General features: G+C 58.4%; 93 protein-coding genes, 9 tRNA genes and 1 riboswitch (2 of these 103 cut by a window edge). Of the genes, 50 read left to right on the top strand and 52 right to left on the bottom strand.

Annotation, left to right across the window (positions count from 1 at the left end; genetic code table 11):
- From ftsH to QZ298_RS03805, 3 genes are all read right to left on the bottom strand, one after another.
- A protein-coding gene (ftsH, locus tag QZ298_RS03815; protein ID WP_296005471.1) for an ATP-dependent zinc metalloprotease FtsH crosses the window boundary here: on the bottom strand, positions 1-40 show its 5' portion. It extends 2,141 nt beyond the left edge of the window; only the first 40 of its 2,181 coding nucleotides appear in the window; its start codon is at positions 38-40; its stop codon lies off the left edge, out of view.
- Positions 41-50: 10 nt separating this feature from the next.
- Positions 51-401, bottom strand: coding sequence for a ribosome silencing factor (gene rsfS, locus QZ298_RS03810; protein ID WP_296005469.1), 351 nt, complete (start codon positions 399-401; stop codon positions 51-53).
- Between the two features lie 66 nt (positions 402-467).
- Positions 468-1,379, bottom strand: a complete 912-nt coding sequence (locus QZ298_RS03805) for a hydrogen peroxide-inducible genes activator (protein ID WP_296005467.1) — start codon at positions 1,377-1,379, stop codon at positions 468-470.
- A 231-nt stretch (positions 1,380-1,610) separates the two neighbouring features.
- On the opposite strand from QZ298_RS03805, the gene trpS reads away from it, so the two are divergent.
- The 3 genes from trpS to QZ298_RS03790 all read left to right on the top strand — a co-directional run bounded on the left by trpS (position 1,611) and on the right by QZ298_RS03790 (position 5,028).
- Positions 1,611-2,738, top strand: coding sequence for a tryptophan--tRNA ligase (gene trpS, locus QZ298_RS03800; RefSeq protein WP_296005465.1), 1,128 nt, complete (start codon positions 1,611-1,613; stop codon positions 2,736-2,738).
- 88 nt (positions 2,739-2,826) lie between these two features.
- On the top strand, positions 2,827-4,608 hold the full coding sequence (locus tag QZ298_RS03795; RefSeq protein ID WP_296005463.1) for a chloride channel protein: 1,782 nt from the start codon (positions 2,827-2,829) through the stop codon (positions 4,606-4,608).
- A 69-nt stretch (positions 4,609-4,677) separates the two neighbouring features.
- Positions 4,678-5,028: a PAS sensor protein gene (locus QZ298_RS03790; RefSeq protein ID WP_296005460.1), complete on the top strand. Its 351-nt coding sequence runs from the start codon at positions 4,678-4,680 to the stop codon at positions 5,026-5,028.
- Between the two features lie 1,110 nt (positions 5,029-6,138).
- On the opposite strand, the gene QZ298_RS03785 is transcribed toward QZ298_RS03790, so the two are convergent.
- Positions 6,139-6,213 (bottom strand) — tRNA-Pro (locus QZ298_RS03785).
- A gap of 92 nt (positions 6,214-6,305) precedes the next feature.
- On the opposite strand from QZ298_RS03785, the gene QZ298_RS03780 reads away from it, so the two are divergent.
- The 6 genes from QZ298_RS03780 to QZ298_RS03755 all read left to right on the top strand — a co-directional run bounded on the left by QZ298_RS03780 (position 6,306) and on the right by QZ298_RS03755 (position 11,571).
- The gene (locus tag QZ298_RS03780) at positions 6,306-7,475 is read left to right on the top strand and encodes an ABC transporter substrate-binding protein (RefSeq protein WP_296005458.1); all 1,170 of its coding nucleotides are present in this window, start codon (positions 6,306-6,308) and stop codon (positions 7,473-7,475) included.
- Position 7,476: 1 nt separating this feature from the next.
- Complete coding sequence (locus QZ298_RS03775) at positions 7,477-8,478, top strand: iron ABC transporter permease (RefSeq protein ID WP_296005456.1); 1,002 nt, start codon at positions 7,477-7,479, stop codon at positions 8,476-8,478.
- A complete protein-coding gene (locus QZ298_RS03770) occupies positions 8,478-9,266 on the top strand; it encodes an ABC transporter ATP-binding protein (protein ID WP_296005454.1) in 789 nt (262 codons plus the stop codon). Before QZ298_RS03775 ends, QZ298_RS03770 begins: the two co-directional genes overlap by 1 nt.
- A gap of 147 nt (positions 9,267-9,413) precedes the next feature.
- Positions 9,414-9,485 (top strand) — tRNA-Glu (locus QZ298_RS03765).
- Between the two features lie 195 nt (positions 9,486-9,680).
- Complete coding sequence (rpsT, locus tag QZ298_RS03760; protein ID WP_296005452.1) at positions 9,681-9,932, top strand: 30S ribosomal protein S20; 252 nt, start codon at positions 9,681-9,683, stop codon at positions 9,930-9,932.
- A gap of 328 nt (positions 9,933-10,260) precedes the next feature.
- Complete coding sequence (locus QZ298_RS03755) at positions 10,261-11,571, top strand: acetylxylan esterase (RefSeq protein ID WP_296005450.1); 1,311 nt, start codon at positions 10,261-10,263, stop codon at positions 11,569-11,571.
- 151 nt (positions 11,572-11,722) lie between these two features.
- Here the strand turns inward: QZ298_RS03755 and QZ298_RS03750 are convergent, their stop codons facing one another.
- Complete coding sequence (locus QZ298_RS03750) at positions 11,723-12,301, bottom strand: adenylate kinase (RefSeq protein ID WP_296005448.1); 579 nt, start codon at positions 12,299-12,301, stop codon at positions 11,723-11,725.
- 90 nt (positions 12,302-12,391) lie between these two features.
- Between QZ298_RS03750 and thiL the strand changes: the two genes are divergently transcribed.
- From thiL to rplI, 4 genes are all read left to right on the top strand, one after another.
- Entirely contained in the window at positions 12,392-13,435 is a 1,044-nt protein-coding gene (thiL, locus tag QZ298_RS03745; RefSeq protein ID WP_296005447.1) for a thiamine-phosphate kinase, read from the top strand.
- A 160-nt stretch (positions 13,436-13,595) separates the two neighbouring features.
- Complete coding sequence (gene rpsF / locus QZ298_RS03740; RefSeq protein WP_296005444.1) at positions 13,596-13,940, top strand: 30S ribosomal protein S6; 345 nt, start codon at positions 13,596-13,598, stop codon at positions 13,938-13,940.
- Positions 13,941-13,943: 3 nt separating this feature from the next.
- Positions 13,944-14,222: a 30S ribosomal protein S18 gene (gene rpsR / locus QZ298_RS03735; protein ID WP_010265192.1), complete on the top strand. Its 279-nt coding sequence runs from the start codon at positions 13,944-13,946 to the stop codon at positions 14,220-14,222.
- A gap of 18 nt (positions 14,223-14,240) precedes the next feature.
- The gene (rplI, locus tag QZ298_RS03730; RefSeq protein ID WP_296005442.1) at positions 14,241-14,681 is read left to right on the top strand and encodes a 50S ribosomal protein L9; all 441 of its coding nucleotides are present in this window, start codon (positions 14,241-14,243) and stop codon (positions 14,679-14,681) included.
- 207 nt (positions 14,682-14,888) lie between these two features.
- On the opposite strand, the gene QZ298_RS03725 is transcribed toward rplI, so the two are convergent.
- The 4 genes from QZ298_RS03725 to QZ298_RS03710 form a co-directional block, all read right to left on the bottom strand.
- Positions 14,889-15,809: a DMT family transporter gene (locus tag QZ298_RS03725; RefSeq protein WP_296005440.1), complete on the bottom strand. Its 921-nt coding sequence runs from the start codon at positions 15,807-15,809 to the stop codon at positions 14,889-14,891.
- A 159-nt stretch (positions 15,810-15,968) separates the two neighbouring features.
- The gene (locus QZ298_RS03720; protein WP_296005438.1) at positions 15,969-16,580 is read right to left on the bottom strand and encodes a DKNYY domain-containing protein; all 612 of its coding nucleotides are present in this window, start codon (positions 16,578-16,580) and stop codon (positions 15,969-15,971) included.
- 199 nt (positions 16,581-16,779) lie between these two features.
- Positions 16,780-18,588, bottom strand: coding sequence for a 30S ribosomal protein S1 (rpsA, locus tag QZ298_RS03715; RefSeq protein WP_296005436.1), 1,809 nt, complete (start codon positions 18,586-18,588; stop codon positions 16,780-16,782).
- A gap of 133 nt (positions 18,589-18,721) precedes the next feature.
- A complete protein-coding gene (locus QZ298_RS03710) occupies positions 18,722-20,146 on the bottom strand; it encodes a bifunctional UDP-sugar hydrolase/5'-nucleotidase (RefSeq protein ID WP_296005433.1) in 1,425 nt (474 codons plus the stop codon).
- Between the two features lie 96 nt (positions 20,147-20,242).
- On the opposite strand from QZ298_RS03710, the gene QZ298_RS03705 reads away from it, so the two are divergent.
- From QZ298_RS03705 to QZ298_RS03630, 16 genes are all read left to right on the top strand, one after another.
- A complete protein-coding gene (locus QZ298_RS03705; protein WP_296005431.1) occupies positions 20,243-21,913 on the top strand; it encodes a nucleoside kinase in 1,671 nt (556 codons plus the stop codon).
- Positions 21,914-22,002: 89 nt separating this feature from the next.
- The gene (gene gcvP, locus QZ298_RS03700; protein ID WP_296005429.1) at positions 22,003-24,825 is read left to right on the top strand and encodes an aminomethyl-transferring glycine dehydrogenase; all 2,823 of its coding nucleotides are present in this window, start codon (positions 22,003-22,005) and stop codon (positions 24,823-24,825) included.
- A 65-nt stretch (positions 24,826-24,890) separates the two neighbouring features.
- Positions 24,891-25,460, top strand: a complete 570-nt coding sequence (locus QZ298_RS03695) for a peptidylprolyl isomerase (RefSeq protein ID WP_296005427.1) — start codon at positions 24,891-24,893, stop codon at positions 25,458-25,460.
- 184 nt (positions 25,461-25,644) lie between these two features.
- The gene (locus QZ298_RS03690) at positions 25,645-26,784 is read left to right on the top strand and encodes a WG repeat-containing protein (protein ID WP_296005425.1); all 1,140 of its coding nucleotides are present in this window, start codon (positions 25,645-25,647) and stop codon (positions 26,782-26,784) included.
- Positions 26,785-26,878: 94 nt separating this feature from the next.
- Positions 26,879-28,618 (top strand): DUF4954 family protein, encoded by a 1,740-nt coding sequence (locus QZ298_RS03685; protein WP_296005423.1) that lies wholly within the window; start codon positions 26,879-26,881, stop codon positions 28,616-28,618.
- A 6-nt stretch (positions 28,619-28,624) separates the two neighbouring features.
- Positions 28,625-29,482, top strand: a complete 858-nt coding sequence (locus QZ298_RS03680; protein ID WP_296005421.1) for a vWA domain-containing protein — start codon at positions 28,625-28,627, stop codon at positions 29,480-29,482.
- Between the two features lie 3 nt (positions 29,483-29,485).
- Positions 29,486-30,466: a WG repeat-containing protein gene (locus tag QZ298_RS03675; RefSeq protein WP_296005419.1), complete on the top strand. Its 981-nt coding sequence runs from the start codon at positions 29,486-29,488 to the stop codon at positions 30,464-30,466.
- Between the two features lie 23 nt (positions 30,467-30,489).
- On the top strand, positions 30,490-31,410 hold the full coding sequence (gene trxB, locus QZ298_RS03670; protein WP_296005767.1) for a thioredoxin-disulfide reductase: 921 nt from the start codon (positions 30,490-30,492) through the stop codon (positions 31,408-31,410).
- Positions 31,411-31,463: 53 nt separating this feature from the next.
- Positions 31,464-32,387, top strand: coding sequence for a ribonuclease Z (locus tag QZ298_RS03665; protein WP_296005418.1), 924 nt, complete (start codon positions 31,464-31,466; stop codon positions 32,385-32,387).
- On the top strand, positions 32,384-33,121 hold the full coding sequence (locus tag QZ298_RS03660; RefSeq protein WP_296005416.1) for an RNA methyltransferase: 738 nt from the start codon (positions 32,384-32,386) through the stop codon (positions 33,119-33,121). Before QZ298_RS03665 ends, QZ298_RS03660 begins: the two co-directional genes overlap by 4 nt.
- 186 nt (positions 33,122-33,307) lie before the next feature.
- Entirely contained in the window at positions 33,308-34,405 is a 1,098-nt protein-coding gene (gene pdxA, locus QZ298_RS03655) for a 4-hydroxythreonine-4-phosphate dehydrogenase PdxA (RefSeq protein WP_296005414.1), read from the top strand.
- A gap of 156 nt (positions 34,406-34,561) precedes the next feature.
- The gene (gene thrS, locus QZ298_RS03650) at positions 34,562-36,514 is read left to right on the top strand and encodes a threonine--tRNA ligase (protein ID WP_296005412.1); all 1,953 of its coding nucleotides are present in this window, start codon (positions 34,562-34,564) and stop codon (positions 36,512-36,514) included.
- Between the two features lie 145 nt (positions 36,515-36,659).
- Complete coding sequence (infC, locus tag QZ298_RS03645) at positions 36,660-37,199, top strand: translation initiation factor IF-3 (protein ID WP_296005764.1); 540 nt, start codon at positions 36,660-36,662, stop codon at positions 37,197-37,199.
- A 100-nt stretch (positions 37,200-37,299) separates the two neighbouring features.
- Positions 37,300-38,301, top strand: a complete 1,002-nt coding sequence (locus tag QZ298_RS03640; RefSeq protein ID WP_296005410.1) for an acyltransferase — start codon at positions 37,300-37,302, stop codon at positions 38,299-38,301.
- A 4-nt stretch (positions 38,302-38,305) separates the two neighbouring features.
- Positions 38,306-38,959, top strand: coding sequence for an NTP transferase domain-containing protein (locus tag QZ298_RS03635; RefSeq protein WP_296005408.1), 654 nt, complete (start codon positions 38,306-38,308; stop codon positions 38,957-38,959).
- Positions 38,960-38,981: 22 nt separating this feature from the next.
- Positions 38,982-40,334, top strand: coding sequence for a sodium-dependent transporter (locus QZ298_RS03630; protein ID WP_296005406.1), 1,353 nt, complete (start codon positions 38,982-38,984; stop codon positions 40,332-40,334).
- A 165-nt stretch (positions 40,335-40,499) separates the two neighbouring features.
- On the opposite strand, the gene ribH is transcribed toward QZ298_RS03630, so the two are convergent.
- The gene (ribH, locus tag QZ298_RS03625; RefSeq protein ID WP_296005404.1) at positions 40,500-41,030 is read right to left on the bottom strand and encodes a 6,7-dimethyl-8-ribityllumazine synthase; all 531 of its coding nucleotides are present in this window, start codon (positions 41,028-41,030) and stop codon (positions 40,500-40,502) included.
- 10 nt (positions 41,031-41,040) lie between these two features.
- The gene (locus tag QZ298_RS03620; RefSeq protein WP_296005402.1) at positions 41,041-41,724 is read right to left on the bottom strand and encodes a tetratricopeptide repeat protein; all 684 of its coding nucleotides are present in this window, start codon (positions 41,722-41,724) and stop codon (positions 41,041-41,043) included.
- Positions 41,725-41,942: 218 nt separating this feature from the next.
- Between QZ298_RS03620 and QZ298_RS03615 the strand changes: the two genes are divergently transcribed.
- Complete coding sequence (locus QZ298_RS03615) at positions 41,943-43,196, top strand: DNA replication/repair protein RecF (protein ID WP_296005400.1); 1,254 nt, start codon at positions 41,943-41,945, stop codon at positions 43,194-43,196.
- A gap of 138 nt (positions 43,197-43,334) precedes the next feature.
- Positions 43,335-43,607 (top strand): DUF721 domain-containing protein, encoded by a 273-nt coding sequence (locus QZ298_RS03610; protein ID WP_363323889.1) that lies wholly within the window; start codon positions 43,335-43,337, stop codon positions 43,605-43,607.
- Positions 43,608-43,781: 174 nt separating this feature from the next.
- Here the strand turns inward: QZ298_RS03610 and QZ298_RS03605 are convergent, their stop codons facing one another.
- On the bottom strand, positions 43,782-46,334 hold the full coding sequence (locus tag QZ298_RS03605; RefSeq protein WP_296005395.1) for an adenosylcobalamin-dependent ribonucleoside-diphosphate reductase: 2,553 nt from the start codon (positions 46,332-46,334) through the stop codon (positions 43,782-43,784).
- 382 nt (positions 46,335-46,716) lie between these two features.
- Positions 46,717-47,091: a RidA family protein gene (locus QZ298_RS03600; protein ID WP_296005393.1), complete on the bottom strand. Its 375-nt coding sequence runs from the start codon at positions 47,089-47,091 to the stop codon at positions 46,717-46,719.
- Positions 47,092-47,233: 142 nt separating this feature from the next.
- On the opposite strand from QZ298_RS03600, the gene QZ298_RS03595 reads away from it, so the two are divergent.
- A complete protein-coding gene (locus tag QZ298_RS03595) occupies positions 47,234-47,674 on the top strand; it encodes an META domain-containing protein (protein ID WP_296005391.1) in 441 nt (146 codons plus the stop codon).
- A gap of 173 nt (positions 47,675-47,847) precedes the next feature.
- On the opposite strand, the gene QZ298_RS03590 is transcribed toward QZ298_RS03595, so the two are convergent.
- The 6 genes from QZ298_RS03590 to QZ298_RS03565 all read right to left on the bottom strand — a co-directional run bounded on the left by QZ298_RS03590 (position 47,848) and on the right by QZ298_RS03565 (position 54,872).
- The gene (locus tag QZ298_RS03590; protein ID WP_296005389.1) at positions 47,848-48,564 is read right to left on the bottom strand and encodes a DUF5039 family protein; all 717 of its coding nucleotides are present in this window, start codon (positions 48,562-48,564) and stop codon (positions 47,848-47,850) included.
- 224 nt (positions 48,565-48,788) lie between these two features.
- Positions 48,789-49,787 (bottom strand): malate dehydrogenase, encoded by a 999-nt coding sequence (locus tag QZ298_RS03585; protein ID WP_296005387.1) that lies wholly within the window; start codon positions 49,785-49,787, stop codon positions 48,789-48,791.
- A gap of 102 nt (positions 49,788-49,889) precedes the next feature.
- The gene (gene recR, locus QZ298_RS03580) at positions 49,890-50,486 is read right to left on the bottom strand and encodes a recombination mediator RecR (RefSeq protein WP_296005385.1); all 597 of its coding nucleotides are present in this window, start codon (positions 50,484-50,486) and stop codon (positions 49,890-49,892) included.
- Entirely contained in the window at positions 50,486-51,343 is an 858-nt protein-coding gene (locus QZ298_RS03575; protein ID WP_296005382.1) for a tetratricopeptide repeat protein, read from the bottom strand. Before QZ298_RS03575 ends, recR begins: the two co-directional genes overlap by 1 nt.
- An 8-nt stretch (positions 51,344-51,351) precedes the next feature.
- Positions 51,352-53,208, bottom strand: coding sequence for a BatD family protein (locus tag QZ298_RS03570; RefSeq protein ID WP_296005380.1), 1,857 nt, complete (start codon positions 53,206-53,208; stop codon positions 51,352-51,354).
- 50 nt (positions 53,209-53,258) lie between these two features.
- A complete protein-coding gene (locus QZ298_RS03565; protein ID WP_296005378.1) occupies positions 53,259-54,872 on the bottom strand; it encodes a fumarate hydratase in 1,614 nt (537 codons plus the stop codon).
- A 499-nt stretch (positions 54,873-55,371) separates the two neighbouring features.
- On the opposite strand from QZ298_RS03565, the gene QZ298_RS03560 reads away from it, so the two are divergent.
- Entirely contained in the window at positions 55,372-56,364 is a 993-nt protein-coding gene (locus QZ298_RS03560; RefSeq protein ID WP_296005376.1) for a class II fructose-bisphosphate aldolase, read from the top strand.
- A gap of 132 nt (positions 56,365-56,496) precedes the next feature.
- Here the strand turns inward: QZ298_RS03560 and folB are convergent, their stop codons facing one another.
- The 3 genes from folB to dnaX are packed head-to-tail and all read right to left on the bottom strand — an operon-like array spanning position 56,497 to position 60,127.
- A complete protein-coding gene (folB, locus tag QZ298_RS03555; protein ID WP_296005374.1) occupies positions 56,497-56,850 on the bottom strand; it encodes a dihydroneopterin aldolase in 354 nt (117 codons plus the stop codon).
- The gene (gene tyrS, locus QZ298_RS03550) at positions 56,850-58,145 is read right to left on the bottom strand and encodes a tyrosine--tRNA ligase (protein WP_296005372.1); all 1,296 of its coding nucleotides are present in this window, start codon (positions 58,143-58,145) and stop codon (positions 56,850-56,852) included. The genes folB and tyrS overlap by 1 nt, the downstream gene beginning before the upstream one ends.
- A 14-nt stretch (positions 58,146-58,159) precedes the next feature.
- Entirely contained in the window at positions 58,160-60,127 is a 1,968-nt protein-coding gene (gene dnaX, locus QZ298_RS03545; protein WP_296005371.1) for a DNA polymerase III subunit gamma/tau, read from the bottom strand.
- 246 nt (positions 60,128-60,373) lie between these two features.
- On the opposite strand from dnaX, the gene clpB reads away from it, so the two are divergent.
- The gene (gene clpB / locus QZ298_RS03540; RefSeq protein WP_296005369.1) at positions 60,374-62,971 is read left to right on the top strand and encodes an ATP-dependent chaperone ClpB; all 2,598 of its coding nucleotides are present in this window, start codon (positions 60,374-60,376) and stop codon (positions 62,969-62,971) included.
- Between the two features lie 37 nt (positions 62,972-63,008).
- Here clpB and QZ298_RS03535 read toward each other — a convergent pair whose 3' ends face one another.
- Positions 63,009-63,938, bottom strand: coding sequence for a glycosyltransferase family A protein (locus QZ298_RS03535; protein WP_296005367.1), 930 nt, complete (start codon positions 63,936-63,938; stop codon positions 63,009-63,011).
- Between the two features lie 61 nt (positions 63,939-63,999).
- Here QZ298_RS03535 and QZ298_RS03530 point away from each other — a divergent pair, with 61 nt between their 5' ends.
- Positions 64,000-64,884 (top strand): hypothetical protein, encoded by an 885-nt coding sequence (locus tag QZ298_RS03530; RefSeq protein ID WP_296005365.1) that lies wholly within the window; start codon positions 64,000-64,002, stop codon positions 64,882-64,884.
- Between the two features lie 171 nt (positions 64,885-65,055).
- On the opposite strand, the gene QZ298_RS03525 is transcribed toward QZ298_RS03530, so the two are convergent.
- Positions 65,056-66,006, bottom strand: coding sequence for an alpha/beta hydrolase (locus QZ298_RS03525; protein WP_296005362.1), 951 nt, complete (start codon positions 66,004-66,006; stop codon positions 65,056-65,058).
- 91 nt (positions 66,007-66,097) lie between these two features.
- Positions 66,098-67,048 (bottom strand): NAD-dependent epimerase/dehydratase family protein, encoded by a 951-nt coding sequence (locus tag QZ298_RS03520; RefSeq protein ID WP_296005360.1) that lies wholly within the window; start codon positions 67,046-67,048, stop codon positions 66,098-66,100.
- A gap of 111 nt (positions 67,049-67,159) precedes the next feature.
- On the opposite strand from QZ298_RS03520, the gene QZ298_RS03515 reads away from it, so the two are divergent.
- Together QZ298_RS03515 and QZ298_RS03510 are read left to right on the top strand one after the other, a co-directional pair.
- A tRNA-Thr gene (locus QZ298_RS03515) sits at positions 67,160-67,231 on the top strand.
- A 57-nt stretch (positions 67,232-67,288) separates the two neighbouring features.
- The gene (locus tag QZ298_RS03510; RefSeq protein WP_296005761.1) at positions 67,289-68,356 is read left to right on the top strand and encodes a bifunctional 3-deoxy-7-phosphoheptulonate synthase/chorismate mutase type II; all 1,068 of its coding nucleotides are present in this window, start codon (positions 67,289-67,291) and stop codon (positions 68,354-68,356) included.
- 52 nt (positions 68,357-68,408) lie between these two features.
- Here QZ298_RS03510 and QZ298_RS03505 read toward each other — a convergent pair whose 3' ends face one another.
- Positions 68,409-68,780, bottom strand: a complete 372-nt coding sequence (locus QZ298_RS03505; RefSeq protein ID WP_296005358.1) for a helix-turn-helix domain-containing protein — start codon at positions 68,778-68,780, stop codon at positions 68,409-68,411.
- A gap of 281 nt (positions 68,781-69,061) precedes the next feature.
- Here QZ298_RS03505 and QZ298_RS03500 point away from each other — a divergent pair, with 281 nt between their 5' ends.
- The 6 genes from QZ298_RS03500 (at position 69,062) to QZ298_RS03475 (ending at position 76,833) form a co-directional block, all read left to right on the top strand.
- A complete protein-coding gene (locus QZ298_RS03500; protein ID WP_296005356.1) occupies positions 69,062-69,901 on the top strand; it encodes a hypothetical protein in 840 nt (279 codons plus the stop codon).
- Between the two features lie 126 nt (positions 69,902-70,027).
- A riboswitch (cobalamin riboswitch) is annotated at positions 70,028-70,243 on the top strand.
- A gap of 170 nt (positions 70,244-70,413) precedes the next feature.
- Entirely contained in the window at positions 70,414-71,244 is an 831-nt protein-coding gene (locus QZ298_RS03495) for a DUF4465 domain-containing protein (RefSeq protein WP_296005354.1), read from the top strand.
- Between the two features lie 11 nt (positions 71,245-71,255).
- The gene (locus QZ298_RS03490; protein ID WP_296005353.1) at positions 71,256-72,140 is read left to right on the top strand and encodes a hypothetical protein; all 885 of its coding nucleotides are present in this window, start codon (positions 71,256-71,258) and stop codon (positions 72,138-72,140) included.
- Between the two features lie 74 nt (positions 72,141-72,214).
- Positions 72,215-73,219 carry a YncE family protein gene (locus tag QZ298_RS03485; protein ID WP_296005758.1) on the top strand — a complete coding sequence of 335 codons (1,005 nt, stop codon included), beginning with the start codon at positions 72,215-72,217 and terminating at the stop codon, positions 73,217-73,219.
- Positions 73,220-73,232: 13 nt separating this feature from the next.
- Positions 73,233-75,314 (top strand): TonB-dependent receptor, encoded by a 2,082-nt coding sequence (locus QZ298_RS03480; RefSeq protein ID WP_296005351.1) that lies wholly within the window; start codon positions 73,233-73,235, stop codon positions 75,312-75,314.
- A gap of 64 nt (positions 75,315-75,378) precedes the next feature.
- On the top strand, positions 75,379-76,833 hold the full coding sequence (locus QZ298_RS03475; RefSeq protein WP_296005349.1) for a nucleoside hydrolase: 1,455 nt from the start codon (positions 75,379-75,381) through the stop codon (positions 76,831-76,833).
- A gap of 107 nt (positions 76,834-76,940) precedes the next feature.
- On the opposite strand, the gene QZ298_RS03470 is transcribed toward QZ298_RS03475, so the two are convergent.
- Positions 76,941-77,028: transfer RNA gene (locus QZ298_RS03470), tRNA-Ser, on the bottom strand.
- A 171-nt stretch (positions 77,029-77,199) separates the two neighbouring features.
- Here QZ298_RS03470 and QZ298_RS03465 point away from each other — a divergent pair.
- Both QZ298_RS03465 and QZ298_RS03460 read left to right on the top strand, forming a co-directional pair.
- Complete coding sequence (locus QZ298_RS03465; RefSeq protein WP_296005347.1) at positions 77,200-77,460, top strand: HU family DNA-binding protein; 261 nt, start codon at positions 77,200-77,202, stop codon at positions 77,458-77,460.
- Between the two features lie 30 nt (positions 77,461-77,490).
- On the top strand, positions 77,491-78,687 hold the full coding sequence (locus QZ298_RS03460) for a pyridoxal phosphate-dependent aminotransferase (protein WP_296005345.1): 1,197 nt from the start codon (positions 77,491-77,493) through the stop codon (positions 78,685-78,687).
- A 115-nt stretch (positions 78,688-78,802) separates the two neighbouring features.
- Here the strand turns inward: QZ298_RS03460 and QZ298_RS03455 are convergent, their stop codons facing one another.
- The 10 genes from QZ298_RS03455 to QZ298_RS03410 form a co-directional block, all read right to left on the bottom strand.
- Positions 78,803-79,999 carry an RNA-directed DNA polymerase gene (locus tag QZ298_RS03455; RefSeq protein ID WP_296005343.1) on the bottom strand — a complete coding sequence of 399 codons (1,197 nt, stop codon included), beginning with the start codon at positions 79,997-79,999 and terminating at the stop codon, positions 78,803-78,805.
- Positions 80,000-82,666: 2,667 nt separating this feature from the next.
- Positions 82,667-83,074 carry a four helix bundle protein gene (locus QZ298_RS03450; protein ID WP_296005341.1) on the bottom strand — a complete coding sequence of 136 codons (408 nt, stop codon included), beginning with the start codon at positions 83,072-83,074 and terminating at the stop codon, positions 82,667-82,669.
- Positions 83,061-83,804, bottom strand: a complete 744-nt coding sequence (locus tag QZ298_RS03445) for a hypothetical protein (protein WP_296005339.1) — start codon at positions 83,802-83,804, stop codon at positions 83,061-83,063. The genes QZ298_RS03450 and QZ298_RS03445 overlap by 14 nt, the downstream gene beginning before the upstream one ends.
- Positions 83,805-83,969: 165 nt before the next feature.
- Positions 83,970-86,150 (bottom strand): DUF4906 domain-containing protein, encoded by a 2,181-nt coding sequence (locus tag QZ298_RS03440; RefSeq protein ID WP_296005755.1) that lies wholly within the window; start codon positions 86,148-86,150, stop codon positions 83,970-83,972.
- Between the two features lie 213 nt (positions 86,151-86,363).
- On the bottom strand, positions 86,364-87,710 hold the full coding sequence (locus QZ298_RS03435) for a hypothetical protein (RefSeq protein ID WP_296005337.1): 1,347 nt from the start codon (positions 87,708-87,710) through the stop codon (positions 86,364-86,366).
- Between the two features lie 154 nt (positions 87,711-87,864).
- Entirely contained in the window at positions 87,865-88,929 is a 1,065-nt protein-coding gene (locus tag QZ298_RS03430) for a fimbrillin family protein (protein WP_296005335.1), read from the bottom strand.
- 115 nt (positions 88,930-89,044) lie between these two features.
- A complete protein-coding gene (locus QZ298_RS03425) occupies positions 89,045-90,121 on the bottom strand; it encodes a fimbrillin family protein (protein ID WP_296005334.1) in 1,077 nt (358 codons plus the stop codon).
- A gap of 78 nt (positions 90,122-90,199) precedes the next feature.
- Entirely contained in the window at positions 90,200-91,114 is a 915-nt protein-coding gene (locus QZ298_RS03420) for a fimbrillin family protein (RefSeq protein ID WP_296005331.1), read from the bottom strand.
- 118 nt (positions 91,115-91,232) lie between these two features.
- Positions 91,233-92,159 carry a DUF5119 domain-containing protein gene (locus QZ298_RS03415; protein WP_296005330.1) on the bottom strand — a complete coding sequence of 309 codons (927 nt, stop codon included), beginning with the start codon at positions 92,157-92,159 and terminating at the stop codon, positions 91,233-91,235.
- A 119-nt stretch (positions 92,160-92,278) separates the two neighbouring features.
- Positions 92,279-93,748 (bottom strand): DUF3575 domain-containing protein, encoded by a 1,470-nt coding sequence (locus QZ298_RS03410; protein ID WP_296005328.1) that lies wholly within the window; start codon positions 93,746-93,748, stop codon positions 92,279-92,281.
- An 833-nt stretch (positions 93,749-94,581) separates the two neighbouring features.
- On the opposite strand from QZ298_RS03410, the gene QZ298_RS03405 reads away from it, so the two are divergent.
- The 4 genes from QZ298_RS03405 (at position 94,582) to QZ298_RS03390 (ending at position 98,076) form a co-directional block, all read left to right on the top strand.
- Entirely contained in the window at positions 94,582-96,099 is a 1,518-nt protein-coding gene (locus tag QZ298_RS03405; RefSeq protein WP_296005326.1) for an OmpP1/FadL family transporter, read from the top strand.
- 255 nt (positions 96,100-96,354) lie between these two features.
- Positions 96,355-96,426: transfer RNA gene (locus tag QZ298_RS03400), tRNA-Arg, on the top strand.
- Positions 96,427-96,431: 5 nt separating this feature from the next.
- On the top strand, positions 96,432-97,634 hold the full coding sequence (locus QZ298_RS03395; RefSeq protein ID WP_296005324.1) for an L-serine ammonia-lyase, iron-sulfur-dependent, subunit alpha: 1,203 nt from the start codon (positions 96,432-96,434) through the stop codon (positions 97,632-97,634).
- 253 nt (positions 97,635-97,887) lie between these two features.
- Positions 97,888-98,076 carry a hypothetical protein gene (locus QZ298_RS03390; RefSeq protein ID WP_296005322.1) on the top strand — a complete coding sequence of 63 codons (189 nt, stop codon included), beginning with the start codon at positions 97,888-97,890 and terminating at the stop codon, positions 98,074-98,076.
- A 157-nt stretch (positions 98,077-98,233) separates the two neighbouring features.
- On the opposite strand, the gene rpoC is transcribed toward QZ298_RS03390, so the two are convergent.
- The 15 genes from rpoC to QZ298_RS03315 form a co-directional block, all read right to left on the bottom strand.
- Complete coding sequence (gene rpoC / locus QZ298_RS03385) at positions 98,234-102,493, bottom strand: DNA-directed RNA polymerase subunit beta' (RefSeq protein WP_296005320.1); 4,260 nt, start codon at positions 102,491-102,493, stop codon at positions 98,234-98,236.
- A gap of 33 nt (positions 102,494-102,526) precedes the next feature.
- Positions 102,527-106,387, bottom strand: a complete 3,861-nt coding sequence (rpoB, locus tag QZ298_RS03380) for a DNA-directed RNA polymerase subunit beta (protein WP_296005319.1) — start codon at positions 106,385-106,387, stop codon at positions 102,527-102,529.
- A gap of 575 nt (positions 106,388-106,962) precedes the next feature.
- A complete protein-coding gene (rplL, locus tag QZ298_RS03375; protein ID WP_296005318.1) occupies positions 106,963-107,340 on the bottom strand; it encodes a 50S ribosomal protein L7/L12 in 378 nt (125 codons plus the stop codon).
- Positions 107,341-107,380: 40 nt separating this feature from the next.
- Positions 107,381-107,905 (bottom strand): 50S ribosomal protein L10, encoded by a 525-nt coding sequence (gene rplJ, locus QZ298_RS03370; protein ID WP_296005317.1) that lies wholly within the window; start codon positions 107,903-107,905, stop codon positions 107,381-107,383.
- 17 nt (positions 107,906-107,922) lie between these two features.
- Positions 107,923-108,621, bottom strand: a complete 699-nt coding sequence (gene rplA / locus QZ298_RS03365; protein WP_296005316.1) for a 50S ribosomal protein L1 — start codon at positions 108,619-108,621, stop codon at positions 107,923-107,925.
- A 6-nt stretch (positions 108,622-108,627) separates the two neighbouring features.
- The gene (rplK, locus tag QZ298_RS03360; RefSeq protein ID WP_296005315.1) at positions 108,628-109,068 is read right to left on the bottom strand and encodes a 50S ribosomal protein L11; all 441 of its coding nucleotides are present in this window, start codon (positions 109,066-109,068) and stop codon (positions 108,628-108,630) included.
- Between the two features lie 16 nt (positions 109,069-109,084).
- Positions 109,085-109,645, bottom strand: a complete 561-nt coding sequence (gene nusG, locus QZ298_RS03355) for a transcription termination/antitermination protein NusG (RefSeq protein WP_296005314.1) — start codon at positions 109,643-109,645, stop codon at positions 109,085-109,087.
- Positions 109,646-109,660: 15 nt separating this feature from the next.
- Positions 109,661-109,858 (bottom strand): preprotein translocase subunit SecE, encoded by a 198-nt coding sequence (secE, locus tag QZ298_RS03350; RefSeq protein ID WP_296005313.1) that lies wholly within the window; start codon positions 109,856-109,858, stop codon positions 109,661-109,663.
- An 18-nt stretch (positions 109,859-109,876) separates the two neighbouring features.
- A tRNA-Trp gene (locus QZ298_RS03345) sits at positions 109,877-109,950 on the bottom strand.
- A gap of 44 nt (positions 109,951-109,994) precedes the next feature.
- On the bottom strand, positions 109,995-111,182 hold the full coding sequence (gene tuf / locus QZ298_RS03340) for an elongation factor Tu (protein ID WP_296005312.1): 1,188 nt from the start codon (positions 111,180-111,182) through the stop codon (positions 109,995-109,997).
- Positions 111,183-111,308: 126 nt separating this feature from the next.
- Positions 111,309-111,381 (bottom strand) — tRNA-Gly (locus QZ298_RS03335).
- A 93-nt stretch (positions 111,382-111,474) separates the two neighbouring features.
- A tRNA-Tyr gene (locus QZ298_RS03330) sits at positions 111,475-111,557 on the bottom strand.
- Positions 111,558-111,706: 149 nt separating this feature from the next.
- Positions 111,707-111,780 (bottom strand) — tRNA-Thr (locus tag QZ298_RS03325).
- 503 nt (positions 111,781-112,283) lie between these two features.
- Positions 112,284-113,774: a potassium/proton antiporter gene (locus QZ298_RS03320; protein ID WP_296005311.1), complete on the bottom strand. Its 1,491-nt coding sequence runs from the start codon at positions 113,772-113,774 to the stop codon at positions 112,284-112,286.
- Between the two features lie 35 nt (positions 113,775-113,809).
- A complete protein-coding gene (locus tag QZ298_RS03315; protein WP_296005753.1) occupies positions 113,810-114,610 on the bottom strand; it encodes an energy transducer TonB in 801 nt (266 codons plus the stop codon).
- 95 nt (positions 114,611-114,705) lie between these two features.
- On the opposite strand from QZ298_RS03315, the gene QZ298_RS03310 reads away from it, so the two are divergent.
- Positions 114,706-115,343, top strand: the beginning of a protein-coding gene (locus QZ298_RS03310; RefSeq protein WP_296005310.1) for a bifunctional UDP-3-O-[3-hydroxymyristoyl] N-acetylglucosamine deacetylase/3-hydroxyacyl-ACP dehydratase. It continues 754 nt past the right edge of the window; only the first 638 of its 1,392 coding nucleotides appear in the window; it begins with the start codon at positions 114,706-114,708; its stop codon lies off the right edge, out of view.

The raw sequence follows: 115,343 nt of genomic DNA, 5'->3' as shown, positions 1-115,343 counted from the left end.
CCAGATTCTTATTATTGTTGTTCTTGCGTTTCTGTACCATAGCGGGAAAATCACTCTTCGTATTCGTAACGGGTCAGCGGCGCATCGGCCCACAACTCCTCCAGGCGGTAAAAGTCGCGCAACTCGGTCTGGAAGATATGCACCACCACATCGACATAATCCATGGCGATCCAGACCGCGCTCTGCTGCCCCTCGACACGCCACACCTTCTCGCCGAGGGTCTCCTGCACCTTCTCCTCGATGCCGTCGGCGATGGCCGCGACCTGCGTCGTGGAATCGGCATTGCAGACTACGAACGCCGAACAGATGGCGCCGTCGAAACCCGAAAGGTCCAACGATACAATATTCTTACCCTTTTTATCTTCAATCGCTCCGACGATCGTTTCGATAAGTTTCTCCATAAAAATCGAATATACCTATAACCTTGCAAAGATAGGAAGAAGATTTAGAATTACCCAATCCGGGATTCACAAATTTTCGGAACCCTGCCCCGCGCCGGCATAAGCCAAGATGGTGTCGGTCAGGGCGCGAATGATCGAATTCTTAACATAGGTGCGCCGTACGGCAATGGCGATCTTGCGCGAAGTAGCCCCCTTGGCCAAGGTTTTGAGCCGGTCGCGCCGATCGGCGGGAATGAATTCGACAGCCATCTCGGGGATGATCGTCAGGCACGATGTGCAGTCGACGATGCGCATCAAGGTGTCGAGCGATCCCGACTCGAAAGAATAATGCGCAGGCATGCTGCGGCGCGCTTGGCACAACTCGATGATCTGGTCGCGCATGCAGTTGCCGGGGCTGAGGATTACCAGATCGCGCAGATCGATATCCTCGATACGGATATTCTGCCGCTCGTAGAGCGGATTTTCGGGCGAGACATAGGCATAGAACCGGTCGTTGAACAATTCCTGTTCAAGAATCCCCTCGCCGCAGGTGCCGCTGGCGACCAGTGCGGCATCGATCCGGTCGCGTTTCAATGCTTCGACGATATCGGCCGTTACCATTTCGGAAATCTCCAGCTCGACTTTGGGAAAGTCGCGCACGAAAGCGGGGATGAACTTGTGCAATAAATAAGGTGCGATGGTCGGAATGACGCCCAGACGCAGTTTGCCAGCGGTTTCGCCTTTCAGCTCGGCGACGGCCTCCTTGATATAATTATAGGCCGAGAGCGTGCGCCGTGCCTGCTCCAGCACGACTTCGCCCGCCTCGGTGGGGATGACGGGCTTCTTCGAACGATCCAGCAGCACGACCCCCAACTCCTCTTCGAGGGCCTTGACCTGCATGCTCAACGACGGCTGCGTAACGAAACAATGCTCGGCGGCAAGCGAAAAACTGCCGCAGTTGGCCACAGCAAGGAGGTATTCGAGTTGGATGATAGTCATAGCAACAATTTATTTCGACAGACGAAAGTATAAAAAAAAACGATATTCTCCAACTTTATTAGGTCGCGCACGCGGATTTTCGTAAGTTTGTACCAATCAACCCTGCGCTGAATCGGGTTTCGACATCTCGCAGAGGCACCCGCACAGGGGCGTTGCAGCCGACGGCTCCGAAATACCACCGGATAACCGGACGGCGGCGGAACTTATTTACGGAAAAAAGATTATCGTATTATGGCAAAAATAATTCTTACGGGCGACCGCCCCACAGGCCGGCTCCATCTGGGTCACTATGTAGGTTCGCTCCGCCGCAGGGTGGAGTTGCAGAACTCGGGCGAATTCGACAAGATTTTCATCATGATCGCCGACGCCCAGGCCCTGACGGACAACGCCGACAATCCGGAAAAGGTTCGTCAGAACGTCATCGAAGTGGCGCTCGACTACCTCTCGGCAGGTCTCGATCCGACGAAGTCGACGCTTTTCATCCAGTCGCAGATTCCCGAATTGTGCGAACTGGCGTTCTACTACATGAATCTGGTAACGGTGCAGCGCCTGCAACGCAACCCGACCGTGAAAGCCGAAATCCAGCTGCGCGGATTCTCCGAGAACGCCGCCGAGGGCGATACGACACAGCGCCAGGGCATCCCGGTGGGCTTCTTTACCTACCCCATCAGCCAGGCGTCGGACATCACGGCGTTCCGCGCAACGACCGTTCCGGCGGGCGAAGACCAGGAGCCGATGATCGAACAGACGCGCGAGATCGTCCACAAGTTCAACTCGACCTACGGCCCCACGCTGGTCGAACCCGAAATCCTGCTGCCCGACAACGCGGCGTGCATGCGTCTGCCGGGCACCGACGGCAAAACCAAGATGTCGAAATCGCTGGGCAACTGCATCTATCTGTCGGACACGGCCGACGAAGTGAAGAAAAAAGTGATGGGCATGTACACCGACCCCGACCATCTGCGCGTCGAAGACCCCGGCAAGGTCGAGGGCAACACGGTGTTTACCTACCTGGACGCCTTTTGCCGTCCGGAACATTTCGAGAAATACCTGCCCGAATACCCCTCGCTCGACGAGCTGAAAGCCCACTATCGCCGCGGCGGACTGGGCGACGTGAAGGTCAAACGCCTGCTGATCGCCGTGCTGAACGAAGTGCTCGACCCCATCCGCGAACGCCGCCGCTACTATGAGACGCGGATCGCCGAAGTCTATGCAATGCTCGAAGCGGGTTCGCGCCAGGCACGCGAAGCGGCCGCAGCCACGCTGAACGACGTACGCAACGCAATGAAGATAAACTATTTCGACGACAAGGAACTGATCGCGGCCCAGACGCAGGCCTTTGCCGAAAAGGACGAATAAAGGAAAAGACTCCCGCGCATCCCTGCTCCCTGCGAACGCCCCGCCCTAACCGCTCACTGCCAACACGCCCTCTTAACCGCTTCCCGCCATGCGCCTGCGCACCGAACGCATCTACACCTATTTCCTCCATCTGACCCGGCGGCTGTCGACACGCCAGATCATGATGCTGTTGGCCGTGATCGTAGGCGCCCTGGCCGGTGTGGGCACCTATCTTTTCGAAATCCTGCTCTATGCCATCAAAGGAGGGCTGACGCGCTGGTTTCCGGTGGAAAGCGCCCACCTGCTGTTCCTGATCTATCCGGCGATGGGCATCATCCTGGCGTCGCTCTTTGTGAAATATGTCGTTCGGGACAACATTTCGGAGGGTGTGACGCGGGTGCTGCAAGCCATGTCGCGCAAAAACTCGCGCATCGCACGCCACAACTGCTGGAGTTCGATCGTGGGCGGTGCGACGACCATAGGATTCGGCGGTTCGGTAGGCCCCGAGGCCCCGATCGTATTGACCGGAGCGGCCATCGGCTCGAACGTGGGCAAGCTGTTCCGGCTCAACTACAAGCACACCACCCTGATGCTGTGCTGCGGCGCCGGCGCAGCCATCGCGGCGATCTTCAAGGCTCCGATCACGGGCATCGTCTTCGTGTTGGAAATCCTGATGCTCGACATCACAGCCGCCTCGGTCATCCCGCTGCTGATCGCCTCGATCACGGCCACGACGATGGCGTTCCTGTTGCGCGACTTCGACCCCATCCTGGCCGTGACGCTGCGGCCCGAAGATGCGTTCGAACTATGGCAGATTCCGCTATTCATCCTGCTGGGCATTTTCTGCGGTCTGATGTCGTGGTACTTCACGACGATGAATTCACGAGTGGGCACTTTCTTCAAGGGACTGGACAAGCAATACAAGAAATGGCTCGCAGGAGGCGTCGTGCTGGGCATTCTGATCTTCATCTTCCCGCCGCTCTACGGCGAAGGCTACGAGGGGCTTACGGCACTGATGCACGGCCAGACGCAGCAACTTTTCGACAGCTCGCTTTTCTACCGGTTCCGCGACATCGACTGGGTGGCGATCCTATTCGTCGTGGCCACGATGTTCTTCAAGGTCATCGCCATGTCGGCGACCAATGCGGCAGGCGGCGTAGGCGGAACGTTCGCCCCGTCGCTCTTCGTGGGAGCCTTCACGGGCGCGGCGCTGGCGCTCACGTGCAACGCGCTCTTCGACTGGCAGGTGTCGCTGGTGTCGTTCACGCTGGTGGGCATGGCGGGCGTGATGGCAGGCGTGATGAACGCGCCGCTGACGTCGATCTTCCTGATCGCCGAACTATCGAACGGCTACGGCCTGTTCATCCCCCTAATGATCACAGCCTGCATTTCGTTCGCGGTGGGCTACTGGCTCGACCCCGACTCGATCTACACCAAACAGCTGCGCCTGCGCGGCGAACTCCTTACCCACGACAAGGATCAATCGGTGTTCGTCTTCCTGCAACTCGACGCCCTGATGGAAACGGACTTCATCCGCATCCGCGAACGCATGACGCTGGGCGACCTGGTGCACATCATCTCCTCGGCGCGCCGCAACATCTTCCCCGTGATCGACGACTTCGGCCGGCTGCTGGGCGTGGTGCAGCTCGACGACCTGCGCGAAGACATGTTCAAGCGCGAGAAATACGGCCATGCGGTAACGGACTACATGATCCAGCCGCCCGACAGGATTCTTGAGCACGAAGCCATTCAAAGCATCCTGCCCAAATTCGAAGACAAACGCACGTGGATGCTGCCCGTGGTCGACAAGCAGGGCCGCTACCTGGGCTTCATATCCAAGTCGCGGATTCTGAACGCCTATCGCGAACAACTGGTAAAGATTCAACAATAAAAGTCCGCTGCATCGCGCTTCGCCACGGCCCGGCCGAAAGGGACGACCCTGCAAAGAAACCACTTTCTCATGACTCCGATCATCGATTTTTCCCGCTGGAACGACGAACTGGACTGCGCCGTCACGGTATGCGACACGCAAGGCGTCGTGCTCTACCAAAACCGCCGGTCGTGCGAAGTGAACGGCGACGTGCAAGGCCGCTCGCTGATCCCCTGCCACAACGAACGCTCGCAGGCGATCATCCGCCGTCTGCTGGACGAAGGCGGCCGCAACGTCTACACGATCGAGAAAAACGGAATCCGCAAGCTGATCTACCAAACCGTGTGGCGGGAAAACGGCACGGTAGGCGGGCTGGTGGAATACTCGATGGAAATCCCCGCCGAGATGCCGCACTATGTGCGGACACCCCAAAAAAGATAAAAAACAGCTCCCTTGCAGATGCTTGGACGCAGCGCACGGGAAACGCGGAGGCTCTGTAGCTGTCGTACAGCGGGTACACGCGGCCCGCAAGGAAGTCCAGACGCCCGGCGTAGACACTGCCTGCGGCGTAGGACGAAGACGACCAGTAGTAGCCGTTCGTGCTGACATTCGTCAAGGCTCCCGACGCGTCGTGGCGGTAGCCCGCGGCAGGTATCGAAGCAATCGCTGGAATGAATGCCGCAGCGGGGTCGTCGAGAGCAACGCCGCGGCAAACTGGGATGGACAACTGGCAACACCGCAAAACAAGAAGCAAAAGTTTTTGCACGGAATCTTTGCATTAAAGTTTCAGCGTTGAATTATTTGCGCATGAAACGTTCTTGCACCGAATCGTCGGTGCCGAACGAACCGTCCGCACCGAACCGTCTGCCCTGAACTTTTGCGTTTATCCTTTTTGCGCCTTATATTACCAGTGGATTGCTGAATCTGCATATCACGCTGGCCGGAACCTTGACCCCGGCCACTCCGGGTAATAAGAACTGCTTTTTATCTGTTTATCTGTCGCCAGAAATCGGGCTTACGGTACGATCTTCCGATACACCACTCTCGCAAGAGATCCTCGGCCCGATGTTTCGGCTGTCCATGCCATCCGAATCACGAAGCCGCCCCCGAATCCAATCGGCCGGCCGTCAAAGATAATCACAGATATCATGCGGACAAAATAAATTTCGGATTTCGCCACCCAGTTACCCTTTTTGCCCCGACCGGAAGCACCCGCACCGCTCGCCGCAACAAAGCCCCGCAAACACCACAGCAAAACTCCTGCAAGTCTCGCTGCAAAATTCCCGCAAGCCTCGCAGCCAAACCCCGCAGCGGCCAAATGTGGAATAAAGCCGCATCCTCTTTGGAAATGCGGAGCATCAGCGGCGATTCTCCGTTTGCAAGTACCTTGTACCTGTAACAAACGACGGAAACAGATGTTTTCATCGGATTCGGTTGACTTCTTGGTTGACTTTTTCGCGTCAACCGTGGCGTCAACCGCTCATTTTCGGCAGGTGCGGATAAAAAAGAAAAGCACCGATAACCGTTGGATTATCAGTGCTTTTCCTGTTGTCGGGGTGACTGGATTCGAACCAGCGACCACACGCCCCCCAGACGTGTACTCTAACCGGACTGAGCTACGCCCCGATTACCCGAAACCCATCGGTTTGGGACTGCAAATATAGTATATTTTTGAGAAACCAACAATTTCTGCGGATTTTTTTCTACTTTTGATGGCGATGAAACCGTTTTTTATTCTCCTTTTTACCCTCGGAGCGCTTCTCGCCCCCGGTTGCAGCGGCCGCACGCACTACTCCGCGGCCGATTTCGACCTCGAAATCTACGCTCCGGCCTATGCCGCCGGATTCGACATCCGCGGCAGGCGGCACGACAGATCGACGCTCATTACCATCCGCAACCCTTGGCAGGGAGCCGAACGCATCGAACAGCATCTGCTGGTGCTGCGCGAAGGTGCCCAGGCACCCGCCGATTTCAACGGGCAGGCAGTCAAGGCCCCCGTGCGGCGCGTCGTCTGCCTTTCGTCGAGCCACGTCGCCTTGTTCGATGCGCTGGGCCAGGTGCGCCGTATCAAGGGCGTATCGGGCATCGACTACATCTCCAACCCCTACATCCGCACCCACCGGGCCTGCGGCGAAGTCCGCGACGTAGGACACGACAGCGATCTGGATTTCGAGCTGCTGGCAGCCATGCGTCCCGACATCGTTCTGCTATACGGCGTGACGGGCGAAAACACCGTCATGACCGGCAAGCTGCAACAGCTGCGCATTCCCTATATATATATAGGCGATTACCTCGAACCTTCGCCGTTGGGCAAGGCCGAATGGATGATCGTCGCCGCAGAACTATGCGATCTGCGCGATACGGGCGAGAAGACTTTCGCCGAAACAGCCGCCCGCTACAATGCCACGGCACAACGCATCCGGACTTACGTCGACGAACATTATCCCGACATCGCATGCCGCCCCAAGGTGTTGTTGAACACGCCCTACCGCGACATCTGGTTCATGCCTCCGGCCAACAATTACATGGTGCGACTGATCCGCGACGCAGGCGGCGACACCTACACGGCATCCGAACAAGGCAACGCTTCGCAGCCCGTCGACATGGAGCAGGCCTATCTGCTGGCCGCCGATGCCGACATATGGCTCAATGTCGGGGCATGCAGCTCGCTCGCCGAACTCAAAGCACAGAATCCCAAGTTCGCCGACCTGCCCGTCGTGCGCAATGGCCAAGTCTATAACAACACCCGCCGCCGCACTCCTGCCGGAGGTTCGGATTTCTGGGAATCGGGCGCTGTGCATCCCGAGTTGATCCTGCAAGACCTCACAGCGATTTTTTACCCCGCATCGGGCATCGACACGCTTACTTATTATCAACGTCTCAAATAGAATGCGCCGCCCTGCCCTGCTTTTCGCCTTGCTCGCTACGGCTGTCTGCGTGCTTTTCATCGCCGACCTGGCCGTAGGATCGGTCGCCCTCGCACCGCACGAAGTATGGCAGGCCCTGACGGGCGGCTCGACGGACGCCACGACCCGCGACATCGTATTGAACATCAGATTGCTGAAAGCCCTGACGGCTCTGCTGGCCGGTGCGGCGCTCGCCGCCGCCGGTCTCCAGATGCAAACGCTCTTCCGCAACCCGCTGGCCGGCCCTTATGTGCTGGGGGTCAGTTCGGGCGCCGGACTGGGCGTGGCGCTTTTCCTGCTGGGCGCCCCGCTGCTCGACGTGGCGAGCCATGCGTTCGTCCGGTCGCTCGGCATCGCCGGGGCGGCCTGGATCGGCGCGGCAGCCGTGTTGGCCGTGGTCATGGCCGTCAGCCGCAGGATCAAGGACATCATGGTAATCTTGATCCTCGGCATGATGCTCGGCTCGGGCATCGGATCGGTGGTCGAAATCTTGCAATTCCTTTCCAACGAAACCGCACTCAAATCGTTCGTCGTGTGGACCATGGGATCGCTCGGCGACGTTACCGGCCCGCAGCTCGCGCTGCTCGCCCCCGCCGTAGCAGCAGGTCTGGTTCTATCGGTGGCGGTCATCAAACCGCTCAACCTCCTGCTCTTGGGCGAAAACTATGCCCGCACGATGGGACTGAACATCCAACGCACGCGCACCTTGATTTTTGGGTCCACCGTCTTGCTGGCCGGCAGCGTCACAGCATTCTGCGGCCCCGTGGGATTCATCGGGCTGGCCGTGCCGCACCTGGTGCGCATGCTTTTCCGCAGCGCCGACCACCGCATCCTGATGCCGGGCACGATGCTCGCAGGCGCAGGGCTGCTGCTCGTCTGCGACTTGACAGCCAAACTCCTCGCTCTGCCCATCAACAGCATAACCGCCTTGATGGGCATCCCGGTGGTAATCGTAGTAGTCGTCCGCAACCGCAGTTTCTTCTGATGGGCATCTCGTTGAAAAATATCCGTTTGGCCTACGGGCCGCACATCTTGCTGGACAATGTTTCGGCCGACCTGCCGGCAGCTTCGCTCACAGCATTCATCGGTCGCAACGGCACGGGCAAAAGTTCGTTGCTGCGCGCAATCGCAGGACTCGCCCCCGTCGCGGCCGGCGAAATCGCCCTTTGCGGACATCCGCTTGCAACGCTTCCGCCCCAGCGGCTGGCCGCCACCGTTTCATGCGTTACCACCGACAAGGTACGCGTGGCCAACTTGCGCTGCGAAGATATGGTAGCGCTGGGCCGTGCACCCTACACCAACTGGATCGGCCGCATGCAAGAGGACGACCGCTCGGTCGTCCATCGCGCCTTGGAGACGGTGGGCATCGCCGATCTGGCTCGCAAAACGATGGACACCCTTTCCGACGGCGAATGCCAGCGGGCGATGATCGCCCGGGCACTGGCACAGGACACGCCGGTAATTCTGCTCGACGAACCCACGGCGTTCCTCGACCTGCCCAACCGGTATGCTCTGGCCTCGCTGCTCGGACGCCTGGCTCACGAAGAACGGAAGTGCATTCTTTTCTCGACTCACGACCTGGACATCGCCCTCGGGCTGTGCGACACAGTCATGCTCATCGACACCCCGGAACTCCACCACCTGCCGGCAGCCGACATGGCCGCCAGCGGCTTGATCGAACGGCTGTTCTCCGGCGACGGGCTGACGTTCGACGCAGCCTCCGGGCAAGTTCGCACCAACAAACGGCAGCCCGCCCCGCACAATCGGCAGTGACCGCGCATTTTCATCCGGCCAGCACGTCCGGCTGCATAAATTTGCACCCGAAAGCCACATTTTTTTCTCTTTTTTTTGTTGAAGTCACTTTTTTATTTACCTTTGCACCGCTAAAGTACCGCCAAGCGGGCAGGAAATAGCGGTAAAGGCCCATTCGTCTATCGGTTAGGACGCAAGATTTTCATTCTTGAAAGAGCAGTTCGATTCTGCTATGGGCTACACGAAGAGACCGGAACGGGAGCCGCAAGAGAACCGAGGAGAGACCGCCGCAGAGCCGCTCTTTTCCTTTCGGCGCAAATCCGGACGATCTCTACGGGTAATCGATGTTCAGGAGCGGGTTTCCGACCCATCCGCAGGCAGCTACGGCTGACCCCAGAAAGACAACTTAAAAAGTAAAAATAAAATTAACGGATTATGGCAAACCATAAGTCATCGAAAAAACGGATTCGTCAGACCGCGACCAAGCGTGCGCACAACCGTCTGTTCCACAAGACGGCTCGCAACGCCGTGAAAGCGCTGCGCACGACGACCGAGAAGAGCGCGGCCGAGGCTCTGCTTCCCAAGGTAACCTCCATGCTGGACAAGTTGGCCAAACACAACATCATGCACAAGAACAAGGCGGCCAACCTCAAAAGCGCACTCCAGCTGCATGTCAACGCTCTGTAATCCGACTACGGATCGAAAAAAGCCACTCTTTGCAGAGTGGCTTTTTTCATGCAGTGCGGCCAAACATCCTCGCAACAAATACCTCCAGTCCCCTCTCCTGCGACACGCCCCTATGACACAATGCCCCCTGCAACAAACGACCTAACAATAAACAAACCCACAACACGCCAGTCCCACGACCAATGGCCGGATTCTCCTTGTAAGAAGGGTCGAACTTGTTTGCATTGCATGCGACTTATGCTATCTTTGCAGCAGAACTTCGCTGCACAGCACGGACAAGTCCGCAAACTTCGCCCGTAAAAGCGGCTGTTTCAAATCTTTTCCCGTCATGAAGAAATTTCTCTGTTTATTATTCGCGGCTTGCCTGCCGCTCTGGCTTTCGGCCGAGAACTACCCCTACCGCAGCGACATGCTGTGGATCGCACAGCCCGACCATGCCGACTGGCTATACAGCACGGGCGAAAAAGCGAGCATCGAAATCCGGCTCTACCGCTACGGCATCCCGCAGGACGGAGTGACCGTACACTACGAACTGGGCAACGATCTGATGCCGGCCGACAAGTCGGGCAGCGTCGTGCTGCGAAACGGCAAGGCGACGATCCGGATCGGCACCATGCAGCAGCCGGGCTTCCGCGACTGCCGGCTCACGGCCACTATCGACGGGCAAACCACCCGGCACCATGTCAAAGTCGGCTTCTCGCCCGAGCGGATCGAACCCTACACCGCTCTGCCGGCCGATTTCGTCGGGTTCTGGGCCGACAACAAGGCACAGCTTGCTGAAGTTCCGTTGCAATATACCAAAGAGCGGGTCGAAAAATACAGCACCGACAAAATCGACTGCTATCTGGTCAAATTACAGATCAACAAACAGCGGCAGGCCATCTACGGCTATCTTTTCTACCCCAAGCAGGCCCGGCCGGGAAGCTGTCCCGCCGTGCTGTGCCCGCCGGGTGCCGGCATCAAGACCATCAAAGACCCGCTGCGCCATAAATACTACGCCGAGGAGGGTTTCATCCGCTTCGAATTCGAAATCCACGGGCTGCATCCCGAGCTGCCCGAGGAGACTTTCCGCGAAATCAGCGCTGCATTCAACGGCCGCGAAAACGGCTACCTGACCAACAATCTGGACAACCGCGACAACTACTACATGAAGCGCGTCTACCTGGCTTGCGTACGTGTCGTCGACCTGCTGACCTCGCTGCCCGAATGGGACGGCAAGAATGTGATCGCCCAAGGCGGCAGTCAGGGCGGAGCACTGGCGCTGGTGGCTGCAGGACTCGATCGACGTATCACAGCCTGCGTAGCCAACCACCCTGCACTCAGCGACATGGCGCGCTTCAAGGCTGCCAGCGCCGACGGCTATCCCCATTTCTCGCGCATACCCGGGATGGACACACCTGACAAGTTGCAAACGATGGCCTATTACGATGTAGTGAATTTCGCGCGGCAAATCGAGGTGCCTACCCGCCTGACCTGGGGCTACAACGACAACACCTGCCCGCCGACCACCAGCCAGGCGGTCTACAACGTGCTGCGCGGCCCCAAGGAAGCGCTCGTCACGCCGATCAACGAACACTGGACTTCCGAAGCCACCGAACGCGGGCACTTGGAGTGGATCAAAAAACACCTGATAAAATAGACCGGCGTCCCCAGGCCACCCGCCCGGGCACAAAAAAAAGGAGACCCCGCGTCTCCTTTTATCATATGTATCCCGCCCGAATCCCATCCGCAAGCGCAGGTGCTGCCCGGCCCCGCTGCCACACGATCCGGCGGCGCGACCTGCGCAGTCCTTACTTCTCCAGCCCCTCGATTACCGAGACGATCCGTTCGAACACCTCGTCCATCGTGCCGGTGCCGTTGACCGACGCATACTTGCCCCGGGCGGCATAATAGTCCGAAACGACGGCGGTCTGCATGCGGTAGACCTCCAGCCGGCCGCGGATTACCTCCTCCGACGCATCGTCGGCACGCCCCGAATCCTTGCCACGCAACAGAATACGGCGCACCAATTCCTCCTCGGGAACATGGATGTCGACCATGATATCGACCTTCAACCCATGCTTCGAAAGGATGGCGTCGAACGCCTCGGCCTGCACCGTGGTGCGGGGAAACCCGTCGAAAATGCACCCTTTGGCTTCCTTGTGCGAAGCCACATATTCTTCGATCATGCCGATGACGATTTCGTCGGGCGCCAACTTGCCTTGTGCAATATACGATTCCATGCTGCGCCCCAACTCCGTACCTCGCCGGATATGCTCGCGAATTACCTCGCCCGTCGAAACATGATCGATGCCGAACTGCGCTTTCAACCGCTGGGCCTGCGTACCCTTGCCGCAACCGGGAGCGCCGAATAAGACGATGTTGATCATAACGAATCGCTGATTTTTAGACCCGGCAAAACTACAACTTTTTTTTGGGAAAAATGGAAAGATTAGTTAGTTTTGTAAAAATTTTAAGGAATGGTTCAGCAGAAAAAACGCACCGAAATCGCCGAACTGGGCGAATTCGGCCTGATCGAAAAGCTGACGGCCGGTTTCGCCCCGCGCAACGCCTCCACGCTGCGCGGCCCGGGCGACGACGCGGCCGTGATCGCACCGGGGCGCAGCGAAAAAGTGCTCGTCACGACCGATTCGTTTTTCGAGGGCGTCGACTTCGACCTAACCTACTTCCCGCTCAAGCATCTGGGTTACAAGGTCGTGACGGCTGCCATAAGCGACATTCTGGCCATGAACGCCACGCCCTCGCAGATCACGGTGTCGCTCGGCGTCTCGTCGAAACTGCCGGTCGAAGCGCTCGAAGACCTCTACGAAGGGATCGGCTTCGCCTGCAACGAACACGGCATCGACCTGGCGGGCGGCGACACACGGGCTTCGATGACAGGGCTGGTCATCAGCATCACGGCGGTCGGCCTGGCCGAAAAGAAACGCATCGTCTACCGCGACGGTGCCGGACAGAACGACCTGATCTGCCTCACGGGCAATGTCGGGGCTGCCTACATGGGACTGCAACTGCTCGAACGCGAAAAACGCGTGCTGGCCGACGTGGCCGACCCCGAACCGCACTTCTCGGGCTACGAATATCTGCTGGAAAAATACCTCAAGCCCCGCCCGCGCACCGACATCATTGCGGCGCTGGCCGAGGAAAAGATCGTCCCCACGGCAATGATCGACCTTTCGGACGGTCTGGCCAGCGACCTGATGCAGCTGTGCCGCGCATCGAAATGCGGCGCCCGCATCTACCTGGAACGCATTCCCATCGCGCGGCAGACAACGGCCCTGGCCGAGGAGATGCACACCGACCCGGTAGTCGCGGCGCTCAACGGCGGCGAAGACTACGAACTGCTCTTTACCGTGCCGCTGTCGATGCAGGAACAAATCATGCGCCTGGGGCTGGTCGACGTCATCGGCCACATCACACCCGAATCGACGGGCTGCTTCCTCGTGACGCCCGACGGTTCGGACATCCGGCTGAAGGCGCAGGGATTCCCGGAAAAACAGCAATAGGCAACGGTTCTGAAAGATTTAAAACGTTTTAATACGCTAAAAATTCGTTTTAGCAACTCCCCTATCGCATCTTTTTACACCTCGAAATATTTCATTTTTAATTTAATATTCGTATCTTTGCCGTCCCGAAAAGGGAACAACCATTTTAATTCAACGTATTATGAACAATTACGAAACCGTTTTCATTGTCACGCCGGTGCTGTCCGAACAGCAGGTACAGGAGGTCGCTGACAAATTCCAGGGTGTCATCACCGAAAACGGCGGTCAGATTGTGAACAAGGAGTCGTGGGGCCTCAAGAAGCTCGCCTATCCTATCCAGAAGAAGACCACCGGTTTCTACTTCCTCGTGGAGTTCACGGGCGAGGGGACGCTCATCAACACGCTCGAAACGCAGTACCGCCGCGACGAGCGCGTGATCCGTTTCTTAACTTTCAAGCAAGACAAGTTCGCCGTAGAATACTCGGAGAAGCGTCGTGCGAAACTTTCTAACAAGCAGGAGGAGTAAACCATGGCACAGGACAACAAAGCACAATCCGAAATCCGCTACCTGAACCCCGTTTCGGTAGACGTCAAGAAGAAGAAATACTGCCGCTTCAAAAAGCTCGGCATCAAATACGTCGACTACAAGGACGGCGAATTCCTCAAGAAGTTCCTCAACGAGCAAGGCAAGATTCTGCCCCGCCGCCTGACCGGCACTTCGCAGAAGTTCCAGAAGAAAGTGGCACAAGCCGTGAAGCGTGCCCGCCACCTCGCCATTCTGCCTTTCGTAACCGATTGTATGAAATAATTTAAGGAGGACGAGACTATGGAAGTGATTCTGATCAAAGATATGGAGAACCTGGGTTACGCGAACGACATCGTGAACGTGAAGCCCGGTTACGCGAACAACTACCTGATCCCCCAGGGCTTCGCCAAAGCCGCCACGGCTTCGGCGAAAAAGGTGCTGGCCGAGAACCTGCGCCAGCGCGCCCACAAGGATGCCAAGATTCTGGCCGACGCCCAGGCTTTGGCCCAGACGATCGGCAACCTGTCGCTGTCGCTGGCCGTGAAGGCCGAGGAGGGCAAACTCTTCGGTACGGTAACCGCCGCCGACCTGGCCGAGGCGCTCGCAGCCAAGGGCATCGAGCTGGATCGCAAGGTCATCAGCGTCGAGGCCATCAAGACCGTTGGCGAGTACGAAGCTACGGCCCGCCTGCACAAGGAAGTCAAGGCTACGATCAAGTTCTCGGTTGCTGCCGCAGAATAACGGAAATCCCAATCCTGCCTGACAGGATTACAACAACGAATCGCGTCCTCTTAACAGAGGACGCGATTTTCAATATGCCCCTTCCCGACGAACGCCTCGAAAGGTTCCGATTCCGACCCCGACTCCGATTTTGCCCCGGTTCCGGCTTCGGCAACTTCGGCACGGCAGCGACAGCCGAAGAACCGCTGTGCCGACACAAATTATTCTTCAATGCAACCTGACCGCCGGAGAATCAGGACGATCGGATTGTCGGGCATAAGCTCGCAGCACCATGCCCACGCCGATGAAAATTACCAGAGCGAAAACGACCGTATCGGCATGCAGCCTGCCGAGTTTCAGAGCCACAGACACGGCGATCGCCACTACGGGCTGCAAATAGGTATAGATGCTCGACACGGTGGAAGAAACAAAGCGCAACGAATAATTGAACAAGATATTGGGCAGGTAGGTCTGTACCACGAAGACGGAAAGCGCCGGAAGAAGCGCATGCTGGGCTATGGCAGCATAATCGGTCTTCAACAAGTCGCCCAATCCGAACGGCAGCACGATGACCGCAGCCAAGCCGTAGAGCCAGCGCATGACGGTCGTCACGCGATATTTGGAGACCAGCCCCTTGAAGCAGACCATGTAAACGGACGAGACGCACGCACAAAGGAAAATCAACACGTTGCCCCAGAACTGCGCATGCACATGCAATGCACCGGCCCCGGTCAATATTACCGCCACAGCGCCGGACATGCCGAGCAACAAACCTGCAACCTTCAACTTGGAGAACCGATCCAACCCGAGCATCACGGCGAGCAATAACACCAGAATCGGCACGATGGTGTCGATGATCGACCCGTCGATGGGCGAGGTCTTGGACAGGCCGAACATCAAGAACACCTTGCGCAACACCCCCATCAACAAAGCCGCACCGACGAACTTGCGGATGTCGCCACGCTCGACGTGCTCGGCACGCTCCCAGAAAAGAGGCACGAACGCAATCAGGGCCGTAGCGATCAACGACCCCGCGACCAAAGCCATGGGACGCAAATAACCGTTGAGCAGCAAATTATAGAACGGGAAATCCAAGGCCCAGATGCAGTTGCATGCCAACAGAGCCAGATGGGGTTTGAGTTTGCTCATCCGTATTCGTTTAGGCGCCCCATGCGCAAAAACGATGCCCGGCGCGCCGTAGAAGAGGGCATGCCGGGCATTGACGGAATCAAGAAACACCGGGCAATGCCGACGAAGGAGTCATGATCGCAAGGGCATGCCGGGCATTTCCGGAATCAAGAAACTCTCTCAACGATGCCCGAAAGAATTCATAAACGGCACTTTCCGCCCGCAATGATAATGGTTCCAGGCATCCTTGGCATAACCGTCGCCCAAATATTCGAACGAAAGAACCGCAGCATCCCCGATCTTCACGCCATTGTAAAACACCGACCAAGCATCCTTGCCATATCCTCCGCCCAAGTATTCGAACGAAAGAACCGCAGCATCCCCGATCTTCACGCCATTGTAAAACACCGACCAGGCATCCTTGCCATATCCACCGCCCAGATTCTTAAACGACGAGGCCGAAGCCCCCTCCACCTTGCGGCCGCGGTAATAGACATTCCACCGGTCGACAACATATCCAGCCTTGCGGCGACCGTGCTGCGGGCCTGCGGGCTGCATCTGCGGGCACTGCTCCGGCCCGATACCGGGCCGATGTTCCGGGCCATGCGGCGGACGATACATAGACGAGTTTCCAGGCCGGCACCGCGACCCGCTGCGGCGCGGAGTTTCCGGCTGCTCCGACGAGCGAGCATCCGACCGGTGCTCCGACGACCGCTCTACGGCAAACGTTTCCGAAGTCAATGCCGCTGCAAGCGTCATCGCAGCAAACATCATTGCAATCGCTCGTTTCATATCCAATTCTCTTTTTGAAGTCGAACCTTTCCGCACGCATCATACGGAAAAATCCGAAACACACCCTTTATATATAAAACGGCGGCCGCCCCCGATCCAGTATGCCGAAACCACGAAAACACAGCCTGCCGCATTCAGAAAAAAAAGACACCCGCACGGAAACGAGCCGCACGGGTGTCCTGCTTATGAGTCGGAAAAACTACTCTTCCTTCTTACCGGCTTCGGCGGCTTCCATGGCGCTCTTCAGAGCGGCCAGACCGGCGATGTCGCCGAGGGTCGTCTTCTCGACCGAAGCGTTGATCTTCTTCACGGTCGACTTCGTAGCGTCGGCAGCAGCGCGCTTCTCGGCCTTCTCGGCAGCGATTTCGGCGCGGCGGGCCTCCTCATAGGTGCGAACGTGCGAAAGCGTGATCCGCTTGGTGGCCTTCGAGAACTCGATGACCTTGAAATCGATCTTATCGCCGACTTTCGGCGTCGAGCCGTCCTCCTTGGTAAGCTGACGTGCGGGGCAGAAACCCTCGACATTCTCGGCCAACGATACGACGGCGCCCTTGTCGGTCATCTCGGTAATGGTACCCTCGTGTACGGTGTCGATCGAGAACTTGCCCTCGATCTCGTTCCAGGGGTTCTCCTCCAGCTGCTTGTGACCCAGCGAGAGACGACGGTTGTCCTTGTCGATTTCGAGCACCACGACGTCGATGTCGGCACCTACCTGCGTGAACTCGCCGGGATGCTTGACTTTCTTCGTCCAACTCAGATCCGAAATGTGGATCAAGCCGTCGATACCCTCCTCGATCTCAACAAAGACACCGAAGTTGGTAAAGTTGCGCACCTTGGCTGCGCACTTCGTACCGACGGGATATTTGGTCTCGATGGCAGCCCACGGATCGGTGGTCAGCTGCTTGATGCCCAGCGACATCTTGCGCTCCTCGCGGTCGAGCGTCAGGATGACGGCCTCGACTTCGTCGCCGACCTTCATGAACTCCTGGGCCGAACGCAGGTGCTGGCTCCACGACATCTCCGAGACGTGGATCAAGCCCTCGACGCCGGCAGCGATCTCGACGAAAGCACCGTAATCGGCCATGACGACCACCTTGCCCTTGACCTTGTCGCCGACCTTGAGGTTCTGGTCGAGCGCCTCCCACGGATGGGGAGTCAGCTGCTTGAGACCCAGGGCGATGCGCTTCTTGGCATCGTCGAAGTCGAGAATCACGACCTGGATCTTCTGATCCAGAGCGACGATCTCCTCGGGGTGGCTTACGCGGCCCCACGAGAGGTCGGTAATGTGGATCAGACCGTCGACACCGCCCAGGTCGACAAAGACGCCGTAGGAGGTAATGTTCTTGACCGTACCCTCGAGGATCTGACCCTTCTCGAGCTTGGACATGATGATCTGCTTCTGCGCTTCGAGTTCGGCCTCGATGAGCGCCTTGTGCGACACGACCACGTTGCGGAACTCCTGGTTGATCTTGACCACCTTGAACTCCATGGTCTTGTCGACGTATACGTCGTAGTCGCGGATGGGCTTCACGTCGATCTGCGAACCGGGCAGGAACGCCTCGATGCCGAATACATCGACGATCATACCGCCCTTGGTGCGGCACTTGATGTAACCCTTGATGATCTCGTCCTTGTCGAGCGCCTCGTTGACGCGATCCCACGACTTGAGCTGACGAGCCTTCTTGTGCGAAAGCGACAGCTGGCCGTTCTTATCCTCGGCCGAATCAACGTATACCTCGATCTTGTCGCCCACCTTCAGGTCGGGGTTGTAGCGGAACTCCGATACGGGGATGATACCCTCGCTCTTGTAACCGATGTTGACGATCACTTCGCGCTTGGTCATGCCCGTAACGGTACCCTCGACCACTTCGCCTACGGCTACGTTGGACAACGTTTTGTCATAAGCCGCAGCGATTTCGTCCTTGGGCTGGCTGTAAACGCCCAGATCGTTCTCGAACGAATTCCAGTCGAAATTCTCGTTTGCGACTACATTTTTTGTTTCTTCCATGATGGAATGGTTGCGATACAATCGCTCGTTAAAAAGTTAATAATCAAAATATTCGCCTCGCATACACGCTTCGCGCACGCACGAAAGGCCTGCAAAGATAACGCTTTTTCCTGTAAAATCAAACATTTGCAGTCTATTCGATTACCATCAGCACCTGCTGGCGCATGCGGTTGTCGGGCCGCAGGGGGCTGTCGTCCTCCAGTTCGTCGACCAGCACATCGGCCACCTCCTCATCGAGAATCTCGCCGTCGGCATACTCCAGCCCGTGATAGTTCTTGAAAATATAATCGCTCAAGGCGATTTGGTAAACCCGCCCCTCGCGCAACTCATGGAACCGCACGTCGAACGCCCGATCGGCCTCGTCGACCAGAATCGTGTAAGGCGTCGTGAGGATCAGATCGACCCGATGCCCCTCGCGCGTATCCTCGTTGTACTTGGTCACGATCATGCGGCGAATCTGCTCGGGCGTCATCTTCATGACGGCGATCCGTGTGCCGAACGGCTCCAGATCATAGACCCGCGCACGGCTCACGTCGCCCGCCGCAATGCCGTCGAGCCGCACGCCGCCCACATGGTAGAGTCCCAGATCGGCATCGGCTTCGTCGGCGATGGCCGAAGCCATCCAGTTGGCCAACCCCGCCTTGTCGGCCGGCAAGGCGAACTTCCCGATCGCCTTATTCAGTTCAGCATCGGCATAATAATCCTCCACCTGCCGGGCAAATGCCTCGTCGGGCGCATAGCCATCCAACGGCACCACGCGGAAATCGACGCTCTCGACCTTATGTCCGCGCAGCCTGACGGTCGAAACGCCCACGTTCTGCAAGTTCTTGCCCGTCTGGGTCAGCAGCGTGCCGTTGACCAGCGTATCGAGCACCACATGCGTATGCCCGCCGATGGCCAGGTCGAAAAGCTGCGTCTTGTTGAGCAATTCCATGTCGCGATCGTCGCCCATATGCGAAAGGAGAATCAACACATCGACTTTCGGCCGCAGCTCGGCGGCATATTTCATCGCTTCGGCCTGCGGATCGGGAAATGTCAACCCTACGAACGACGACTTGTTGCCCGCAGGATGGCCCGGCCCCTCGTAATTGGTCACAGCGCCCACGATCCCGATGCGGACGCCGCCGCGCTTGACAATTGCATAAGGGGGCAGCTGGGGAAAAGTGGCCGTGTCGCTGACGACATTGACGGCCACCACCTCGAAATCCATGCTGTCGAGCATACGGCCCAGATAGGCCTGCCCGTGGTCGAACTCGTGGTTGCCGACCGTTACCACGTCATACCCCAAACGGTTCATCAACTCGACGATGGGCTTGCCGGGGGCAGGCACCTTGTCGACGAAAGCGTTGCCCGTCCAACGGTCGCCCGCATCGACCAGCAGCACCAGCTGCGCCGTATCGCGGCATGCCTCGACGGCGGCCGCCAACTGCGGGAAGCGCTGGATCTTGGCGTGCATGTCGTTGGTCGACAGAATCACGAGCGTCCGCTCGCGCGGCGTGCAGGCGGCGACCGTCGAAATCACGGCAGTCAAAAGAAGGATTCGGAACAATTTTTTCATATTTACCGGTTTTGTTGTCAATAACGATCAAGAATTGTCAAAATTACAAAATAATTTCTATCTTTACCTGCTGTTTAGCGAATAATCGTTTCTCCTATGGCCGACACCATCAAAATCGTCTGCGATAACCTCGGCGAAGAACTGGAAGTGGCTTCCGGCACATCGCTTGCAGAGGTGGCCCGGCGCATCGAACCGGGCCCCCGCCCGTTCCTGGCCGCCGAAGTCAACAACCGCATCAAAGAACTGAACTACAAGATATATACCCCTGTGACGGTGCGCTTCGTCGATGTGACGTCATTCGCCGGCATCCGGGTCTACCAACGTACGGCCTGGTTCATCCTCCAGAAAGCCGTGCACGACCTCTACCCCTCGCAGACGCTGCACATCCGCCACTCGCTGGGGCGCAGCGGCTTCTACTGCGAAATCGAGGGCATCGACGAATTCACTGCCGGGGAGGCCGCGAACCTGCGCCGCCGCATGCACGAAATCGTCGCCGCCGACTACCCGATCCACCGCACCCGGGCGCTCACGAGCGAAGTCCGCGCCCGCTATGCGGCCTCGGGCTACACCGACAAGATCGCGCTGCTGGACACACGGCCGCGCCTTTACAGCGAATATTACACGCTCGACGACGTAACCGGCTATTTCTACGGCGCGCTGGCGCCCTCGACGGGCTACATCACGCTTTTCGGCATCGAACCCTACTACAATGGCTTCTACCTGGCTCTGCCGCTCCGCACGGCGCCCGACCGCATACACACCGACTTCTATCAAGAAAAGATGTTCGGCATCTTCCGCGAGTACCAATCGTGGGTCGGAATCATGGGTGTGCCTACGGTAGGCGACGTCAATTCGAAAGTGCTGGCGGGCGACGCCGGCGGCATGATCAAGCTGGCCGAGGCGTTCCACGAACGCAAGTTCGCCTGGGTGGCGGACACCATCTACGAGGCCAACCTCACGCGCGGCACCCGCATGGTGCTGATCTCCGGCCCCTCGTCGAGCGGCAAAACGACCTCGGCCAAGCGGCTGGGCATCCAACTGGGCGTGCTGGGACTCAAACCCGTGATGATCTCGCTGGACGACTATTTTGTGGAACGCGAGAAGACCCCGCGCGACGAGAACGGCGAGTACGACTACGAAGCGCTCGAAGCCATCGACCTGGAACTCTTCAACGACCACTTGCGCCGGCTGATGGCGGGCGAGAGCATCGACATCCCGCGCTACGACTTCGTGACCGGCCGCCGCACGCAGCACAACGCGCCGCTGACGCTCGACGAACGCTCGATCCTCATCATCGAAGGCATCCACGGACTCAATCCGCGGCTGACGCCCTCGATCCCCGACGAGCAGAAGTTCCGCATCTACATTTCGTGCTTCACGTCGGTGGCCATGGACAACCTCTCGCGCATCGCGACGACCGACAACCGGCTGCTGCGCCGCCTGGTGCGCGACAGCCGCCAGCGAGGCGCCGACGCTCCGGCCACGCTGGCCCGCTGGGCAAGCGTACGCCGCGGCGAGGAAAAACACATCTTCCCCTACCAGGAAAACGCCGACGTGATGCTCAACTCGTCGCTCTTCTACGAAATATCGGTCTTGCGGCCCTATGCCGAGAAGATGCTGCGCGAGGTGCCCGACACGCTGCCCGAATACGACGAAGCGCGCCGGATGCTGAAGTTCCTGGACAACTTCATCCCCATTCCGCCCGACGAAATCCCGCCGACGTCGATCCTGCGCGAATTCATAGGCGGCAGCAGTTTCAAATACTGAAAAGAAAACCAAGAAATCGCATACGGATTCTTCTCCGGCACGACCCCTGCCCCGGCCAAACCCCGCAAATTTTAACCCGCACTAATATTATGTTCGACAAATTTGAATCGCGCCACATCGGCGTTACCAACGAAACCGAACTGCACGAAATGCTCGCCGTGATCGGCGTGAAGTCGGTCGACGAACTGATCGGCCAGGTAATCCCGGCTTCGATCCGGCTCAAGAAGCCGCTCGCTCTCCCGGAAGGAATGAGCGAATACGAATTCGCGGCCCGCATCCGCTCGCTGGCCGACCTCAACCGTCCGCTGCGTTCGTTCATCGGCATGGGCTACTACCCCTGCGCCGTGCCGGCCGCCGTGGTGCGCAACGTCTTCGAGAATCCGGCGTGGTACACCTCCTACACCCCCTATCAAGCTGAAATCTCGCAGGGCCGTCTCGAAGCGCTGCTCAACTTCCAGACCGCCGTCATCTCGCTCACAGGCATGGAGATCGGCAACTGCTCGCTTCTGGACGAAGGCACCGCCGCGGCCGAAGCCATGGCCATGATGTTCTCGCTGCGCTCGCGCGAAGCGGTCAAAGAGGGGCGCAACCAGCTCTTCGTCGACCGCAACATCTTCCCGCAGACGCTCGACGTGCTGCTGACGCGCAGCGAACCGTTCGGCATCGAACTCATCGTCGATGACTACGACCAATATGAATTCACGGGCCGCGAGTTCGGCGCCATCGTCCAATATCCGGCTGCCGACGGCGCCGTGCGTGACTACGGCGCCTTCACGGCCGCGGCCCATGCCGCCGGAGCACTCGTCACGGCCGTCGCCGACCTGCTGTCGCTGGCCCTGCTGAAAGCGCCGGGCGAGTGGGGCGCCGACATCGCTGTGGGTTCGGTACAGCGTTTGGGGCTTCCGATGGGATTCGGCGGCCCGGGCGCCGGCTACATGACCACGCGCGAAGCCTACAAACGCAACATGCCGGGCCGCATCATCGGCGTCTCGGTCGACCGCCTGGGCAACAAGGCGCTGCGCATGGCGCTCCAGATGCGCGAACAGCACATCAAACGCGAGCGCGCAACGTCGAACATCTGCACGGCTTCAGCCCTGATGGCCTCGATGGCGGGCTTCTACTGCATCTACAACGGCCCCGAGGGGTTGCGCCGCGCCGCCGAAACGGCCCACCGGGCCGCCCTCACGGTGGCCCGCGCGCTCGAAGCGCTCGACTACCGGCTGGCCGCCACGGAGTTCTTCGACACGCTCGAAGTCGAAGCCGAAGCCGCCGTGGTGCAGTCGCTCGCCCTGGAGTACGGCATCAACTTCTACTATCCCTCGGAAGGCACGGTGCGCATGTCGTTCGACGAAGTGACCACACCGGATGAAATCGAGACTGCGATCCACATCTTCGCGGCGGCCAAAGGCAAGAAGATCAAGGCTGTGAAACCCGCGACGGAGAACGGCATTCCCGCCGCACTGCGCCGCACGGGCGCCTATCTGCAAGAACCGGTCTTCAACAGCTACCGTTCGGAAAGCGCCCTGATGCGCTACATCAAGAAACTCGAACTGCGCGACATCTCGCTGGCCAACTCGATGATCTCGCTGGGGTCATGCACCATGAAACTCAACGCCGCGGCGCTCATGCAGCCCCTTTCGCTGGCGGGGTTCCAGAACATGCACCCCTTCGCACCGGCCGACCAAGCCGAGGGCTACATGCAGCTGATCCGCGAACTGGAACAAGACTTGGCGACGATTACGGGCCTGGCGGCCTGCTCGCTGCAACCCAATTCGGGCGCGGCGGGCGAATATGCCGGTCTGATGGTAATCCGCGCCTATCACCAGAGCCGCGGCCAAGGCTACCGCAACATCGTGCTGATCCCGGCCTCGGCCCACGGCACCAACCCGGCGTCGGCAGCCATGGCGGGCATGAAGATCGTGACGGTGGCCTGCGACCAACACGGCAACATCGACGTGACCGACCTCGAAGCCAAAGCCCAAGAGCATGCCTCGGAGCTGTGCGGACTGATGGTAACCTACCCCTCGACGCACGGCGTATTCGAGAGCCGCATCCGCGACATCGTGGAGATCGTCCATGACGCCGGCGGCCAAGTCTACATGGACGGCGCCAACATGAACGCCCAGGTGGGTCTGACCAACCCGGGCTACATCGGCGCCGACGTCTGCCACCTGAACCTGCACAAGACGTTCGCCATGCCTCACGGCGGCGGCGGCCCGGGCGTAGGGCCGATCTGCGTGGCAGAGCATCTGCGGGCCTTCCTGCCCTCGCATCCGGTGGCAGCGACGGGCGGCGACGAAGGCATAACGGCCGTAGCGTCGGCACCGTGGGGTTCGGCGATGCTGCTGCCGATCACTTACGGCTACATCAAGATGCTGGGCGAAGCGGGTCTGCGCCGCGCCACGGAAATGGCGATCGTCAATGCCAACTACATGTCGTCGGCCCTGGCGTCGGAATACCGCACCTACTACTCGGGCGAGACGGGCCGCGTAGGTCACGAGATGATCCTCGACCTGACGAACTTCAAGAAAGAGTACAACATCGACTGCGGCGACATCGCCCACCGGCTGATGGACTACGGATTCCACGCCCCGACCCTCTCGTTCCCGGTACACGAGACGCTGATGGTCGAACCTACGGAGTCGGAACCCAAAGCCGAGATGGATCGCTTCATCGAAGCGCTCGTGCGCATCAAGCGCGAATGCGAAGCGGCCGTCGGCCAGGCGGACAACGTGGTGGCGAACGCCCCTCACACGGCACCGGAGCTGTGCGGCGAGTGGGCGCATCCCTACACGCGCGAAGAAGCCGCCTATCCGCTGGCCTGGGTGCGCGAGGCGAAGTTCTTCCCCTACGTCTCGAAGATCGACAACGGCTACGGCGACCGCAACCTGTGCTGCGTAAACCACGAATAAATTTTGGAAGCAACGGTTTTTAGACTACCTTTGCGGAATTCAAATAAGAGAAACTAATCATTCCTATGAAAGCAGAACAAAACAAAATGGTCGGCGTAGACTACAAGCTGACCGTCGACGGAGAGATAGCCGACCAGTCGCGCCCGGGGCAGCCCCTCGAATTCATCTTCGGAGCAGGCATGCTGCTGCCCAAGTTCGAAGCGGCCATCGAGGGCAAGGAGCCGGGCGACAAGGTCTCGTTCACGCTCGAACCCAAGGACGGCTACGGCGAGCTGATCGCCGAAGCGGTCGTCGACCTGCCGAAAAACATATTCATGGTCGACGGCAAGGTGGCCGAAGACATCCTCTTCGTAGGTTCGCAGGTGCCGATGAGCGATGCGCAGGGCAACCGCATGATGGGCATCGTCAAGGAAGTGGGCGACCAGACCGTGAAGATGGACTTCAACCACCCGATGGCCGGCAAGACGCTGAACTTCGAGGTCGAAGTGGTCACGGTGCGCGACGTGACGCCCGAAGACCTCCAAGGCCACTGCTCGTGCGGTTCGTGCGGCGGCGACCACGAGTGCGGCGGCGAATGCGGTCATGACGACGGCTGCGGCTGCGGCGACCACGACGGGCACTGCAACTGCCACTAAAAAGAAAGCGGCGCACGCAAAACCAAGCTCCGCACAGGGGGCGAAGGCGAAAGGTCAAACCGGTAAAGTTTTTCCTTTTGCCTTTTTTATTCCGAAGACCCGGCGCCCACGCCTCGACGAGGAGCGCCCCTCGCTTGGCCGAAACCCGACACAACCGGTAAAATCCCGCATTCCCGATTTCCCCTTGTTTTCCCTCCGCCAATATCTGCTGACCCTCGACGACCCCCACGGTCTGACCCGCACCCTGGGCGATGCGGTCTTGTGCCGCGATCAGTCGGGACGCCCGCTCTACACCACGGGCAACAGCGCCGCGGTGTTCCGCATCCGGCACAACGGCAAAGTATACGCCCTGCGCTGCTACTTCCGTCCGACAGCCCATGCAGCTGAAATCTACGGCAAACAGCTCCTGCCCAAGGAACTCTATCTGTACACCACCCCCGAACGCGGAGAATGGGTCGACGTGGTGCTGAACGACTGGATCGAGGGCGACACGCTCCATACGGCCATCGCACAAGCTGCCGGACAAGGCGACACGAAACGCCTGAAGCGACTCTCCGAAGCGTTCGACCGGCTGGCCCTGGAGCTGGTAACGGACGATCGGGCGCACGGCGATCTGAAACCCGAGAACCTCATCGTCGCACCCGACGGATCGCTGCATCCGATCGACTTCGACGCCGCGTTTCTGCCCGCATTTGCGGGCCGCCGAAGTCCCGAAATCGGCACAGCAGCATTCCAGCATCCGACCCGCACGCCGGAGGATTTCGACGCGTCGCTCGACGACTACCCTGCGGCGCTGATCGCCACGGCGCTGCACGCCCTGTCATGCGACCCGACGCTGCTGGCCCGCCACCCCGGCGACGGGCTGCTCTTTATGCCTCAACGCATCGCCGATGACCCGGCCCTGCGGGAGGTGCTGGCCCTTTTCGAACAGCAGGGCATGGCCGCCGAATGCCGGATCGCCCGCCTGCTGCTCTCGCCGACGCTCCGGCTTCCCGACCTGCCGGAGCTGCTGCGCCACACGACCGCCCCGAAAGAACCGCCGGCCGCCGTGCCCGAACTCTTTGCCGAAAACGGGCTGTGGGGCTATCGCTGCGACCGGCGGATCGTAGTGCCGCCGCTCTACGACTGCGGATTCGATTTCACGGAGGGACTGGCTGCCGTACGGCTGGGCCGCAGCTGGCATTTCATCGATACGGCAGGCCGCACAACGATCCGATGTCCCCATTGCGAAGCTGTGAAACCTTTCCGCAACGGCCGTGCGCAAGTGATCCGCGACGGACGCCGCACGGAAATCGACCGCATGGGCCGCGAATTTGAATATTAGCCGCAAATCGCTATATTTGCAACAATTTGCGGCTTCCTGCCGACCGACTTCAGGAAGCCGCGCGCTAAACGGAAAAATCCGGTACAGAGAGAAAATGCCAACCCTATCCCCATTCAGGAATTTAACCGCGGAGGAGATCGCCGCAGCGGAAAAATCGGGCACGACGGCCGAAAACTGGTTGCAGGTATTCGTGAGCGAAGATTTCGCCCCCTCGCAACTGCAACAGAGCCGGCTGGAAGGACGCGTAGAGATCGGCTCGGGCGCCCGTGTCGTGCGTTCGCGTGTAAAAAACTACCGTCTGGGCGCCGACACCCTCGTCGAAGAGACCACGGCCCTCGAATGCCGCGCACGAAGCACCTTCGGCAACGGCACGGAAGTAGCCACGATGAACGAATGCGGAGGCCGCACGGTAAAGATATACGACCGCATGACAGCGCAGATCGCCTACATGATGGCCGTCTACCGCCATCGCCCGCGACTCGTCGAAGCCCTCGGAAAAATGATCGACGCCTACGCCGAAAACCGGGCTTCGGAATTGGGCGAAACGGGGAGGAACTGCCGCATCACGGGTGCCCGGCTCGTCCGCGAAATGCGACTGGGCGACAACGCGACCATCGAGGGCGCCTCGATCCTCTGCAACGGCACCCTCTGCGACGGGGCGCACGCGGGCGTCGACGTCAAGGCCTACGACTTCATTGCGGCCGAGGATGCCCGGATCGACAACGGCACGACGCTGGAGCGTTGTTTTGTGGGCGAATGCTGCCGCTTGGACAAGGGGTTCACGGCCAGCGAATCGCTCTTTTTCGCCAATTCGCACTGCGAGAACGGCGAAGCAGCGGCCATCTTCGCCGGGCCGTATACCGTGTCGCACCACAAGTCGTCGCTGCTCATCGCGGGAATGTTCTCGTTCTTCAACGCCGGCAGCGGCTCCAACCAGAGCAACCATCTTTTCAAGAGCGGCGCCGTACACCAGGCCGTACACCTGCGGGGCTGCAAGTTCGCCAGCGGCGCCTACATCATGTCGCCGGCCGTCGAAGGCGCCTTCACGATGGTCAAGGGCAGCCATCCCGACCACCACGACACCTCGATCTTCCCCTACTCCTACCTGATCGAAAAGGAGGGGCGCTCGCAACTCATGCCGGGCGCCAACCTGACCAGCTACGGCACGGTGCGCGACATAGAGAAGTGGCCCCAGCGCGACCGCCGCAGAGTCAAGCGCGACGTGATCGACTTCGAGGAGTACAACCCCTGCATCACAGGCGCCATGCTCCGGGCCGTCGACACGCTCCACACGCTGCATGACCAAGCCCCCGATGCCGACCAATATATCCACGGCAAGACCGTGATCCGCCCGACGGCCCTCGAACGCGGCATCAAGCTCTACGACAAAGCCATCGTCGCCGCGCTGGGCAAGATGCTGGCCGCCGCGGCTCCCGACCCGCACTACGACGGCTCGGGCCGCTGGCTCGACGTGGCGGGCCAATACATCGCCAAACGCGAAGTCGAAGCCATAGTCGAGGAGATCGAGACCGGAGCATTGAGCGATTTCCAGGAGATCGACAACCGCTTCCGCGTTTTTCATATCCACTACGCCGTCTACGCCCGCAGCTGGGCCGAACACCTCTACGCCTCGCTGCTGGGCCACGCCCCCTCGTCCGAAGAGATCGCCGACGCCATCGCGGCCGCCGACAACGCCCATGCCGCGATGCGCCGTACGACCGACGCCGACCGCGACCGCGACAACTCGCTCCAGCTCTCGGTAAGTTACGGCGCGGACAGCGACGACGACGACGAAATCCGCGCCGACTACTACTCCGTCAGAGGACTTAAATAGCGCCCCATGTACACACAGAGCATCACACGCGCCCACCGCACAGCTTTTGTGCTGCTGATCGACGGCTCGGGATCGATGACCGAGCAGATCCGCTTCCGCGGACGCCTGACGACCAAAGCCGACGCCGTGGCGGCCATTACCAACGACCTGCTGTTCGAACTCGTCGAACGCGCCCGGCGCGACGACGGCGTACGCGACTACTACGACATCGCCGTCCTCGGCTACTCGGGCGACGACGAAGTGCGGGCGCTCCTGCCCGGCGGCCGGAAGATGATGAGCGTGGCCGAACTGGCCGCCTGCGAAATGCCTGTGCGCACCGAGACGATCGAGCACCGCATGCCCGACGGCTCGATCGCCCTGCGGGAAATCCTCGCACCGGGATGGATCGAACCCCATGCCGCAGGCAGTACACCCATGTACCAGGCCCTCGTGGAAGCGCGCGAACTGACATCCGACTGGTGCGCCCGGCTGGAACATGCCGCCAGCTTCCCGCCCGTGGTCTTCAACATCACTGACGGCGAGGCCACCGACTGCGAAGCCGACGATCTGCGTGCGGCTGCCGAACGCATCCGTTCGCTGCGCACAGCCGACGGCCACGTACTGCTCATCAACATCCATATCGCAGCCGACGAACGGAACCGCACGATCTTTTTCCCCTCCGACAGCGAGGCCGACTACCCCAACCGCTACGCACGGCTGCTCTACGACTGTTCGAGCCGCATGCCCGAAGTCTTCGAACCGATGATCCGCGAAGCCAAGGGGCCGGGCGCCATGCCGCCGTTCCGGGGCATGAGTTTCAACGCCTCGGCCGCCGAACTGGTGTCCATGCTCAACATCGGTTCGATCAGCGTAAAAACCGAATGAACGATGATCCCGACCCTTCCGATCTTTTCGCGGGCACTGCTCACGCCTGACCTCTCTTTCCGCACCCTCGTCGATGCCCAGGCCGAAACCGCGTCCAACGGGCTGCCGCACCTTATGCGCACGACGCGCTTCGCCGAAGCCCGCATCCGCTGGCAGGGGCGCCGCTGGCTGCTCTCCATGCCGCTGACGCCCTCGGCCCTGCCCTGCATCGAACGCACCGCAGCAGCCATCAAACGGCTCAACACCCCGGCGCTGACCGACTACCGGATTCTGCCGGGCGAACTCTGCTGGAAAGACCATGCGGGCATCGAACAACATTGCGACCTGGTACTGCAACACCTGCCTGAAGGCAAGGATTTCGACCAAGCGCTGCTTACCGAAGACCGCGACACGCTGCTTCGGGCGCTGGATACGCTCGAAAAAGAACTGGAGGGTCTGCAATTCGCACACAACGGCCTCAAGGCCGGAAATCTGCGCTGGTGCGCCGGGCGGATAGTCGTCCTGCGCTACCACGATGCACGGATCGGCGGCGACCGCCGTCGCGACACCGAAGCGTTCGAGGCCCTGCGGCGACGCCTGACCGAGGCATCCGGGCCGCAGGCCGCCAACGACATATCCGCACACTACAATCCGATCCGCACATTGGACGGGCACCGCTGGACGAGCCATCTTTTCGAGGGGCTGATCTGCGTAGAGGACGAAACAGGCTTCGGCTACGTAGATGCCGACAACCGTCCCGTGATCGAGTCGCGATACCTCTGGGCCGACGACTTCCACGAAGGACGCGCCGAGGTCGAAACCCCGACGGGCATGGGACTCATCGACCGCGAAGGCACCTATATCATCCCGCCCGAATACGAAATCGTCGATTACAGACCAGCCGAGAGCATCGTCTACGTCCGCCGCGACGGCCGATGGGCGCTTTTCGACTACATGGGGCGGCAGCAGACCGAATTCGGAACGATAAATGAATGCAAATCATAAATAAATCGACAGACAAGATGGAAATCGAAGAAACAAAGGTACTCATCATCGGCAGCGGCCCTGCGGGCTACACTGCCGCCATCTATACGTCGCGCGCCAACCTGGCCCCGGTACTCTACGAGGGGATCGAACCGGGCGGCCAGCTAACGACGACCACCGAAGTGGAGAACTTCCCGGGCTACCCCGAGGGGGTGGACGGCAACCAGCTGATGGCCGACCTGCGCAAACAGGCCCAACGCTTCGGCGCCGACATCCGCACAGGCGCAGTGACCGAAATCGACCTCTCGTCGCGGCCGTTCCATGCGGTAATCGACGGAACGAAGGAGATCAAGGCCCACAGCGTCATCATAGCCACGGGAGCCACAGCCAAGTACCTGGGCCTCCCCTCCGAAACGAAATACCGCGGCCAGGGCGTGAGCGCCTGCGCCACGTGCGACGGATTCTTCTACCGCAAGAAAGATGTGGCCGTGGTGGGCGGCGGCGACACGGCGTGCGAAGAAGCGACCTACCTGGCCTCGCTCTGCAACAAGGTATACATGATCGTGCGCAAACCCTATCTGCGCGCTTCGAAAGCGATGCAGGAACGCGTATTCGCCACACCCAACATCGAAGTGCTCTTCGAACACAACACGGCCGAAGTGCTGGGCGACGAATCGGGCGTGACGGGCGCCCTGCTGCGCAAGAACGACGGCACGGAGACGAAGATCGACATCGCGGGCTTCTTCCTGGCGATCGGACACCACCCCAACACCGAACTTTTCGCCGGCCAGCTCGAACTCGACGACGAGGGATACATCAAGGTAAAGGGCGGCACATCGAAGACCAACATCGAAGGCGTCTTCGCCGCGGGCGACGTCAAAGATCCGCACTACCGCCAGGCCATCACGGCCGCCGGTTCAGGCTGCGTGGCGGCGCTGGACTGCGAACGGTTTTTGCTGAAATAGGCCGCCGGCCGCACGACAAGGAAGCGGGCGATGCCCCATAAAATCGAAAAGGAATGAGTTTCTCGGTTACCATATTGGGTTCCTCGTCGGCCAAGCCGACCGCCGCGCGCCATCCGTCGGCGCAGGCGGTCAACGTGCACGAACAATATTATCTGGTCGACGCCGGCGAGGGGGTGCAGCAGCAGATGATCCGCACGGGCATCAACCCGCTGAAACTGCGGGCCGTGTTCATCTCGCACCTGCATGGGGACCATGTGTTCGGACTCTTTCCGCTGCTCTCGACGCTGGGTCTCTACGGCCGCCGCACGCCCCTGCCGATCTATGCACCGGCACCGTTCGGCGACATCCTGGCCTGCCATCTGCGCTATTTCGACAGCGAACTGCCCTACGAAGCGGAGTGGCACGAGGTGCGGACAACGGAGCATGCGCTGCTGCTGGAAAACCGAACGCTGGAGGTGTGGAGCATCCCGCTGCGCCACCGCGTCCCCACCGCGGGGTTTCTGTTCCGCGAGAAATGCCCGCCGCTGAACGTCGACAAGTTCAAAATCGGCAAATACGGTCTCTCGATCGCTCAAATCGCGGCGGCGAAACGAGGCGAAGACGTGACGCTCGACACGGGCGAGGTGCTGCCCAACGCCGAACTGACCTACCTGCCCTACCGCCCCCGGGCCTACGCCTACCTTTCGGACACGGCCTACTCGGCCAAGGCCGCGAAGCTGGCCGCCGGGGTCGATCTGATGTATCACGAAGCGACCTACGCGGCGGATGAGCGCAAGGCGGCCCGCCAGCGGGGACACTCGACGACGGAAGAAGCGGCGAAAGCAGCCCTGCGGGCCGAAGCCGGACGGTTAGTAATCGGCCACTACTCGTCGCGCTACAAGGACGAGCAAGTGCTGGTAGACGAAGCCCGCGAACTATTCCCCGAAACCTATCCTGCCATCGAGGGAAGCACATTCACGATAGAAAAACAAAGATGACGAAAGCCGAGATCCAACTGGTACGCGACCTGGCCGAAAAACGGAGCCGTATGCAACATGGGCTGTTCGTGGCCGAGGGCGAAAAACTGATCGGCGAACTGCGGACGTCGCAGTTCCGCGTGCGCAAAATATTCGCTCTGGAGGGGATTTTCGAGGGGCCGGAAGTGGAGACCGTCGCGCCGCGCGACATGGAGAGGCTGTCGCTCCTGAAGACGGCCAACAACTCGCTGGCGCTGGTGGAGATACCCCGCTACGACCTCGACATGGCGCAGGCTGCCGACGCGCTGGTGCTGGCGCTGGACGACGTGCAGAACCCGGGCAATCTGGGCACGATCGTCCGGCTGGCCGACTGGTTCGGCATCGGCGACATCGTATGCTCCGAGGGAACGGCCGACTGCTTCAACCCCAAGGTGGTGCAGGCGACGATGGGCGCTATCCTGCGCGTGAGGCTACACTACACCGACCTGCCCCGCTACCTCGACGAGGCGGCCCGGCAGGAAATCCCGGTCTACGGCACGTTCCTGGAGGGCGACAACCTCTACGACACGCCGCTGACGCCGCACGGAATCGTCGTGATGGGCAACGAAGGGCGCGGCGTACGCCCCGAAACGGCCTGCACGGTGACCCGCAAACTCTACATCCCGCCCTATCCGGCCGACCGCCGCGGCTCGGAGTCGCTCAACGTGGCGATGGCGACGGGGATCGTCTGTGCGGAATTCAGGAGGAGGCGCTGAAAACGGGACATCGGGCCGCAGCGCGAACTCCGAATCCCGTCCGCAGGCCCGAAACCTCCGGAGCCGCAATGCTCGAACGGATGCACCGCAGACTCCGGCACGAAATGACCCGGCAAGAAAAAGAGACCTACAAATTTGGCATTGCCCGCATGTTACGTTATCTTTGCAATAGATAAACTTTCGATTATGTCCGAACAGAAACTCAAAATAGGCATCGCTCAGGGCGACCCGAACGGCATCGGCTGGGAAATCATTCTCAAGGCGCTTGCCGACACGCGCATGACCGAGTTGTGCACGCCGGTCGTGTACGGCTCGCCCCAGGCTGCCGAATACTATCGCAGGAGCCTCGCCGACGCAGAAGAACCGACGTTCAATCCGATCGTTTCGGCCCACGAAGCGCGCCGCGGCAAGGTCAATCTGGCAGCCTGCGGCGAGATGGAACGGATCGAACCAGGCAAGGCGACGCCCGAAGCGGGACGCGCCGCAGTAGAAGCGCTGCGCTGCGCCATGCAAGACCTCAAGGCCGGGCACCTCGATGCGCTGGTAACGGCGCCGTTCGACAAAGAAACGGTGCAGAGCGACGACTTCCGCTACACGGGCCACACGGAGTATCTGGGGGCCGAACTGGAGGGCGAGCCGCTGATGATCATGTGCAGCGACATCCTGCGCATCGGTCTGGTAACGAAACACATCCCTGTGGCGGAAATCAGCCGCAACATAACCCGCGAAAAGATCGTCCGCGACCTGGAGACCATGCAGCGCACGCTGATCGAGGACTTCGGCATCGTGGCGCCGCGCATCGCCGTGATGGCGCTCAACCCCCATGCCGGCGACGGCGGGCTGCTGGGCCACGAGGAGCAGGAAATCATCAAGCCGGCCATTGTCGAAGCCTATGCGAAAGGCATCCTGGCGTTCGGCCCCTTTGCGGCCGACGGACTCTTCGCCGGGGGCGGATATACCCGCTACGACGGCATTCTGGCGATGTACCACGACCAAGGGCTGGCCCCTTTCAAGAGTCTCTCGCCCGACGGCGTGAACTTCACGGCTGGTCTCTCCTGCGTGCGCACCTCGCCCGACCACGGCACGGCGTTCGACATCGCCGGCCAGAACAAGGCCGACGCCCAGTCGATGCGCAATGCGATCTATGCGGCGATCGACATCGTAGGGCATCGCCGCGCCTGGGCCGAATGGTCGGCCGACCCGCTGCCCCATGCCGAACGCGAACGCGGCAACCGCGACGGCCACCGCAAGGAAGCCCCGGCCGACACCCCCAAGGAAGAATAAACCCCGCATGGCCCAGCGAGCGATTTCCAGGCCTGCAAGCTGGCGAAATCCGAAGAATATTCTTAACTTTGCACCATGACAACCGGCACCGGCGGCGTATTCCGTCTCGTAATTGTGGAAGCGTCAAAGGCCCGAAAACCAATTCATAACACCGAAATGATCAAAATCACTTTTCCCGACGGCTCCGTCCGCGAGTTCGAAAAGGGAACGACTGCCTACCGGATCGCCGAGAGCATCAGCCCTCGTTTAGCTGCCGACTCTCTGGCCGCTTCGGTAAACGGCGCGACGACCGACATGACGCGCCCGATCGAAGAAGACGCTTCGATCAAATTCTACAAGTGGGACGACGCCGAGGGCAAGCACGCTTTCTGGCACACCTCGTCGCACCTGCTGGCCGAGGCGCTCGAAGCGCTCTATCCGGGCATCAAGTTCGGCATCGGCCCGGCCATCGAAAACGGCTTCTACTATGACGTCGACAGCCCGGCGCCCATCACTGAATCCGATCTGGAGAAGATCGAACAGAAGATGCAGGAGCTGGCCCGCAACAAAGAAGAACTCGTCCGCCGCGAAGTGCCCAAGGCCGAAGCGCTGAAGACCTTTACCGAAAAGGGCGACCCGTATAAGATCGAGCTGATCTCCGATCTGGAGGACGGCACGATCTCGTTCTACACCAACGGCAGCTTTACCGACCTGTGCCGCGGCCCCCACATCCCTAACACGGGCTATATCAAGGCGATCAAACTTACCTCGGTGGCGGGTGCCTACTGGCGCGGCAACGAGAAGAACAAGATGCTGACGCGCATCTACGGCATCGCGTTCCCCAAGAAATCGATGCTCGACGAATACCTCGCCATGATGGAGGAGGCCAAAAAACGCGACCACCGCAAACTGGGCAAAGACCTCGAACTCTTCACGTTCTCGCAGCGCGTAGGTCAGGGTCTGCCGTTGTGGCTGCCCAAAGGCGCCGCCCTGCGCGACCGGCTGGAGCAGTTCCTGCGCGGCGTGCAGAAAGAGTACGGCTACCAGCAGGTCATCACGCCCCATATCGGCAACAAGGAACTCTACGTGACCTCGGGCCACTATGCCAAATACGGCAAGGACTCGTTCCAGCCGATCCACACCCCGATCGAAGGCGAAGAATACCTGCTCAAGCCGATGAACTGCCCGCACCACTGCGAAATCTACCGCTCGAAACCGCGCTCCTACAAGGAACTGCCGGTGCGTCTGGCCGAATTCGGCACCGTCTACCGCTACGAACAGTCGGGCGAGCTGCACGGTCTGACGCGCGTACGCGGCTTCACGCAGGACGACGCCCACCTCTTCGTGCGGCCGGATCAACTGCTCGAAGAGTTCGAACGCGTGATCGACATTGTGCTCTACATTTTCAAGACGCTGAAGTTCGACGACTATACGGCACAGATTTCGCTGCGCGATCCCAACAACACCGAGAAATACATCGGCTCGGACGAAAATTGGGAGAAAGCCGAATCGGCGATCATGCAGGCTGCCAAGGAGAAAGGACTCAACACCGTGGTGGAATACGGCGAAGCGGCATTCTACGGGCCGAAGCTCGACTTCATGGTCAAGGATGCCATCGGCCGCAAATGGCAGCTGGGAACGATCCAGGTGGACTACAACCTGCCCGAGCGTTTCGACCTGACCTACAAGGGTGCCGATGACAAGCTCCACCGCCCGATCATGATCCACCGCGCGCCGTTCGGCTCGATGGAACGCTTCGTGGCCGTGCTGCTGGAGCACACGGGCGGCAAGTTCCCGCTGTGGCTCTCGCCCGACCAAGCAGTAATACTGCCCATCTCGGAGAAGTTCAACGACTATGCGCAGAAGGTTGTCGACTACCTGAACGCCAACGACATCCGTGCGCAGATCGACGACCGCAACGAGAAGATCGGCCGCAAGATCCGCGACAACGAACTCAAACGCATCCCCTACCTGCTGATCGTAGGCGAAAAAGAGGAGGCCGAAGGACTGGTTTCCGTACGCGCACAAGGCGAAGGCGACCAGGGCCAGATGACGATGGAGGCTTTCCGCGACCGCATAGCCGGGCTGGTAAAGGCCGAGACCGAAGCCAACAAAATGAAAAAAGAATAAATCCGACTGCGGCACGGGCCGCATATCAAACAAGCACATTCGTACCATTAACTAATACATTACAACTATCGCAGCACCAAAACCGTTCCCGCCGAGGCCGTTCAACCCCGGGAACAACCGGCCGAAACCGGCAGCCGGCAACCGCATCGCCGGGCGTAGACCGCCCGTCAAAGAGAATCCCCATCGCATCAACTCGGAGATTACCGCTCCCGAGGTGCGCGTGGTGGGCGAAAACATCGAGCAGCCGCAGGTTCTGTCGATCCGCGAGGCTCTGCGCCTGGCCGACGACATGGAGCTGGACTTGATCGAAATCTCGCCCAAGGCCGATCCTCCCGTTTGCCGCATCGCCGACTATCAAAAGTTCCTCTATCAGCAAAAGAAAAAAGCCAAGGAGCTGAAAGCCAACCAGGTAAAAGTCACGATCAAGGAGATCCGCTTCGGCCCCCAGACCGACGACCACGACTATAATTTCAAGCTCAAGCATGCGGAAAACTTCCTCAAGGAGGGCGCAAAAGTCAAAGCCTACGTCTTCTTCCGCGGCCGCTCGATCGTCTTCAAGGAGCAGGGCGAAATTCTGCTGCTCCGCTTCGCCACCGACCTGGAGGAGATCGCCAAAGTGGAGATGATGCCCAAGCTCGACGGCAAAAAGATGAACATGATGCTTGCACCGAAAGGCAAGAAATAGAGCCGCAGGCCGAAAACACCAACGACGACCGCCAGGACAACCGAATCGAATTGTCCTGGCGTCGTTTTTCGGGAGCGGATCGATGGCCCACGGGGCTACGATGGATTTTTTCCCGATTTTCACTACCTTTGCATCCATGACCGACACGGGCAACATATTCGACATCCGATCCGACGAGGCATTCGAACGGGCGGCACTGGAATTGTTCCGCCGCCAAGCGGTCGAATGCCCGCCCTACCGCGAATACCTGTCGCTCATCGGCGTGGAGACCGACCGTGTGGACTCCTGGCGGAAGATTCCCTACCTGCCGATCGAGCTTTTCAAGACGCACGACGTCTACTGCGGCGACCGCGAGCCGGAAATCGTCTTCACGTCGAGCGCCACAACGGGAATGACACCCTCGCGCCACCCGATGCGCTCGCTGGCACTCTACGAGGAGGCGTTCCGCGCTTCGTTCCGCACGTTCTACGGCGATCCGGCCCGCTGGAGTCTCTACGCGCTGCTGCCCAACTACCTGCGGCGCAAAGGATCGTCGCTGGTCTACATGGCCGACCGCCTGATCGGCGACTGCGGCTCGGGCGGCTTCTATCTGGACGACCACGAAGCCCTGCTGCGCGACATGGCCGCCGACCCGAAGCCGAAAATCCTCCTGGGCGTGAGCTACGCACTATGGGAGCTTGCGGAGAAACATGCGCCGAAACTGCACGACACCGTCGTGATGGAGACGGGCGGCATGAAAGGCTACCGCGAAGAACTGCCCAAGGAAGAATTCCATGCGATACTCTGTCGGGCATTCGGCGTCGCGGAAATCCACTCGGAATACGGCATGGCAGAGCTTACCTCGCAGGCCTACTCCGCAGGCAACAACCGCTTCCGCTGCCCAAGCTGGATGCGCGTTACGACACGCGACATCAACGACCCGTTCGATCTTTTGCCGGCCGGCACACGCGGAGGCATGAACATTGCCGACCTGGCCAACCGCTGGTCGTGTGCGTTCATCGAGACGCAGGACGCGGGCCGCGTGTTCCACGACGGCTCGTTCGAGATCGAAGGCCGCATCGACCATGCCGAAATCCGGGGCTGCAACCTTTTAGTACAATGAACCGATGAAAACCGTAGCATTCGTTCCCATCCGGCTGAACAGCCAGCGCGTCGAGGGCAAGAACCTGCGGCTGCTGGGTGGCGAACCGCTGCTGTGCCACATACTCCGGACTTTGCTCCGGACACGGCACATCGACGAAACATACGTCTTTTGCAGCGACGAACGCATACGCCCCCTGTTGCCGGCCGGGGTGCGGTTCCTGCGCCGCAGCGAGACGCTGGATCGCGACACGACGCTGGGCCGCGAAATCTACGACGCCTTTACCTCCGAAGTGGAGGCCGACCTCTATGTTCTGGCGCATGCGACCTCGCCGTTCATCCGTCCGGAAACGATCGACGGAGCGATCGAAAAAATCCGCTCGGGCGAGTACGACTCGGCGTTCAGTGCCGAGAAAATACAAACTTTCGCCTGGTACGAAGGCCGCCCGCTCAACTACTCGCTCGACAACATCCCCCGCACGCAGACCATCGAGCCGGTCTACATCGAGACGAGCGCCTTTTTCATCTTCCCGCGCCCGCTGTGGTGCGAACACCGCCGCCGCATCGGCGACCGCCCCTACTTGGCCATCGTCGACCGCATCGAGGGAATGGACATCGACTATCCGGAGGACTTCGCTCTGGCCGAAACGATCGCTGCAACCCGTGGCATCCACCGGTAAATGAAAAAGTAAAACGGTGGGTATGAATCGAATGCAGCGCGCCACTCTGGGAGGCAAATTGAGCGCCGTACTTGTCGCTGCCGGCAGTTCGGTGGGCTTGGGCAACATCTGGCGCTTCCCCTACGTCGCGGGCAACAACGGCGGCGGCGCCTTTCTGGCGATCTACATCCTCTGCGTGCTGTTGCTGGGGCTGCCGCTGATGATCGCCGAATTCACGGTAGGACGCGCCACGCACCGCAACGCAGTAGGCGCCTACCGGACACTCGATCCCCGCTGGAGCATTCTGGGCTACAACGGCGTACTGGCGGCTTTCCTGATTCTGGGCTTCTACTTCGTGGTCTCGGGATGGACGGCTGAATACATGGTGCACTCCGTCACAGGCGAACTGGGCCGCCTCGGCTCGGCCGAAGCCTATGCGGCAATGTTCGAAAACTTCATCCGCAACCCGTGGCGGCCGCTGCTCTACACCTCTCTGTTCGTGCTGGCGACACACTTCGTGATCGCTTTAGGCGTACAGAAAGGGATCGAACGCTCGGCCAAAGTGCTCATGCCGCTGCTGTTCATCATCTTGGTCGCACTGGCCGTACATTCGCTGTTGATGCCCGGCAGCAGCGAAGGGCTGCGCTTCTTCCTGCAACCGGACTTCTCGAAAGTTACCCCAGCCACCCTGCTGGTCGCTCTGGGACAAGCGTTCTTCTCGCTCTCGATCGGCATCGGCACGATGGTAACCTACGCCGCGTATTTCAAACCCGACACCGACCTACGGCGAACAGCCCTCAACGTGACGATCCTCGACACGCTGGTAGCCCTGCTGGCGGGCATCGTGATCTTCCCGGCGGTCTTCAGCGTCGGCATCGCACCTTCGGCCGGGCCGCCGCTGGTTTTCGTCACGCTGCCCGGCATCTTCAACGACATGCCCTGGAGCATGGTCTGGTCGTCGGTTTTCTTCCTGCTGCTGATCGTCGCAGCGCTTACCTCGACTATTTCGCTGCACGAAGTCATCACGGCCTACCTGCACGAAGAATGGCATCTGAACCGCCGGGCGGCAGCCTGGACAACAACCGCATCGACACTGGCCCTGAGCGCCTTAGCATCACTCTCACTGGGCGTATTGAACGACTGGAGAATCGGCGGTCTCGATCTTTTCGATTCGCTCGACTACCTCACGGCCAACATCCTGCTGCCGGTCGGCGGATTCTTCACATGCATCTTCGTGGGCTGGTGCATGGAACGGAAAAGCCTCCGGGCACAAATTACCAACGACGGCCGCCTGCCGTTCCACATCGAACGGCTTTTCTACTTCCTGCTCCGATATATATGCCCGGCGATCCTGCTGATAGTCTTCTTGGACAACTTAGGACTATTCAAAAAATAACCCGAAACGATCGTCCGAAAAAAACAGATTACTCGGATCCGGCAGCAAGCGATCGAAATACAAAAAACAGATGGATTGAAAAATCGGATACGTCGAAAAATAAATGAACGCACCAAAAATATAGATATAAAAAAGAGTTGCCTTTCATAGCAACTCTTTTCTGTTTTAATTGATGTTCCGTCTATCAGGTTCCCTGTCAGGCGACGCAGCATCCATGTCGATCTGCAACTTTACCATGTTGATGGCCGCCGCCGCCGCTTCGTCGCCCTTGTTGCCCAAGCGCCCGCCGCAGCGGTCGAGCGCCTGTTGCATATCCTCGACCGTCAAGACGCCGAAAGCGATGGGAATGTTCCACTGCAACTGCAACTGCGTGATACCCTGGGTCACACCCTGGCATACGTAATCGAAATGCGGCGTGTCGCCCCGAACGACGCAGCCCAAAGCGATCACAGCGTCGACATCCGTATATTCGGCGAAGAACTGCGCGCCGAGCGCCAGTTCGAATGTGCCGGGCACATACTTGATCTGAATATTCAGATCGGAGCAACCGGCAGCACGCAGGGTGCGCACGGCGCCCTCCAACAAGGCTTCCGTCACCTCGCGGTTCCACTCGGCCACGACGATGCCGAAACTCATATCGGCCGCCGACGGCAGCGGAGCGTCGAACCTCGAAAGATTATGATTGCGGGTTGCCATCGTCGACAGGTCAATTTACGCCGCCCAACAACTTCTCGGCCTCGCGGGCTTCCATCGACATGGGATAGGAAGCCAACAACTGCTCCAGCAGAGCCGCAGCCTGGGCCGCATGGCCCAACGCTTGCTCGGCAAGAGCCGCCTTGCGCAAATACATCGGGGCAGTCAAGTTGTTGTCGGAAGCCTTCACAGCCTTGTTGTAGAACTTCACGGCCTTGGCATAATCCTGCTGCTCGACGGCCACATCGCCCTGCAAACCGAAGTTCTGGGCATTGATAATCGCCCCGGGAATCCCCGAAACGGGCGAGAACTTGGCCAGATAGGCGGCAGCATTCTCCAGATCGCCCGTCCGCAGGTAACAGATGCCGGCATAATGCTTGGCGAGGTTGCCCGAGGGCGTGCCGCCGAACTGCTCGATGACTTCCAGGAATCCGGCACCGTTGGCGTCGCCCAAGAGCGACAATTCGTAATCGGGCGTTTCGCTCTCGAAACGGCTCTGCGCCTGAGCGATCATCGCGGCAGCCTTCTCGGCGCGCGGAGCGACGATCATCGCCCGATAACCATAGATCAGCGCGGCGAGAAGAAACAAGGCAAGAATCACGTACGACATCGTGCGGCCGTTCCTCTCCAGAAACAACTCGGTTTTGTTCATTGCTTGGCCGAGGGATTCCTGCCCGGCTGCTTGCTGATTTGCCATATCGAAAAAAATGTTTAATTAATATAATGCGTAAAAAAGCGACGAAGACAGCGCGAACCCTCATGCAGAAAATCACGTCCGACCCTGCCGAGGCGCCGTCTGTCCGAGCGACGGCCGGAACCCGGCCGATCGTCGCAAAGATACAAAACTATTCACAATGTACAATGCCGTATCGGGGATTTTTTGTAACTTCGCATCGCGAAACATCGCATCCGCCCATGCGCCTGAAAAAACTATCGCTGCTCAATTTCAAAAACATCGCCCGCCAGGAGCTGACCTTCTGTCCGGGCGTGAATTGTCTGGTGGGCGACAACGGCACAGGCAAGACCAACGTCATCGACGCAGTGTACTATCTTTCGATGTGCAAGTCGTCGCTGCCCATGACCGACACGCAAAGCATCCTCCACGGCACGGATTTCTTCATGATCGAAGGTCTCTACCGCTCCGATGCGGAGAAGGCCGAGCAGGTCGTCTGTTCGTTTTCGCGCAAGGCCGGGAAGGTACTCAAACGCAACGGCAAGGAATACGACCGCCTGGCCGACCATGTGGGGCTGGTGCCCGCAGTGATCGTGTCGCCGGCGGACAGCGCCCTGATCAGCGATGCGGCCGACGAACGGCGCCGCTACCTGAACGCCTGCATCGCGCAGCTCGACCGCGCCTACCTCGGCTCCGTGATGCGCTACAACGCTGTGCTGGGCGAGCGCAACCGGCTGCTGAAGATGCGGCCCGACGAGACGATGCTCTCGATCTACGACCGCCAGCTCGCCGAACACGGCACGAAAATCCATGCCGCACGGCAGGCATTCGTCGAACGGCTGCAACCCGTCGTGGCGGAATATTACCGCACCCTCTCGGGCGACCGCGAGCAAGTGGAACTGCACTACAAGTCGGAGTTGAACGAACGCCGGTTCGACGAGGTGCTGCTGGCCGCCCGACAGAAAGACCTGGCAAACGAATTTACCACCTCGGGCATCCATCGCGACGACCTCACGCTCCGGATCGGAGGCTATCCTCTGCGCAAATATGGCTCGCAGGGACAACAAAAATCGTTTTTGATCGCACTGAAACTGGCGCAATACGCCATTGTGGCGGAAGCGTGCGGCGAAAAACCGCTCCTGCTTCTGGACGACTTGTTCGACAAACTGGATGCCGGGCGCGTGGAACAGCTGATCCGCCTGGTAGCAAATGAAGCTTTCGGCCAGATCTTCATTACCGACTGCAACCCCACGCGTCTGAAAGCGATCCTCGACAAGGCCGGAGGCGAATACGCACTGTTCCGGGTCGAAGCCGGCGAAGTGCATCCGGCCAACGACACGGCGAACGCAAAAGATATGGGACAGAACGAACCAGAAGAATCCGACGAATCAAATAAACTAAACGAACCCGTCGAACCGAACGAACCGGATAATCCGAACAACCCAGACAACCCGAACGAATCCGGCAATCCGGGCATACCCCCTCGAACCCGCTGAATCGCCTTGCGCCCTCAAATCCTCTAACTTACTGAATCATTCGAATCCATCCGGATCGCATTGAATCGCTCCGTATCTTTTCGATTCCTCTGAATATTCTCCGACTCTTTCCTACCCCCGATGAGACGCACGAAAACCATGCTGATGGGCGACCTGCTGGACGAATTTTTCCGCCGTCCCCACATCGCCGCCAAAGTAGCCGAGGGCAAACTGCCCGAGACGTGGCGGGCCATCGTCGGCGACCGGGCCGCAGACCTGACGACCGACCTGCGGCTGGAAAGACACATCCTGCATGTGCGTATCCAATCGGGCGTCCTGCGCACGGAGCTTTTCTACCAGCGCGATGCGCTGCGCGACGAAATCAACCGCCGCTCGGGCGTGCGGATCGTCAATGCGGTAATCATCAGATAAAAACCCACCCCTTTTTGCACGAAGATCGCCCAGCGTCCCCGCGCAAAACGCACGTCGCACACCGAAGCACCAAAATTTACCCCTGCCGCATCCGTTTGCAGCAGGGGCGAATCTTCTGAAAAAGAGAACTTCAATTGCACTTTCCGGCCTTTTCGTACCGGGCCGGACGGTTCATCAACCGCACTTGGAATAGCCGCACGACATGCAGGTAAGGCAACCGTTCTGGTAGGCCATGTTCTCCTGTCCGCACGAGGGACACTTGCCTTTGGACTTGGTGCCGTCGGCAATATAACGCTTGATGGCGCGGCAAACGCCCGTCTTCCAGGTGTTGATCGACTCGCTGTCGAGATGCAGCGACTCGATGAGCGACACGGTTTTCTCGATGGGCATGCCGTGGCGCAGAACGCCGGAGATGAGTTTGGCATAGTTCCAGAACTCCTCGTTGAACAGACGCGAAATGCCGCCGATAGTATTCGTATACCCGTAGCGATCCTTATACTGAAAGTCGTAACGCTTCGTGCCGTCCTCCTCGCGCACCTTGATGATGAAACCCTTGGTAATCTTGCGGGGAATATACATGGCGTCCTCCTCGATCTTGCCGGTAAAGACCTCGTAGGGGCGACCGTCCTGCAACCCGACGAAAGCGATCCAGTCCTCCGAACCGTTCTTGAACCGCACGATGTCGGCCGGAATCGACTTGGGACGCTTGGGCGCCTGCCCGGGATGCTCCTCGCATTTGCGCTTGGACTTGGCGCCCTTCTCGATCAACACGCCCTCGCGGCAGCCGTCGCGATAGACCGTCACACCCTTGCAACCGCACTCCCAAGCCGTACGATAAACATCGGCGACCAACTCCTCCGAGACGTTGTTGGGCAGGTTGACCGTGACGGAGATCGAATGGTCGACCCACTTCTGGATGGCACCCTGCATCTTGACCTTGGCCACCCAGTCGATGTCGTTGGCCGTGGCCTTGTGGTAGGGCGACGCCTCGACCCACCGCTGCAACTCGTCGTCGGAGATCGAAGCGAGCCGGGAGGTGTCGTAACCGTTGGCTTCGAGCCACTTGACGAAATTATGGTGGTAGACGTTGTACTCCTGGAACTTTTCGCCGGTCTCGTCCTCGAAATCGACATGCGTATCGTGATCCGAAGGATTGATCTTGCGCCGCCGCTTGTAGACGGTGCGGAAAACCGGCTCGATGCCCGACGTGGTCTGCGACATGAGCGACGTAGTGCCCGTAGGCGCAATGGTCAGCATGGCGATGTTGCGGCGCCCCTTCCCGACCATCTCGGCGTAGAGTTCGGGATCGGCCTCGCGGATGCGCTCGATCATGGGGTTGTTCTTCTCCTTGGCAGCGTCGTAGACGGCGAAAGCGCCGCGCTCGCCGGCCATCTTGACCGACGCGCGGTAAGCCTCGATGGCCAAGGTCTTCTGCACCTCGACAGCGAAAGCGATGGCCTCATCGGAACCGTAGCGCAATCCCAAGGCGGCGAGCATGTCGCCCTCGGCCGTGATGCCCAGGCCTGTGCGACGCCCCTTGAGGGCCATCGTCCGGATCTTTTTCCACAAATCCAACTCGACGCGGCGCACGTCCTCGTCCTCGGGGTCGGCGGCGATCTTCTCGATGATCAGCTCGACCTTCTCCAACTCCAGGTCGATGATGTCGTCCATCATGCGCATTGCCTTGGCTACGTGCTCCTTGAACTTGGCGAAGTTGAACTTGGCCTGCTTGGTAAAAGGATCGTCGACATAGGACAACAAATTGAGCGCCAGCAAACGGCACGAATCGTAGGGACACAAGGGAATTTCGCCGCACGGATTGGTCGAAACCGTGACGAAACCCTCGTCGGCATAGCAATCGGGGATGCTCTCGCGGATGATCGTATCCCAGAACAACACGCCCGGTTCGGCCGACTTCCAAGCATTGTGGATGATCTTCTCCCACAACTTCCGGGCGTCGATCTGCTGCTCGTACTTGGGCTTGTCGGAACCGATGGGGAACTGCTGCCGGTACTTCTTGCCGGCGACGGCGGCACGCATGAACTCGTCGTCGATCTTGATCGAGACGTTGGCGCCGGTAACTTTGCCGGTGTCGACCTTCGCGTCGATGAACCGCTCGGCATCGGGATGCTTGATCGACAATGAAAGCATCAGAGCACCGCGCCGGCCGTCCTGCGCCACCTCGCGCGTAGAATTGGAATAACGCTCCATGAAAGGCACGATACCGGTCGATGTGAGGGCCGAGTTGAGCACGGGGCTGCCCGTGGGGCGGATGTGCGAGAGGTCGTGCCCCACGCCGCCGCGCCGCTTCATGAGCTGCACCTGCTCCTCGTCCATGCGGAAGATGCCGCCATAGGAATCGGCGGGGTTCTTGTGCCCGATGACGAAACAATTGGAAAGCGAGGCGACCTGGAAATCGTTGCCGATACCGGTCATGGGGCCGCCCTGCGGAATGACATAACGGAAGTGGTCGAGCAAGGCGAACACTTCGTCGGCCGACATGGGATCGGGATACTTTTTCTCGATCCGCGCGATCTCCCGGGCGATGCGCTCGTGCATCTGCCGCGGCGACTTCTCGTAAATGTTGCCGAACGAATCCTTGAGGGCATATTTGCTGACCCACACCGTAGCGGCAAGTTCGTCGCCGTCGAAGTAGACCTTCGATTCGGCCACGGCGTCGTTGTAGTCGACCTTCTGCGGAGCAGGCGGATTGGAAACTTTTGCCATAATATATCGATACCTTTTTTGATTGTTCCTTTCGGAAGTCCCTGCGACGGGGACGGTTTTGCAAAGATGGCGCATTCCGGGCAAATATCCCAACAATCGCGGCGCGAATTATACACAAATTATCTACAAAAAGGTGCAGTGCGCTTCAAGTAACTGAAACACACCGCACCCGGCTATTTCAACAACATGTATTTATTCAATGCGAACGACCGGAACCGTTTTTACAATCTCCGCCTTGCTTTCGTAATTATTCGGCCAGCGCGGCGTTGCGACCCATTCGCCCGACCACGAACGACAGGAGTGCGAACCTGTGCCGGGTCGGCGACCTTCTGTTTTTCAACACTCGTCCCGCGACACCAACGGATACAACTTTTCCGTCGTTTTACTTTGCCGCCACGGCGTCGATTTCGACCAGGGCGCCCATCGGGAGCGCGGCGACTTCGAAGCAGATGCGGGCAGGCATTTGCGAGGTAAAAAATTCGGCATAGACGGCATTCATGGCCGCAAAGTCGGAGATATGTTGCAACAAGACGGTGGTCTTCACTACATTGTTGAACCCGTAGCCCGCTTCGGCGAGGATATGGCCCAGATTCGTCAATGACTGCCGCGTCTGGGCTTCGATGCCCTCGGCCATCTTGCCGGTGGCACCGTCGATGGGCAGTTGGCCCGAAACATAGAGTGCGCCGCCGGCCTCGACAGCCTGCGAATAAGGCCCCACGGCTTGGGGAGCCAGAGGCGAAGCAATGATCTTTTTCATAGGAATTTCGTTTTGAGGGAATACGCGTTACGGGCCGCACTCCCGGATACCATAAATGCTTTGCGGAACGCTCTCATGCCGCGCTCCGAAACAAAGATACGATTTATTCTCTATATTTGCAGCCGAACAACCGACAGAAAAGATGAAAACCTTTGCAAAAATAACAATGGCGATCGCCATCGCCTTGCTGGCGACCGGCTGCTGCCCTTGCCGCTCCTACCAGAAAAAGACCCGCCGGCCGCTGGTCGGCACAACGTGGCAGCTCGTCCAACTCGGCGGCCGGAGCATCCGCCCGCAAAACGGGCACTTTACCCTCCGGCTCGCGGCAGCCGACGAACTGACCGGCACGGGAGCCTGCAACCGGCTGAGCGGCAAATATGCAACGGACAAGAAACGCACGCTCGAATTCGGCCCGATCGCCGCTACACGCATGACCTGCCCCGATCTGCCCCAGGAAGAGGCGTTCATCCGGGCGCTCGAAACGACGACCCACTACGACATGGACGGGCCGATGCTCCTGCTGCTTGCCGACGGCGAGTTGCGGGCGGTCTTGCAGGCAGTCCCCGAACCCGACGAAAAATAACAAAACAACGGCTTGACGCCGCCGTTACCGAAGCCGCAGATTTCCGAAGTCACAAGTTGCCGAAACCGCAGGTTACCGAAGTCGCAAATTTCCGAAATCGCAGGTTGCCGCATCAAAACCGAAGCCGTCCCGAAAAATCGGGACGGCTTCTCTATTTATACGGATTTTCCCGGCTACTCCAAACCGTAGCGTGCCTCCTGAATCTGCTTGAAAAGAGCGTAGCGTACCGACTGCAAAGCCCTCGATTCGGCCTCCATCCGCTCCACTTCGGGCCACTCGTTGCGAATCGCATTCATCTGCTTCATCGAAATGACCGACTGCACAGGCATCTCGCGGCCTTGCTGCCGATACCACTCCACCACATGGCGCAACACAGCCATATCGCGGTCGAAAAGCGCCTTGTCGCGAGCGGCTATCGCAAGACGATACTCCGGATTATGGGTTCGCAGGCTGTCGTACATGCGATCGTAGCCTATCTTGTTTTCCACGGCCCGGGGGTTCTCCTTGGGCAGATCCTTCACATATCGATACTCCTTGTGCAACTTTTCGTATTCGGGCGCTGTGCGCAGGACATCCTGCCAGGCCTTGTAACACGCGGCATAATGTTCATACAAGGCTTCGATCTGCGGAACGCTGTCGCGAATGGCCTGCAAATTCACGCCCGGATAGTCCGAAAGCCGGACCACCCGGCCCTCGCGTTCTGCCAGAATCATGTAACACGCCCACTTTTTCCGGCTCAATTCCATAGTCAAGCGCTCCTGCTCCGCATCGAGCGTCTCCAGCCTGCGCTCCAGCTCTTCGATGCTGGGCTGTTTCTTCTTGGGCTTCGCCGCGTCGGCCGCACCCCAGCAGAGCACGGACGCCACGAACACCAATATCCATCGTTTCATAATTGACAGTTTCATATAAAAAACAGCAAAAAACAGAGCAACCAAAATCTAATTAGGGCGGTCAATACGCAATGGAGGAGCAGAAAGTTTTTAAAGATACGAATAAGCGAGGGCAAAAGCAAGCTCGCTTGCATTTTGCCGAGCGCGAGTATCTTGGGCGCAGTCAAATATACGAAAAAATCGCGCCCCGAAACCCCGAAGCACGATTTTTCAGCACCGAATCCTTACTTCAAATAAGGATTGACCTTATGCCACTCCTCGACGGGCGGAATGATGCCCATGGCGATTACCTCGTCGCGGAGCTTGCAAAGATGCTTGTAGCTCTCGACAAGTGCGGCGTGCTCCTCGGGCGTGCCCTGCACGTTCTTGTACTCGACGCCCTCGGGTCCGATGGAGGTTTCCATGGCCATGAGGATATGTTTGAACTCGTCGTTATGCACGTAGACGCCGGCCGGATAGGTAAACGGCTTGCCGCCCATGGCCGCCGCGATCATACAGATCGAGAGGTAGGCCGGACTCTGGAACGACGAACGTCCGCGCAGTTCGATGATGCGCTTGCCGCCCTGGATGACCCGCCGCTGCAACTCGTGCCAGTCGGCCTCGGGCATTTCATGACCGATGAGTTCCGACAGCGGACGTCCGGCTACGAGCGTCGTCGAGGCGAAAACGGCCATCTGCTCGCCATGACCGCCGTAGGTGCGGCAATTGCGGATTTCGTCGGGCGAAATCTTGAAATACAGGGCCAGCTCCGAGCGCAGACGCGTGGAATCGAGCGCCGCGAGAGTCGACACCTGCGACGGATGCAACCCGCCATGGATCAAGGCCACGAGACCCGTGATATCGGCAGGATTGAAAATGATGACCACGTGCTTGACATCGGGACAATACATCTTGAGGTCCTTGCCCAGCTGGGCGGCGATCTCGGCATTGCCCTTCAAGAGGTCTTCGCGCGTCATACCGGCCTTGCGGGCGGCTCCGCCCGACGAAACGACATAGGAAGCCCCCGTGAGTGCATCGCCGATGTCCGACGTCCAAGTGATGTTCACGCCCTCGAACGCGCAATGGCGCAACTCCTCGACCACACCCTCCAACGCCGGAGCGAAAGGGTCGTAGAGGCAGATGTTGGGCGTCAGACGCATCATCAAGGCAGTCTGGGCCATGTTGGAACCGATCATACCGGCTGCGCCGACGATCGTCAATTTTTCATTGGTAACGAAATCCATAATAAACAATGTATTGAATCTTTATGTTTGCAAGCGATTTTCCGCCCCGGCCCGCACATCGCGGTCGCCCGCCCTTTTCGGAGAAGAACGGAGGCTTTGTCATCATTCGATCTCCCGACGGTTCAACAACGCATGCGTGATGGTCAGTTCGTCGACATATTCCAACTCATCGCCGAAGCCGATACCGCGGGCGATCGAAGTGATCTTCAAGCCAGAATAATGCCGCAAACGACTCATCAGGTAAAAAAGCGTCGTTTCGCCCTCGACCGAGGTCGAAATGGCCAAGATCACTTCCTTGATGCCGCCCTGCGCGATGCGGTCGCACAACAGATCGATCTTCAGATCGGAAGGGGCAATGCCCTGCATGGGCGAAATCACGCCGCCCAGGACATGGTACAACCCCTTGTACTGGTGCGTATTCTCGATCGACAGCACGTCGGCCACCTGCTCGACGACGCACACCGTCGCACGGTCGCGCTCCTGGTCGGCGCAGATCGGACACACCTCCTCGTCGGAAAGGTTGTTGCAACGTGCGCAATATTTGATTTGACCGCGAAAACGGTCGATACTGCGGGTCATCTCCGCCACGGCCTCGGGTTCCATACGCAAAATGTGCATGGCCAGACGCAACGCCGTGCGCTTCCCCACACCGGGCAGAAGCGAAAGTTCGCCCACCACGTCCTGCAAGAGTTTCGACATCAGATGACCTCGATTTTACGGCATTCCAGCCACCCTTTCTTCCCGTCGTCGATCACGATCTCGCACCACTCGTCGAGCCGGTCGGCGATACGCACGACGGTACCTTCGTGCAAGACGAAAAGGTCGGTCGCCGACTTGTCGGGCGAACTCTTCACGGCGGCCGCCGTCGCCATGACCACAGCCTGCGTACGATCGAGCGCTGCGCGCCTTTCAGCCGCAGCAAAACAAGTGGCGCAGACGAAGATTACCGCAGCGGCAAGCGTTCCATAGAACCCGGCCTTACGCAACGGCAACCGCTGAGCCAACAAATAAAGCAGAAACAAAGCCAACGCACAGACCAACGCTGCGAGCGACAAACCCGTCCAGGCCGAGCCGCTCATGATCTGCCGCACGCCCCGCATCCAGACGACGAAGAAAAATTCGGGAATCTTCTCGATATGGTCTTTCGTGCGGGCTTCGGCCACGCTGAGGTTATAACGGATGTCGCCGTTGCCGGGAGTCAGACGCAAGGCCCGCCGATAGTACAGAACCGCCTTGCCCAACCGATCCTCCTTGAAACAAGCATTGGCCAGGTTGTAATAGAGCTTCCCGGAAACCGCCCCTTGGGCGAGCAACCGCTCGTAGGTGTCGGCCGCAGTATGGAAATCGCCGTTGATATAGGCCGTATTGGCTTGATCCCACAAATTGTCGACGGTCGCTTCCACCGCCGGAGTCTCCTCCTGCCGGGTCGGTAAAGCGTCGGAAGCCGCAGCGGACTGCGCCGGCATGTCGGCGAACTCCTCCGACCGTGTTTCCTGCGCCTGCGCAAGGCCGCAGCCCAGACCGAGGGCGCATACAACCATGATGAATCGTCTCATAAACACTTCTATCGTTTAATCATCGTCTCGATATGCGAAACCAGATCGACACCCTCGGCATAGACATCGCTCATGCGGGCCGATGCTGCGGGAGCATATTGCGCCTCATCGCACTGGGCGATGATGGCGGTAAAGCGCTGCGCCTGCTCGACGGGCACGCCGCGCTTGTGCAGCTCCTCGCGCACATTCTCTTTGGTCAGGTTGGCAACGGGAATGTTGAGCTTATCGCTCACATACCCCCACAACGCCCGCAGCATCTCCTCGTAGAAAGCATGACGGTTCTCCTGCTCCATATGCTTCTTGGCGACCCGGAAACGCGAAACGGCGACTTTGTTGGCCCGCTTGCCGCGCACGACGGCCACGTTCTGCGACTCGCGGATACGCTTGCGCAAAGCGACGTAGGCCGCCCCGAAAAGGCACAGGATGCCGCCGACCGCCGCCCAATAGAGGCCGCTGAAAAGGAACGGCCGCCGCTCGGGACGCAACCGCACGCCACCCAACTTGATGAAACGTATATCCTGCCCCAGCAACCGCACCTCCTCCTTGGAGATGCCGCGGCCCTGCATGACGACAGCATCGCCGCCGCCCTGGGCATCGGGCACGACATGAAGCTCGATGGGCTTCGAACGCAGGGTCTTATACTCCATGCGCGAGGGATCGAAGTAAGTGAACTCGATAGGTGCGATTTCGTAATCGCCCTCGGCCCGCGCGATGAACGGATATTCGAACTGCCGGTAACCGGAGATTCCGGCCGCCGAAGCGTTGATCGACTCCGTAGTCTTGACGTTGTACTGCTCGAACGAAGCGGGCAACGCCAATTTGGGCGCCTGCACGAAAGTAAGGTTGCCCGTGCCGGAAATCTTGACCGTGCAGGTCGCGGCCGAATTGGCCGAAAGCTGCCCGGCGGGCGGCACGGTCTGCATGTCGAAACGCCCGACGGCTCCGCCGAACCCTGCGGGAGCACCCCCCGGCAGAGGCTTGACGGTCACGTTGATGCGCTGGCTCTGCAACTTGCGCGGCACATTATAGATTTCGGGGCCGCCGCCGAAGAAAGGATCGATATTGTGCCGGCTCTGCACGACGACCTGCGCCACGGCGGTCAACTCGGCCGGGTCGATGGTCAACGTCCCGGCCTGCTGGGGATAGAGCAGGTATTCGCGGGCGACCAGCGTCTCGTAGACCTTGCCGTTGAAAGTCTCGCGCTGCCGCCGGGCATTGTCCGCATCCAACTCCTGCGCCCAGAACCCGTTGAACGACGGGAATTTGACATCCTGGTAACCGGCAACGTTGACTCGCTCGTAGAGTTTGAAGGTAACCCGCAGCGGCTCGCCCTTGAAGACCGACGAACGCGAAACGACGGCCCGCAACAACAAGTCGTCCTTGGCGATCTCGCCCTGCGCCCGGCTTGCCTCGTCTTGCGGCTCCCGGCGGTCGTCGGCTCCCGGCTGCGAAGCCGAACCGCCCGCCGGCTCGTCGACGACCTCAAGGGCCAGGGGACGGGTGCGGTACACGGTGCCGTCGACAGCGATTTCAGCCGAGCCGACGGTAAGGTTGCCGACGCTCCGGGGCAACAACACGAAAGTGATGGTGTAATTGACACTTTTGGTCATCGCGCCGTTGATGATCTGAATCGACGATCCTTTCGACACGGCAGGCCCGGCCAGCACGTCGAACCCCTCGAACGAAGGCGCCACGAACGAATCGTCATCGGGCTTGGCATTGAGCGCGAACTCGACGCGGAACGCCTCGCCGCTGGCCACCATCAAGGGCGACGAAACCTCGAACACCACTTTCTCGGCAGCCCGAAGCGACAGACATCCGATCACGCAAAGCAGGACGAAACCTATTTTCGCAAAACCTTTCATCGAACTTACAACGTAATTTCCTAAGCTATTATTTTCTCAATGAACGATTTCTAATGCTTGAAATCGGCAAAGAAATCGTTGCCCTTGTCGTCGACGATGATGAACGCGGGGAAATCCTCGACATAGATTTTCCGCACGGCCTCCATACCCAACTCGGGGAAGTCGACGACCTCGACCGACTTGATCGAATTCTTGGCCAGGATGGCTGCCGGCCCGCCGATCGACCCGAGGTAGAAACCGCCGTTGGCCTTGCAGGCGTCGGTAACCTCCTGCGAACGGTTGCCCTTGGCGACCATCACGAGCGAACCGCCATGTTTCTGGAACAAGTCGACGTAGGGATCCATACGCCCTGCGGTGGTGGGGCCGAACGAACCCGAAGCCATGCCGTCCGGCGTCTTGGCGGGGCCGGCGTAGTAGACGGGATGCTTCTTGAAGTAGTCGGGCATGGGTTTGCCCTCGTCGAGCATCTGCTTGATGCGCGCATGGGCGATGTCGCGGGCGACGATCAAGGTGCCCTTGAGGTTCAGACGCGTCTTGATGGGATAGCGGGTCAGAATCTCGCGCACCTTGTCCATGCCTTCGTCGAGGTCGATGTCCACGGCGGGCGACATGGCCGGCGCCTCCTTGGGCAGGAACCGTGCCGGATTCTTCTCCAGCTCCTCCAGGAAAATGCCCTCGGGCGTGATCTTGGCCTTGATGTTGCGGTCGGCCGAGCAGCTTACGCCAATAGCGACGGGGCACGAAGCGGCATGACGCGGAGCGCGGATGACACGCACGTCGTGCACGAGGTACTTGCCGCCGAACTGGGCGCCGACGCCCGACTGCTGGCAGATCTTCAGCACCTTCTCCTCCCATTCGAGGTCGCGGAAACAGCGGCCGCCCTCGTTGCCCGACGTGGGCAGCTCGTCGAGGTAACCGGCCGACGCTTTCTTGACGGTCGAGAGGCACATCTCGGCCGATGTGCCGCCGATGCAGAGGGCCAGATGGTAAGGCGGGCAGGCCGACGTGCCGAGGTCTTTGATATGCTCGGCGATGAACTTGGTCAGCGACTCTTCGTTCAAAAGCGCCTTAGTCTGCTGATAGAGGAAGGTCTTGTTGGCCGAACCGCCGCCCTTGGTAATGAAAAGGAACTCGTATTCCATGCCGGGCTTGCCGCCGTAGATGTCGATCTGCGCGGGCAGATTGGTGCCGGAGTTCTTCTCCTCGGTCATGGTAAAAGGCACGACCTGCGAATAACGCAGATTGCGCTCCTTGTAAGTCTCGTAAACGCCGCGGGCGATGCTCTCGGCATCGTCGGCCCCGGTAAAAACGTCCTCGCCCTTATGGCCGATGCAGATGGCCGTGCCGGTATCCTGACAGGTGGGCAGCTCGCCCTCGGCCGAGACGCACTGGTTGAGCAGCATGGTATAAGCCACGAACTTGTCGTTGTCGGTAGCCTCGGGGTCGTCGAGGATGTCGCGCAGCTTCTGCAAGTGGGACGCACGCAAGTAGAACGACACGTCGCTGTAAGCCGCCTTGGACAACAGCTCCAGACCGGCAGGATCGACCTTGAGGATCTTACGGCCGTCGCACTCGACGACCTTGACGTAATCTTTGGTCAGCAGACGGTACTGCGTTTTGTCCTCCCCCACGGGGAACGGCTCCTGGTAGATGAATTCGGCCATAACACTTATAATTTATGTTTATATTAGTTTCAAAATCACTCGATCAACTTAAACTTTGCAAAAATACAAATAAGCGAGAGCAAAAGCAAGTTTGCTTGCATTTTGCCGAGCGAGCGTATTTTCGGCGAAGCCAAAAATACAAAAAACTCTCCGGATTGCCCAACAAAACCGGATGATTTGTTATCTTATTAACAGCACACTCCCCATCCACGGCCGAACCGGCATCAGGATACGCACCGAACGATACGGCCGCCACACCTCGATGACAATGATCGGCCCCCGATGGCAGCGATCCGCCGGCGGCCTGCCGCAAAAATCCATTAGCCTGCAACTTTTCCCTCCTCGCCAAACTTCGAACCGGTTCGGCGCGGCCCTCGGCTTGTCCCGAAGATTGTTATTATTTTAACAAAAAACGCATGAAAAGAATCATTCTTAAGATTATTTAATTAAATTTGTGCGGTTTTTGAGTGCGAACGATTCACTGCTAAAAATAACGATTATGGTATCTTACAAGGAACTGGGCTTGGTCAACACCCGCGAGATGTTCGCCAAAGCCATCAAGGGCGGCTATGCCGTTCCGGCCTTCAACTTCAACAACATGGAGCAGATGCAAGCTATCATCCAGGCTTGCGTCGAAACTTCGTCGCCTGTGATTCTCCAGGTGTCGGCCGGCGCGCGCAAGTACGCCAACCAAACGCTGCTGCGCTACATGGCCCAGGGCGCCGTGGAGTATGCCAAGGAACTGGGTAAGAACATCCCCATCGTGCTGCACCTCGACCACGGCAACTCGTTCGAGCTGTGCAAGGACTGCATCGACATGGGTTTCTCGTCGGTAATGATCGACGGTTCGGCGCTGCCCTATGACGAAAACGTGGCGCTGACGAAAAAAGTCGTGGAATACGCTCATCAGCACGACGTGACGGTCGAGGGCGAACTGGGCGTGCTGGCCGGCGTCGAGGACGAAGTGGCTTCCGAGCACTCGCACTACACCGACCCTGCCGACGTGGAGGATTTCGTGAAGAAGACCGGCGTAGACTCGCTGGCCATCTCGATCGGCACGTCGCACGGCGCCAACAAGTTCAAGCCCGAACAGTGCACGCGCAACGCCGAAGGCATTCTGGTTCCGCCCCCCTTGCGTTTCGACATTCTGAAAGAGATCGAGAAGCGCATCCCGGGCTTCCCCATCGTGCTGCACGGCTCGTCGTCGGTGCCGCAGGAATATGTGAAGATCATCAACACGCACGGCGGTGCACTGAAAGATGCCGTCGGCATTCCCGAGGAGCAGCTGCGCGAGGCTGCCAAGAGCGCCGTCTGCAAGATCAACATCGACTCGGACGGTCGTCTGGCCATGACGGCCGCCGTACGCACGGTGCTGTCGGAGCAGCCCGCCGAGTTCGACCCCCGCAAGTACTTAGGCCCGGCCCGCGAAGAGCTGAAGAAGCTCTACAAGCACAAGTGCGAGAACGTCCTCGGCTCGGCCGGCAAAGCATAAGGATGATTCCTGACAAGGCATCCGGGTGCATCCGGCCCGGATGTGGTTACAAAAAAAATCTGTCTGCGTTATGCAGACAGATTTTTTTATAACTCCGCAAAAAACAGCCCAAGCAAAGCACCTGCCGGCCGCTTACTTTTCGAGCGTCACGCTTACCCGGTCGAGCTTGCCGCCCAACGGCGGAGCGAGTTTGGAGACGGTGCAGGAGAGATGCCGGATTTGCGGAAAAGCGGCGTAGAGCGCATCGATGATGTTCATCGCCACGCGCTCGATGGTGCGCTGCGTCACAGCCATGCGTTCGCGGACGACCTCGTAGACGGTCAGGTAGTTGACCGCCTTTTCGACGCAATCTTCGGCGGCCACGTCGCCCAATTCGGCCGTAATCGTCAGGTCGACCGTAAAGCGGTTGCCCACCTTGCGTTCGAGTTCATAACAACCGTGCAGTGCGTGGAACTCCATGCGCTCCAAGGTAATGCGATACTCCATTATTCGACGATGATGAGATAATAGTTCTTCTTGCCTCTCTGCACGAGCAGGTATTTGCCGGCGATCAAATCGGACTCGACGACGGGCCGCATCGGATCGGCCACTTTCTCCTTGTTGAGCGACACGCCGCCGCCCTGCACCATCTTGCGGCACTCGCCCTTCGAGGGGAAGACCTGCGCCTTCTCGGCTGCGAGGTCGACGAACGACAACTCCAGTTCGGCCCGCGCGATGCGGAACTGCGGCACCCCCTCGAAGACCTGCAAAAGGGTCGCTTCGTCGAGCTTGTGCAACGCTTCGGAAGTAGCGCCGCCGAAAAGGATGTCCGACGCCTCGACCGCCTTCTCGTACTCCTCGCGGGAGTGGATCATGGTGGTGATCTCCTGCGCCAGACGTTTCTGCAACACGCGCAAGTGGGGCGCGGCATCGTGCTCGGCAACGAGCGCTTCGATCGTTTCGCGGTCGAGCAGGGTAAAAATCTTGATGTAGCGCTTGGCATCCTCGTCGCTGACGTTGAGCCAGAACTGATAAAACTTATAAGGCGACGTGTACCGCGGATCGAGCCACACATTGCCGCTCTCGGTCTTGCCGAACTTGGTGCCGTCGGCCTTGGTAATCAGAGGACACGTAATGGCGAACGCCTCGGACTCGGAACCTAACTTGCGGCGGATCAACTCGGTGCCGGTAGTGATGTTGCCCCACTGGTCGGCACCGCCGAGCTGGATTTTGCAGTTCATCGTCTCATAGAGGTGCAGGAAGTCGTAGCCCTGCACGAGCTGGTAAGTGAACTCGGTAAACGACATGCCGTCGCCCTCGCCGTTGAACCGCTTCTTGACCGAATCCTTGGCCATCATGTAGTTGACCGTGATGCACTTGCCGATGTCGCGGATGAAGTCGAGGAACGAAAAGTCCTTCATCCAGTCGTAGTTGTTGACCATGACGGCGGCATTGGGCGCATCGGACTCGAAATCGAGCAGTTTGGCCAGCTGGCGCTTGATCGCCTCCTGGTTATGACGCAGGGTGGTTTCGTCGAGCAGGTTGCGCTCCTGCGACTTGCCCGAGGGGTCGCCGATCATGCCGGTGGCTCCGCCGACGAGCGCCAGCGGACGATGGCCGCACAGCTGGAAGTGCTTGAGGATCATCACACCCACCAGGTGGCCGATATGCAGCGAGTCGGCCGTGGGGTCGATGCCCAGATAAGCCGTCGTCATCTCCTTTTCGAGCTGTTCCTTCGCACCGGGCATGATCGTGTGGATCATGCCACGCCATTCGAGTTCTTCGATAAAATTTTTTGCCATATCACTTTTTACTTTTACTCCATTTCCAAATCGAGCGCCTTGCGCAGTTCCGTTACCAACGGATTCTTCTCCGAAAGGAACTTGACCTTGTCCTCCGGCTTGATGGGACGGGCGGCGCGAATCTCCTCGTTGACCGTTACCTCCAGATCCAGGGCGCCCTCGATGCCTGCAAGCTCGGCGATGCGCATCAACATTGCAGTTTTGTTGCGCAGTATTTCCTCCCGCAACTCGGCCGTAGGCACGCTCACGGCGATCGCGTTGTCGCGGAAAGTCATCAACTCGAACACCGGAACGAAACGCGGACGTTTGGCCTTGATCAATTCCAGAATCCGACCGCGGGCACGCTCCAACTTCTCGCTGCACGCCGGGTCGAAATCGGGGTCTTCCATCCGCTCTTCCGGATAGCCGCCCTCCTCCGCATCCTCGGAAGCAGCGCCCGCCGCGAGCAGATCGGCCAGCGAAGCGCCCGAAATCAAGGATTTGCGCGGAGTGCGGGGAGCGGAGGACTTCGGAACCGCGCTCCCGACCGACGCAGACGCCGCAACCGAATTATCAGCCTGCGGCCCGGCGGCAGGTGCAGCCGGACTTGCGGATGCTTGCGAAGCCGATGCAACGGACGTATCTACGACAGGTATATTTGCGCCAGGCGTATTTGCAGCGGATATATCTGCCGGTTGCGATTCCGGTTCCGAGTTCGTAGCTTCGATCGCCGGCTTCGAGAGCGGTTCCGAGTTCGGATTCGGCACAGCTTCCGCCGAAGTTTCGGCTGCCGCCGGACGTGCTGCAACAGCAGCCGGCACCGCGGCACTGCCCGCAGCGCCGCAGGGAGCCTGCGGCTGCAAGTCGGGCAAAGGATACTCCTCGGAAGAAGAAGTCAGGGGATCATTTTTTTTTTGGCCGAGCCTCGCGATTTTCATCAGGCCCAGCTCCACGAGCAGCCGTTGGTTGGAAGACTGCCGTATTTTGCCGTCGAGTTCCGTCAGGCAGGCGATGGCCCCGAACAAGAATCCGACATCGCAGGCGCCCGCCTGCGTCCGGTATCGTTCGAGCAGTGTCCCGGTCATCTCGATCAGCCGCAAGGTTTCAGGCCGGGCCGCCATCAACAAATCGCGCAAGTGGCGGTTGAGACCCGACATGAACGTCTGGCCCGAGAAGCCTTTGGCGAGCACCTCGTCGAAAGCGACGAGCGCCCGCACGTAATCGCCGGCGAGCAACATTTCAGTAACGCTGAAATAGGTATCGTAATCCAACACGTTGAGTGTCTGGGCCACCTGACGATAGTCGAGCGTCGTGCCGCAGAACGACACGGCCTTGTCGAACATCGACAAGGCGTCGCGCATGCCGCCGTCGGCTTTTTGGGCGATGAGGTTCAACGACTCCTCGTCGGCCGCGACGCCCTCCGACGACGCGATATATTTAAGGTATTCGACCGCATCTTCAACACGGATGCGGTTGAAATCATAGATCTGACAACGCGAAAGGATCGTGGGGATGATCTTGTGCTTCTCGGTAGTGGCCAGGATGAAGACGGCATGGGCGGGCGGCTCCTCCAGTGTCTTGAGAAACGCATTGAAAGCCGCAGCCGAAAGCATGTGCACCTCGTCGATGATGAAGACCGAATAGCGCCCCACCTGCGGGATGATGCGCACCTGCTCGATCAGCGTGCGGATATCCTCCACGGAGTTGTTCGATGCGGCGTCCAACTCGTGGATATTGAGCGAACGCCCCTCGTTGAACGAGCGGCACGACTCGCACTCGTTGCACGCTTCGGCCCCGTTGGGCGACAGGCAGTTGATCGCCTTGGCGAAAATGCGCGCGCAGGTGGTCTTGCCCACGCCGCGCGGCCCGCAGAAGAGGTAGGCATGGGCCAGCTGCCCGCGCTCGATGGCGTTTTTCAGCGTAGACGTAATATGCTTCTGCCCCACGACCGACGCAAAGGTCGCAGGACGGTATTTTCGTGCACTGACTATGAATTCGCTCATAATAGTGCAAAGATACGAAAAGCCGAGCGCAATGCCAAATTTATTTGAGCATGGCCAAGGCAGAGTATCGACGTATCTGCCGAATTGTCCGAAGAGGCAACCCGCATTGTCAGTTCCGGCTGTCGCATTGACCGGACGGAGCAGACAAAAAATGTCAAAAACCGACACGATGTCCGAAACACGCAGTGTGGCAGGCCATTTGTGAAAGAAAGGTCAACGCAACAAACGAAACACAATCTGCAAATTATGAATATCAACACTCTGACCATCAAGGCGCAGGAAGCGCTCCAGGCGGCGCTTTCGCTGGCACGCGAGCGGGGGCAGCAGGCTGTCGAACCGCTCCACCTGCTTTCGGTTCTCGTGCGCGAGGACGATTCGCTGGCCGCATTCCTCCTGGGGCGCGTCGGCGTCAACGTACGCGGACTGCGCGAGGAGGCCGAACGTGCCGTAGACGCACTGCCCCGCGTGGAGGGCGGCGGCGAACAGTTCTTCTCGCAGGACGTCACGCGGACGATCCAGAAAGCCGTCGACTTCACCAAGAACTTCGGCGACAAATATGCGTCGGTCGAGCACCTGCTGCTGGGTCTGGTGGCCGAGCGCGGCGCAGCCTCGGAGATGCTCAAGCGCCACGGCGCCACGGAAAAGGAACTGATCGAAGCGATCCGCACCTTCCGCAAGGGAGCGACGGTCGACTCTCCCACGTCGGAACAGCAGTTCGACGCCCTAGGCAAGTACGCCGTCAATCTCAACGAACAGGCCCGGGCCGGCAAGCTCGATCCGGTCATCGGGCGCGACGAAGAGATCCGCCGGGTGCTGCAAATACTCTCGCGCCGCACGAAGAACAACCCCATCCTCGTGGGCGAAGCGGGCGTGGGCAAAACGGCCATCGCCGAAGGCATCGCGCGCCGCATCATCGACGGCGACGTGCCGGAGAATCTGAAAAACAAGGCAATCTACTCGCTCGACATGGGCGCGCTGATCGCCGGCGCGAAGTATCAAGGCGAATTCGAGGAACGCCTGAAAGCCGTGGTGCAGGAAGTGGTGGCGAGCGACGGCGAAATCCTGCTCTTCATCGACGAGATCCACACGCTGGTGGGCGCCGGCAAGTCGTCGGGGGCGATGGACGCGGCCAACATCCTCAAACCGGCCCTGGCGCGCGGCGAACTGCGCACCATCGGCGCCACGACGCTGGACGAATTCCAGAAATACTTCGAACAGGACAAGGCGCTCGAACGCCGCTTCCAGAAGGTGATGGTCGACGAACCGACGCGCGAAGACGCCATCTCGATCCTGCGCGGACTCAAGGAACGCTACGAAAACCACCACCAGGTGCGCATCAAGGACGAAGCGATCGTGGCGGCCGTCGACCTCTCGACGCGCTACATTACCTCGCGCTTCCTGCCCGACAAGGCGATCGACCTGGTGGACGAGGCGGCCTCGCGCCTGCGTCTGGAGATGAACTCCGTGCCCGAGGAGATCGACACCCTCGACCGCCGCGTACGCCAGCTGGAGATCGAACGCGAAGCGATCCGCCGCGAGAAGGACAAGGAACGGGTGGAGCAGCTCACCCAGGAGATCGAGGAACTCAAGTCGCGCGACGCGGCGATGCGCGCCAAGTGGCAGGGCCAGCGCGACCTGCTGCGCAAGATACAGGACAACAAGGACAAGATCGAACGCCTCAACGTCGAAGCCCGCCAGGCCGAACGCGAAGGCGACTACGGCCGGGTGGCCGAGATCCGCTACGGCAAGATTCAGCAGGCTGAAAAGGAGATCGAAGCCTTTCAGGAAGAATACCGCCAGACGGCCGCCAACGGCTCGATGATCAAGGAGGAGGTCGACGCCGAAGACGTGGCCGAAGTGGTATCGCGCTGGACGGGCGTTCCGGTGACGCGGATGCTGGCCTCGGAGCGCGAGAAACTGCTGCACATGGAAGAGGAGCTGCACAAGCGCGTAGTGGGACAGGAGCAGGCCATCGCGGCGATTTCCGACGCCGTGCGCCGCTCGCGGGCGGGCCTGAACGACCCGCGCAAGCCTATCGGCTCGTTCATCTTCCTCGGCACGACGGGCGTGGGCAAGACCGAGCTGGCCAAGGCGCTGGCCGAATTCCTCTTCAACGACGACCAGATGCTCACGCGCATCGACATGAGCGAATACCAGGAACGCCACAGCGTCTCGCGGCTGGTGGGCGCCCCTCCGGGATACGTGGGTTACGACGAGGGCGGCCAGCTGACCGAAGCCGTGCGGCGCAAACCCTACTCGGTGGTGCTCCTGGACGAAATCGAAAAGGCCCATCCCGACGTCTTCAACATCCTGCTTCAGGTGCTCGACGACGGCCGTCTGACCGACAACAAGGGCCGCACGGTCGACTTCCGCAACACCATCGTCATCATGACCTCGAACATGGGGGCGCAGATCATCCAGGAGCGTTTCGCGGCGGCGGCCGACGGCAAGCGGCTCGATCCGGAGGTGGTGGAAAAGACGCGCGGCGAGGTGGTCGACTTGCTCAAGCAGCACCTCAAGCCGGAGTTTCTGAACCGCATCGACGAAATCGTGATGTTCGAACCGCTGACGCATGCCGACATCGAACGCATCGTCGACATCCAGTTAGGCATCGTGCGCAAGATGCTCCTCGGCAATGGCATCGTGCTGGAATACACCGAAGCGGCGCGCCGATGGATAGCCGATGCAGGGTTCGATCCGCTCTACGGCGCCCGTCCGGTCAAGCGGACCATCCAGCGCTACGTGGTCAACGACCTCTCCAAGCGGATTCTGGCCGGCGAAGTCGACCGCTCGAAGCCTATCCGCATCGACGCGGCGGACGACGGGCTGACGTTCGAAAATTGAAAAGTCGGGAGGTCTGCAATCGCAGACCTTTCGTTTTTCATAATCCTTTTTGGGCCAGCAGCCACGCCAGCCGGTTGTAGAAGTTGAGCACGGGCGTGCGCCAGGCGACGGGCAGCGCATTGAGCACGCGCACCTTGCGGAGCGTACGGCGATAAGTGCGGGTAAACGAGAAGGTGCGGACGGCGCGGGCGGCCTCCTCGGTGCCGCCCTTGGCGCTCAGCACCAAAGCCTTGCCCAAAGCGGCACGGGCAATGAACTCGCGTTCCTCGATGGGTGCAGCCGGGTCGTAAAGCGCCTCGAACGAGCAGTCGCACGCTTCGGGGGTATAGATGGCGGCCGAACGGTTGGCGGCCGTCTTGGAGTAGCAGACCAGCCGCGCCGGCGAGAAGCAGACCGGCAGGCGGCGCGCAATCTTGACCCACAAATAGAGGTCTTCGCCGATTTTCATACCGGGCGGGAAGCCGCCGACCTCGTCGAAGACGCGGCGCGGTACGACGCTGGCCGAAGGAATGGAGATGTAGCGGTGGGCCGAGTCGCGAAAGAAGTTGTCGACGACGCCCCGGCGGTCGGGACAAGGAACCGGGAAACGCCCTCTGCCGTCGAGAACCCAGAAAGCGGTGGAATAGATGCCGCAGCCGGGAAACTCCGCAATCAGCGCAGCGATTTCGGCCAGATAACCCGGTTCCCAGCAGTCGTCGGCATCGAGAAAGGCGATGTATTCGCCCCGCGCTTCGGCCACGGCCCGGTTGCGGGCGACGCAGACCCCGGCGTTGGACTGCACGAGGAGCCGCACCAGCGGCGAACCGATGGCCCGCACGACTTCGGCACTCCCGTCGGTCGAACCGTCGTCCACGACGACGATCTCCACGGGCGGCAGCGTCTGCGCCAGCACGGAGCGGAGCGTACCGGCAATCTCCCGTTCCTTGTTATAAAGCGGGATAATTACCGAAATGGAGGAATCGGACATAACCATTCTTTTTTGCGAAGATACCGATCTTTTGCTACTTTTGCAAATAAAACCCTTGCCGATGACTCCCTTCGAAAAACTCGACCGCTTTCTGCGCAATCTCTACGAAACCGGATTCTACTTTCTGGCGATGGCTGTGAAGGAGAATTTCCGCAACTACGTCGGCCGGGCAGGCACGGCGGGCGCGCCGGCACCGACGATGGCGATTCTGGGCAACGGCCCGGCGCTGGCCGGCGAACTGCCCCGGCTGCTGGAAGCGAAGCGGGGGGGGGAGCGCGATTTCATGGCGGTCAACTTCTTCGCTGAGGACCCCCGTTTCACCGAACTGCGCCCGGCTTATTACGTACTCTCCGACCCGATGTTCTTCCGCGATACGGACGAAAGCGAACGGGTCGAAGCGCTCTACCGCACGATGAACGAACGGGTGACGTGGCCGATGAATCTCTATGTACAATATTATAATCCCGAGCGGTTCGACTACCGGGCCGCTCTGCCCAACCCCCATATCCGCATCGTGCCGTTCCACACGCTGATGTACCGCGGATTCCGCCGGCTCGAATTCCGGCTCTACCGCCACGGACTGGGCAGCGCCAACTTCGGCACCGTGGTGCAGGTGGGCGAATACATTGCGTTGTTGCTGGGATACAAGCGGATCGAACTCTACGGCGTGGATCACACGCTTCTGGAGGGGCTGTGCGTAGACGACGTCAACCGGCTGTGCCGCGCCGACCGCCATTATTATGACGACGGAGCGCCTGCCGCACTGCGGCCGATGTTCCAGAAAGCGCCGCGGAGGCCCTATACGATGTCGGTCTATCTGGCCGAGGTAGCCGAGTTGTTCCGCGGCCACGAAGTGCTGCGCGACTACGCCGCGACGCTCGGCGCCCGCATCGTCAACCGCACACGCGGCTCGATGATCGACGCCTACGAACGGGAAAGATTCTGAAAAGACAGGCGGTTCTCCGAACTGCGCGAGCCGCAGCCGATTTCCGCACACCCCGAGTTCCCGGCAGATACAAAAAAGCCCCCGGCACAGTCTTTCGACCGATTCCAGAGGCTGGGATACCCGCCTGCCCGCACCCTACGCGAATACGGTCGCGGCCATGCGATAATTTCCTTACTCGATATATTTCCCGACGAATTCTTTTACCCGCCGGGTGTATTCCTCGCGATTGTCGCGGTAGGAAAGCGCGTGCGCGGCGCCCGGCACGACCCACAACTCCTTGTCGCCCTGCTGCTTGGCATCGTAGAGCGGGTAGACCATTTCGGTGGGTACGAAGTCATCGGCATCGCCATGGATGAAAAGCATCGGCAGGGTGCTTTTGCGTACCTGCTCCAAGGCCGAAGCCTCGCAGAAATTCCATCCATAACGCAAATCGCACAGCCCGCTGGCGACGGGAAGCAACGGGAAAGCCGGCAAACGGAACTGCTCCTTGAGTTCCTTGGCAAACTGGTCGCGAACGCTGGTATAGCCGCAATCCTCGACGAAACATTTCACGTAGGGCTGCTGCTGCTCGCCCGAAACCATCATCGTGGTGGCGGCGCCCATCGAAATGCCGTGAACGACCATCTGCGTATGACCGCCGAAAATCCCGTTGGCGATCTCCATCCACCGCAGCACGTCCAGCCGGTCTTTCCACCCCATGCGGATGGCCCGGCCCTCGCTCTGCCCGTGGAAATAGAGGTCGGGCAGCAGGATGTTGTAACCCAGGTCGCGGTTGTACAGATAGCCGATCATCAGCATGCGGACGGCGTTGTCGGTATATCCATGTACGATGACGGCCGTGCGGTCGGTCGGCTTGGGCGCAAAAGCATAGATGGCGTGCAGCCGCTCGCCCTCGGCTCCGACGATCGTGGTGTCGCGCAGGGCGCCCGTGGTTTCGAGACTATCAAGCCACGGCCCGAGGAACGGATAGTCGGCCACCATGTCGCGGCGGGCCGATTCGTTCTTGGCCCGCATGATTTTTCGGGGCGTGAGCGAATAACCCAACAAATAGAGACTCCCGCCGGCCACAACACCCACAGCGACGGCTGCAACGACGGCCGCCCAACGCAACGATTTTTTCATGGACTTCATTTTTTCGGTCAATGCTCCGCCATGCGGCAAGAACCGCACCGGAAAAGGAACATCAGGACAAAATACGATCGACGGGACGGCGTCAAGCTACACCGAGTTTCTGCCGGATGTGCACAAGCATGTCGTCGGTCATGCGCGCAAGATCCCACTCGGGTTTCCAGCCCCACTCCTCGCGGGCGCAGGTGTCGTCGAGCGAATTGGGCCAGCTCTCGGCAATGGCCTTTTTGACAGGATCGACGTCGTAGTCCATCTTGAAATCGGGCATGCGCTTCTTGATCTCGGCGCAGATGATTTCAGGCGTGAAACTCATCGAGGCGAGGTTGAAACTATTGCGATGGAGGAGCTTCGCGGGATCGGTCTCCATCAACTCGACGCATGCGCGCAAGGCGTCGGGCATGTAAATCATGTCCATATAGACGTCCGCAGGAATGGGACACGTGAAACGCCCCGACCGCACGGCCTCGTAGTAGATTTCGACCGCATAGTCGGTCGTGCCGCCGCCGGGCAGCGTGACATTGGAAATGATGCCGGGGAAACGCACCGAACGCGTGTCGACACCATATTTATGATGGTAATAGTTGCCGAGCATTTCGCCCGTGTACTTGCAGATGCCGTAGATCGTCGTGGGCTGCATGATCGTGTCCTGGGGCGTGCCGTCCTTGGGCGACGAGGGGCCGAACGCCCCGATCGACGAAGGCGTGAAAAGGGCGCAATGGTGCTGGCGCGCCACTTCGAGCGAATTGTTCAATGCCCCCATGTTGACGCTCCAGGCCATCTGGGGATTGCGCTCGCCGACGGCCGACAACAAAGCCACGAGGTTGAAAATGGCGTCGATATGGTAACGGGCCACGATCGACGCCATGGCCGTCGCATCCAGCGCATTGAGCACTTCGAACGGGCCGTCCTCGCCCAACTCGCGGCAATCGCGCATGTCGGTGGCCACCACGTTGGAGCCGCCGTAAATACCCCGCAGGTAACACGTCAATTCGGAACCGATCTGCCCGCCGGCACCTACTATCAAGATTCTCTTCATCGATTTAAGTTGTTATTTGAAAGTAAAGGTAGAAAAATATTACGAAATATGTACATTTTTTTTGTCTTTTCATTTTTCTTGTGTACTTTTGCACCACTCTTAGGAGGGAACGCTGTCTTAGCTCAGTGGTAGAGCACTTCCTTGGTAAGGAAGAGGTCGTGAGTTCAAGTCTCATAGACAGCTCGGATTCGAAAGAGACCGTCGGTCGTGACGGTCTCTTTTTTCGTAACGTACAGCACCATCATGACCGATCTCGAACCCATCCGCCTGGCAGGCGTCGCCGACCGGCGGCCCCTGGTCATCGCAGGGCCGTGCAGCGCCGAAACCGAAGCCCAGACGCTCGACACGGCGCGCGGGCTGGCCGCCGCAGGCATCCGCATCTTCCGCGCAGGACTCTGGAAACCCCGCACCAAGCCGGGCGGATTCGAAGGCGTGGGCGCCGCAGGCATCGCCTGGCTGCAGCGCGTCAAGCGCGAAACGGGCATGTACGTAACCACCGAAGTCGCTACACGCAGCCATGTCGAGGCCGCCCTTGCGGGAGGTATCGACCTGCTATGGATCGGCGCCCGCACGACAGCCAATCCGTTCGCCATGCAGGAGATCGCCGACGCACTGGAGGGCCGCGACATCCCAGTGCTGCTGAAAAATCCGATCAGCCCCGACCTCGAACTCTGGATCGGCGCCGTGGAACGGCTCCGCAATGCCGGGCTTCGCCGCCTGGGCGTCATCCACCGCGGCTTTACCTCGATAGACCGCAGCCGCTACCGCAATCACCCGATGTGGGCCATCCCCATCGAACTGCGCCGCCGCTTCCCCGCGTTGCAGATCTTCTGCGATCCGAGCCACATCGGCGGCCGCCGTGAACTGATCGCTCCGCTTGCGCAGCAAGCCATGGACATGGGGTTCGACGGGCTGTTCGTCGAGGTGCACTGCGCCCCCGACCAAGCATGGAGCGATAAAACGCAACAAATTACCCCGCAGGTTCTTGTTCAACTTATTGAAAATCTGACGATCCGCGAAACAACGACGACCGACTGCCTCGACGAGCTGCGGACGCAGATCGACAAACTGGACGACCGGCTGCTGGAACTGCTGGCCGAACGCATGCGAGTGGCCTGCGAAATCGGCCGCTGCAAAAAAGAACACGGCATGCCGGTGCTTCAGACCCGGCGCTACGAAGAACTGCTCGCACGTCGTACGACGCAGGCCGTAGAACTGGGCATGGACGAAGAATTCATGCGCAGCGTGCTCCAAGCCATACACGAAGAGTCGATCCGCCAGCAGATGGGGACGATCGACGAAAAATAAGACGACCGCATCGACGGATAATCGAAACCCCGCCCTTCGGGCAGGACGCTGGTCAACGCCCTGCCCGCGCAGCTTTCCGATCGTCGAGAATGGCGGTCATGTGCTCCTGCGCCCAGCCGATGAGCGCATGGATATGGGGCAGGAGCGTCTGCGCACGCGGCGCGAGCCAATACTCCACCCGCGGCGGCACCTCGGGAAAGACTTTCCGCACCACGAACCCGTCCTCCTCCAACGTACGGAGGGTCACGGTCAGCATCTTCTGCGATATATCGGGCAACGCCCGCAAAAGCTCGCCGAAGCGCATCACGCCACCACGATCCAACGTAAAAATTACCAACAACGACCATTTATCGCCAATGCGCGCCAGCACATTGCGAATCGGGCACTCAAGCATCAAGGCATCTTGAACAACGTTTCTGTCCATAACTGCAATTTCTGAATTTACACTACAAAGGTAAGTAAAACAACAACAGGTTCCTACTCTTGCCCCGCTTCCGCAAACCCGTTTCAGCACCTACCCGCCCATCGATACGCCGCAAAAAAATTCCTCCAGCAACCCGCTCTGTTCCAGCATTCGTTACCGGAAAGTAACCAGCTGACTTTCAGGTATCTACTTGACATATTCTTTTCATCGGCCTATCTTTGCATTCGAAAAGAGACTAACAAACTTTGTTAAATTATCTTAATTTTCAAAAAGTTATTGTCATGAAAAAAATCTTGTTACCCCTCATGGGTCTTGCAACGCTTACCGCCCCGGCAAATGCCAAAGGCCGTTTCGAAACCTACGATCTGCAAGGATTCAAACTCCATGTCTATTACACGCACGATGCGATGGACAACGCAAGCTACATTATCGAAGGCGCGCAAACCCTCGTAACGATGGAGCACCCGCTCTTCAAGGAGAATGCCGCAGAATTCGACGCCTACATTGCCGGCCTGGGCAAACCGGTCGAGCAACGCATCGCCGACTATCATGTGGGAACCACCGGCCCCCACGACGTCGCAATGGCCGAGGGCATGCCCCGCTTCGTCGCCGGCCCGGTTTACGACGGCATAATGCGGCATTTCGCCCACGCATTCGGCGACACGATCGTCGACATGCCGACGGGCCGCACCGAAGAGATCGCTTTCGGCACGACGCACCAGTGGGCCGGCGTCCCGTTCGCATTCGCCCCGGGCGCCTCGTCCGACTTCCCGGCGGCAAGCATCCTGATCGGCGGACAACTCTACTACACCCACTGGGCACCCGCCCGGGCACACATGAGCCATCTTCAGATCAACTCGCCGGCCGCCATCGAAGCCGAGAAAGCCGAAGCCGAAAAGGCGCTCTCCTCGGGAGCCGAACTTTTCATCGGGGGTCACGGCGGCGCAGCACGCGCGGATACCGTGCGATTCAAGATCGACTACCTGCGCACCCTGCAACGGCTGCTGGACGAAAACGACACGCCCGAAACCCTGACGGCCGCTATTCGCGCCGCCTGGCCCAAACTGCCCGGCACAGAAGATGTTCCGGCACTCGCCGAAGCGCTGTTGTCCGCAAAATAAACCATATTTTTGCCCTTCCTTATCCCTGCCGCACTATATGTTCGGCAGGGTATTTTTTCCTGGGACATTGCTGCGCCCTCTTCTTCATCTTTTTTCGCATCAGGCGCACCGATTCGGATTTTATTGCTATATTTGCCCCGCAAAGGTTTCCGAAAAGGCCCCTTGCGGGCCGAGGAATGAAAAGGGAATGCAGTGAGAATCTGCGACAATACCCGTTGCTGTGAGTTCCGGCGCTCGGCTTCGTGCAGGGCGTAAAGATTTGCAATCCGCCACTGGCCTGCGGCCGGGAAGGCGCAAAGGAAGGAACGAGTCAGAAGACCTGCCGATGCTTGAACTGACAGATTGGCTGCCTGCGGGAGTACGGGCGAAAATCGAAACAGCGACAGGTCCGCCGTACGAGAGCAAGAGGGCGGAAAACCAGTAGAAAAGCCGTTTTGATTTTTCGTTGCACCGTGTTCCCCGAGGGACACGGTTGATTTTTATAACCTGTACTTTAATTTAAATACAACGTAATGAAAAACCTTTTCAAACTTATGCCTTTCGCGCTGCTCGGGCTGACGCTGGCAAGCTGCAACGACAACGATGACAACAACGCCGGAGGGCCTGAACTGCGGGTGCTGACCTTCGAGGACAGCGATTACAAAGGCACCGACAACGGCGGCCAAGGTTTCGCTGACTGGTCGTCGCTCATCGACAATCCCCAGTACAACGGGCCGATGCTCTACCCCGAAGCCGAGAAGCAAGCATGGCTCTACAACTGGAACGACGACAACAACACGTTTCTGGCATCGGAGCTGACCAACAACTACGGCGACCGCAAATTCTGGGGCGGCGGCCATGCTGTGTCGAACTACACCGACATGGATCCGACGCACGGCGACTTCAACCACCAGCTGGCCGTATATACCGCAGGGGGACACAACGGCTCGAAAAACTTCTGCGTCCACAACGGCAGCGTCGCAGAAAGCGACACCTACAGCAAACGTTCGGCAATCTACTTCAAGGATGGCATCGAACGCATCGTCGACCGCATGTGGGTCATGAACACGACCTACGTGGTAAACGCCCTCCTCAATGGCGACGGTGAAAGCCCGGCATTCGGCGACGGCGACTTCCTGAAAGCGATCGCCATCGGCTTCAATGCCGCCGGCGAAGAGACCGGCCGCTGCGAAATTTTCCTGGCAAAGGACACCGACTATCTGAAAGAATGGACGAAGTGGGAACTGGCTTCGCTGGGCAAGGTCGCCAAAATCGAATTCAACATCGAGGGTTCGAAAATGAACGCCTACGGACTGACGACCCCAGCCTATTTCGCCTACGATGACGTGGCCGTACAATTCTAATGCGCATCTTCGTGAATAGACTCATCATGCTGTTCGGCACTTTAGCGATCGCATCGTCCTGCAACAAGGATGACGCGATCGTTGTCGTCGATGCTTCACAGCGGGCCGCATGCAACCGCGTATACGAATACCTGCCGGCCCCCGGCCAATTTATCAACGAGACCTATGCACCCCGCACCATGGAGGAGGCCTGCGCCTGGGCCAAAAAACAACTCGGGAGCAAATACGGATACGTTTCGCTGGGCAGCTTCGGCGGCTGCGTCGTCGTGGGCTTCGACCACCCCGTCGCCTGTACGGGCGGCTACGACCTGGCTATCGACGGCAATCCGCTGGACACATCGTCCGAGCCGGGCATCGTCTGGGTCATGCAGGACGAGAACGGCGACGGCCTGCCCAACGACACGTGGTACGAACTCCGAGGTTCGGAATACGGCAAACCGGAGACCTGGCAAGACTACGCCGTGACCTATTACCGCCCCTCCGAGCCGGATGCAGGGATCGCATGGACCGACGACCGCGGTCAGAGCGGCACGATCGCCCGGGTCAGCTACCACAGGCAGTCCTACTACCCCGCCTGGGTCGGCGACGACAGCTACACGCTGCGCGGCACACGGCTCGAAGCCCGCAACCGATTCGACGGCGTGCAATGGATCAATCCGCCCTACGAATGGGGGTATGCCGACAATTTCAGCAGCATCGACCGGCTCACGGACAACGGAATGAATGCCAACCGCTTCCGCATAGCCGACGCCGTGCGTGCCGACGGCCTGCCGGCCGGGCTGGCGCACATCGACTTCGTGAAGGTGCAGACGGGCGTCCTCGCCCAAAGCGGCGGACTGGGCGAAACGTCGACCGAAGTTTTCGCGATCCGCGATCTCAATTTTCCCGCCGAATAGCCATGCGCAGCGCCCGAACGATCTTTCAGCGACTTGCTGCGGCCCTCCTGCTTGCCGCCGTCTGCACGGAGTGCATGAAGTGGGAGTACGGCGCGGCAGAAGATTTTGCGGCTTCGGGCGCAGGAGTATTCATTGCCTGTGAGGGCAATTTCCAGTACGGCAACGCCACGCTTTCGTACTATGACCCCGAAACGCGGCAGGTGGAGAACGAAATATTCCGCCGGGCCAACGGCATGAAATTAGGCGATGTAGCGCAGTCGATGATCGTGCGCGACGGCGTGGGCTGGATCGTGGTCAACAATTCGCACGTCGTCTTCGCCATCGACCTCGATACGTTCAAGGAGATCGGCCGCATTACCGACCTGGCATCGCCGCGCTACATCCATTTCATCTCGGACGAAAAGGCCTACGTAACACAGCTGTGGGACAACCGCATCTTCGTCGTCGACCCCAGGCGTTACAAGATAACCGGCTACATCGAATGCCCCGGCATGACGATGGAGAGCGGATCGACGGAACAAATGGTACAATATGGACAATACGTCTATGTCAACTGCTGGTCGTATCAGAACCGGATTCTCAAGATCGACACCGAGACCGACAAAGTGGTGGATGAACTGCAAGTAGGCATCCAACCCACGTCGCTTGCAATAGACTGCAACGACAAACTCTGGACGATAACCGACGGCGGCTATGCAGACAGCCCATACGGCTACGAGGCACCGTCGCTCTACCGCATCGACGCCGAAACGTTTACCATCGAAAAGCAGTTCCGGTTCGATCTCGGCGATACTCCGTCGGAAATACAACTCAACGGTGCGGGCGACACGCTCTACTGGATCAACGACGACATTTGGTCGATGGACGTCGAAGCCGAGCAGGTGCCCATACGACCGTTCATCGAATATACGGGCACGATCTACTACGGTCTGACGGTCGACCCCGCACGGAACGACGTCTATGTAGCCGATGCCATAGACTACCAACAACCGGGCATCGTCTACCGCTACTCGGCGGCGGGCGAGCTGCTCGACGAATTCTATGCCGGTGTCATTCCCGGCGCCTTTTGCTGGAAATAACCGAACGACGACCATGAAAAGAAATCGCATCGCATTGCTCCTCGTTCCATTGTTTCCGGCGATGCTCGCAGCGCAGGAAAGAAATACGGAAGGCCCCTCCGGCGACTGGACGAAGCGCGTACACCCGATTCCCGAAGTGACGGTCGTCGGACAGCGCCCCATCAAGGAGATCGGCGTGCAGCAGACCAAATTCGCCTCGGCAGCGCTCAAGGAGAACATCGCCCTCTCGATGGCCGACGTGCTGGCGTTCAACTCCTCGATCTTCGTGAAGAGCTACGGCCGCGCGACCCTATCGACCGTGGCGTTCCACGGCACATCGCCCTCGCACACGCAGGTAACATGGAACGGCATGCGCATCAACAACCCGATGCTGGGCATGACCGACTTCTCGATGATCCCGTCGTACTTCATCGACGACGCTGCGCTGCTGCACGGCACCTCGTCCATAGGCGAAACGGGCGGCGGACTGGGCGGCGCCGTGAAACTTTCGACCAAACCCGCCGAGGCCAACGGATTCGGCCTGCAATATATTCAAGGAATCGGGTCGTTCAAGACGTTCGACGAATTTCTGCGCCTGACCTACGGGGATGCGCACTGGCAGGTATCGACCCGCGCAGTCTACTCGTCGTCGCCCAACGACTACAAATACCGCAACCGCGACAAGAAAGAGAACATCTACGACGACGAGATGAACATCGTCGGCCAATACTACCCCACTGAGCGCAACCGCAGCGGAGCATTCAAAGACCTGCATATTTTACAAGAAGCCTACTATAATACGGGCCGCGGCGACCGTCTGGGACTGAATGCGTGGTATATCCGCTCGAACCGCGAACTGCCGGTGCTCTCGACCGACTACGCCTCCGACCGCTCGTTCGAAAACCGCCAGCGCGAAGCGACCCTGCGCGGGATCGTCTCGTGGGATCATCTGCGCCGCAACTGGAAAATAGCGGCCAAGGCGGGCTACATCCACACGTGGATGGCCTACGACTATAAACGCGACGCGGGCAACGGCACGATGACCCCGATGACCCGCTCGCGCAGCACAATAAACACTTTCTACGGGCAGGCGGAGGGCGAATACAGCATCGGCAGCCGCTGGCTCTTTACGGCCTCGCTCGCAGCCTACCAACACCTGGTCGAAAGCGCCGACAAGAACATCATCAAGCAGGACGGCAACCAAGCGATCGTGGGCTACGACAAGGGACGCGTGGAGTTGTCCGGATCGGTTTCGGCCAAGTGGCGGCCGACAGAACGCTTCGGCATGTCGCTGGTCGTGCGCGAAGAACTGTACGGCACTGACTGGACGCCCATCATCCCGGCATTGTTTCTCGACGGCGTGCTTTCGGAGCGGGGAAACCTCGTGGCCAAAGCCTCCGTCTCGCGAAACTTCCGTTTCCCGACCCTGAACGACCTCTACTTCCTGCCGGGCGGCAACCCCGACCTACAGAAAGAAAACGGCTGGACGTATGACGCAGGGCTGTCGTTCGCCGCGGGCAAAACCGGGAAATACACCCTCTCCGGCGCGGCATCCTGGTTCGATTCGCATGTCGACGACTGGATCATCTGGCTGCCGACACCCAAAGGGTTTTTCTCGCCCCGCAACCTCAAGAAAGTGCATGCCTACGGCATCGAACTGCGGGCCGGCCTGAACGTCGCCCTGTCGAAAGCGTGGCGGCTCCATCTCGACGGCACCTATTCGTGGACACCCTCCATCAACGAGAGCGAACCGATGACGCCGGCCGACCGGTCGGTGGGCAAGCAACTGCCCTATGTCCCTGAACACTCGGCAACCGTCACAGGACGGCTATCGTGGCGTACATGGGCGATTCTCTACAAATGGGCTTGCTACTCGGAACGTTTTACCATGTCGAGCAACGACATCACGCTGACCGGCTCGCTCCCGCCCTACTTCATGAACAACCTGACCCTCGAAAAAGGATTTTCATTCCGTTGGGCCGACCTCTCGCTGAAAGGAGCCATCAACAACCTCTTCAATGAAGAGTATCTGTCGGTTCTCTCGCGCCCCATGCCGGGAATCCACTTCGAAATTTTCATCGGAATAACACCCAAGTGGGGCAAGAAAAAAACCTAAACCGACACGGCCGTCCTAACCCGGGGCGCGACGTTTGCACGGCAGAGGATAAAAATTCCACGCCATGAAACGTCTTGTTTTTCTGCTCCTGACGCTCACGCTCGCACCCGTCTTCTGCCGTGCGCACTCGGGGAAAGCCCGGTTCCACATCGTTGTCGACACCGACGGCGCAGCCGACGATCTGCGCGCGCTCTGCATGCTGCTGGGCAACCGCGACGCCGAGGTGCTGGCCATCGTAACCTCCGACGGCGCCCAGGAACCGGCCCGCTCGGCCGCCTGCGTCGGCGGACTGCTCCGCACATTCCACCACGAAGGCATCCCCGTAGGCTGCGGCCGCCCGACGTGCGCGGAAATCCCCGCATGGCGAAGCCGCACCGAACGCACCGACTGGGGTGCCTCATCCGACTCGTCCGACTGGCCCGCCGCTCCTGCGCTGCTGGCCGAGACGATCGAAAACGAGGAAGAACCCGTGATTGCTGTGGCGCTGGGAGCGCTGACGAACCTCGACGACCTGCTCGCCGCCCGCCCGACGCTGAAAAACCGCATCGCCCGCATCATATGGTATAACGACTGCTCCGAACCGCTGGCAAGCGCCAACTATCGCGCCGATCCCGATGCGGCACGCCGGGTGCTGGCAAGCGGCATTCCGACAGCCATCGTTTCGGCAGCCCCCGGCAATCCGATTCCCATCACGCCGGCCCTGCTGGACTCCATAGCCGCCGTCGGATCGCCCTATGCCCGACACATCGCAGCCACGCATCGCCGCCCGCCGCTCGCACACCTGATCGACGAACGGCACCTCCAAGCCTGGGACGACCTGGCGGCGCTCTATCTGTTCGCCCCGGAACTTTTCAACCATCGCCAACAGACCCCCACCGTCACGACCTGCACCCTGCACGACCCGAGCGAAACGACGTTCTGCTGCGCAACGCTGGCCGTGCTGCGCGGCAGACCCGACACCGAAAGCCGGGTGTTCTACGGCTTCCCGACCTCTGCGGCATGCTATGCACCGGACGTAGAACCCATCATGGCCCAAGCTCAGGCGCTCTACGGCCCGAGCGAATGGCGCGCCGCCGTGCTGACCAACGAACTCCACGGCCACCTGGGTATCTATGCGACGATCGGAGTGAAGATGGGCATCCGCGCCCGCGAGTATTTCAACATCGGCGTGGACGACATCGAAGCGACGACCTATGCCGGCTGCCGTCCGCCCGTAAGCTGCATGAACGACGGGCTGCAAGTGGGCACGGGAGCGACCGTCGGACACGGACTGCTTCATGTGGCGCAATGCGACCCGCCGCGCCCCGAAGCGCTGTTCTGCTTCAAAGGCAAGACGATCCGCCTGCGCCTGAAACCCGAATATGCGGCCCGCATCCGCCGCGACGTACAACGCGGCATCGAACTGCACGGCGCCCAAACGGAAGAATACTGGCAATATATCCGCGCACTGGCCCTGCAATACTGGCTCGAATTCGACCGTCACGAAATATTCGACCTGGAAACCGTAGAAACAAAATAAGACACCGATCGTCTGCTTCGAGATGCTTTTCGATGCCACCGGCCAAAAATAAAATTTCCTGCAAACCCATTAGTTTGCAGGAAAATGCTTTTCTTTTCATCATACTTTGGCGGAAAGAGAGGGATTCGAACCCCCGGAACCTTGCAGTTCAACGGTTTTCAAGACCGCCGCAATCGACCACTCTGCCATCTTTCCAAGGACAAAAGTAACACGGTTTTTCGATTCTGCCAAATCTTCATGGCGCATAATTGCCTGCCAGGAATTCCGAAACACCGAAATGCCCGGATAATTTTTCGCTTTTTACAAAATTTAATTAATTTTGCCGATAGTTAGTCAAGCTCCACGCTCCGCTTATCCCTCCCGCGCATGAACAAAGCACAATTGGTCGAAGCCGTCGCTCTCGACACGAACATGACCAAAATCGAAGCCCGCAAAGCCGTCGACGCGGTAATCCGGGCCACCATCGAAACGCTCCGCGAGGGAGAACGGCTGACGCTGACGGGCCTGGGCACGTTCAGCATCCAGCACAAGAGCGAACGCGTGGGCCGCAACCCGCGTACGGGGGCGAGCGTCAAGATTCCGCCCCGCAAAGTGATCAAATTCCGCCCCACGGTCGACCTGGAATAATCCGGCCGCCGGGGAAAACCCGAACTTGCCATGCCCGAAATTTCGCAGCGCGCCGAGCAGATGCCGGCCTCGCCCATACGCAAACTGGTGCCGCTGGCCGAAGCGGCCCGCGCCCGCGGCGTCGAAATCTTCCATCTGAATATCGGACAGCCCGACCTGCCCTCGCCGCAAGCCGGACTCGACGCCCTGAAGAAGATCGACCGCACGATCCTCGAATACAGCCCCAGCGACGGCTACCGCTCGTTGCGCGAAAAGCTGGTGGGCTACTACGAACAATACCAGATCAAACTCTCGCCCGAAGACATCATCGTCACGGCGGGAGGCTCCGAAGCGGTGTTCTTCGCATTCATGTCATGTCTGAATCCGGGCGACGAGATCATCGTTCCCGAACCGGCTTACGCCAACTACATGGCATTCGCCATCTCGGCCGGCGCCACGATCCGGCCGGTCGTCTCGTCGATCGAACAAGGGTTCGCCCTGCCCGATGTCGCAGAATTCGAGAAACTCATCAACCCCCGCACGCGCGGCATCCTGATCTGCAACCCCAACAACCCGACGGGTTACCTCTACTCGCGACGCGAAATGAACCGCATCCGCGACCTGGTAAAGAAACACGACCTCTTCCTCTTCTCGGACGAAGTATACCGCGAATTCATCTACACCGGGTCGCCCTACATCTCGGCCTGCCATCTGGAAGGCATCGAACAGAACGTCGTGCTGATCGACTCGGTGTCGAAACGCTACTCGGAATGCGGCATCCGCATCGGGGCGCTCATTACCAAGAACAAAACCCTGCGCAACGCGGTAATGAAGTTCTGCCAGGCGCGGCTTTCGCCCCCGCTGCTGGGACAAATCGTCGCCGAAGCGTCGATCGAGGCACCGCGGTCGTACAGTACGGAGGTCTATGAAGAATATATCGAACGGCGCAAATGCCTGATCGACGGGCTGAACCGCATTCCGGGCGTCTACTCGCCCATTCCGATGGGCGCGTTCTACACGGTGGCACGGCTGCCGGTGGACGACAGCGACAAGTTCTGCGCCTGGTGTCTGGAGGAGTTCAGCTACGAGAACCAGACCGTCATGCTGGCCCCGGCATCGGGCTTCTACTCCGATCCGGAATGCGGACGCAACGAAGTACGCATCGCCTACGTGCTGAAAAAAGAAGACCTCGAACGCGCGCTGGTGGTGTTGCGCAAAGCGCTCGAAGCCTACAACGCCCGAAAATAAAGAGACACCGAAAACATCGGCGCATTCTTTCCTTTCTCTTAACGCGCACCCGGCCGTTTCAGCGGCCGGGTGCGTCGCTGTTGCCAAAAAAAATAAAAAAACGCAGGCTGCGGGCCTACGAGTAAGATAACGAATCGGAATATTTAGACGGGGATTTGTAGGGGACGAATTTCTTATAGTTTTCCGTGAACCGTCCCCGTTCGTAGAGCCAGGGATTGCGCCCGATCATCCGTCGGATGAAGTGCTGGCAGTTCAGATGCTGCATGTACCCCAGATAGGAATTGATCGTGGCGATCATCAGCCGGGGCGGCCGGTGTCCGACGCTCCGCATCTGGCGGTTGATGCGCCGCTTGGTCTTGTTGACCAGATAACGGCGATAGGGCTTGATGTTCGTGCCCAGAAAGTTGATTCCTTTCGTCACTTCTTGCAGGTAGATCTTGTCGGGGTGCAAATTCAACCCCAGTTCTTCCCGGAGGAAATTGCGAATGATGGGCACCAGCTGCATGAGCCGGAAACGGTCGCTTCCGACAATGTAGAAATCGTCCACATAACGTCCGTAATGCTTTACCCTCAGCTTGCGCTTCACGAAGTCGTCCAATTTCGACAGATACACGTTGCTGAAGAGCTGCGAGGTAAGGTTTCCGATGGGCAGTCCGCAACTTTCGGGCGTGTGGAACAGGCTTTTGGAAGGCGGCAGACCGACCCATTGGCGCTGGTTGCCGCGCACCTCGCAATTCTTGGTCGGGTCGTTGAAGACGATTTCGCGCGCCAGGAACCGGATCAGATCGAAATCGAGCAGCTGCGCCCAGGTCTTGCAGTCGCAGGCCCGGCGGCCGGCAAAACGGTCGAGTTTCTGCGAAATAATATCGTAGAGCGTCTGCCGGTTGATATTCATGAAGTAACCCTGAATATCCAGCTTGAGCAAATAGCATTTCCACTGGAAATTGTTCGAGCACGAGCGGATATGGTGCTCCAAGCGTCCGATGCCGAAATGGGTGCCCATTCCCTTGCGGCACGAATAACTGTCTGTGATGAACGTACGTTCGAACAAGGGGCCTACGTAGTTGCACAACAGATGGTGCACTACGCGATCGCGAAAGTCAGCGGCGAAAATCTCGCGTTTTACCGGTACGTTGGTAATGAAACATATGCTGCGGCCCACGCGGTAGCGGCGTTCTTCGATTTCATGGTATAGCTCCATCAGGTTTTCTTCGAGGTTCATCTCGAAGCGTAGTTGGCTGTAAGTGTTGCGTTTGTTCTCGCGGGCGTCATAGTACGCCTTGAAAACGTCGGTCAGTAATTTTTCATTCATAAGATTCAAGGTCGGTAGTTGTTCAAAAAAGATAAAAAACGGCTTTCCCCCGCAGATGCTTGGACGCAGCGCACGGAGAAGGCATCGGCCCGGTACCCGTTGTTCAGAGGGTTCACGTTGCCCGAATTGAAGTTCAGATAAGCGCCGTTGATATTGCCCGCGGCATAGGACGAGGATGCCCAATAGAGGCCGTTCGCGCCAACGTTCGTCAAGGCCCCCGACGCCGCGGCGCGGATGCCCGCGGCAGGAGCATGACGTGCAATCGCTGGAATGAATGCACCGAGGAAGCCGACGGCGGCAGCCCCGGGACAGACTGGGATAGATAACTAACGGCACCGCAAAACAAAAAACAAACGTCTTTGCACCGAATCGTCGGTGCCGGACGAACCGTCCGCACCGAATTTTCTGCGCTGAACTTTTGCATCAACTTCTTTTTTGCGCCTTAAGCCGTCAGTGGATTGCTGAATCTACTTTACCGCGCTGGCGGGAGCCGTAGCCCGCGCCATTCCGGGTTGCAGAAAGCCGTTTTTTATCGAAAGGATGAGTGCGGAAACTAAAAAACAGCCCGTGTAGATGCTTGGACGCAGCGCACGGAGAGACCGTAGGCCCGGCTCGGAGTGTTGAGCGGGTTCACGTGGCCTGCATTGAAGTTCAAGTCTGCCGCGTTGACACTGCCAGCAGCATAGGACGACGACGACCAATAGTCGCCGCTCGCGCCGACATTCGCCAAGGCTCCCGTCTCACGCAGGCGGATGCCCGCGGCAGGCGTGAAAAAAACAATCGCTGGGATGAATGATCCGGAGAAACCGGTACGGCAGCCCCGAAACAGACTGGAATGGACAACTGACAAAACCGCAAAACAACCGATGAGACTCTTTGCGCCTTATAGTGTCAGTGGATTGCTGAATCTACTCTACCGCGCTGGCAGGAGCCATGACCCCCACCATTCCGGGTGGTAAGAAAAAGCTGTTTTTTAGGTTGTGGAAATTTTTCTGGCGTTGTAAAACTAAAAAAAAGAAACAGCCTCCGTGTAGATGCTTGGACGCAGCGCACGGAAAGACCGTTGGCGCGGTTCGTGTTGTTCAGCGGGTTCACGTTACCCGAATTGAAGTTCAAGTACCCCGCGTTGATATTGCCCGCAGCGTAAGACGAGGACGACCAATAATTGCCGCTGCCGCCGACGCTCGTCAAGTCTCCCGACTCACAGTGGCGGTAGCCCGCGGCAGTGAAAGAAGCAATCGCTGGAATGAATGCACCGAAGAAGCCGACCCCGGCAGCCTCGGAACAGACTGGGATGGATAACTGACAAAACCGCAAAACAAGAAGCAAAAGTTTTTGCACGGAACCTTTGCACTAAAACTTCATAGTATCGGATTTTTTGCGAAACTTTCGTCTTTATAATTCTTTTTGCGCCGTTCTCTTGCCAGTGGATTGCTGAATCTACGAACCGCACTGACGGAAGCCATGGCCTGCCGTCATTCCGGGTTGCGAAAAAGCTGTTTTTTATCGGAGCGGTTCGAATCGAAGAACCGAAAAGATAAAAAACAGCCTCTGTAGATGCTTGGACGCAGCGCACGGAGAGACCGTTGGCGCGGCTCGTGTTGTTCAGCGGGTTCACGTTGCCCGCCCGGAAGTTCAAGTTACCGGCGTTGACACTGCCAGCAGCGTAAGACGACGAAGACCACCAGTCGCCCTCCGTGCCGACATTCGTCAAGGCTCCCGACTCACGGTGGCGGTAGCCCGCGGCAGGTGTAAGAAACAATCGCTGGAATGAATGACCCGAGGAAGCCGACCCCGGCAGCCTCGGAACAGACTGGGATGGATAACTGGCAAAACCGCAAAACAAGAAGCAAAAGTTTTTGCACGGAACCTTTGCACTAAAACTTCATAGTATCGGATTTTTTGCGAAACTTTCGTCTTTATAATTCTTTTTGCGCTTTACGTTGCCAGTGGATTGCTGAATCTACTTACCGCGCTGGCAGGAGCCATGACCCCCACCATTCCGGGTGCTGAAACTGTTTTTTATCCTGAAAAACCTAAGGTAACCGCATGCGTACCTACCCGCTGCCGCCCATACCGTCCATACCGACGTCGTGTACGACAGCCGAGGTGCCCGCCTTCCGGGCGGCCGCCGATGCGACCGGCCCGCAAATCCGGGAAACCGTCGTGGGAAAGGCAAGATGCGATCGCCTCTCTTTTACTCTTTAAACTTAAAAACGTCAAGGAACAAGCAAAAGAATAAAAAACAGCTCCCCGTAGATGCTTGGACGCAGCGCACGGAAAAACCGTTGGCCCGGTTGTTGTTGTTCAACGGGTTCACGACCCCCGAATTGAAGCCCAGGTTGCCCGCGTTGGCACTGCCCGCTGCGTAGGACGAGGAAGACCAGTAGTTGCCGTTCGCGCCGACATTCGTCAAGGCTCCCGTCTCACGCGTGCGATAGCCCGCGGCAGGTGTGTGAAAAAAGCAATCGCTGGAATGAATGCCACAGAGGAGAGCACAAGCACAACTCTGCGGCAGACTGGGATGAACAACTGGCGACTTCGCCTTGCGGGGGATGAATCCGCGCAGCGCGTTATGCCGTCAGTGGATTGCTGAATCTACTACCACTCTGGCGAAAACCATGGCCCTCGCCATTCCGGGTTGCAGGAAAACTGTTTTTTTATCTTTTATAACATTTCGGGCGCAAGGTCGGCTTCGGGTTCCGACTCCGGCGTCCGGGAACGCTTCTTATCTTTCTGAATATATTTCTGCCAAGCCGACAACTGCCGCGAGATGGTATCCATCTGCTCGCAAAGCAAAGCGAACTGCTTGGTAGAAAGTTGCTGCGTGTCGTGCAGCAGACGGATCAACAACTTGATCGGCACCATCTTTTCGCGGGCCTCCTCGATCAAAGGCGCCTTGTCGGTGCGGGTGTTGGCGCGATAGATGTAGACGCACAATTCGATGATCTCTTTCTTGAGCGTCTCACCGATCGTGTAACGAGCGTCGCGACGAATGTTGGCAGAGAGCTTTACCACATGCAACAACAAGTCGTAAGACGCCTTGAAAACCGGTAAATTGTCATAAATAGCCATCGACTTCTTTTTTCAGATCGGCAATAAACAATACACACTCCACGGGAGTAGCCGCCTCCAGACGGTAATCACGGATCAACCGCAGGATACGCTCGGCCTTGGTTTCCCGCTCGCGCCGCATGGACAATGCAGACGGAACACGAAGCGCGATACGCGGCGAAAGCGCGGGATCGTTCGCGGCACGGAAACCTCTCACGCGGGACTTCCGTCCTGCGGAAACGCCCGCAACCTCTTCCGACCCGGAAACCTCCTCCTGCCGACGAACTGCCGCGGACTCCGCAACGACTTCCGCCGCACGGCTGCGACTGCCAACCGGCAAGGCATTGACCTCGACCGCTTCGGCTCCCAACTCGGCAGCCCGCTGTCTGGCCTGGAGCGCGGCCCGACGACCGCCCCGCGGCATCCGCTCCTTGAGCGGCAGCGCGGCTTTCCATGTCTCGGCAGCAACCGGATCGATCGGCTCGCTCAACGCGATGACCACAGGCTCGTTTTCCTGGGGCCGGGGCGCATCGGGAAAATATTTCGCCAACGCCGAGACCGGAAACCCGATCGAAACCAAATCGCGGCCCAGGTACCTGACCCGCTTCTTGGAAGGGACGAACGACGAAATCCGACTCACGCAAACAAAAGCCGAACGCTCGTAAGCCTTGTAGAACAATCCTTCGGGGTAAAGCACGATCTCACGGTCGTTGCGATCCTCCCTCTGGGCTACTTCTTCGAAAAAACGCATGGAGCATCTAAAACTTCTCGATGCAAATGTAATGTTTTTCCCGAAAAATAAAACAAAAAATCCAAAAAAAATTTTCGACCGCCTTAAAGGCGGTATTCAAAACCGGAGCGCCCGAAAGCGCTCCGGTTAAATAAATTTGAAACGTTCGTCTCGCTTGACGCTCGCTCACTGATTATTCTTGGACGCAGCGCACGGAAAAACCGTAGGCCCGGTAGTTGTTGCCCAACGGGTACACGACCCCCGAATAGAAGCCCAGGCCGACGACTCGTGGCGGTAGCCCGCGGCAGGATAATAAGCAGTAGCAGGCGTGCCGCCAGTGTAGAATACCCAACCCACCGAAGCATCGAATGCAGCGGTCGTCTTCGTAACTACGTTGAACTCGCTCAACGTCGAGGTGTTACCGTGCGTAGTCGTGAAGTTCGTCCAGGTATCCTGGGCAGGCATACGCCAGCCAACCGGACACGGGTCGTACATCGTCTTCACGTAACCTGCAGTATTGGCATGCGTAGCATCGATCGTAGCGACCTTGTTCGGGTTGCCCCACAGAGCATCGAACTGGTTAGCCCACGAGTTACCGCCAACCCAGTCATAAGTCTCAGCACCGGCATCATCTTTCACATAGTAGGTAATGAAAGTCGTCGGATGAGCAACGGCATACTGAATACGCTTCAAGCCATCAGTAGCACCCGTAGCACCCGGAACCGCCTTAGCAGCAACGACATCGGTATCCCAGTCGGTCTTCGACGAAGGTGCGAACTCCTTAGCGGTGCTGTGCAATTTGCCGGCACCTACGAACGGATCCTTACGGCCCCACTGATACAACAGACCATAGGAAGCAGCATCGGCTTCCGGATTCGAATCGGCACCCAAGTTGCGATTCATAACCTTGAAGATACGCGCACCGCCACCGAAAGAACTCTTGTGAGTAACACCCGTCTCATCGAGGTCATTCTGCGTAAACCAAATATGCCAGCTCCAAAGTACATCCGTCGTAGTGGCATTTGCATAAGTTGCGATCAAAGCGTTGCCGGGGATGCGATCGCCACCGAGCATACCGCTGGTCGAGAAGTAAACCTTATTCTCCTCGGTATCGACTTTCACGTTGGAAATCAACTCCTTGGCATGTCCCGAAGGACCGGCCTCCCAAAGCACAGCAGCTTTCGCGGGCTTCATGTCGGTCTTCGCCACAATTGCCTGCTGATCCTGCGTCACGCTGTTCTGCGTAGTCGAGCAAGCAGGAACGTTGACACCGTTACCCATCGTCGAAGCATTGAAGCAATAGATCTGGGTGGTCTTTTCAACGATGTAGCAGTTGGCTGTCTGATTATCATTCGTTGCATTCAAATCGATAGCCTTACCAGCCACCGTCACACGACCGTCGCCATTGAAGTTGGCACCCCTGATCGTAGCAGTGATCTTATAGTAATTGTTACGCTCGATATTGAAATCGTTCGTATTGTCCTTACCGGGGAAGATGCAATACTCGACGTCGGTCGTCAAAGAACCGTCCGTATGGGTACCGATGATCTCGATGTACGAACTGTGCAACGGAGCATTCCACCAGTTCTTGGACTCGGGCGAACCGGCCGTACCCTCGCCACGCATGTTCTCAGGGATGTAGAACACGATTCGCTGGGCACCCGTCTTGAGATCGGCGATCGATTTCGTGACAAAAACATTGTCGAAATGACCCTTGCCGTTCTCTCCATTCGAGTAATTGGCTTTCAGGGCCTTCAACTGCGTTGCATTGTCCGAGTAGTAGAACTTCTTGGGAGCATCGCAAATCTGGACGTTGGAAACCGTCAATGCGTCGAAGTTCTCTTGCTTGAGGATAAGCTCAACCTTGGCAACCGTACGCTTAAGCCGGATCGTCTCCTCACCGGTAACTGCGCTCAACAACGTATCGGCCAACATCGGCAGACCGTTAGTTGCCAAATCGCCTGCGTAGCCGGTCTCCGGAACGTTCAAGGAAAGCTTCTTGAACTGCTTGAGAGAAAGCGGCTGAGCACCAGTCTTGCCAGTCTCATAAGCTGCAAATGCATCAGCACCGGCATTGGCTACGAAGTAAACGGGAGTCTTAGCGCCATTGTTGTTGTAAAGGTCTACGCTAACTTTGTTGTCGACAATGTTGCTGTAATGCTTACAAACCTGCTTGGTTGCAGTCGGAGCATCGGCAGAGAACTGAATAACCCAAAGGTCTTTCACAGCGCTCTCCAACTTCAACTCATTCGCGCGATCCTCGTCATACCCATCTGTACGAGTAACTGCACCGCCCAACGAAACGGAGAACGAATCATCGGCAGCAGCCTTAGTTCCAGGCAGAGCAGCATTCTCGGATACAACCATATCCGGCACTGCCAAACCAAAAGTCATGGCGACCTTTTCGCCTTCCGGCTCCGACCCGCCAACGTTCGGGTCAACAGTCGAATCAAAATCCTCGCTGCAAGCTGCAAAAGCCAAAGCGGCAGCAGCAATCAGCAATGTTTTTTGAAAGATTTTCATAATTGTTTAAATAAAGGTTTATGTGAATTATATATTATCAAAATTCAACACCCGGCACTATACTTCAGGAGCAGGGCCGAAGTCGGTATCGACATCCTGAGAAGGCTGCTGCCAACCGGGAACAGTCTGATCGCCATGGAACGAATCGCCCAAGTCATCGTCGACAACATTACCCGTATTCCAATCGACGGGATAATGAGGTGCCGCCAAAGTGGGGAATCCGGAAATCTCGGTATCCCAAGCCGCGTTAGGCACCCAATTACCGGCCACAACGGTCGGAATGAAGGATCCGCCGAGTTCCGTATTGACAATCTCCAAATTCCAAGAACCGACCGTAATGGAAGCGTGGGGCCATTCGCCCAAGTCTAAATCTACATCGTCCCCATAACCATCGACCCACGGGCCGACCTGGAGAATCAACGTCAATTTCGCACCGTCCAACGTCACAACGAAATTATACCGATAACCAGCGGCAAAGGCCATGGGATCCACAGGTGCAGTCAACGGAGTGGCTTTCAAGCCATCGAACGAAATCGCCGTTTGAACTCTGAAAGCGGACTTACGTTTAGGCAAGACAACATCCGTTGCATTATGCACAAGCGGAGATTCCGGCTTGGAAGTGAACTTGCTTTTCGCAATCGAATAATTATAGGCAGCGTCTTCGGTATCGGTCAACCCCAAAAGCGGCCACACCACCTCGTCATCGGGATTCCACTGCGAGCAAATCGCAGCGACATACGGAGACTTGGAAATATACTTCAACGAAAAGTCTTCCGTAAAAACCATCGATTGGAACTTTGCCGTGCTGCTGGGCTTGAGCTGGACTGCCAACTGGGTGCAATGGCGCACCAAGGTATTCAAAGCAACGGTCTGAGCGCCCGAAAGGCGGGGCGTGATCTCCTCGGAAGTGAGCGAACAAGCGTAATCGACGCCATGGCCGACGGAAACGGCCCTATGATCGGGCACGGCCACGGCGGGCGTGATGGCGTAGAAATCGTACTTGTACTCGGCGGGGGGAATCCGCATGGCCTTGGCCGTACCGGTCGTGACGGCACCGTCGGCATCGACAACGCAAGGAGTCAACGCCCCGGAAGCATCGGCGACATACGTAGCATCGGCGATAAACGTATCGTTAGCGATATCGGCATTTGCTGCTGCACGTGCGAAAGCGAGAATCCGCACGGTGGCACCCTCGGCCAAAGCCACGGGAGTGCCGGTCGTCGGCGTAGTGGCGCCTTCGTCAGCGCGCACGGCAGGCGCTGCCGCAGGACGCACGACGGCACGCACCCCGGCCAAGGTAAAGTCGACAGTTACCTCGCCGCCCTGGGGCGCCGAAGCTCCATCGTCGGACTTGTGGCAACCGGTCGCAACAGCCAACAACAAGATAAACAACAATTTTTTCATAATGATCGATTATATGATTCAAAATCCTCGGAACGGCGGATCGCATCTCCTCGATCTGCTCCGTCGTACGTCCAGGCTTCCTGCCGAAACAAGAATCCTGGACGGACGGAGACCGTGCGAAAGTTGCGTGCCCGCCGCAACGGGCTTATTTTGATTAAAGCGGCACCTCCACGGGATCGGAAACCTGGATCCAATCGGTAATCGTTGCCGTAGGCTTGATTTCGGAAACAGTGAAGATGAGGCGGATTTCATACGCCTTGCCGACCTCGAATCCGAGCACCGTAGTCCCGTCGGCAGCTTTAGGCAAAGAGAGGGAAACCTCCTTCTGACCGCCGATCGAAGTGTCGAGCACCAACTTCAAAGAACCATCGTCCCCGACGGGCGGAACCAAAGCATAACCGCACTCGACCTTGTTCGCCTCTGCGACACCGACAACGAGACCATCGCCGGTATAGTCGATGGCAGTGCCGTCGGAATACTTCTTGGCGACAAGATTCATATCCTTGAGCGTCGTCGAGAAAGCGACAGTCTTAGGCAGCGTGATCGTGCAATTCTCGGCCTGGTCTTTCAACTTGATCGAGGTAATGTTACCCCACACGTCCAACGCATCGGCATCGGCAGCGTAAGCCGCGAACTTGAGCCACGTCAACTGATGATCGAACTTGAAGATCTTACCGGTCTGCCCGAAACGCGAACCGTTGACCTTATTGCCCTCCAACTCTTGGGACAACAAGATATCGGAATCGCCATCGACAGCCAAAGTAATGACACCGGCGTTGAACGTACCCTGAGGATACCAACCGACCAACTTAGTGCCCTTACCATTGGCGAGGTAATACTGCTTGGTGGCGAATACGATGTCCGTAGCATCGGCGTCGGAAGAAGTCAAAGAACCCTTCCAAGTAGCGTTCAAAGCTGCGGCGACACCGGAATAATCAGCAGGATAGTTACCGGAAGCATCCTGGTCGATGCGTGCGAAAGCAACGCTCAAGTCGGAAGTATGGCCCGACTGGATCGCACCGTCGCCGGCACGCGTCGGACGCATGATGTCGGACTTGGTAGAACCCACGCTGATGGAAGCGGCGCCTGCGCTGATGCGGATTTCATCCCCGCTGTTGAACGTGGAGAAGTCCTTCTTCTTGGAACATCCCGCCAACAACGCAACGGCCAACAACATGCCTCCCACCGGGAAGAACATGCCTTTTACAAACGTTTTCATTGTTCTAAAAATTTAAAAAGTCTTGATCTTGGCGACTGTAAGGGGACATTCAACCCCTTACAGCCAAAACATCTCCTCTCCGCCGGCCGAACCGCCGGAGAGGAGTGAAAAAGTCTTACTGGATCTCCTCGTCAGCCGTACCGCCGTCAACCCACTCGGTAACGGTAGCCTTAGCCTCGATCTGCGTAGCCTTGAAAGTCAAAGTCACAGCGAAAGCCTTACCGGCCGTGTCGCCCGTAAATGCCTGCGTCGCGTTGGCGATGTCCTTCAAATTAACCTTTACCATGAACGGCTCGGTGTGGTTGGCCGTCATCACGCCCAGGGTGTAGTCGTTCGTACCGGTAGCAACAACCGGAGTAGCGAGAACGTAAGCGGCATGAGCAGCGGTCGTGGTCAAAGCAACGGACTGCTTGGAGAAAGCGTTATCCGTAGCCGTGGCAGTACCGGAAGTAGCATCCATCATGTAGCAAGTGAGCGAATCGGTGGGCACGTTCAATACCGTGAAATCAACGGTAGCATCAGCATATTTTACCCAAACACGATCCTTGATATTGGCATTGAGCGCCTTGGACAGGTAGATGTCCGTCACAGCACCCCAAGCATCGATGGCAGCCTGGTCTTCAGCCACCAGCGTGATGTCCAACTTGGTCAACAAGTGCTTGAACTCCAGCGTGGGGAAGGTGCCATTTTGAGCCTCGGCCTTGTCGGTACCCTTCTCGGCAGCGACCATGAGGTCTTCCTTACCGGTAATCGTGAAGGTATGGCAATCGTTGTTATCGTCGTTCTGACGCTTCGTCCAACCGGTGTAAGGATAGAAACCCATCAGATAGATCTTGCTGCCATCGGCGGGGAAGTAAGCCGGCTTGGTGTCGAAACCGACCTCCGTGGTGCCGTTGTCGTTGAAGATCATCTTGTCGGACATGGCCGGCGTAGCGTTGGGATCGTTGTAAAGCGTCGAATAGTTACCCGACGTCTTCGAAGCGAGCACCTGAGCGGTCAACGAATTGCCATTCGTGTTATCGATCGTACCCTCGAACGGAGCGCGGGACGAAGCGTCAGCGTCGATGCTCAAAGCATTCGACTTGGCCATGATCTCCACGTCGCTGACAGCCTCGGGACGAATAGCCAATTCGCTCTTGGAACAGCTTGCCATAGCTGCTACGGCAAGCAGAGAGAAAAATAACTGTTTCATTGTAGAAAAAATTAAAAGTGAATTGAAGTTTTGATTTTCGAATTATATATGAAATTATAAGGTTTTCAAACACAGAAACTACTGCACGATCCCCTCGCCCGTACCGCCGAGCACCCAAGGCACGACCGTAGCTCCGGACTCGATCTCCAGACGCTGCTTGAAAGTCAAGGTAACCAAGTAGGAACGTCCGGCGACAAAAGTCGTCTCCTTCTGTCCGTCGACCGTCGAGGTCGGACGAATGACCACATTGTCGAAAGTGGCGCGCGAAGTGACGACCCGAAGGGTAAAGCTCTTGGCTCCGGGCTGCAACATCAACTCGCCGTCGAGCAACTGCGGAGCCGCACTGCTGGAACGGGTAATCGGCACGGGCGAGAATCCGGACAACGCCAGATCGGTGCTGCCGCCCCAATCGCCCAACTCGCCGGTCTCGACGTTCATCGCACCGGAAGCGTTGACACCCAAGACGGTAATGCTCTCGAGCGTAGCATCGGCATAAGCGCCGTACTCATCGACCAAGGCGAACTGCAACTGCGTGAGCGCATGCTCGAAGCTCAATTTGCCGGGCGAAGCAGAACTGCTGCCGACAACGGGCTTGGCGAACATGAGGTCTTCGCCTCCGGTCAAAGTGAAATGCAGAACAGGAGCCTGTCCGGCAGCGGGTGCAGCCAAATAATCGGCACCCGAAGTACCGGTGGCGGCAAAAGGATGGTATGCGCAAAACTGGATGTAACTATCTTTTGCCAACGGATAGTAATATACGCCAGCCCACGACATGGCACCGGTTGCTGCATCGACCGCTGTCGTACAAACGTTGTCCATGACGAGCGGAGCGTCCCACTGGGCATTGCCGAGTGCGAACTGGCTGCCGGAAGTCGGAACACCGATGATACCGATCTTGTTACCCACAGCAGCGAGACCGGCCATATCGTTGACGGAAGAACGCGTAGAGGAGACACCTCCCACACCGAGGGTAATAACCCCGTCGGGACGCATGTCCATATCCTGTTTGATCGAACAAGCGCCGAACAAACAGCATATCGCTAAAGAAAATAAAACGTTTCTCAACATATCGCAAGAAAATATTTACAACTTCAAAAATCGGACCCGGCGATTACATGATTTCACCGCCTCCGGTACCCGTATTATCCCACGGCTTGACCTCCGCAGAGAGAATGCCGTCGATCGACTTCAACTCGACCTCCAAAGAAATCTCGATGGGAATAGTGCCGTTCCACTCGCCTTTCAGCAAATCGTCGATCGTGCCGGTCAAGTCGATATTCATGTGATAGGTAACCCCATCGACCACGGCATCCAGCGTCAAGACATGCGAACCGGATACCCCGCCGGCAGGCAACACCAAATCAAGGACGGAGATGTCGGCAGAATAATCGTAAGTCTGGCTGAAATTCTCCTGCTTGATCGCAAAATTGACGCTCCGGGGATCGTTGGTGCACGAAACGGACGAACACTGCACTCCCGAAGAAACACCGGACAACGAACCCGAGACCAACTTTACCGCAGCGGCGTTGTCGACCTTGAATACCAAATGCACCTTTTTGACCAATCCCTTGGGCGAAGCGGACATAATGACCGAATCGCGGTAAGGCACCTCCATGAACTCGGCCTCATTGAACGCACTGGCCAACAAGAGATTGTCGGGCTGCGCGATATAGCCTCCGTCTCTGTTGGCAGCCGTTTCGTCAGCCGTGACGCGCACCACGGCAGAAGCGTAATTATCCATGCCGAACAATTCGAGATTTTCGGCATCGGTATTCCAGACGATGATCTTGTACTTGCCTATGGGCAACGTTCCGCGGAATCCCTCGGCTGCACATATGCAAGAATGCACGCGTTCGCCGTTCTCGTTATAAAAGTAAAATTCGCTGCCCTCGGGCACGCTACCGTTCTCCCACTGCAAGTCGATACGCACGTATCCCACCTGCTCGCGGAGATCCAAACCTTGCTTGACGCAGCTGCCGCCTGCCAACGCTGCCAGGAGCAAACCGCAAGTCAATACATATGTTAATTTCCCTTTCATATTACATAGGACTTTTATTTCCTACCCTTTGCCGAACGAAAACCCTGCCGAACGGCATCCGAGACCTGCAAAAAGCACATCTCGCACTACCGGACGCAGAAGACCCGCGGAAAAAACCGCTATCGTCGTCCCCGTCCGATGCGATACACCAGATTGAAGCGCAATCCGGTCAACGCAAACTCGTTCTTCTCGCCCGAACCGCTCCAATAATAATTGGGCAACTCGCGGTCGTAGATATCATATTTGGCGCTACGATAACCGCCCCGCACACTCAATTCCAGGCACCAATGGCGCGAAAGCGCCAACATGTAACCGACGGACAGACCGGCGCTCCAATAATCGCCGGTGTAGTTGGTCAACGTCGTGGAAGCATCGTCACGATCGATCTGCTTGTTGAAGTCGCCGATCTGACCGTAGAGCCCCATATAGAAATTGCGGAACAACCCGTCGCCCTTGAACCACAAACGCGGCTCGATGCTATAAGCGGTATATCCCCAAAACTGTTTTTTACTTTTATAATCCCAGTTGGCATAAAGTCCCGAAACGCCGACCGACCAACGCTTGGCAAAATAGAACTCGGCTTCGAGGTTGGGCATGAACGTCGTGCGCGAAAAATCGGGCAGCACGCCGGCCCAAGCCACGAAATCGGTCTTGAAAGCAACGATGGGCTTCATCTTGCGCTTCTCCTTGCGCTGCAACTTGGCGGCCTGTTGAGCCTGACGCTCGGCTTCCAGACGAGCTTCCTCCTCGGCACGGCGCTGAGCCTCCAGACGGGCTTCCTCCTCGGCACGGCGCTGGGCCTGCAAGCGGGCTTCCTCCTCGGCACGACGCAAAGCCTCCAGACGGACAGCCTCGCGGGCCTCACGCTCGGCCTCCAGGCGGGCGGACTCCTCCATGCGCGCCAACTCGGCCAGACGGCGCTCCTCGGCTTCAGCCTCGGCACGCTCCTTGGCCAACTCGGCCTCGAACTCCTCCTTGGTAAGCTTGCGGTGCAACTTCTCCTCGATGATTCGATGCAAGTCGTAGTTGACGGTAATCTCCACACGACGCAAAGCAGGGAAGAACTCCTTGAGCATATATTTGTAGGGGACACCCTTGTCCAAATCCATCAACTTCCTCTCGCGACCGGCGAAGATGCCCACATGGTCGATCAGGTAAAGCACCTCGTCGCGATGGGCCATGTGCGAAGCGGCCACGAGTTTGCGCAACTCCGTCCAGTCCTCGGCGATCCAGTTGACCCGCACGGGATAATGGCTGGAAAGCGCATATTCGTTGTCGAGGTAGTTCTTGAACCCGACGGCGCGGGTCTTCGCCAAACGCTCGTTGACTCCATAGGAACCCTCGATCGAGCAATAACCCGTCAAACGGATCGAGTCCACGTAGATGAGACTATCGCGGAACACCTGACGGATGAACTGGTCGAGCTTGTCCAGCTCCTGCTGGTTGTTGCCGAATTCAGGCAAGACTTTAGCGCTGCCCTGCGGATAGTTCAGGTAGCAGCTCAAACTCTTGGAACCCTCGGTAATGACGTGACGATAAGTCGAATCGGTAATCGACAATTGCGACCCGGCGGCCGGCGGCGCAGGCATTTCACCGGCATGCAAGGCCGAGGAAACGAACAAAACGCATAAGAAGACCGGCAAAAACCGGCGAAGTCCAAGAGTGTCAACTGTATTCATACTTGCTCAATCTTAACTTATAGATCCGGATCGTGTCCGAACAAATCTTGTTTCCAAATTCAGTCTGCGCACCCCGACAAACGCGCTGTCCGCCAGCCGTGCGACGCTGCAAAACCCAATCCGTTTTGCAGATATTTTCCTTTTCACATCGCTGCGACGCCGTTTTTTTTACGAACTCCGCCCATTTCTCCAAAGCAGACAACAAGGGGATCGCAAACTACTCCAAGCCCCGATCGACGTCCCAGCATGCAACCATCGATTCGACCCGATCCTGCACCCTTTCCGACCGCAAAAATTCGGAAAGCAGTTATTCAACAAGAATCGAAATATCCGCTTCGGCTTAAAAACAACCCCCGAAACAACGGATATAATCAAAAACCGATGCCCATTCAATAGCATTCACGCCGCAAATATATAAAAAAATCCCCCCCCCATGCAAATAATAAGGAATTTTTTTTCAATGATCATAAATTTTCCTACGTAATATTATAATTATTTAATCGATTAAGTGATTGAAAACAGGGATCAAAAACGGGTCGATTTTACCCCAAAAAAGAGCGAAAAAAAATTGTTTTTTACAATCGAAGATCGGATCGTTCGCGATAAGATTAACGCTTTTTAGTATATTTTTCAGGCAAATTAGGCCAAAAATATTTGGGGAGCCAGAATAGTTTTTCTACTTTTGCCCCCGATTTCACGCCCCGAGAACAGGGCGAACATTAACCAATCTTTTAATTTATATTATGAAAAAATTTTTATTCTTGGTGATCGCAACGGCTACGCTGGGACACGCTTTTGCCGAAGGCTATCAAGTCAACAATATGTCGGCCAAGCAAACCGGAATGGGACATGTGGGTACGGCCATGAAACTGAACTCGGAATCGGTGTTCTTCAATCCGGCGGCAACATCGTTCCAAAGTTCGCAATTCGACATATCGGCCGGATTCACAGGTATTTTCTCGAACGTCCGCTATCGTTCGCTGCCCACGCTGGCCAACGGCTATACGGAAGGCCCGATCGAAAAATCCGACAACAAATTATCGACGCCGCTGCACCTATATATAAACTACAAACCCATCGACCGACTCTCGATAGGCGTAGGCTTCTTCACTCCCTACGGCTCGTCGATGAACTGGGGCAACGACTGGTCGGGCGCCCACCTGGTACAGCAGATCAATCTGAAAGCCTACACGGTACAACCGACCGTGTCGTTCAAGATATGCGATCGCCTCTCGATCGGTGCAGGACTGATGATTACGTGGGGCGATTTCGACCTCTCGCGTTCGATGCTGCCCATAGCCACGGGCAATCAGACCATAGCAGGAGGCATGCAACTGGCTGCTACACAACTTCAAGGCCAGATCGCCCAGTTGCAGCAACTGCCCCAAACCCCGGAAACGGCCGCCAAGATCGCAATGCTGCAAGGCTATGCCGATCAGGCCGGAGCAGGCGCCGCATACTTCGCATCGCATTTCGAGAACCAGGCGATCGTCTCAGCCAAACTGCAAGGCAACGCCAACGTAGCCATAGGCGTCAACGCCGGTATTCTGTGGGACATTACAGATGAATGGTCGGTGGGCATGACGTGGCGTTCGCGCATGAACATGAAAGTGGGCAAAGGCCATGCCGCACTGAACTACGCATCGCCCGAAGCTCAACAATACCTGCTGCTGCTCAACAACCTGATGAAGATGACCGGCAAGCCCGAAGTGATCCCGGGGCTGGACCGCGGCACGTTCAACGCCGAACTGCCGCTCCCGACCGTGGTAACGTGGGGCGTGTCGTTCCGCCCGACGCCGAAATGGGAACTGGCCGTCGACTTGCAATGGAACGGCTGGAGCGCCTACAAGGCACTGAACGTGGAGTTCAACGAAACGGAACTGGGCATCGCGCCGATCTACTCGGTAAAAAACTACTCCAACACGCTGGCGTTCCGCTTCGGCGGTCAATATCGGGCTACCGACTGGCTGACGGCCCGCATGGGCATGTATGTGGACGAAAGTCCGGTAGACAGCAACTATCTGAATCCCGAGACGCCCTCGATGACCAAGGTCTCCTACACGGCCGGCCTCTCGTTCCGTCCTGCGAAGTTCATGTCGATCGACTTGGCCTACTGCTACGTATCGTCGGCCGATCCGGAACGCAGCGGCTCGTATCCGCTCTACCAATATGGCAACCCGACGCAACTTACCGAAGTATTCTCGGGCAACTACAAACTCCACGCAAACGTATTTTCGATCGGCGTAGGTTTCAGCTTCTAAAAAACGCCCAAGCAAGTGCCGCAAACAGTTCGTTCCGGCATAATCGAACCAACGCGTGCTTCTGCACTCGAATTTTCGTATCTTTGGCTTCTCCCAAGATACTCTCGCTCGGCAAAATGCAAGCGCACATAGTTTCGCTTATTCGAACTTTGTCTTCTCCCAAGATACTCTCGCTCGGCAAAATGCAAGCGAGCTTGCTTTTGCCCTCGCTTATTCGTATCTTTGCGGTGCTCTCTTTTCGAGAGCACCGTTTTCGGCTCCATAGTTCAAGGGATAGAACGAGGGTTTCCTAAACCCTAAATCCGCGTTCGAGTCGCGGTGGAGCTACACACATGGAATCACTCAAAGAACTCTTCAAGATAGGCCACGGCCCGTCGAGCAGCCACACGATGGGGCCGAAAAAGGCGGCGGAACTCTTTCTGAAACGCAGCCCCGACGCCGAGGCATACCGTGTGACGCTCTACGGCTCGCTGGCTGCCACAGGCAAGGGGCACCTGACCGATACGGCAATCCTCTCAACGCTGCAACCCCACGCCCCGACACAAATCGTATGGCGCCCGGACGTCGTACCGGCATTCCATCCCAACGGCATGCTTTTCGAAGCCCTGCGCGACGGCAAGACGGCGGACTCCTGGACGATATACAGCATCGGCGGCGGCGCGCTGGCCAACGAAACCTCGCGTCTGGAGGTGCCGCAGAGCATCTATCCGCTGACGACGATCTCGGAAATCAAAGCCTGGTGCTACCGGGAGGGCAAGACCTACTGGGAATATGTGAACGACTGCGAAGGCCCCGCGATCTGGGACTACCTGGATACGGTATGGACGACGATGTGCGAAACCATCCAGCGGGGACTGAACAACGACGGCGTACTGCCCGGAGGGCTGAAAGTGGCCCGCAAGGCCTCGACCTACTTCGTCAAATCGAAAAGCTACTCCGACTCGCTCTCCTCGCGGGCAAAAATCTATGCCTATGCCCTGGCTACCTCGGAAGAGAACGCCTCGGGCGGTGTGGTCGTAACAGCCCCGACCTGCGGATCGAGCGGCGTCGTACCGGCTGTGCTCTACCACCTGGCCACCTCGCGCGACTTCCTGCGTATCCGCATCCTGCGGGCCTTGGCAACAGCGGGGCTTTTCGGCAACGTGGCCAAAACCCACTCTTCGATTTCGGGCGCCGAGGTCGGCTGCCAAGGCGAAGTCGGCGTGGCTTGTGCAATGGCTGCCGCGGCAGCCTGCCAGCTTTTCGGCGGCACCCCATCGCAGATCGAATATGCTGCGGAAATGGGTCTGGAACACCATCTGGGACTTACGTGCGACCCCGTATGCGGCCTGGTGCAGGTGCCCTGCATCGAACGCAACGCGATAGCGGCCGCCCGGGCGCTCGACGCCAACATCTACGCCACGCTCTCCGACGGCTCGCACCTGGTGTCGTACGACAAGGTGGTCGAAGTAATGAACGAAACCGGCCACAACCTCCCCTCGCTCTACCGCGAAACCGCCGAAGGCGGCTTGGCCAAACGCTACGGGCAGAAATAGCCGTCCGCGGCCCCAGCAGTCCGTGCACCGGGGCGTAAACTGCCTCGATCGAATCAAACGCAGAATCTCCCGCTCCCGGCCCGAAAGTGGCGGCTCCCGGTTACCCGCCAGCTGAAATAAGCCGCGGTCTCCGTCTCGATGCGCTTCATGTCATAATGGAACAGCTTCGAAAAGTTGTACGAAGCGAAGACATGACGGCCAGCATTTCAAAGCCGTCGGATCGTTCCGTGCGGCCGGCCGCACCCGCATCGAGGTGCACGCAGGCCCCTATGTCGCCTGCCGCGTACGAAGCGTGCTGCTCGAAGGCATGCACTACGACGCCAGGCGTCGCGAGCTGGGCGCAGGTGCGGGATTCGATTTCGTGGCCGGACGATTCATCGTAGGCCCCGAAGCGCAGTACGGCCTGACGCGACTTGCAAAACCGGGTTCAGCCACGCCATGACCTACGCACTGACATTGGGCTATCGAATTATCGATTCTGAACCGCACGCCGCGGCACGTCCGCAAATCCACATAAAGAAGCCGCTCCGGAAATCCGGAGCGGCTTCTTTTGACGGAACGGCCACCCGCCAGAGGGGTGCCGCCCGGGAATATGCCCGCTATTGGGCCTGGCGAATGGTCTCCAGATCGGCTTTCGACCCGACAACGAGGTTATCGTAATCGCGCAGACCGGTACCGCCGGGGATCAAGTGACCGCAGATAACGTTCTCCTTGAGGTTCTCCAGCGGATCGACCTTGGCCTGGATAGCCGCCTCGTTGAGCACCTTGGTGGTCTCCTGGAACGAAGCCGCCGAGATGAAGCTCGAAGTCTGGAGTGCGGCGCGGGTAATACCCTGCAACACCTGGGTCGACGTAGCAGGTACGATGTCGCGCACCTGCACGGGACGCAGATCGCGGCGCTTGAGACTCGAATTCTCGTCGCGCAGCTTGCGCAGCGACACGATCTGTCCGGGCTGGAGGTTCGTCGAATCGCCGGCCTCGGTAACGACCACCTTGTCGTACAACTCGTCGTTCACGTCCATGAACTCCCACTTATCGACGATCTGATCCTCGAAGAAACGCGTGTCTCCCGGATCCTCGATCTTGACTTTCGACATCATCTGGCGCACGATTACCTCGAAATGCTTGTCGTTGATCTTCACGCCCTGCATGCGGTAGACCTCCTGCACCTCGTTGACGATGTACTCCTGGACTTTCGTCGGGCCGAGGATGTTGAGAATGTCGGTGGGCGTGATGGCACCGTCCGACAACGGGCTGCCGGCCTTGACGAAATCGTTCTCCTGAACGATGATCTGACGCGACAGCGGCACCAAGTAACGCTTCTGGTCGCCCTCCTTGGCCGTGATGACGATCTCGCGGTTACCGCGCTTGATCTTGCCGAACGTTACCTCGCCGTCGATCTCGGAAACGATGGCGGGGTTCGACGGATTGCGCGCCTCGAACAACTCCGTGACACGCGGCAGACCGCCGGTAATGTCGCCGCCCGACTTGCCGACGGCACGCGGAATCTTGATGAGGATGTCGCCCGCCTTGATTTTGGCGTTGTCCTTGACCACGACGTGGGCGCCCACGGGCAGGTTGTACTGCTTGACCTCCTCTCCGGACTTGTCGACGATGCGGATGACGGGGTTCTTGGTCTTGTCTCGCGACTCGATGACCACCTTCTCGGAAAGGCCCGTCTGCTCGTCGCGCTCGTCGCGGTAGGTAACGCCTTCGAGGATGCTGTCATAAACAGCCTTGCCCTCGAACTCCGAAATGATTACGGCGTTGTAAGGATCCCATTCGCAAATCAGATCGCCCTTCTTGACCGAGGCACCGTCCGCCATGAAAAGCGTGGCACCGTAAGGCAAGTTATGGGTGTAGAGCACGATTTCGGTCTTCGGGTCGACGATGCGGAACTCCGACTGACGCGAAATGACGATGTCGATCGCCTCGCCTGCGGAATTCTTGCCCTTGACGGTGCGCAGTTCGTCGATTTCGAGACGACCCTCGTATTTCGACACGACATTGGTCTCGACAGCCGTACCGCCGGCCACACCGCCGACGTGGAACGTACGGAGCGTCAGCTGCGTACCCGGCTCGCCGATGGATTGGGCGGCGATGACGCCGACCACCTCGCCCTTCTGCACCATGCGGGCCGTGGCCAGGTTGCGGCCGTAGCACTTGGCGCAGACGCCGCGACGGGCTTCGCAGGTAAGTACCGAACGGATTTCGACCGACTCCAGCGGCGATTTCTCGATCGCTTCGGCGATGGTCTCCGTGATCTCCTCGCCCGCCTTGCAGAGCACCTCGCCCGTCAACGGGTGGATCACGTCGTTCAACGCCACACGGCCCAGGATGCGGTCGTAGAGGGTCTGCACCACGTCGTCGTTGCGCTTGATGGCCGTAGCCGTCAGACCGCGCAGTGTGCCGCAGTCCTCTTCGTTGATGATGACGTCCTGCGCCACATCGACCAGACGACGCGTCAGATAACCGGCGTCGGCCGTCTTCAGGGCGGTATCGGCCAGACCCTTGCGGGCACCGTGCGTGGAGATGAAGTACTCCAGCACCGAAAGGCCCTCCTTGAAGTTCGAAAGAATCGGGTTCTCGATGACCTGCTGGCCACCCTCGACGCCCGACTTCTGCGGCTTGGCCATCAGTCCTCGCATACCGCTCAACTGACGGATCTGCTCCTTCGAACCGCGGGCACCGGAGTCGAGCATCATGTAGACGGGGTTGAAACCGTCCTCGTCCTTGACGAGCGTGTCGATCACGGCCTTGGTCAACTTCGAGTTGATGTTCGTCCACACGTCGATGATCTGGTTGTAGCGCTCGTTGTTGGTAATAAGACCCATGTTGTAATCCTCCATGATGGCGTCGGAACGGTCGTAACCCTCCTGCACGAGCTTCTCCTTCTCCTCGGGGATGATGACAGCATCGAGGTTGAACGACAGACCGCCCTGGAATGCCATGCGGTAGCCGAGGTTCTTGATATCGTCGAGGAAAGCGGCCACCTTATCGGCACCGGCCTTTTTCATCACTACGGCGATGATGTCGCGCAGCGAACGCTTGGTCAGCACCTCGTTGATGTAACCGACCTCCTTGGGCACGACCTGGTTGAAGAGGATGCGGCCGATGGTGGTCTCCTTGAGCGTCTTAACGGGATTACCGTGCTCATCGACCTCGTCGATGAGGCACTTCACGATGGCATGGAGGTCGGCGCGCTTCTCGTTGTAAGCGATGATGGCCTCCTCGGGGCCGTAGAAGACACGGCCCTCGCCCTTGACGCCCTTGCGGGGCTTGGTAATGTAATAGAGACCCAACACCATATCCTGCGACGGCACCGTGATCGGTGCGCCGTTGGCGGGATTGAGGACGTTGTGCGAACCGAGCATCAACAACTGCGCCTCCAGGATGGCGGCATTGCCCAGCGGCAGGTGCACGGCCATCTGGTCGCCGTCGAAGTCGGCGTTGAACGCCGTACAAGCCAACGGGTGCAGCTGCATGGCCTTGCCCTCGATGAGCTTGGGCTGGAACGCCTGGATACCGAGACGGTGGAGCGTCGGGGCGCGGTTCATCAACACGGGATGGCCCTTGATGACGTTTTCGAGAATGCCCCAGATCACGGGATCCTTGCGGTCGATGATCTTCTTGGCCGACTTCACGGTCTTGACGATACCGCGCTCGATGAGCTTGCGGATGACGAACGGCTTGTAAAGCTCGGCGGCCATATCCTTGGGGATACCCATCTCGTGCATCTTCAACTCGGGGCCGACGACGATAACCGAACGGGCCGAATAGTCGACGCGCTTACCGAGAAGGTTCTGACGGAAGCGGCCCTGCTTGCCCTTGAGCGAATCGGAAAGCGACTTCAACGGGCGGTTGGACTCGTTCTTCACGGCATTGGACTTGCGCGAGTTGTCGAAAAGCGAATCGACGGCCTCCTGCAACATGCGCTTCTCATTGCGCAGAATGACTTCGGGCGCCTTGATCTCGATCAGACGCTTCAGACGGTTGTTGCGGATGATGACACGGCGGTAGAGGTCGTTCAAGTCGGAGGTGGCGAAACGTCCGCCGTCGAGCGGCACCAGCGGGCGCAACTCGGGCGGAATGACGGGGATGACGCTCAAGACCATCCACTCGGGTTTGTTCTTACCCTCCGAAGCACGGAACGACTCGATGACGTTCAAGCACTTCAAAGCCTCGGACTTGCGCTGCTGCGAAGTCTCGGTCGAAGCCTTGTGACGCAACGCGTAGGACATCGAATCGAGATCGACCTGCTTCAGCAACGTGTAGATCGCCTCGGCGCCCATCATGGCGACGAACTTGTTGGGATCGCTGTCGTCCAGCGCCTGGTTGCCCTTCGGAAGGGCGGCCAACACGTCGAGGTACTCCTTTTCGGCGAGGGTCGCCAGACGCTCGATGCCCTGCTCGGCAGCAGCACCGGGGTTGATGACGACGTAACGCTCGTAATAGATGATAGCCTCCAGCTTCTTGGACGGGATACCCAACAGATAACCGATCTTCGAGGGCAGCGACCGGAAGTACCAGATATGCACCACGGGCACGACCAACGAAATGTGGCCCATGCGCTCGCGGCGCACTTTCTTCTCGGTAACCTCCACGCCGCAGCGGTCGCAGACGATACCCTTGTAACGGATACGCTTGTACTTGCCGCAATGGCACTCGTAGTCCTTCACGGGGCCGAAGATACGCTCGCAGAAAAGACCGTCGCGCTCGGGCTTGTAAGTACGGTAGTTGATGGTCTCGGGCTTGAGCACCTCGCCGCTCGACTGGGCCAGAATCTCCTCAGGAGAAGCCAGACCGATCGCAATGCGGTTGTAACCGTTGCTACCCTTGTTGTCTTTAGAAATTGACATATTTCTTCTTTTTTCTTATCGTCCGAAAAATTCTTACTCCAATTTGACCGACAGGGCCAGACCGCGCAACTCGTGCAACAGCACGTTCATTGCCTCGGGGATGCCCGGCTTGGGCAGGTTCTCGCCCTTGACGATGGCCTCGTAAGCCTTGGCTCGGCCCATCACGTCGTCGGACTTGATGGTCAGAATCTCTTGCAGGATGTTGGCGGCGCCGAAGCCTTCGAGCGCCCAAACCTCCATCTCGCCGAAACGCTGACCGCCGAACTGCGCCTTACCGCCCAGCGGCTGCTGGGTAATGAGCGAGTAGGGGCCGATCGAACGGGCGTGCATCTTGTCGTCGATCATATGGCCGAGCTTGAGCATGTAGATCACGCCCACGGTGGCCGGCTGGTCGAACATCTCGCCCGTACCTCCGTCGTAGAGGTAGGTGCGTCCGCTGTGCGGAATGCCTGCCTGCGCGGTGTACTCGTTGATCTGGTCGAGCGACGCACCGTCGAAAATCGGCGTGGCGAACTTCAACCCCAACTCGCGGCCGGCCCAACCGAGCACGGTCTCGTAGATCTGTCCGAGGTTCATACGCGAAGGCACGCCCAGCGGGTTCAGACAGATGTCGACGATCGTACCGTCCTCCAGGAAAGGCATGTCCTCGTCGCGCACGACCTTGGCCACGATACCCTTGTTACCGTGACGTCCGGCCATCTTGTCGCCGACCTTGAGCTTGCGCTTCTTGGCGATGTAGACCTTGGCCATCTGGATGACGCCGGTCTGCGGCAGCTCGTCGCCGTTCGTGAAGTTGTATTTCTCGCGCTTGATGGCGGCGTCGGCCTTTTTCCACTCGATGGAGTAGTTGTTGATCGTAGCCTCGATCAAGGCGTCGACACGCGCATCGCCCGTCCATTTGCACGAACCGAGGTTGAGATAACCGGTTACCACGCCCGACTTCTCGTCGGTGGATTTGCGGGCGATCTCTTCCAGCATCTTCTGCGTGAACTTCGCACCTGCGGGATAGAGTTCCACACCGAAGTAATCGGTAATGCCGATCGTCGTCTTGCCCTGGAGCAACGTCCAGAGCTTGCCGGTCAGACGCTTGGTCAGATCGGCGATTTGCTGGGCGAACTGCTCGTCGAACTTCTCCAACTGCACCTTCTCGGCGCTCTTGCCTTTCTTGGTGTCCTTGTTGGCCCGGCTGTAAAGCGTCGTACCGATAACGACACCATGCAACGAAGGCTGCGCCTTGAGCGAAGCATCCTTCACGTCGCCGGCCTTGTCGCCGAAGATGGCGCGGAGCAGCTTCTCCTCGGGCGAGGGATCGCTCTCGCCCTTGGGCGTGATCTTACCTATGAGGATGTCGCCCGGGTGGACGTTGGCGCCGACACGGATGATACCGTTGGCATCCAAATCCTTGGTGGCGTCTTCCGAGACGTTGGGGATATCGGACGTCAGCTCTTCGACACCGCGCTTGGTGTCGCGCACCTCCATGATGTATTCGTCGACGTGCACCGACGTGAAGATATCCTCACGCTGGATACGCTCCGAAATCACGATGGCGTCCTCGAAGTTGTAACCCTTCCAGGGCATGAAAGCCACCTTGAGGTTGCGGCCCAGGGCCAGCTCGCCGCGCTCGGTCGAGTAACCCTCCGTGATGATCTGCCCCTTCTTTACCTTGTCGCCCGTCAAGACGGTGGGCTTCAAGGTCACGGAAGTATTCTGGTTGGTACGACGGTAACGCGGCAACTCGTAAGTCGTGACCTCGGGTGCGAACGAAGCGAGCACCTCGTCGTCCGTACGCTCGTACTTGATCTGTATCTTGGTGGCATCGGCAAAAACGACCTCGCCGTCGCCCTCGGCGACAATCTGGATGCGGCTGTCGGAGATCATGTCCTTCTCGATGCCGGTACCGACGATCGGGGCCTCGCAAGTTACCAAAGGCACAGCCTGGCGCATCATGTTCGAACCCATCAACGCACGGTTGGCATCGTCGTGCTCCAAGAACGGGATCAAGCTGGCGGCGATCGAAGCGATCTGGTTGGGCGCCACGTCCATAAGGTTCACGTCCTTGTCCGTGACCACGGGGAAATCGGCCCCCTGGCGCGCCTTGATGCGGTCGGGCTGGAGGAAGTTGCCGGCCTCGTCGATCGGCATGTTGGACTGTGCGACCACCTTGCCCTCCTCCTCCTCGGCGGAGTAGTAGCGGATGTGCGAATTGTCCATGTCGATCTTGCCGTTCTCGACGGAACGGTAGGGCGTCTCGATGAAGCCCATCGGCGAAATCTTGGCATAGACGCACAGCGACGAAATCAGACCGATGTTGGGGCCTTCGGGCGACTCGATCGGGCAGAGACGTCCGTAATGCGTATAGTGCACGTCGCGCACCTCGAAACCAGCGCGGTCGCGCGACAGACCGCCGGGGCCGAGGGCCGACAAACGGCGCTTGTGCGTGATCTCGGCCAGCGGGTTGATCTGGTCCATGAACTGCGAGAGCTGCGAGGTGCCGAAGAACGAGTTGATGACCGACGACAAGGTCTTGGCATTGATCAGGTCGACGGGCGTGAACACCTCGTTGTCGCGCACGTTCATGCGCTCGCGGATCGTACGCGCCATGCGCACGAAGCCCACCGAGAACTGGTTAGACAACTGCTCGCCCACGGTACGGACGCGGCGGTTCGACAAGTGGTCGATATCGTCGACGTCGGCCTTGGAGTTGATGAGCTGGATCAGGTATTTGATGATGGCGATGATATCCTCGCGCGTCAGCGTGCGCGTTTCCGAATCGATGTCCAGATCCAGTTTCTTGTTGATGCGGTAACGGCCCACGTCGCCCAAGTCGTAACGCTTGTCGGAGAAGAACAGCTTCTCGATCACGTCGCGCGCCGTAGCCTCATCGGGCGGCTCGGAAGCGCGCAACTGCCGGTAGATATAAACGACAGCTTCCTTCTCGGAGTTGCAGGGGTCTTTCTGCAAGGTGTTGTAGATGATCGAGAAGTCGATGCCCGACAAATTCTCCTTGTGCAGGAGGATCGTCTTGGCGCCGCTCTCGATGATCTGGTCGATATGCTCCTCTTCGAGCACCGTCTCGCGGTCGACGATGACGTTGTTGCGCTCGATCGAAACGACCTCGCCCGTATCCTCGTCCACGAAGTCCTCGACCCAAGTCGACAACACGCGTGCAGCGAGCTTGCGGCCCACGGCTTTCTTGAGGTTGGCTTTCGAAACCTTTACCTCGTCGGCCAGGTCGAAAATCTCCAGAATCTGCTGGTCGGCCTCGTAACCGATGGCGCGCAACAGCGTAGTGACGGGCAACTTCTTTTTACGATCGATGTAAGCATACATCACGTTATTGATGTCCGTAGCGAACTCGATCCACGATCCCTTGAACGGGATGATACGCGCGGAATAGAGCTTGGTGCCGTTGGTGTGCATGCTCTGCCCGAAGAACACACCCGGCGAACGGTGCAGCTGCGACACGATGACGCGCTCCGCACCGTTGATGACGAACGTACCCCGTTCGGTCATGTAAGGAATCGTCCCGAAATACACGTCCTGCACGACAACGCCGAAATCCTCGTGCTCGTCGTCCGTACAATAAAGTTTCAACTTGGCCTTCAAAGGGACGCTGTATGTCAACCCGCGTTCCAGACACTCCTCGATCGAGTAACGCGGCGGGTCGATATAATAATCGATGAACTCCAGAACGAAATTGTTCCGGGTGTCCGTGATGGGAAAATTCTCCTGGAACACCTTGTACAGCCCCTCGTTCTTACGATTCTCGGCCGTAGTGTCCATCTGGAAAAAATCCCGGAATGATTTTAGCTGCACCTCCAGCAGATCCGGATAAGGCACCCGGTTCTTGACTGTCGAAAAGCTGATTCTTTGTTGTGTTTTTGCTGTGGACATCGTAAAATCCAAATTAGTTGAAGTGTAATCGGGACGGTTGCGCGCTCCCGAAAAACGAACTTTCATCGAAACACCCCGTACGCCCCCTTGCCCGTAGCCCCAAGACATCGCCCGTCCCGGCATCTGCCGAACCGCGGCATCCGAAACGCAATCCCGAGCATCCATTCCGAAAAACCGGCCGGAAAATCCCTATCTGTCGGCAATATAATTCCGACACGTTGTTCGGGAATATCGTCCGAGCGATCTTGCGGCATCATTCCCGAAGATGCGGACATCATTCCCGAGACCAAAGAGACTCGGTTTGTTGCCCGAATACAGGAGTCAAGAGGAATCGTATGCGGTTGTTTCCTGTTTGCGGCAGGCAATTTCCTAATCCTGCCGATGCCCCCGTATGCAGGCGCCCACAATGCGCCCCGGGAGCATCTATATCCAAAGACCGGACACAGCACATATCGGCACTTCCGATCTTTAGACCAAGAAAAGGCATAGAGCCTACACACCGGTAAGCCCTATACCTGATCTGTCAGCAGAGTTCGAGCGGCCTCCGTACGGTGCCCGACTCCGACATCGGACTCTTATTTGAGCTCGACCTCGGCACCTGCCTCCTCCAACTGAGCCTTGATCTGCTCGGCCTCTTCCTTGGAAACACCCTCCTTGATGGCCTTGGGTGCACCGTCAACGAGAGCCTTGGCATCGCCCAGCGAAAGACCTGCGAGATCCTTCACGACCTTGATAACCTGGAGCTTGGCCTGACCGCCGCTCTTCAGGATCACGTCGAACGTCGACTTCTCGGCAGCGGCAGCTTCGCCGGCGCCGGCAGCAGGAGCAGCAACGGCAACAGCGGCAGCAGCCGGCTCGATGCCATATTCCTCCTTGAGGATCTGTGCGAGTTCGTTAACCTCGGTAACTTTCAAGTTTACCAATTCTTCAGCAAGTTTCTTTACGTCTGCCATAGTTGTAAGCGTATTAAATTTTGTTTTTTACTTGTTGTGATTAGTTGTTTCTCGATTCGAGCGTCTTCACGATACCCGCAATCTTCTGACCTGCATTGGACTGCAATGCAGAAATAACATTCTTCGCAGGAGACTGCAACAGCGAAATGATGTCGCCGATGAGTTCTTCCTTGGACTTGATGTTGCACAGCGCCTCGATCTGGTTGTCGCCGACATAGACGCACCCTTCGGCGAAAGCCGCCTTCAGAACGGGCTTGTCCGACCCTTTGCGGAACTCTTTGATAAGCGTCGCAGGAGCCTTGGCGACATGGGCGAACATGATCGAAGTCGACCCTTCGAGCACCTTTACCAATTCAGCGTCGGCCTTCTCCACCTTTTCGAGAGCCTTGGTCAGCAGCGTGTTCTTTACCACGACCAACTTGATCTCTTTCTCGAAGCACTTGCGGCGCAGCGCAGCGGTCTGCTCGGCGTTCAAGGCCTCGATGTCGGTAATATAGAAGTGAGGATAAGCCTGGAGCTGCTCGGCGAGGCTGTCAATAACAACCAGTTTTTCTTCCTTAGTCATCTCTTCTGTCCTCCTTCTTATTTGGTTTCTACTGATTTGGAATCGATCTGCAAGCCAGGACTCATCGTGGTCGAGAGATAGATGCTCTTCACGTAAGCGCCCTTGGCAGCAGCCGGTTTCAACTTCATAATCATGCCCAGCACCTCTTTCGCATTGTCTGCGATCTGCTCGGCCGAGAACGAAATCTTGCCTACCGAAGTGTGGATGATACCGAACTTGTCGACCTTGAAGTCGATCTTACCCGATTTCACCTCCTTGACGGCCTTGCCGACTTCCATGGTTACCGTACCGGTCTTGGGGTTCGGCATCAGACCGCGCGGGCCGAGGATACGACCCAGCGCACCGACCTTGCCCATGACGTTGGGCGTGCAGATGATCACGTCGACGTCCGTCCAACCGGCCTTGATCTTGTCTACGAACTCGTCCAGGCCCACATAGTCGGCGCCGGCAGCCTGAGCCTCGGCCTCCTTCTCGGGGGTGCAGAGCGCCAATACGCGAGTCTGCTTACCCGTGCCGTGGGGCAAGGTAACAACACCGCGCACCATCTGGTTGGCCTTGCGGGGGTCGACACCCAACCGCACGTCGATATCTACCGAAGCGTCGAATTTCGTGAACGTGATTTCCTTCAGAAGAGCGGCGGCCTCCGAAAGCCGGTAAGCCTTGTCGGCCTCCACTTTCGCATAGGCGATCTTTTGATTTTTTGTCAACTTACTCATCTTCGATTACATATTAGGAAATTCACCGACGACATTGATACCCATACTGCGGGCAGTACCGGCAACCATACGCATGGCGGCTTCCAGGGTAAAGCAGTTCATGTCCGGCATCTTATCCTGGGCGATGGCGCGAACCTGCTCCCACGTAACCTGCCCCACCTTGTCGCGGTTGGGCTGCGCGGAACCTTTCTGCACCTTGGCAGCCTCCTTGAGCTGAACAGCTACGGGCGGCTGCTTTACAACGAAGTCGAACGACTTGTCGCTGTAAACCGTGATGATGACCGGAAGAACCTTTCCCGCCTTGTCCTGCGTACGCGCATTGAATTGCTTGCAGAAGTCCATGATATTGACTCCCTTAGAACCCAATGCGGGACCAACCGGGGGCGAAGGATTGGCGGCACCGCCTTTGATCTGCAATTTGATAAATGCAGCAACCTCTTTTGCCATAGTTTTCCTTAGGTTTTTATTCTTTTTCTACTTGTGTGAAACTCAACTCCATGGGAGTTTTGCGCCCGAATATCTTCACCGATACCGTGAGTTTCTTGCGCTCGTTGTCGACGGCCTCGATGGTACCCTGGAAGCTTGAGAAAGGACCATCGGTGACCTTGACGATCTCGCCGACGAAGAACGGTATTTCGTTTTCCTCCTCCATGGCGTTCATTTCATCGACGCGACCGAGGATGCGGGCCACCTCCTGCGGACGCAGAGGCGTGGCATTCATCTTGCGACCGTCTTCCTTGGTGTCGCCGAGGAAACCGAGCACATTGGGAGTGTTACGAATCAAAATAGGAATCTGCCCCACGAAAGCAGCCTCCACCAACACATAACCAGGATAGGAAACTTTCTCTTTGGAGACTTTCTTGCCGTTGCGGATGGTGTAAACTTTCTCGGTGGGGATCAGCACCTGGGAAATATAATCCTCCAGATGATTGTGACGAACTTCGGCCTCGATATACTCCTTGACCTTGTTCTCTTTCCCGCCGATGGCGCGAACGACATACCACTGTTTCTTAATCTCGCTCATTTTCAGCAGAAACAATTAACGACCGAGATTCGCCAACGTCTTATAGATGCCCTCCATGAGGTTCTCGAACGCCAAGTCCATGACCAACACGACGACGGCGAAAATGACCGAAGCCACCATCACGACCACCGTAGAACGCTGGAGCTGCGAGAACGAAGGCCAAGTGACCTTGTTTACAAGCTCGTTGTAAGATTCCTTGAAATAGTTGAACATATCTTCTTTCTTTATTCTTGGCAGGAGCAGAGAGATTCGAACTCCCATCAACGGTTTTGGAGACCGCTATTCTACCCTTGAACTATGCTCCTAAAATGGGGCGGCGGTTGCACGCCGCCCCGGGATATGACGCGAATTACTTCACGATCTTCAGAATCTGACCGGCACCTACCGTACGGCCGCCCTCGCGGATTGCGAAACGCAGACCCTCGTTCAATGCTACCGGGTAGATCAGCTTCACGTTGATGGTCACGTGGTCGCCGGGCATTACCATGTCGACACCGGCGGGCAGATGAACCTCACCCGTTACGTCCATCGTACGCAGGTAGAACTGGGGACGATAGTTGTTGTGGAACGGCGTGTGACGGCCGCCCTCCTCCTTCTTCAGGATGTAGACCTCGGCCTCGAACTCGGTGTGCGGAGTGATCGAACCCGGCTTGGCCACAACCATACCGCGCTTAACCTCCTTCTTGTCGATACCGCGGAGCAGCAGACCTACGTTGTCGCCGGCCTCGCCCTCGTCGAGCAGCTTGCGGAACATCTCGACACCGGTGCAGGTCGACGTCAGCGTCTTCTCCTCCAGACCGATGATCTCGACGGGATCGCCCACGTGGATGACACCGGTTTCGATACGGCCCGTTACGACGGTACCGCGGCCGGTAATCGAGAACACGTCCTCGACAGGCATCAGGAACGGCTTCTCGTTCTCACGCTGCGGGATGGGGATATACTCGTCGACAGCGTTCATAAGCTCCATGATCTTCTCTTCCCACTGAGCCTCGCCGTTCAGACCGCCGAGGGCCGAACCGCGGATGATGGGGGCGTTGTCGCCATCGTACTCATACTTCGAGAGCAGGTCGCGAACCTCCATCTCAACGAGGTCGAGCATCTCGGCGTCGTCCACCATGTCGCACTTGTTCAGGAAAACGACGATACGCGGCACGTTTACCTGACGGGCGAGCAGCACGTGCTCGTTGGTCTGGGGCATCGGGCCGTCCGTAGCAGCAACCACGAGGATGGCGCCGTCCATCTGAGCGGCACCCGTAACCATGTTTTTCACATAGTCGGCGTGGCCCGGGCAGTCTACGTGAGCGTAGTGGCGGTTGGCCGTCTGGTACTCGACGTGCGAGGTGTTGATCGTGATACCGCGCTCCTTCTCCTCGGGAGCGTTGTCGATCGAGTCGAACGAACGCAGCTCCGACAGACCTTTCTTAGCCAGAACGGTCGTAATAGCAGCGGTAAGAGTCGTCTTACCGTGGTCGACGTGACCGATGGTACCGATGTTGACATGCGGTTTCGAACGGTCGAATTTTTCTTTTGCCATAGCGTTAAATATTTAAAGTATTGTAAAAATTACCCAAAGTTTTAAAATCCATTCCGCAGAACGAGCGGCAACGCTGCAATCCTCCGCCTCCGGAGAAGTCCCAGCATCGCACGCCGTTGCGCCAAGAGCGGAAGACGAGGCTCAAACTCGCGACCCTCAGCTTGGAAGGCTGATGCTCTATCAACTGAGCTACTTCCGCAAAAATATACCGTATCGGAGCAACTCCCCCTCCTGCGCCCGTCGTCCGCAGACGACTTCGGGAGGTTTTGCGACTCCAACCGGTTTTCTTGAGTGGGAAGTGATGGATTCGAACCACCGTAGGCGTACGCCAGCAGATTTACAGTCTGCCCCATTTGACCGCTCTGGTAACTTCCCGTATTTTCCTCCGCAAAGAGGGGAGGTCGTTGCTCCGCCGAGCCTCCGACATTCCGAAAACTCCCGGGATTTCCGCCCCTCTCCGTCTTCGTTCCGTCGCATCGCCAGGCTCTTCGTTCCCGGCCCGCTTCTCTCGCATCGGCTTTCGGAGCCGATGGAGGGATTCGAACCCCCGACCAGCTGATTACAAATCAGCTGCTCTGGCCAACTGAGCTACATCGGCAGAATCAACCGTTTTGGATTGCAAAAGTAGGTATAAAAAATCAATCGCGCAAATAATCGGCGAAAAATTTTCCACTTTTTCATCTTTCTCAAAGAACCCCGCTTCCGCCCGCCTTTTCGGGGACGAAATCGGGTGCAAAGATAGGAAAAGTTTTGAATACGACAACAGTTTCCGCAAAAAATATGGCAATTATCTATTCCGCAGTCCGACAGTCCCCGGCACGACGCAACGCATGCCGGTCTGCGCATCGCCCTCCGTCCCGGATCGCAATACCGAAAAGCCCTCGCAGACCACGCAGAAAACCACTCTCGCACGCAACCGGCAATCGCCCCGCATCCGATAAAAACCGGCCGCAACGAACGACACCTATTATATTATGTTATGTTTCGGTAGATCGGACATCCCGAAAGGGCACGACCATCTTTTCGAAAAAAACACCGCGCATTCCCGCCCCACTTTCCAGCCATCATACGCTCCGCACCGACGTTCGTTCCACATAAGCCTCAACGCAATTTCATCACTTCGTCGATACCCATGTTTTTGTAGGACGCCGCCAGTTCGTCGTCCCGATCGGAGACGACCAGCAGCTTGTCGCCCAAAAGCAGTTCGGTCTTGCCCTGCGGAACAAAATAGTCGCCGTCGCGGCAAACCATCATGACCAACGTATTTTCGGGCAAAGAAATATCTTTCAGACTTTTACCGAGCATACCCTCGCTGACTTCGACCTCCGTAAATACGGACTTTACCTCCTCCTGCATGTTCACGTTGAAAGTCGATTCGCGTTCTTCGTAGGAAAGGCCCAACAGATTGGCCATGCCGCTGACGGTCGTGCCCTGCACCGACAAAGAGATGATCGTCGACAGAAAAACCACATTGAACAGCAAATCGGCATATTCCGTCTTGGCGAGCAACGGATAAAGTGCGAACAGAATCGGCACGGCTCCGCGCAGTCCGACCCATGAAACATACAAGCGCGCCTTGACCGTGAATTTGCGGAACGGCGACAAACAAAGGAAAACCGCAACGGGACGCGCCACCAGAATCATGAATACGCCGACCGCAATGCCAAGAACCAACACCTTGGGCTGCAACAACTCATCGCTGTTGACGAACAGACCCAACATAAGGAACATCACGATCTGCATCAGCCAAGTAAACCCGTCGAAAAAGATCGTCATCGGCTGCTTCTGCGTGAGTTTGCGGTTGCCGACCACCAGACCGCCTATATAAACGGCCAGATAACCGTTGCCGCGGATCAAGTCGGTAAACGCAAAGGCGAAGAAAATGAATGCCAGCAGCAACACCGAATAGAGCGAGCGGTTAGCCAGGTTGATGCGGTTGATCGTCCACACGGCCAACCGTCCGACAAAATAACCGGACAAGGCGCCCACAACCATCTGCACCACGAACAAAACGACGCTCAACCCCCAGCCCACGCCGCCCGAGGAGTGTGAAAGCGCCCCCACGAGCAATATGGTAAGCATGTAGGCCATCGGGTCGTTGGAACCGCTTTCCAACTCCAGCAGGGGCCGCAAATTCTGCCGCAGGCCCTGGTTCTTGCTGCGCAAGATCGAAAACACCGACGCCGAATCGGTCGAGGCCATGGTTGCGGCCAACAACAACGCAGTCATGAAAGGCAGTTCCACCCCGACGGCCGGCGCCACGAGCCATACGAACCCGCCCAGGACGAACGCCGTGACGATCACACCTGCCGTAGCCAGCACTACGCCCGGGCCGATCACGGGCCGTATCTGCGAAAACTTGGTATCCATACCGCCCGTAAAGAGAATGATGCACAAGGCGGTCATCCCCACGAACTGCGTTACCTCCAACGAACGGTAGGTAATGAAGTCCAGACCGAACAACATGCCCACGCCCAAGAAAAGCAACAAGGCCGGCGCTCCGAAACGATAGGCCGCCTTGCCGGCCACCACCGCCACAAAAAGGAGCATGGCGCCGATCAAGACTATATTTTCATTGCTGAAATCGAACATCGTCTACTGTTTTTTCGTTTGTTTCTCCGGCTCCGCTACTGCGGAATGAAAATGTAGATAATCGTTCCCTGCTGCCGGGCCGGCGCCGCATCGTCGATATTGAACAACGACGACCGGGCCGCGCGCAAGGCCGTCTCGCGCATGCAGTCGTCCCCGCCGTACACCACACGGGCCGCCGTTACCTCGCCCGCCCGGTTGACGGCGATTTCGACCTCGACCTCGCCGCCGCCCTCGCACCGATAGGCCGGAACGACCAGACGGCGCGACGTACGCACCGGATCGACCAGCGAAAAGGAGACCGTTACCCGCCCCTCGACCTTGCGATCTTGCTGCTCGGCGCCCGTTTCGCTTCCTTTTCGCTCGCGGATGGCCTGCTCCTCGGCAAGCCCCTGCTCGTAGGCTTCGCGATTGGCCCGCATGCGCTCGGCCGCTTCGGCCGCCGCATCGTTCAGCGAAGCCGCATTGGTGCCGCGATCGTCCTTCAACTCCTCGTTCAGGACATTCTCATTGGACGCCAGATTGCGGACGCTCCGCCAGTCGATCGGATCCTGCTCCTGCCGGCGGCGCACCTCTTCCTCAAGACGGTCGCGCTCGCGTTCCATCTCGGCAAGCGTCTGCAAATCGATGTACATGCCCTGGGTAGAAGCGCGGCGTCCCACGACGATCTTCGACGATACGAACAGAATCATCAGCACCAGATAGGCTATCAGTGTGACGCACAGACCTATACGATGGTCGTAAGCCCATGTGCCGGCGTCCTCGCGCCGCCCGTCGAAAGGCAGGTTCAGACGCGGACGTCGCACGGGGCGTTCCCCCTGGTTGCTGTCGGATGGCATACGGGTCATGGCAGGCAGTCGGAATTTCGGACAAAATTAGTTTTTTTCAGCGATTTTTTATACCTTTGGGCACAAAATAATCGGAAATCAACGCTATGTCAACCAAACAACAAACGCTCAAAGCCCCCATTTCGTTCTCGGGCAAAGGGCTGCATACGGGTGTCAAAGTGACCATGACCGTCAACCCTGCCGATGCCAACACCGGAATCGTCTTCCGCCGCATCGACGTCGAAGGGCAACCCATAATTCCTGCGCTGTGCGACAACGTGACCGACACCTCGCGCGGCACGACCATCGAAGCCGGCGGCCACCGCGTGAGCACCATCGAGCACATCATGTCGGCGCTCTGGACGTCGGGCGTGGACAACGCCGTCATCGACATCGACGCCCCCGAAACCCCCATCATGGACGGCTCGGCGCGCGAATACGCCGCTGCGATCGCCGCGACGGGCGTGGTCGATCAGGAGGCCGAACGCAAGTTCTACCACGTGACCGAAAAGATGGTCTACACGATCCCCGAGAAAGGCGTGGCGATCATCCTCTATCCCGACGACGAGTTCTCCGTGTCGCTGCACGTGGACTACAACTCCAAAGTCATCGGCAACCAGTATGCCACGTTCGATCCCGGCGACGACTACGCCTCGAAAATCGCGCCGTGCCGCACGTTTGTCTTCCTCCATGAACTGGAGCCGCTCATCAAGATGAACCTCATCAAGGGCGGCGACCTGGACAA

It is taken from the genome of uncultured Alistipes sp., assembly GCF_910580175.1.
GTDB lineage: Bacteria > Bacteroidota > Bacteroidia > Bacteroidales > Rikenellaceae > Alistipes.
Note: the sequence above shows the minus strand (reverse complement) of the source record. Positions and strands in the feature narration are given on the sequence as shown.

Excerpts from the sequence above, each read along its gene's own strand:
- QZ298_RS03675 (WP_296005419.1), top strand. The coding sequence starts at position 29,486 with ATGATCCCGACCCTTCCGATCTTTTCGCGGGCACTGCTCACGCCTGAC.
- QZ298_RS03780 (WP_296005458.1), top strand. The coding sequence starts at position 6,306 with ATGAAACCGTTTTTTATTCTCCTTTTTACCCTCGGAGCGCTTCTCGCC.
- QZ298_RS03410 (WP_296005328.1), bottom strand. The coding sequence starts at position 93,748 with ATGCCTGCGCCGCCGGCCGCCGGGTCGCAATTGTCGATTACCGATTCG.
- QZ298_RS03630 (WP_296005406.1), top strand. The coding sequence starts at position 38,982 with ATGAATCGAATGCAGCGCGCCACTCTGGGAGGCAAATTGAGCGCCGTA.
- QZ298_RS03750 (WP_296005448.1), bottom strand. The coding sequence starts at position 12,301 with ATGATCAACATCGTCTTATTCGGCGCTCCCGGTTGCGGCAAGGGTACG.
- QZ298_RS03595 (WP_296005391.1), top strand. The coding sequence starts at position 47,234 with ATGAAAACCTTTGCAAAAATAACAATGGCGATCGCCATCGCCTTGCTG.
- trpS (WP_296005465.1), top strand. The coding sequence starts at position 1,611 with ATGGCAAAAATAATTCTTACGGGCGACCGCCCCACAGGCCGGCTCCAT.
- QZ298_RS03775 (WP_296005456.1), top strand. The coding sequence starts at position 7,477 with ATGCGCCGCCCTGCCCTGCTTTTCGCCTTGCTCGCTACGGCTGTCTGC.
- QZ298_RS03795 (WP_296005463.1), top strand. The coding sequence starts at position 2,827 with ATGCGCCTGCGCACCGAACGCATCTACACCTATTTCCTCCATCTGACC.
- QZ298_RS03535 (WP_296005367.1), bottom strand. The coding sequence starts at position 63,938 with ATGTCCGATTCCTCCATTTCGGTAATTATCCCGCTTTATAACAAGGAA.
- rplL (WP_296005318.1), bottom strand. The coding sequence starts at position 107,340 with ATGGCAGACGTAAAGAAACTTGCTGAAGAATTGGTAAACTTGAAAGTT.
- QZ298_RS03575 (WP_296005382.1), bottom strand. The coding sequence starts at position 51,343 with ATGAGACGATTCATCATGGTTGTATGCGCCCTCGGTCTGGGCTGCGGC.
- QZ298_RS03725 (WP_296005440.1), bottom strand. The coding sequence starts at position 15,809 with ATGAGCAAACTCAAACCCCATCTGGCTCTGTTGGCATGCAACTGCATC.
- QZ298_RS03315 (WP_296005753.1), bottom strand. The coding sequence starts at position 114,610 with ATGCCATCCGACAGCAACCAGGGGGAACGCCCCGTGCGACGTCCGCGT.
- rpoC (WP_296005320.1), bottom strand. The coding sequence starts at position 102,493 with ATGTCAATTTCTAAAGACAACAAGGGTAGCAACGGTTACAACCGCATT.
- QZ298_RS03425 (WP_296005334.1), bottom strand. The coding sequence starts at position 90,121 with ATGAAACAGTTATTTTTCTCTCTGCTTGCCGTAGCAGCTATGGCAAGC.
- QZ298_RS03525 (WP_296005362.1), bottom strand. The coding sequence starts at position 66,006 with ATGAAAAAATCGTTGCGTTGGGCGGCCGTCGTTGCAGCCGTCGCTGTG.
- QZ298_RS03590 (WP_296005389.1), bottom strand. The coding sequence starts at position 48,564 with ATGAAACGATGGATATTGGTGTTCGTGGCGTCCGTGCTCTGCTGGGGT.
- QZ298_RS03600 (WP_296005393.1), bottom strand. The coding sequence starts at position 47,091 with ATGAAAAAGATCATTGCTTCGCCTCTGGCTCCCCAAGCCGTGGGGCCT.
- QZ298_RS03755 (WP_296005450.1), top strand. The coding sequence starts at position 10,261 with ATGAAGAAATTTCTCTGTTTATTATTCGCGGCTTGCCTGCCGCTCTGG.
- QZ298_RS03585 (WP_296005387.1), bottom strand. The coding sequence starts at position 49,787 with ATGGATTTCGTTACCAATGAAAAATTGACGATCGTCGGCGCAGCCGGT.
- QZ298_RS03460 (WP_296005345.1), top strand. The coding sequence starts at position 77,491 with ATGCCCGAAATTTCGCAGCGCGCCGAGCAGATGCCGGCCTCGCCCATA.
- QZ298_RS03465 (WP_296005347.1), top strand. The coding sequence starts at position 77,200 with ATGAACAAAGCACAATTGGTCGAAGCCGTCGCTCTCGACACGAACATG.
- rpsF (WP_296005444.1), top strand. The coding sequence starts at position 13,596 with ATGAACAATTACGAAACCGTTTTCATTGTCACGCCGGTGCTGTCCGAA.
- QZ298_RS03395 (WP_296005324.1), top strand. The coding sequence starts at position 96,432 with ATGGAATCACTCAAAGAACTCTTCAAGATAGGCCACGGCCCGTCGAGC.
- QZ298_RS03685 (WP_296005423.1), top strand. The coding sequence starts at position 26,879 with ATGCCAACCCTATCCCCATTCAGGAATTTAACCGCGGAGGAGATCGCC.
- QZ298_RS03435 (WP_296005337.1), bottom strand. The coding sequence starts at position 87,710 with ATGAAAAAATTGTTGTTTATCTTGTTGTTGGCTGTTGCGACCGGTTGC.
- QZ298_RS03505 (WP_296005358.1), bottom strand. The coding sequence starts at position 68,780 with ATGGACAGAAACGTTGTTCAAGATGCCTTGATGCTTGAGTGCCCGATT.
- QZ298_RS03665 (WP_296005418.1), top strand. The coding sequence starts at position 31,464 with ATGAGTTTCTCGGTTACCATATTGGGTTCCTCGTCGGCCAAGCCGACC.
- QZ298_RS03320 (WP_296005311.1), bottom strand. The coding sequence starts at position 113,774 with ATGTTCGATTTCAGCAATGAAAATATAGTCTTGATCGGCGCCATGCTC.
- rpsT (WP_296005452.1), top strand. The coding sequence starts at position 9,681 with ATGGCAAACCATAAGTCATCGAAAAAACGGATTCGTCAGACCGCGACC.
- rpsA (WP_296005436.1), bottom strand. The coding sequence starts at position 18,588 with ATGGAAGAAACAAAAAATGTAGTCGCAAACGAGAATTTCGACTGGAAT.
- ribH (WP_296005404.1), bottom strand. The coding sequence starts at position 41,030 with ATGGCAACCCGCAATCATAATCTTTCGAGGTTCGACGCTCCGCTGCCG.
- QZ298_RS03500 (WP_296005356.1), top strand. The coding sequence starts at position 69,062 with ATGAAAAAAATCTTGTTACCCCTCATGGGTCTTGCAACGCTTACCGCC.
- QZ298_RS03565 (WP_296005378.1), bottom strand. The coding sequence starts at position 54,872 with ATGGCCGAATTCATCTACCAGGAGCCGTTCCCCGTGGGGGAGGACAAA.
- gcvP (WP_296005429.1), top strand. The coding sequence starts at position 22,003 with ATGTTCGACAAATTTGAATCGCGCCACATCGGCGTTACCAACGAAACC.
- QZ298_RS03710 (WP_296005433.1), bottom strand. The coding sequence starts at position 20,146 with ATGAAAAAATTGTTCCGAATCCTTCTTTTGACTGCCGTGATTTCGACG.
- tyrS (WP_296005372.1), bottom strand. The coding sequence starts at position 58,145 with ATGGCAAAAAATTTTATCGAAGAACTCGAATGGCGTGGCATGATCCAC.
- tuf (WP_296005312.1), bottom strand. The coding sequence starts at position 111,182 with ATGGCAAAAGAAAAATTCGACCGTTCGAAACCGCATGTCAACATCGGT.
- dnaX (WP_296005371.1), bottom strand. The coding sequence starts at position 60,127 with ATGAGCGAATTCATAGTCAGTGCACGAAAATACCGTCCTGCGACCTTT.
- QZ298_RS03420 (WP_296005331.1), bottom strand. The coding sequence starts at position 91,114 with ATGCGTCCCGACGGGGTTATTACCCTCGGTGTGGGAGGTGTCTCCTCT.
- clpB (WP_296005369.1), top strand. The coding sequence starts at position 60,374 with ATGAATATCAACACTCTGACCATCAAGGCGCAGGAAGCGCTCCAGGCG.
- QZ298_RS03570 (WP_296005380.1), bottom strand. The coding sequence starts at position 53,208 with ATGAAAGGTTTTGCGAAAATAGGTTTCGTCCTGCTTTGCGTGATCGGA.
- QZ298_RS03445 (WP_296005339.1), bottom strand. The coding sequence starts at position 83,804 with ATGCGTTTTTTCGAAGAAGTAGCCCAGAGGGAGGATCGCAACGACCGT.
- rpsR (WP_010265192.1), top strand. The coding sequence starts at position 13,944 with ATGGCACAGGACAACAAAGCACAATCCGAAATCCGCTACCTGAACCCC.
- QZ298_RS03640 (WP_296005410.1), top strand. The coding sequence starts at position 37,300 with ATGGATTTTTTCCCGATTTTCACTACCTTTGCATCCATGACCGACACG.
- QZ298_RS03455 (WP_296005343.1), bottom strand. The coding sequence starts at position 79,999 with ATGAATGAAAAATTACTGACCGACGTTTTCAAGGCGTACTATGACGCC.
- QZ298_RS03495 (WP_296005354.1), top strand. The coding sequence starts at position 70,414 with ATGAAAAACCTTTTCAAACTTATGCCTTTCGCGCTGCTCGGGCTGACG.
- QZ298_RS03720 (WP_296005438.1), bottom strand. The coding sequence starts at position 16,580 with ATGAAACGAGCGATTGCAATGATGTTTGCTGCGATGACGCTTGCAGCG.
- QZ298_RS03485 (WP_296005758.1), top strand. The coding sequence starts at position 72,215 with ATGAAGTGGGAGTACGGCGCGGCAGAAGATTTTGCGGCTTCGGGCGCA.
- QZ298_RS03660 (WP_296005416.1), top strand. The coding sequence starts at position 32,384 with ATGACGAAAGCCGAGATCCAACTGGTACGCGACCTGGCCGAAAAACGG.
- rpoB (WP_296005319.1), bottom strand. The coding sequence starts at position 106,387 with ATGTCCACAGCAAAAACACAACAAAGAATCAGCTTTTCGACAGTCAAG.
- rplK (WP_296005315.1), bottom strand. The coding sequence starts at position 109,068 with ATGGCAAAAGAGGTTGCTGCATTTATCAAATTGCAGATCAAAGGCGGT.
- rplI (WP_296005442.1), top strand. The coding sequence starts at position 14,241 with ATGGAAGTGATTCTGATCAAAGATATGGAGAACCTGGGTTACGCGAAC.
- QZ298_RS03415 (WP_296005330.1), bottom strand. The coding sequence starts at position 92,159 with ATGAAAGGGAAATTAACATATGTATTGACTTGCGGTTTGCTCCTGGCA.
- thiL (WP_296005447.1), top strand. The coding sequence starts at position 12,392 with ATGGTTCAGCAGAAAAAACGCACCGAAATCGCCGAACTGGGCGAATTC.
- QZ298_RS03450 (WP_296005341.1), bottom strand. The coding sequence starts at position 83,074 with ATGGCTATTTATGACAATTTACCGGTTTTCAAGGCGTCTTACGACTTG.
- QZ298_RS03610 (WP_363323889.1), top strand. The coding sequence starts at position 43,335 with ATGCTGATGGGCGACCTGCTGGACGAATTTTTCCGCCGTCCCCACATC.
- QZ298_RS03680 (WP_296005421.1), top strand. The coding sequence starts at position 28,625 with ATGTACACACAGAGCATCACACGCGCCCACCGCACAGCTTTTGTGCTG.
- rplA (WP_296005316.1), bottom strand. The coding sequence starts at position 108,621 with ATGAGTAAGTTGACAAAAAATCAAAAGATCGCCTATGCGAAAGTGGAG.
- QZ298_RS03520 (WP_296005360.1), bottom strand. The coding sequence starts at position 67,048 with ATGAAGAGAATCTTGATAGTAGGTGCCGGCGGGCAGATCGGTTCCGAA.
- rplJ (WP_296005317.1), bottom strand. The coding sequence starts at position 107,905 with ATGACTAAGGAAGAAAAACTGGTTGTTATTGACAGCCTCGCCGAGCAG.
- QZ298_RS03440 (WP_296005755.1), bottom strand. The coding sequence starts at position 86,150 with ATGGTTGTATCCGAGAATGCTGCTCTGCCTGGAACTAAGGCTGCTGCC.
- QZ298_RS03405 (WP_296005326.1), top strand. The coding sequence starts at position 94,582 with ATGAAAAAATTTTTATTCTTGGTGATCGCAACGGCTACGCTGGGACAC.
- QZ298_RS03430 (WP_296005335.1), bottom strand. The coding sequence starts at position 88,929 with ATGAAAACGTTTGTAAAAGGCATGTTCTTCCCGGTGGGAGGCATGTTG.
- QZ298_RS03530 (WP_296005365.1), top strand. The coding sequence starts at position 64,000 with ATGACTCCCTTCGAAAAACTCGACCGCTTTCTGCGCAATCTCTACGAA.
- thrS (WP_296005412.1), top strand. The coding sequence starts at position 34,562 with ATGATCAAAATCACTTTTCCCGACGGCTCCGTCCGCGAGTTCGAAAAG.
- QZ298_RS03605 (WP_296005395.1), bottom strand. The coding sequence starts at position 46,334 with ATGGCAAAAGTTTCCAATCCGCCTGCTCCGCAGAAGGTCGACTACAAC.
- QZ298_RS03705 (WP_296005431.1), top strand. The coding sequence starts at position 20,243 with ATGGCCGACACCATCAAAATCGTCTGCGATAACCTCGGCGAAGAACTG.
- secE (WP_296005313.1), bottom strand. The coding sequence starts at position 109,858 with ATGTTCAACTATTTCAAGGAATCTTACAACGAGCTTGTAAACAAGGTC.
- QZ298_RS03770 (WP_296005454.1), top strand. The coding sequence starts at position 8,478 with ATGGGCATCTCGTTGAAAAATATCCGTTTGGCCTACGGGCCGCACATC.
- QZ298_RS03635 (WP_296005408.1), top strand. The coding sequence starts at position 38,306 with ATGAAAACCGTAGCATTCGTTCCCATCCGGCTGAACAGCCAGCGCGTC.
- QZ298_RS03695 (WP_296005427.1), top strand. The coding sequence starts at position 24,891 with ATGAAAGCAGAACAAAACAAAATGGTCGGCGTAGACTACAAGCTGACC.
- QZ298_RS03615 (WP_296005400.1), top strand. The coding sequence starts at position 41,943 with ATGCGCCTGAAAAAACTATCGCTGCTCAATTTCAAAAACATCGCCCGC.
- folB (WP_296005374.1), bottom strand. The coding sequence starts at position 56,850 with ATGGAGTATCGCATTACCTTGGAGCGCATGGAGTTCCACGCACTGCAC.
- QZ298_RS03620 (WP_296005402.1), bottom strand. The coding sequence starts at position 41,724 with ATGGCAAATCAGCAAGCAGCCGGGCAGGAATCCCTCGGCCAAGCAATG.
- pdxA (WP_296005414.1), top strand. The coding sequence starts at position 33,308 with ATGTCCGAACAGAAACTCAAAATAGGCATCGCTCAGGGCGACCCGAAC.
- rsfS (WP_296005469.1), bottom strand. The coding sequence starts at position 401 with ATGGAGAAACTTATCGAAACGATCGTCGGAGCGATTGAAGATAAAAAG.
- QZ298_RS03475 (WP_296005349.1), top strand. The coding sequence starts at position 75,379 with ATGAAACGTCTTGTTTTTCTGCTCCTGACGCTCACGCTCGCACCCGTC.
- recR (WP_296005385.1), bottom strand. The coding sequence starts at position 50,486 with ATGTCGAAACTCTTGCAGGACGTGGTGGGCGAACTTTCGCTTCTGCCC.
- QZ298_RS03560 (WP_296005376.1), top strand. The coding sequence starts at position 55,372 with ATGGTATCTTACAAGGAACTGGGCTTGGTCAACACCCGCGAGATGTTC.
- QZ298_RS03805 (WP_296005467.1), bottom strand. The coding sequence starts at position 1,379 with ATGACTATCATCCAACTCGAATACCTCCTTGCTGTGGCCAACTGCGGC.
- QZ298_RS03480 (WP_296005351.1), top strand. The coding sequence starts at position 73,233 with ATGAAAAGAAATCGCATCGCATTGCTCCTCGTTCCATTGTTTCCGGCG.
- nusG (WP_296005314.1), bottom strand. The coding sequence starts at position 109,645 with ATGAGCGAGATTAAGAAACAGTGGTATGTCGTTCGCGCCATCGGCGGG.
- QZ298_RS03790 (WP_296005460.1), top strand. The coding sequence starts at position 4,678 with ATGACTCCGATCATCGATTTTTCCCGCTGGAACGACGAACTGGACTGC.